Genomic DNA, 115,343 nt, shown 5'->3' on the forward strand with positions numbered 1-115,343 from the left:
ATATGGCTCCTACCTGTTTTCTTACTTCGACGTCTACTTCTTTTAAGCATCTTTTTATGGAAGTCGTGAGTCCTTCTATATAGTCCAACGGATGTTGTCTAAATTGGCTCTTACCAGCGTCACAATACAAGCCTTTGCTCCATCGTTCATAAAGGCAAACAGCTGATGAAAGCATTTCCCCCTCCCATGCGTCCATTAAGATGGTTCGTACGGAATCCGTTCCAAAATCTACCCCTATAACATATCTATTCTTACTCATCTCCTTATGGTATATATTTTAATGTGGTGACTGTACAATTATTTTTTCAGATGTAAGTTTTCCTTTCAGCCAAAAAGCATAAAACGCGATAAACACATAACAAAAAATTGGAATGATAAATCCCGTCGCCATATTGGAATGGTCGGAAATCAGCCCCATAACCGGTGGACAAAATGCGCCTCCGGCTACGGCCATCACCAAAAAAGAAGAAGCCTTTTTTGTCAAAGCACCCATATCCTGAATGCCTAATGCGAATATGGTGGGAAACATAATAGACATAAAAAAGTAGGTAGTAAACAAACAGAAAACGGAAAGCCATCCAATATCGGCAATCACGATGGCGACTAATATCGTATTGGCGAAAGCATACCACATTAGCAATTTCCGGGGGCTGATAAACCGCATGATGTATGCTCCTGTGAGACGCCCGATCCAGAAAGCCCCCATACCGCCAATAGCAAGAATAATAGACGCCGCCTGCTCATTGTTCTTTGGCATAAAAAACTCGCCGAAATAGCCCAGATGCATCATAATATCACCCACGGGCGTCCGCAGATCATGCACCGCATCGATAACATAATTGATAAAAAAGGAATTTGTACCGGTTTGAGCCGCGACATAGAGAAATTGTGCAATGACCGCCATGATAAAGACCGGATATTGCAATAGTTTTCTTAACGGGGGGTTTTCCTCTCCATCAGCTCCGACTTCTTCTTTGATTTCCGGCAATTTGATTACCATAAAAATTATCATCACCACGACGACGATACCTCCTATCATCATATAGGGAGTCACTAACGAATCGAATTTATCGTGTTCTCCCTCTGCTTCCATTCCGAAGACGAACAGCCCGCCGATGAGAGGCCCTAATATCCATCCCAATCCATTAAATGACTGGGAAATATTGATTCTTCGGGCTGCGCCTTGCTTATTACCTAACACCGTAGAATAGGGATTTGCAGCGGTTTCCAGAAAAGTAAGACCACAAGCTATTACAAACAAAGCAACCAGAAAGGGAATAAACTTACCAAATGAGGCTGCCGGGTAGAACATAAATGCGCCTATAGCAAAGATAGCTAAACCTAATATAATACCTCTTTGGTAGCCGTATCGCTTAATAAACAGACCTGCTGGCACTCCCATAGCGAGATAACCTATATAAAGAGAAAACTGTACAAATCCCGATTGGGCCTTACTAACATGCAGAAGATCCTGAAAATGCTTATCTAAAACATCTAGAAAACCGTGTGCAAATCCCCAGAGGAGAAACAGACTACAGATGAAAATGAAGGGTACAAGGTAATTAACGCCACGTTCATCAACCAAAAGTGACCTTTTCTTTTTTATTTGAGGTGTATTGTTCATTGCTATATAATAAAAGTTTACGTAACAAAATATAGGCTATTTATACAATGGCCCATATACATCGCATGCCCTGTAATCCGACCCTTCGATATCCATCCCAAAGGCGCTCCATGCGGATGGTCTGAAAATATCGTTTTGGGGTACATTGTGCATGTTGACCGGAATACGCAGCATGGAGGCAAGTGTTATCAAATCTGATCCGATATGCCCGTAGCTGATCGCTCCGTGATTGGAACCCCAATTTGCCATCACCGCATATACACTTTCAAAACTTCCCTCTCTGGTCAATCTTGGTACAAACCAGGTAGTCGGCCAGATCTTATCCGTCCGCTCATCAAGTACCTGATGTACATCGTCGGGTAGCTCGACCGTCCATCCTTCCGCAATCTGCAATACCGGCCCTAAACCTTTAACAAGGTTAAGGCGGCACATCGTAACAGGCATATTCCCCTCGCTAACAAACTTTGATGAAAATCCCCCTCCTCTCATATAGTCCCTGTTCGATGGATAGAATGTAGTAGCGTCGAGACAAGCCTCAACTTCTTCCCGCGAAATTTCCCAATGGGGTTTCATAACGGGCTTTCCATTACGTCGCTGCTTTCCCGTACCATCTAGCGTAGCCGATCCCGAATTGATCAAATGCAAAAATCCGGCAGTAGCGGCTCCATCTGGCTTCCATCCGGACACCCGTTCTACAGCATCAGGACTCCAATAGGTACGCACATCGGCAAAAATCTGGGCTGTATTGGTCAACAAGTAATTAAATAACATGGATACCCCATTGAGGGCATCGTTTTCCGTCGCGACCAGATGAGGTGCACGTATCCCATTCCAGTCAAAAGATGAATTTAACAGCGCTTCTGAAAAATCGCCGTCGGGCAAAAAGTCAGTCCACTGTCGCTGTCCCTGGAATCCCGATAATATAGCGCTATGCCCATGTGCTTCTTCACCGAAGCCCATATCCGCCAACTTTTTGTTCCCAATCATAAGGTCGCGGATAATAATTGTCATCTTGGCGACAAACTCCCAATCCTTATCTTTCTCTTCTCTGGACTTTATGTTCTTTTCCTGGTTAAAATCTTCTCCTTCTCTACAATATTGCTTGATCCAGGCGATAGCTCTTTCATATTCTTGTGGATCGTAGATACCAAGTTGTATCCTGCGCAATACTTCAGAAGAATCTACATATTCGTTCCGCATGCCCAAATAATCCTGAAAGAAATCGGGATTTACGATCGAAGCCGCGATACCCATGCTCACTGAGCCAATAGCCAGATAGGATTTTCCTTTCATTATAGCAACCGCAAGTCCGGCTTTTGCAAACGTCAAAAGCTTTTTCCGCACATCTTCCGGTATATACTGATCTCCCATGTCCTGCACATCCATACCATAGATACCAAAAGCCGGGAGTCCTTTTTGGGTATGAGCAGCCAAGGTTGCTGCCAGATAAACCGCTCCCGGACGTTCGGTGCCGTTGAAACCCCAAATCGCTTTTGGAATCAACGGATTCATATCCATCGTTTCTGAGCCATAGCACCAACAAGGGGTGACAGATAGCGATACGCCTACTTGTTCCCGAGCAAATTTGTCCGCACAATCGGCCGCTTCTTTTACGCCACCTATGCAGGTATCTGCAATCACGCAGGATACGGGCGTGCCGTCGGGATATCTTAGTTCTTCTTTAAATAAAGCTTCAACAGCTTTTGCCATGTCCATGGTTGTCGTTTCCAGCGATTCACGTATCCCTCCCAATCGACCGTCGATAATGGGGCGAATGCCTATTTTAGGGTATATATTCATGGTTGTTATTTTTCAGTTTTATCAAAAGTCGATGCAATTCCATCTAAGGATATTCCCAATACCCGTTGTGCAATAATATTCAAATCTTCTTTGTCGCCAATGAAATGAAAGACACTATGCCGGTGCACAATATGCGCGTTAGGCTGTATAAATGCTGCCGGGGAAACGCTTTCTATTTCATAAAATGGCCCCATCTGTGATCCATCAGCTAAAGGTCCATCATTGTAGGCATTCATGGCATCCCCCTGAAAAGGGTCTTTTTCTGTGGTCCATTCTTGATTTAAATAAGTAGCCGCACTATCTACATCAAAAAGCGTGATCGTCAATACGCCCTCATCGCTGGCATAACTTCCTGCTACCGGTTTTACCCGTTGTGGCGGTATACCCAACTTGCCTCTGGATAAGCCATCAGCTTTGAAATACAGCATTCCATCTTCCATCGCAATGCGATCGGCATCAATTTCTCCGAAATAATCCGTTGTCGCCACTTTACCCTCACCTTTTTCTTTATAAGGAATTAAAATAACCGTTTCCGGTGTTGGGGTAAACATATTCAAACTCCACATACAAGGAGCTCCCGTTTGTTTGTCCCAGGCAAAATCTCCGGTATTTTGTAACGTATTGATGGTTTGAAACCCCAGAGATTTCACTTTATCGCTCAATGTGATCGAAAGCATATCTTCAATCGCTTTATGCTCCAATATTTCCACTTGGCGACTGATATTCAGTTTAAGTGATGTTCCGGCATAATTTTTCAACTCCATATCTTTAGATAGCTGGACATTGCTGTCTGATGCAGAAACCAAATCCCAACTTTCTGTGTCAATAGCAGCCGGGGTATGCCAATGATCGAATATCATTTCCTGTCCGGTTTTAAAAAAGAGGGAAAAAGCGCCCCCCTCCGGCCCCAGCCATAAACGATCTTCTCCACCATAAGCATTCATGTGCGGATCGATATCTTTATCAAAGGCACTATAATTTATCCAACCGAAGCTCTTTCCATTTCGGCCATCAGCAGTAGAAGTAAACACTTTACCTTGGTATTTTGGTGAAACAATGAGTTGAGCATTACCTCCCGAATTGGAAAGAACAACCAGTTGATCATCCCATTTTTGCAGAAAGGATAAATCATCAGCAAAAGTTGACGGGACTTTCTTTTGCTGATCTGAGGGTTCATTTCCTTGACATGCCGTAAAAAAAATCGATAGCAGCACCATAGGTTTTAACAATTTTGTCACCATAATCTGATCTATTTTAAGCATTAATTAACCTCCACGCCATTCTTTCCGGGCAACGGTTTGAATTTCGCATGTGGTTCCGCCTGATACCAATAAGCGACCGTAATGATATCTGATTGTTGCGGAAGGTAACGATCCTCCGATCTCCAACCTAGATCTTGAACAGTCACTTTTAAATCACCGTCAAAGCGCACTGGATCCAAAATATGCCATCTGTACATACCAAAGCGTTGTTGCGAACCATACAAACCATCGGGTCGGATAACCTGATGCAATCCCGCATACGCGGTATTAAATTCTTGATACCGACGCGTTTCTTTATTTTCAAAATTGTAGGATCCGCAGAAATAATCTTCTAATCCCGTCGTAACAATAGTTGCAAATTCCTTATCGCCATCCAGAAAAAATTTCACCTCACCTTCGCCCCACCAGCCATTATTATTTACGCCCACGGCCATATAAGTTCCGACATAATGGCCTTTGCCTTTTACGCCGTCAATGATGGTATGCAATGCCCCTTCTGTAGGTTTGGACCGTCTGTACTCCGCATGGAAATACGCTTCATCATCCCCAACTTCTGTTTCGATATAATTAACTTGATAATAAAGAACCATAGCGTGCGCACTGATGTTTTCCATCGTTATCTTACACTTTTTGCGGAAAGGCATCTGCCAATAGGAGTTAAAGGCACTGCCAGGGTTTACCGTCATCGCTAATGAATTCAGCGGTGCAAAATGGTTCCACGCCATACCGAAAAAGGCTCCCACAGGTACTTCCACAGAAGGTTCTGCTTCATCATCCCAGTAGAACCGCAAAATAGAATGGCTCCAATTTCCCGTAGGTGTCATCCATATATGCTGGATAACACCGGATGCATCGATCTCTGCCAACGTAAATGTTTCGCCGGCGTCGATGTGAACATAAGGATTTACTTTCCATCCTACACCTAATTCACGTGCTGCACGAGAGGCATTTGATACATTTCGTTCCACCTCTCCGCCTTTTGGATCGGCCATACCGCCTTTGCCTTTGGCTCCAGTAAAGTTTTCAGGGCTAATTGACCTGGTTTTTGCATTTGACAGCTTGGATAGATTGCCTAATCCAACATCTGCACCATTAAAATTTTGAGCAAAAGATGTATAGCTGAACAGGACTAGACACCATAGAAACATGAATCTTCTCATAATAGATTTTTTGAAATTATGTATTAAGGTTTATTTGTTAAATGCGTTTGCTTCCCACTTCTTTTTACTTGTGCTCGTCAGCTTAATCGTTTAAACAAAAAAGGTAAAAAAAAGTGTGTCGCTAACTTGATTTTTAAAAATTTATAATTAATTGTTAGACAAACATAAGCTTAATCGTTTAAACATCCAAAAAAAATATTTTTTTTTCCCATTCTTGGATTATTCGATCGAAATAGCAATCAATAAAGGCCTCAATAATTATCGAAGCCTTTGTTTAAAATACATTATGTTCTCAATATTACTCTTGAATCAGCGCTCGATCCAAGTGGACATATCCTCCGTCTACATGGATGAGCTGCCCTGTCGTGTGGCTTGATTTATCAGACAGCAAAAATACGGTAGTATTAGCTATCTCTTCGGATGTCGTCATCCGGTGTTCCAAGGGTATGCGATCCGTTATTTTCTTTACCGTCTCTTCCGGGCTATCCAATGTTTGAATCCAAGCATCATATTGCGGTGTTGCACATTCAGCAACTACAACAGCATTCACTCGAATACTGTACGGCAACAATTCTACCGCCCACTCTCGGGTCAGCGCATTCCGGCCACCATTGGAAGCGGCGTAGGCCGAGGTGTTCCCTTGCCCGGTTTCCGCTGATTTCGAACTGATATTTACAATACTTCCTTTGGAAGCCTTTAAAGCATCTAATGCATGATGAGCCATAAGATAGTAATGAACCAAGTTCTTGTGAAGAGATGAAACAAATGCTTCATAATTACCCGAAGCTAAGCCTACCCCATCATTATGACCGGCATTATTGACTAAACCATCAATACGCCCTAAAGCATTTAGTGTCTCTTCTACCGCTTTCTTACACTCTTCTGGTCTGGAAAGTTCGGCTTCAACCGTAAGGGCTTCGCCGCCTATAGCTTCTACCTCGGCCTTAACCCGATTATTGTCGGCTTGTTTCCTGCCGACAATTACCGGCACCGCTCCCTCTTTCGCCAGCGCTAAAACAACAGCCCTGCCAATACCTTTCGCCCCGCCTGTTACGATGACTACCTTATCTTTTAAATTTAAATCCATTTTTTTTTAGTGACAAGTAACGAGTGACAAAGTAATGCCTTATAAATTCAACCATTCATCAACCATTGCCTACTCGTTACTAATTATCCATTAATCAGTACTCTACACCGTAGAACCGGGCAGCATTTCTACCCCAAAAAGCTGTTAAGTCTTCATCGGAAAAACCTGTCAATGCTGTACCTGCTATCTTCATGACATCCTCATAAGTGGCCGCAACGAGACAAACTGGCCAGTCCGTTCCAAACATAATACGCTGCTTTCCGAAACAAGCGATGACATGCTGTATATAAGGTTTAAAATCATCCACCGTCCAATTCTTCCAATCTGCTTCCGTCACCAAGCCCGACACTTTACAGTAAACATTCGGAAATGTCGCCAATTTTTCGATAAATGTTGCCCATTCGTCAAATTCGCGCGTCCGTATGGTTGGTTTTGCCATATGGTCTAATACAAAACGCTGTTCCGGATTTTGCTTTACACAGACTAAGGTGCTGTCGTAATGTCTTGGACGAATTAATAAATCATAGGTATACTGACGCGCAGTCAATGCTTTAATTCCGCGCAGAAATGCCGGGCGAATCAGGAAATCAGGATCTTCTTCGGCTTCGACCACGTGCCTAAACCCTTTGATAATAGGATACTGACTAAAATGCGCTACATATTTCTCTACCTCGTCCGACTGTAGATCTACCCATCCAACGACACCTTTGATCATCGCATACATGGTTGACAAATCCACTAAAAATTGTGTTTCCTCGTGCGACTGTGACGCCTGTACAGCGATCGTACCGTCTATTCCATTTGACTTAAGTACGGCGGCCAAATCTGTCGGTAAAAAGTTTCGACGGATAGCCGCCATATCATCGGTTATCCATGCATCGCGTTCGGCATTGAAGACCCAAAAATGCTGATGTGAATCAATCCGCATATGCAATAACTTCTTGACGTGATTCGCCTAGATAATCTGCACCTAATTCGACCACATCTCCCGCTTTAAGATAAATTGGCGGATTAAATCCGAGTCCCACACCTGCTGGCGTACCCGTTGATATAACGTCTCCAGGTAACAACGTCATAAATTGAGATACATAAGATACAACATGTTGCACGGAAAAAATTAAATTAGATGTATTACCGTTTTGGTAGGTGTTACCGTTAACTTTCAACCAGAGACGCACATTGTTGATATCTGGAATCTCGTCGACAGTAGTCATATAAGGCCCCATCGGCGCAAACGTATCACAACCTTTTCCCTTATCCCAGGTACCTCCACGTTCCAATTGATACGCCCGCTCCGAAACATCGTTATGAAGCACGTATCCCGCCACGTAGTTTAAAGCATCTGCTTCTTCTACGTAAGAAGCCTTCTTTCCTATCACAATACCAAATTCCACTTCCCAATCTGTTTTCGTCGAATTTCTAGGGATAACAATCTGATCGTTTGGCCCTATTAACGAGGTCGTAGATTTCATGAAAATAATCGGTTCGCTAGGTATAGCTGCTCCCGTTTCTTCCGCATGATCTTTATAATTTAACCCTATACAAACAATTTTGGAAGGACGGGCAAATGGAGCTCCCAAGCGTGTACCCGCTGGAACTTCCAACAAATTACCTGCATTTGCTTTTACAAATTCCGCTAGTCTCGCTAAACCATTTTCAGCGAAAAACTGCTCATTATAATCACCACCAAAGGCTGAAACATCGTAATTTACACCATCGATTTGCACACCGATTTTTTCTTTTCCAAATTCTCCGAATCGTATTAACTTCATTTTTATAATATTGTATATTTAAATATCGTATATAGACAAATTTGCATTTGTCTGTGGTTTCTTAATTATTCAGTTTAATAAATCCTCCGTCGATCGGGTAATCATTTCCCGTCATAAACCCCGCATCATCGGAGCATAGAAACAAGGCTAATTTAGCAATTTCTTCCGGTTTTGCCATTCTGCCTATAGGTTGGGATTTGGAAAGCTTCTCAAACATTTCTGCTTCCTGCCCAGGATAGTTTTTTGCAATAAAACCATCGACAAAAGGCGTGTGTACCCTCGCCGGAGAAATAGAATTAGAACGGATATTGTCAGCCATGTAATCCCGAGCTACTGACATACTCATAGCATAGATCGCACCTTTGCTCATGGAATAAGCAAACCGATCACTGATACCTACCACCGCTGCAATAGATGCTAAATTCAAGATTGCTCCGCCTCCATTCGCTTTCATGACCGGCACTACGGCGTAAAGTGCATTGTATGCTCCCTTTACATTCACATTAAACACCCGATCAAAATCATCTATTGAACATTTCTCCAAATTACCGACGTGTGCAATACCCGCGTTATTGACCAAAATATCTACCCGTCCAATGCTTTCTACCACACGCTTCACTTCCATCTGTTCCGCAACATTACAGGCATGTAACTTCGCTTGTCCGCCACCGGCTATAATGCTATCAACAACGGGTTGTGCCATCTCAGCATTTAAATCTACAATGTGTACGTATGCGCCTTCTTGTGCAAAAAGTTCCGATATAGCTTTTCCTATACCACTGCCACCTCCCGTAATAATCGCTACCTTATTATTTAGCTTTGACATATTATTAAGTATTAATTTTAAGACTAATTTTTACAACGATACACCTCTTCGCCAAGGAATAAAATCATCCTGTCCAAGCCGTACCGCTTGAGGTTGTTCTTCGCCACTCGCTACCTTAATTACATATTCCAATATTCGATGGGCTGCTTCCGTTATCGTTTCCTCTCCGTCTATAATTGTCCCACAGTTGATATCGATAATATCGGGCATCTTTTCAAATGTTTTCGTATTCGTAGACAGTTTAATAACAGGTGCAATAGGGTTTCCGGTCGGAGTTCCCAATCCAGTTGTAAAAAGTACGATATTCGCTCCGGCCGCCACCTCTGCTGTTGTGCTTTCCACATCATTACCCGGTGTACACAAAAGGTTCAATCCCGACGCGTTTGCTACTCCGGGGTAATCCACTACCGCCGTCACCGGAGAATTCCCTCCTTTCTTTGCAGCACCTGCCGATTTTATAGCGTCCGTGATCAATCCATCACGAATGTTTCCCGGAGATGGATTCATATAGAAACCCGAGCCATCTGCTTCCGCTTTTGCATTGTAGGTCTTCATTAAGTGCATAAATTTTTCAGCTGTAGCCTCATCTACACACCTATCACTTAATTCCTGCTCCACTCCACAAAGTTCTGGAAATTCTGCTAAAATAACTGATCCACCCATAGTTACCAACATATCCGATACGTATCCTAAGGCAGGATTAGCCGAAATACCCGAAAATCCATCTGAACCTCCGCACTCCAAGCCTATACATAATTTATCTAAAGTTGCCGGCTGGCGCGTTTGTTTATTCGCTTGGGTAAGTCCAGCAAAAGTTGCTTTAATAGCTTTTTGCATCAATTGTTGCTCAGGACCCTCGAGTTGTTGCTCAAAAATATACAAAGGTTTATCGAATGCCACATCCCGCTTTTTAATTTCGTCCCGCAATATCGAAGCTTGCGCGTGCTGACAACCAAGGCTCAAAACAGTAGCACCAGCTACATTCGGGTGTGTAATATAACCCGCCAGCAATCCGCATAGTGCATCCGAGTCCATCCTCGTACCACCACACCCCATCTCGTGATTCAAAAATTTCACACCATCTACATTTGGAAACAGGCGTATTTTCTCCTTACCAACTGTCGCTGGTGAAAGGTCTACAGCCAACAATTCATCCACAGAAGCACCTGCCTGATAACGAGCGATTAATTCATCCACTTCGTCAGCATAGTCTTTTGAGGCTACCTGATAGCCCAATTTCTCTTCCAACGCAGATTTTAATGTCAGCACATTCCTGTTCTCACAAAAAACTAATGGAATAACCAACCAGTGATTGGCGGTTCCTACCGTACCATTACTACGGTGAAAACCATTAAAAGTACGTCCTTTAAAGGCAGATACATCCGGTTTCTCCCACACTAATTCTCGCTGCCCCAATTTAAAATCATCCGAAGCATGGCGTAAATTATCGGTACTGATAAGTATCCCTTCATCCACAGCATAATTCATTTTACCCACTAAAACGCCATACATCATCACATCAGCATCTTTATCCAATGGATAAACTGTGAATTTATGTTTTGCACGGACAGCCTCTCGTAACGCAAATGTATGTCCGCCAAACTCTACCACAAATCCTTGTGGTAGATCCCGTAATGCCACCAATACATTATCTTTCGGATGTATTTGTAAATATGACAATCTCTCCCTATCCATTCTTATAATTCAAAAATTTTATTCATCAATACCCATTTTTCTCCCAATTTTGCCCCCGGTATAGCACGCTGATATTTCCACATCAATGCTTCCCATTCCTGCACCTTAGGGTTTAACAAATCCATTTCATTTTTCTTTTCAAAACTAAATGTATCATCGACATCCATGACCATAAACAACCTATTTCCAAAGCGATATATCATCATATCTGTTACCCCTGCATCCTTTATTGATGCACGTATTTCCGACCATACGGCTTGGTGGTAAACTTCATATTCCGCTATTAATTTCGGATCGTCGACAAGGTCTAGCGCAAATGCATATCGCTCCATATCTTTTTACTATTTCTGTGATCCGAGGTCTAGGTTTGAAACATTTCTATTATTCCAGGCAAATAAAGCAACCACCACGAAGCAAATGAAAACAACATAGTACGCTAGTTGGAAACTCCCTGTCCAGTCGGATACTAATCCCAATACTGGTGGTAATGCAGCTCCACCAACAATCGACATGATAATCAGGCTAGAAGCTGATTTTGTATCCGCCCCTATGCCTTCTACACCCACTGCAAATATCGTAGGGAACATAATAGACATAAAAAAGGCTATCCCAATCATCGCGTATAATGTACCTAACCCTTCACCGTATATTACATACAATGTTAAACAAATAGAAATCAGCGCGTATATCAACAGTAACTTAAGCGGAGCTATATATCGCATAAAGAATGTTCCGATAAATCTACCAAGCATAAAAGCAAGCCCAGCAACACCTGCATAGTAACTAGCTTGTGTAGGCGCAACACCCGAAACTTCTGTAGCGTACATTACTAAAAAACTTAATATACATACTTGCGCTCCGATGTAGAAAAATTGCGCTACTACCGCCCAAGAAACATTTTTATGGCGTAAGGATCCAAACACACCCCTCGAACTACCACCTTCCTCCTCTTCTTTGATTTCGGGTAGTTTTGTAAAAATAAAGAAAACGGTTACCAACAGCAGAATCAAGCCCAATACCAAATAAGGTCCCTTTACCGAAGCTGTTTCTGCTTGGATATAAGCATTTCTCGCCTGTTCACTCAACGCGGCAATCTCCTCGGCTGATTTCGGTTCTTCCGTTAAGATAAATCTCCCACCTACAATAGGCGCTATGAATGCAGCTAACCCATTAAAAGATTGTGCAAAATTCAGTCGTTGAGTAGCCTTCGCAGGATCGCCTAGTACCGTGATATAGGGGTTCGCCGCTGTTTCTAAAATAGCAAGCCCACAAGACACCACAAATAAAGCGCCTAGAAAATAATAATAATTAATCATGTTGGCTGCGGGCACAAAAAGGAAACATCCTAATGCAAAAACAAGTAAACCAACCGTGATACCTGTTTTATAGCCAAATCGTTTCATAATGTAACCTGCAGGAATAGCTAACAAAAAGTAAGCAATAAAAACAGCGGAGTCCACCAAAGATGCTTGAAAATGTGTTAAACTGAATGCATTTCGTAAATGCGGAATCAGAATAGGATCAAGATTGTGGATAAACCCCCAAAAGAAAAATAAAGAGGTTATCAGAGCAATGGCAAACGTATATTTTTTTTCTAACACCATAGGAATTATATTGGAAAGTAAAACTAGTACATATTAACACAAGATTATTGAACTATTTTACCGAATTACTAAGCGATCTTAACATAAGTTACATATATTTATGCATTATATACGAATAAATAAATTACATTTTTTATGCAACGGTTAGTTCATACATCGTCCACCTATAGCTCTATCACTGTCCGGCATGATAACACGCCTCAAAACCACAATGTATGGCATTATCATGAAGAATTGGAGTTTATCCATATCAGGCAAGGAAAAGGGACATTCTTTGTGGGGGACTGCATACAACAGTTTGCTGATAATTTCATAGTTTTAATAGGCTCAAATACGCCGCACTACTGGCTTTTTGACGAAGAATACATCAAAGCAGAAATATGTCATGCAGATATCCAAGTCGTTCATTTTAAACCTGATTTTATCGGTGCTGATTTTTTGGAAGTACCCGAAGCCCAAGATATTAAGCAGGTTTATCGATTAGCCAAACAAGCTATTTTATTTCCATCAAGCGATCTGCGTCTTCGACATTTTTTTGAAAATCTATCCGTTCAAACACCCCTAAAACGCCTCGCAATGCTGCTGGATATACTCGATTATACAGCATCCCTACCGACACCAACGACGTTAGTAAGCCCGAATTACACCAACCCACAACAACAAGGCGATTATCTTCGGATGAACAAAATCTTGGATTATATTCGCCTACACTATAAATCGAAAATCCAACTGGACGAAATTGCTCATGTAGCAGGTATGACATCGAACTCCTTCTGCCGTTATTTTAAACAGCGCACGGGTAAAACATTAATTGAATTTGTGAATGAACTCCGAATAGGACAGGCTTGTAAGCTCCTATCTGAAAGCAATGCGCCTATTAAAGAAATCTGTTTTGAGTGCGGTTTTCATAATTTCGTCAGTTTTCATAAAATATTCAAATCGAGTACCACTTATACTCCCTCGGCTTATCGGGAAGCCATATCGTAATTATGCTATATAGATCTATTGCACGTTCCTTTGGAAATACGTACATTTGTTGAGCCGCGGCAATGATGTCTGCCCTAAACCGCTCTAAAAAAGCTGATGACGTCTACTTTATTTGAATAATCTTCAAACAAGATAGTTATTGATAAAGCATGATAAAGTCAGTTTCCCGTTTTATATGTCCCCTTTTTAAATGGTTGTTTTTAATAATGGCTATTTCTGGATTAGTAGGTTCACTCTCTGCCATATTTCTATATGCCTTACAGGATGTTACCCTCTTTCGAGATACACATATTGGGGTTATATACATGTTACCTTTTGCGGGTATGTTAATTGTATGGTGGTATCAACGATATGGTGGAAATGCACAAAAAGGAAATAACCTTTTATTGGAAGAATATTACTATCCTACGCCATCGGGGGTTCCATTGAAAATGGCTCCTATGGTCATTCTGACGACATTGATTACCCATCTTTTTGGCGGATCGGCCGGACGCGAGGGAACAGCCGTGCAATATGGTGGTACAGTCGCGGTTCAATTCAATAAATTTGTTCCGCTCGGGAAACAGGAAAAACGTATTCTTCTATTATGTGGGATAGCTGCTGGATTTGCGTCACTTTTCGGAACGCCGTTGGCGGGTGCTATTTTCGCTATCGAAGTGGTTCAATTAGGCAAAATACGTTGGCGAGGTGTAAGTGCTATACTGGCTACATCATTACTTTCGAATTGGATATGCGGCTTGTATGGTGATTTGCACACGCATTATCCCCCCATTGGTGAAGTTCCCAACTGGTCTTTTTCTATTGTTGCTTATTTGTTTCTCGCAGGGATCTTATTTGGACTGACATCCATCTTGTTTCGTTATACAGGTGATGTATGTAGTATAGGATTCCAGAAAATAAAGCAACCGCTACTTCGTCCTTTCATTGGTGGTATATTAGTTATTTTAGCAGTCTACCTATTGCAAACAACCAAGCACATAGGCCTCGGTATCCCAACGATTATCGATGCTTTTCAACAACCACTTCCTCCAACAGATTTCCTGATCAAAATAGGACTAACAGCATTAACATTGAGTGCTGGTTTTAAGGGAGGAGAAGTCACACCATTGTTTTTCATCGGGGCTACCTTAGGTAACGCACTAGCACCTTTCATCCCCCTTCCTCTGGCACTCCTGGCCGCTACCGGTTTCGTCTCCGTATTTGCAGGCTGCACCAAAACACCTCTTGCCTGTACAGTAATGGCGATGGAATTATTTGGCTGGCAATACGGCGTATTTTTCCTGACAACCTGTTTAATCAGTTTTGTAATCTCTGGGAAGAAAGGTATTTATAGTTCGCAGCGAATGAAAAACTTCAAGCTTTTTTAAGTTTACAATGCCTTATACAACTCCAGATACAAATCTATTGCTTTTCTTTTATCTGCGGTCAGATGAAAATCAAGACTCTCTGTCAAATAGGTGTAGTAATCGAAATCCTCATATATCGGTAACCCAGGGATAACACCCTCTGGGTGCGCTACCCCTTCGGCTAGCGCGTTGTTGAATGCTTCTTTGAAATCATCAGGCAATCTTTTGTTCGCAACCCATACGGCGAATGCAAAAGGCAAACCTGTCATTTCTTTCCAATAATACCCCATATCATAGGCAAACGGTACATTGCTTTTTTTACCAAACGTACGATCGCCAATCAACACATGAGCATCTGCTTGTCCTTCTGTTAGCACCTGTATATCTTTTTTCCAATAGTGCTTCAACAGAATTTGGGCTAAACCATTGGAAGTTCTGGACTGCTTATCCAACAGCAGCGTTTCAATTTCATTGATTGGCTTTTCTGAAAAGATAAAAACGGAATCTACTGCACCATTACTACCGATACAGTAATCACCGACAATTTGATAATCAGATAGTTTAGCTAAAGCAGCAATAGGAATAATTCCCATATCCACCTCATTTTCAATCACCTTTCGCGCACATTCACTTGGATAGTCCACCGATAGATCTATCACATTTATCACGTCTGAGTTTCTTATACCGTTCAAAAATGGGAGGGTATTCGTATAAGAAACAGCAGATACCGCTATTTTCCTCATTATATGTTTTCTAGATGTTTAACATTATAATGGTCTACGATCGTAAAATGACGACCATTATATTCCAATACATACAGCGCAGTATTGGTATGCGGAAAGTCATCCATGAGGTATACAGGTACTCCTGTCAAATGACAGAGCATGATGCGCATAGCCCTACCGTGCATACATACCAACACCCTTTCTTCGTTATGCTGCTGCAGCATGTAGGATATCGCTTGTTGCTGGCGAGCGACAAGCTGGTTCGGGGACTCTCCTTGCTCAATGCTTAAATCCAAGTTTCCATCCCGCCAGGAACTCACCACTTCCTCAAAACCTGTTATAATGGTTTCATCCTGCTCCTTCCCTTCATAAATCCCCCAAGAAATTTCGTCCAAGCCACTTAGTTCTTCACTAGGTATACCTTGTTTTAGAAAAAGTCGAACAGTTTGTTTGGTTCGTAACAAGGTAGAGGTGTATATTTTATCAAAGGGCACATGATGAAAAGCTTCATAAAAAGCCTGTGCTTGTTTATGTCCCATTTCATTAAGTGGAGAATCTACACCTCTCCCCTGAACTATTCCCTTTAAATTTAAATCTGTTTGTCCGTGTCGGATAAAATAAAATGTCTTTCTCAATGTCTAACTGTTATTCTATTACGGGTAACGAATAATAATTTGGTTTGTTCGTATCGTCAAAAACCACGTCTTTATAATCCGTAACCACTTTATAAAGCGTGTCTCGTTCAATGGGATGTCTGTCCACCTGTTTGATAAGCTCGACAAGTTGACGTGTACTCATTGCCGGATGTTGTTCTTCCGCACCGGCCATGGAGTAGATTTTGGTTGTATCGTCCAACGTACCGTCTATATCGTCTACACCGAATGCCAAAGAAAGTTGCGCCGTATCTCTGGAAATCATCGCCCAATAAGCTTTGATATGATCGAAATTATCCATATAAATCCGTGCAATAGCATAGTTTCGTAGGTCTTCCACAACCGATACTTCCGGAACGTGCGACATTTGATGACCTTGATTGCGAAATTTCAAAGGGATGAATGCTTGGAAACCTCCTGTTGTATCCTGCAATTGTCGCAGTCGCTCCATGTGATCTACACGGTGCCAAAATTCCTCGATATGCCCATACAATATGGTAGCGTTGGTACGCATTCCTAAGCTGTGCGCTTGTTCGTGAATATCCAACCATTGCTCGGCCGTACACTTATCGCCAGCGATTTTCTCCCGGACTTCCGGATGAAAGATCTCCGCACCACCTCCCGGCATAGAGTCAAGGCCACATTCCTGCAAATATTTCAGGCCATCGTAATGGTTCATTTTTGCTTTCCTGAATATGTAGTAATATTCTACTGGTGTAAGTCCTTTGATATGTAAATCAGGACGATGTGATTTGCATTGACGAAAAAAGTCCGCGTAGAAATCTAAGTTCTGTTTAGGTACTACTCCTCCTGTAATGTGTACCTCGGTAACCGGTTCATCATCATACTTGCGTACAATGTCCATCATACCGGCTACGTCCATCTCCCACCCTTGCTCTCGCTCTTTAATCAGACGAGAGTAAGCACAGAACTTACAGTCGTACACACATACGTTAGTGGGTTCGATATGAAAATTTCTGTTGAAGTATGTATAGTCACCATGTTTCTTCTCACGAATATAGTTAGCCAATGCACCTAAGTAGCCTAACTCCCCGCGTTCATATAGTATAACACCCTCGTCAAAACTCACCCGCTCACCATGAAGCACTTTCTGGGCGATATGCCTTAATTCGATATCTAAATTTTTGTCTTGAATTAAAAAGTCAAGTTTCTCCGTTGCGTTCATTTCTGCCTCCTAAACAAATTTATGTTCTTTTTTTAGAAAAAAGAACGAAAAAATCGTCGCTTCGGATATTTGAGATAGTGGATAGTACTAAGGATGAGTTTCTACAAACCTCAAACATCCAGATGCGACCTTTAATGTCAATTAGAGGTAGTACAATTATATCATCCCATCCCACTGGCATTCCTCCAAAGCGAAAGAGATGCGATGAATAATAGATTGCCATTCCTCGGTGTAAAATGACCTTGCGTTTTTTCGCGTCCATCTTTATGCAGGCTATTCCGTTAAAAACAGAATGTTGCTTGAGCGATAGCGAGTTCCATTCTGTTTAGGAATATACAAATAAAGATAGCGAAAACATGCTCAGTCTTGATTTTTTTGCTTCGTTTTTTTATCAAGAAAAAAATGAAGAAGAAGACTAATCAATAAACTGCTGCATATCAATCAACCGTTTATATAACCCGTCTTTCACGATTAAATCATGATGGTTACCTTGCTCCACTACCTGTCCGTTTTCAATCACGACGATATTATCTGCACTCTGAATCGTACTCAGGCGATGGGCAATAACCACCGTTGTTCTATTCTCCATCAATTTATACAGGGAATCCTGTACCAGTTTTTCGGATTCTGTATCCAAGGCCGAGGTTGCTTCGTCCAACAACATGATCGGCGGATTTCGCAATACCGCCCGGGCAATACATATACGTTGTCGCTGACCACCGGATAATTTCGCGCCACGGTCACCGATATTTGTCTCATAGCCATGTTCCGTTTTCAAGATAAAGTCGTGTGCGTTCGCAATACGCGCTGCACGCTCCACCTCTTCCATCGTTGCGCTCGGTTGGGCAAAAGCAATGTTATTAAATATCGTATCGTTGAACAATACTGTTTCCTGATTAACCGTACCAATCAATGTCCGCAGGGATTGTTGTTGAAGATCACGTACATCTATACCATCTACTAAAATCGCTCCTCCGGTCACGTCCATAAACCGTGGAATCAAATCGACCAAGGTGGATTTCCCCCCTCCCGATGGTCCGACTAATGCTACAGTCTTCCCTTTTGGAATGGCAATATTGATATCTTTCAGCACCTGTTTTTCACCATACGCAAAATTCACATCTTTAAATTCGATCGCACGATTAAAACCATTTACCGGCTTCGCGTCCAGCTTGTCCGTCACTATACTATGTTCATCGATAAGTTCCAACACACGTTCCCCTGCAGCAATACCGTTATGGATACTAGAAAATGCATCTGTTAAAGCTTTTGCCGGGCGCATTACCTGCGAGAAAATAGCAATATAAGTAATGAATTCAGAGGCCGCTAGCTCTCCCTCCCCGGCTAAAACTAAGTTCCCTCCATAGAGCAAAATGACCGCCACCATTACCACGCCCAATAATTCAGAGACAGGCGAACTCATCTGTTGCCTACGCACCATCCTCCGCATGATCTTCGAATAACGCTCACTTTCACCATTAAAACGGTCTTTTACGAATGGAATAGCATTAAAGGCTTTGATAATTTTGACGCCAGAAAGTGCCTCATCCAAATAAGAAATCATATTCGCATACGATTGTTGTCCTTCACGTGCTTGTTGCCTCAATTTTTTCACGATCAAGGATATAAAAAATGCGGAAACAGGAATAACGGCAAGCGAAAACAAAGTCAGTTTGGTAGAAAGTGCAAAAAGCACAACCACATATGCAATCAGCTGCAACGGCTCTTTAAAGGCCACTTGTAAGGTTGATGTTACGGAAAACTGCACCACCTGTACATCTGATGCAATTTTGGATATCACATCTCCTTTTCTACTATTCGTAAAATATCCTAGGTGGAGGTCCATTACATTATTAAAAACTGCCTTACGCAAATTTAAAAGCGTATGTATCCGCAAATTTTCCATCACTCGTTGTGATAGGTAACGAAATAAGTTACTGATAAACACCGATGCCACGATGACAATACAGACGTATTTTAGGGCTTCATACGGCCCGATATCATAGTATAATTTGTCCGCTAAATACATAAACCAATCTCCCATATTATAGCCCTCCGGCCTAGTGAGGGTATCTGTAGCATCGACATCTACGTCGCCCGTCCCTTTGAACAAGACCTGCAATAAAGGGGCTAATAAAGCAAGATTAAGTGTGCCGAAAACTACCGTAATAATCGTACAGATAATATAGGGAACAGCGTATTTCCCGATAGGTTTTGCAAAAGATAACAGTCTAAAGTATGTCTTCATGTACTATATTGAGACTACAAAAGTAACAAACAAAAGCATTTTACCTAATCTAAAAGCGTCAACATCATCCTATTGTTGCACTCATTTGATATTTTACCATTAAATACGGTTTTTTATTGCATATAATCTGTAATTTAGGCGCTAAATTTCAAAATTATCAATATGCATATAAAGGTTGCCCAAAGGTTGCAACATACGGAGGAATACTACTTTTCGAAGAAGTTGCGGGAAATCGACGAGATGAATAAGCGTGGGGCACAGGTGATTAACTTAGGTATCGGAAGTCCCGATTTGCCACCCCATCCCTCGGTAATCGAGGTTTTGGAGCGGGAAGCCGCTAAGGATAATACGCATGGATACCCGGGGAATTACAGAGGAATACCGACCTTGCGCCAGGCCATGGCAGACTGGTATGCCCGCTATTATCAGGTAGCATTGAATCCGGCAACGGAAATACTCCCGTTGATCGGCTCCAAAGAGGGAATCATGCATATTTGCATGACCTACCTGCAGGAAGGGGATGAGGCATTGGTGCCCAATCCAGGATACCCGGCCTACACCAGTGCCGTTCGCATAGCAGGAGCTACCGTTGTGCCTTATGAATTAACAGAAGAGCGCGGCTGGCTGCCAGATTTGGATGCTTTGGAACTAAGGGACTTATCTAAAGTAAAAATGATGTGGATCAATTATCCGCACATGCCGACCGGAGCCCTGGCAAATAAAGATTTCTTTGAAGCGATTATCGCTTTTGGTAAGAAGCACAATATCCTGATCTGTCATGACAATCCGTATAGCTTTATCCTGAATGAACATCCGATGAGTATTTTTGCGGCTGCAGATGCTAAGGAAGTAGCTATCGAATTAAATTCGCTGAGCAAATCATCCAATATGGCGGGATGGCGTATTGGCATGTTGATAGCGGACGAAAACCGTATCAACGAGATTTTACGTTTTAAAAGCAATATGGATTCGGGCATGTTTCTTCCCTTACAATCGGCTGCTGCAACGGCGCTTCGATTAGATTCATCCTGGTATACCGAACTCAATACAGTATATGCAAAAAGACGGGAAAAGGTTTTCCATATTATGGATATCTTGGAATGCGACTATGACCGTTCTCAGGTCGGACTTTTCGTTTGGGCGAAAGTTCCCGACAAATATCCGGACGGATACGCATTAAGCGATGATATACTACATCAAGCGCATGTATTTATTACACCAGGTGGGATATTTGGCGACGCTGGCAAACGATATATCCGCATCAGCTTATGCGCAACAGAGGCAGTATTGGAAAACGCTATCAAGCGAATAGAGACAGAATTAAAATTCGTATAAAAAATCAAAAATGAATATAACTATTGTCGGGGTTGGACTAATTGGGGGTTCTATTGGCATCCGGCTGAAAGAAACCCAGTTTGGAAAAAAGATAATCGGTGTAGAAAAAAACGAAGCTAATGCAAAAAAGGCATTACAATTAGGGCTTGTTGATGAAATCCAGTCATTGGATGAAGCAATTGCATCCAGCCGAATTATTATCTTAACTGTACCTGTAGATGCGATCATGAACATGCTACCAGCTATTTTGGATAAGGTGACGGATCAAGTTGTCATTGATATGGGTTCTACCAAGGCAAATATTTTAAATTTGATAGCGGATCACCCTAACCGGGGACGTTATATCGCAGCGCACCCTATGACAGGTACGGAATATTCAGGGCCGGAAGCGGCAGTTCCTAATCTGTATAAAGGCAAGGTAATGGTCTATGTCGAAGCATTCAAAACAGATGAAGATGCTTTCGAGCTAGCGGATGCTCTGACAGATCAGTTAGAAATGAAAACAACATTCATGACCGCAGAGGAGCACGATATGCATACCGCTTATGTATCGCACATTTCCCACCTCACTTCCTTTGCTTTAGCACTGACTGTTTTAGAAAAAGAAAAATCACAGGGTCGTATTTTTGAACTCGCAGGCTCTGGATTCGAATCCACGGTTCGCCTGGCAAAATCGTCTCCCGACATGTGGACGCCCATCTTTAAACAGAATCGCGCCAATGTATTAGAAGTATTGGAAGAACACATTAAGCAGTTACAAAATCTATATACGAAATTAGATAAAGAGGACTACGAAGGGTTGAATAAGCTCATCAAGAAGTCCAATAAGATAAAAAGAATCATCAAATAATTTCACCCATAAACTTGCAAAACACACAACAATAGTATACTTTTGTTGCATTATTAATAAAAATGACTTATTTGTTCACACGTCACGTCCATTTCCATCATCGCCATTTTGGCGATATGTAATGTAATGTGTTTCTACGTGAAGCAAAACCCCGAGTTATCTTTCTTGTATATTAATAATAGTAAACATTAAAAATCCTACATTTTGAAGAATCTTAAAATCGCTATCCAAAAATCGGGTAGATTAAATGAAAAATCAGTCCAATTGCTTAAAAACTGTGGTCTTGATTTTGAAAATTATAAAAGCTCCCTTATTACCACGGTAAATAATTTCAACCTGGAAATATTGTTCCTTCGTGACGATGATATTCCCGGATATGTTGCCCAAGGCATTGCTGATTTAGGTATTGTTGGCGAAAATGTTATTGATGAATCCCAGGAAAAAGTCACCTATTTAGAAAGGTTGGGCTTTGGACGCTGCACCTTAAAGATCGGAATTCCAAAAGATTCGGATATACAACAACTTCAGGACCTACAGGGTAAAGCGATCGCGACCACCTATCCTAACATCCTCCAGGAATTTTTGGCGGAGCATAACCTATCAGCTGAGATACAACAAATTTCGGGTTCTGTGGAGATAGCTCCTGGCTTAGGGTTGAGTGATGCGATCTGCGATATTGTTTCTACGGGTGGCACATTAAAAAGTAACGGACTTAAACCCTTTGCCGATGTACGTCGTTCTGAAGCCATTCTTATCGGTCGCGAAGGATTGACAGAAAATCCTATATTATGTGAACTATTACAGCGTGTACGGTCTGTATTGCGTGCGAAAGAAACAAAATATGTGGTATTAAATGTGGAAAAAAGCAATTTGCCAAAAATAACATCGCTCTTGCCCGGTGTTAAAAGCCCAACAGTTGTACCATTAGCAGAAGAGGGTTGGGTTGCTGTCCACACTGTTATTCCTGAAGATGATTTCTGGGACAAAATCAATAAATTGAAAGCCGCAGGCGCACAAGGTATTGTGGTCATGCCTATCGAAAAAATAATACTATAATGTTAAAACAGTATTCCTTTCAAAGTTTAACCGCTGCAGATATTGAACAATTGGTTGCGCGTAACACCGACGCTACGCATGCCATTCAAGACGCTGTATCGCAGATTATAAACGACGTTCGCCAACGTGGCGATCAATCTCTCCAAGAGCTGGCTTTAAAATTCGACAAAGTGGCATTAAAGCGGCTTTATTTAGAAAAAGAAGATATTGCAACATTGGCTACCACGATCACACGTGACCAACAGCGTGCGTTGGAGATAGCCTTTCAAAACATCCATAAATTCCATAGTAGCCAACTCCGTAGAGAACGCGTCGTGGAAACCATGCCTGGCGTAGAATGTTGGCGTGAGGCACGTCCCATCGAAAAAGTGGGCCTATATATCCCTGGTGGTTCCGCGGTTTTGCCTAGCACCTTGCTGATGCTCGGTATTCCGGCGCGTATTGCAGGATGCAAAGAAATTGTCGTCTGTTCGCCACCACAACAGACTGGAAAAATAAACGGGTTTGTGGCGTACTGCCTTCAGCTCCTGAAAATTGATAAAATATACCTCGTGGGCGGGGCACAGGCAGTTGCCGCGATGGCTTATGGTACCGAAAGCGTGCCTAAAGTGGACAAGATATTTGGCCCTGGCAATCAGTTTGTGACGAAAGCAAAGAGCATGATCCAGAGTATAACAAATGTTAGTATAGACATGCCCGCGGGTCCCTCGGAGGTTTTGGTTATCGCTGATCATACCGCCCAGCCGGCTTTTGTTGCAGCAGATTTACTAGCACAGGCAGAACACGGGCCGGACAGTCAAGCGGTTCTTATAACCACGTCTGCGGATATTATCCAGCGGGTTAATATCGAGCTTAAAAAGCAGCTGGACGTATTACCTCGTGCGGAAATAGCACATATGGCCCTTAAAAATTCGTACGCCGTTGCGGTAAACGATTTACAGGAAGCACTCGATTTCTCCAATCAATATGCACCTGAACATTTAATTTTGGAAACGGACGAATGGAAAAGTTTGCTTCCACGTATTATCAATGCAGGTTCGGTGTTTTTAGGCCATCTTACCCCAGAAAGTGCGGGTGATTACGCATCAGGGACCAACCATACGCTACCTACATCGGGCTATGCTCGTTCTTATTCTGGTGTATCGGTCGATTCCTTTGTCAAGAAAATCACGTTTCAGCATATCTCCCGCGAAGGATTGAACCATATTGGTTCTACCGTGGAGACATTAGCGGAGCTGGAAGGATTGCACGCACATAAGAATGCTGTAAGTATCCGAAAATAGCACACGCAATTCTTATCGGTTTTCCTATCTTTGCTGCACATTTATCAAACAAAAGAGAAGAAAGTTTTGTTCTATCTCTGTTGGGTAAATACTTAAACAAACGAACAGCTTATTATGGCAGATAATAAAAAACACATTATCGTTGTAGGTGGTGGATTTGCAGGTATAAATTTCATCAAATCTTTAGGAAAAAATCCTGCCTACAAAGTGACCCTGGTAGATATCAATAATTACAATTTCTTTCCTCCGTTAATTTATCAAGCAGCGACTGCATTCATCGAAGCATCAAATATCAGTATGCCTTTCCGTAAAATGTTTAAAAGACATAACGGCTTTGCTTTTCATCTCGGAAAGTTATTGAATATCCTTCCGGAGAGCAATGTTGTCGAAACAGATACGGGTAACCTAACATACGACTACCTGATATTAGCGACAGGAACGGAAACTAACTTTTTCGGCATGGAGAATGTGAAGAAAAAAGCGTTTCCGATGAAGAATATCACCGATGCTTTAGCTATTCGCAATAAGCTGTTACTAAACTTGGAAGATTACATTCAACGAAAAGATGACCCGAACCGTGAGACTTATCTAAACATTGTTGTTGCAGGCGGCGGTCCTTCTGGCGTAGAAGTATCGGGCATGATTGCAGAACTTAGTGAACGTATCGTAAAAAAAGAATATCCGGAATTAGCGGGATTAAAACCGAATATCCACTTGGTAGACGCAGCGCCAGCTCTATTAGGTCCTATGAGCAGCGTTGCTCAAAGAGAAGCACAGGAAGTTTTAGAAAAACTCGGTGTGGACATTACGTTGAATACTGCTGTTAAAGATTATGTAGATGATACCGTGATCCTGGCCAATGGTGCGGAAATAAAAACAAAAACATTAATTTGGACATCTGGTGTCATCGCCCGGGAGTTACCAGGACTACCTGCCGAAAAATTTGGAAGAGGGCGCCGTGTACTGGTCGATCAATTCAACGCCGTGCAGGGCTATAACAACATTTTTGCTATTGGCGACCTCTGCTTTCAGGATACGGATCCCAACTTCCCAAATGGTCATCCGCAACTCGCTCAAGTAGCGATGCAACAGGGTGTACGATTAGCAAAGAATATTATTGCGAAAGATCAAGGACAATCGTTAAAACCGTTCTCCTACATAGACAAAGGAAGTATGGCTATTATTGCCCGATATCATGCCGTGGCCGACCTGCCAAAATTTTCTTTTACAGGATTCTTTGCATGGCTTACTTGGCTGCTTATCCACCTCTTCCCTATTGCAGGCTTCCGAAATAGGTGGAAATTGTTGGGCAATTGGGTATGGTCTTTCTATTCTGCGAACTCAGGCCTTCGTTTAATTGTACGCAGTGAACGGAAACGGGATAATAATGAAGTGAGAACGAATATACACGGCTAATTTGATTTCTTAACATACATCAATAGATGTTATAAACACTTATAGTAATTTTGTTTTATCAAAAAAATAGAAATAAAATGAAAAAGTTAACGTTATTTTTTACCTTCCTATTCGTCTCGATAGGATTGTTTGCGCAGACAACTTGGACGGCAGATCCGTATCATTCTAAATTAGGTTTTACCGTGACTCATTTGGGTATTGCTGATGTTCCGGGGCATTTTGGCTCATACGACGTTTCTATCGTTTCAGCTAAAGAAGACTTTAGTGATGCGGTTATCGAATTGACAGTGCAGACAAATTCGATCGACACCAGAGTTGAACCACGGGACAATCATTTAAAAAGTGCAGATTTTTTTGATGTCGAAAAATATCCTACCATGACATTCAAAAGCACTTCTATCAAGAAAGCAGGAAAAGATACTTTTACCCTACAAGGTAACCTCACTTTATTAGGTATTACCAAACCGGTTACCATGACGATGAAACATCGTGGAACGACTCAAAATCCAAATGCTGACGGTGCTCCTGTAGCAGGTATTCAAATCACTGGACAAATCAAACGCTCTGATTTTGGCTTAGGTGCTGGCTTTCCTGCACCTATGATCAGTGACGAAGTACATATCAAAGCTGATGGCGAATTTGGTCATAAAAAAGACTAAAAATAACGCTCATAAAGAATAAGAAGCTCAACAATAGTTGGGCTTTTTTAATTGGACATACTAATGTATGCCGGACAAGCATTCTCTCTAGAATCATATTATTACCGACAAACTGTCTGCCACCGTTAAATCTGGATGAAATTTAGTAAATTCGGACTATACAAAATGATAACTATAACCTTTGTTTATGAATACACGTCCTAAAATACCTTTAATTACGGTTGCCATTTTTATCTGTACATTCTGTTTATCTGACGCCTTTGCCCAAAAGGTACACCTTGGGGTAAACCAAAGTTTATCCAGTTTCCGACAACGCGAGTTTAGCCCTGAAGGAAATTATCTCTTAACCCTTGATGATAAAAAGACAGCCATCTACAATATCCGAAAAAGACAATATGTCAACTTTATAGATGTTCCTGAGAAAAGCTATATCATTCCTCGGGACGAACAATCCTTCTATCTTGCTCATCATATGGAGGCGGGATACTCTACACCTGTTGATTACCTATATATAACGCAGTATAATTTTCGCGACACCCAACCGCAGAGAACCGACTCTATATCCCTCGCCCCATTTGCCGAGATTGCCAAAGAAATCTATTACAACTCCACGTTTCGGATAGCATCGCCCCAGATCTGGCACCACAATATCGAAACAAAGCAGCTCTGCTTTATTGTGATGATCACAGAGAAAGAAACAGTTGCAGAAAGACAATACCTTGCTACTGTAGATTTAGACTCCTATACTTTAACGCTAAAAAACCTAGGAGTGCATCATCATGTAAACAGCATATCAACCGATGGACGACACATATTCGTGGCAACACCATCAGATATCCTCAAGTACACCCCACAGACCGATAGCTTATCCTATATCCTCCCTATCCAAGATAAAAAAGACGCCTATGCGACTATAAAAACAATGAACAACAAGTTGCATATCCTGAGCAATAGATATACGCTCTATGACTATATTGAGGACAAAGTAATAGAAACCAAAAGCATCACGCCGTATTTCTATGAAATGCCAGATGGCAGCTATTCGATAAGTAGCAATGAAAATTTCATAGTCACCAAAGATGACCAGGTCTATCTGATTGACAATAGCAAACAAGAAAGATCTGATTATAATACTTACAATATCATCCAGATCAACGATCATTTACGACGTCCATTTAACAGAATAGGTGGCCTTTCATCATTTCCTGGAAAACACATCAGCTATAATGGCTCCTTAAATCTATTAGCCTTCAATCATGATATTTTGGATATAGATCATGGGTACCTATTCTCCATGATTGATACTTTACAGCAAAGAATAGAGGTCATAGAGTTTACGGACAAACCTGGAAATATGTTGATCGGGAGATACAACGAGTTATTTGAAGTCGACTTAGCTACCCAACAAATACGATATACCCCTACAATCAACTTTCCTACTTATCTATCAAACCTTCTCTTTGGTAAAGAAAAAAATACGGATTATGACTTTAAGGATACCACATTATATTATTACAATAGTGATCTTGGAAACTATGAATATCCTGTTGTAAAATATAGAGATAAGTTCCATCGCGTTTACAATATGCACGACCAGCCAACCCATCTTGTCAATGACAGTCTATTTTATTGGTTTGCTTCGTATCAAAATAGTATCCCTTTAAACAATGGTAACATAGAACTGTCCGAAAACCAATATACACTATACGTCAGTAAAAACAACCAGATCAAGAAGATTGATCTCAGAGTCAATCTGACCAACTATTACGAAAATGACACAAGCCCTTTTATGGTATTTGACCATTCGAGGTTCATCGCAGATAAAAAGCTCCTGGTTATCTTCTTTAATGCGGCTAATTACGGAAACCCCATACAACACTGGATAGATCTCGAAAAAGGAAAAATCATCAACACGACCAAATATAAGCTACTGACCTTTAAAAGTGACAATTCAGTTTACCTTACCGAAGACGGGTTCTTTTCCAGTAGTCATGAGAAAGTCGACATACCCTTTGACAATTTCTTGCTGTCAGGACTACTACACGAAACAAATAAATCATACACCCATATCCGGAACAATACCTACGCATTTGCCAGTATATACAGAGACAGTGTTTATATTGTGGATTTTTCTGATAAAACCCGGCTCTCTATCCCTATTAAGGAAGGTGTCCGCAAAATCATTAAAGATCCGCATTCACCTAATCTCTTTATCCTGAACAAAATGGATCAATTGATCATATGGAATACGGAAACGCTGACGAACCCAATACATATAAACATTTTGTGTAAGTCCCGTTTTGATATGTCCAAAAGCGAAACGGTCATTGAACATCCAGAGACACTCTTGCTATCATCCGACAACTTGTATGCGGCAACGGGTAGCTACAAATCTGCCCTTTATTGGAACGCCGATTTCAACCCTGACTTCAACTATATAGACACTCACTACAATCGTCCGGATATCGTACTTCAGGACTTAGGTTATAGTGATCCGGATTTTTTAACACACATCGAGCAAATAATCGACAAAAGAATAGCGCGAAATAAACAAACTACTCCGATCACACATGATATCAGATTTGACTATGCTAAAACCTCAAAACTATTGATCACCCCCGAACAGAAATTTGTCCTAAATGCATCTTTTGATGAACCTCTACAAAATGTGAAAGGTTATACCATATATGTCAATGGGGTTAAGTTAAAATCTGTCGAAAACCTCCAAAGCAATGTTGTGATCGATAGCATTGAGCTATACAACGAAATCAACAAGATCAGTATTGTTCTAATTGATGAGAACGGAAATGAAACTACTGGGGACCACCAATATATCAAAGGATATCAAAAATCAAAAACAGATATTTACACTGTTGCAATAGGAATATCAAAATACCAAGACAGCACGTATAATTTGACATATGCGCGCAAAGATGCTGAAGATATTAGTTCGACCTCAAAGTTACTATACACTTACGACAACCAATACAACCTACAGATACATGACAGCGAAGCGACGTTGGAGAACATCCTATCCAAGACAAAAGAGTTTCTTCGCGATATAAAACCGACAGATCAAGTCTTTATCTATTTTGCCGGGCATGGGTTACTCGATGAGGAGAAAAACCTTTACTTGGCACCTCATGACATGAAATTCGACAAACCTATAGACAAGGGTTTGTTAATAGACAACTATCTAAAAGTGTTAGAAGATGTTCCATCGTTGTACAAATTACTGATCATGGATGCTTGCCATACCGGTTTGGATGACGATTATATCACACCTGTGTATTACGAATATAATGAAGAGGAAGATCTAAAAATCATTAAACGCGGTTCGATCGCCCAATCAATGGATAAAAATAAGCCTCAATTAATAGACTTCGCATTCGAAACACTAAACCAAGGGAATGGCATCGACATTATTGCCGCCTCTAGTGCAAGCGAGTATGCCATCGAATCAGCTAGTGCCAACAATGGTATATTCACCTATAATTTTATCAATAGTTTGCTGAACATAAACAACGACCTCGATCAAAACAACTATTTGGACGTGTACGAGATCATTAAAGACGCTTCTTTGAATACTTTGAAGATGACCCAGGGGCAACAGAGACCCATGTTGAGACAGGCTAACCAAGATTTCAAGAACTATCTGATTGAGATTAAAGACACCCGAGAAGGGAAGATATTCGAAGCGGCAAAAGGATTCGATGATATCAATTATCTACAAGCGGCGATAAAAGATGGGTTTGATCTGAACAAAAAACAATCTGGACTAACCTTATTGATGTACGCTGCGAGACAAAATAACCTTCAAGCGATCAACATATTGCTTCGCAACAATGTAGATATAGAAGAAGCTTGGCATTTCGATAGACAACCGGCTATCTACTTTGCGGCCTATAATGATCACACTGCGGCAACTGAAACCTTGTTGAATGCCTACAAACAGCGACAGATTCGTATCAAATTATCACGAAACGGTCTGGACAATATTCAAAAAAAATCAAAGAAATGCTATGAAATGATACGTGCGGACGTTGATATTGTGGATTGAGAAATCAAGTCGATATGAAATTTAAAACGAATATTATGAATAAATTAATAATAGTTGTATTTGTGGTATTTGCTTTTTGGGCTATCGGAAATACAGGTTCAGAAAAACCGGTGGGCAAACAGATAAAAGTACTACAAATAAATGCATGGCATGGCGCGACTGCTGTACCCGGCGGCTTTAAAGGACTACTAGGAATTATCGAGCAAATAGACCCGGATATTATACTCCTCTGCGAAACAAAGCATAACAATATCAATGTTGTCACTAAGTTAGTAGATACCCTAAAAATATTAGGCAAGATATATTATGGAGAAACGAGCAATGGAAGCGCAAGTTTAATGTCGAAGTATCCAATAGAAAGTGCAAACGCGTGCTGTGCATCAGAGGTTCAAGGACCAATGGCGAAAGCTTACATATCCATTGAAGGTCACACATTGGCCGTTTATTCGGCACATTTAGATTATAAACATTATGAATGTTATCTTCCCCGCGGATACAGCGGCGTCAGTTGGAAGAAAATCGCCTCTCCTATTGATAATGCCGACTCGATTTTAAAAGCCAATAGGCTCTCAGAAAGGGATGAATCGATAAGCGCTTTTGTGAAAGATGCTAAGGTTGAAATTGAAAAAGGAAACCTAGTTTTGTTGGGAGGTGATTTTAATGAACCATCTCACATGGATTGGCAGGCAGACACTAAAGATATTCGGGATCACAATGGTCTGGTTATTCATTGGGATTGTTCCGTTATGCTGTCTGAGATGGGCATGATTGATTCGTATCGACAAAAATTTCCTGATGCAGTCAAATATCCTGGATTTACGTTTCCATCTGCAAACAATGCAGTACCGGTCGACAAGCTCACCTGGGCTCCAGAAGCGGACGAAAGAGATCGCATAGATTTTATATATTATTATCCTAACTCGGCGTGGTCGTTGAGTAACGTGTCCATCGTAGGGCCGGAGGAAACCATAGTAAGAGGAAAGGTAAAGGAAAGGGACTCGGAAGATTCTTTTATCGTACCGACAGGTATTTGGCCAACGGACCATAAAGCTAATTTGGCAACATTTATGATTGAGAGGAGTATGACGTCAAAAAAGTAATAAGATGGTGGCGTTTCTATACGCTATATTCGGGATAGGATGTGCCTCTTAAGGTCATGGAAGATAATCGCTATCCGGTTCACTTCCTGTTCGGAGAACCTTCGCTATCTGTTCGGACTCTATTCGGACTCTGTTCGCCAATTTACCGTATATTTACCGTGTCACCAACGTGTAATTACCGTGCGCGGCTCGGTAACTACACGGTAAAATACCTTAAAAAACACGGTCAATGGGCGAAGAAAGTATAAAGGAAGAGCGAAGCAGATATGTGTAATAGTATAGCTTAGCTAATCATAAATGTAATCGCCAACTACCGGCAAATAGGTTCCGTCTTCATTCATATATTTCCATTTACCGCCTTCCGAAATAAGAACCGGAAATAGATCCTGAGGCTTACTACCTCGAAAAAGTGCATCGCTAATCTTAATACCATCATACACTGCAGGAAGAATAATCGCACCCGTGCGGTCCGCAATCCCCCACTTATCACCCTGTTGCAACAAAAAATATGCTTGGTCAAATGTACCACGAATGAAGCTATATTCGATCGGGATCACAATCTCCCGCGTACGGACATTTCCCAGCCCCATATTCCAATTGTTGTTTTTTGTATTGAACAAGAGTACAAATTCGTTCATGATTATCTCGTGCGGCAACAGTGCCCCCAGATTTTCCGTATCCTGCATGGGAAATATAAAATTACCGGTGGTGTCGACATACCCCGCACGCATCTGTCTATAATACTCTCCTGTATAATTGGCCACTAATCCGATACCGGAAGCAGAAAACGGGTCGGCTTTGGCAAATGTAGGCTCTAAAATAACGTTGCCCTGTTCGTTAATATATCCTACCCCCTGTTCGCCTTCTATAATGGCCATTTTATTGATAAAGCGATGGAGTATCGGGTATCTACGTGGGGCAGTTTGTTCGCCGGTGTCATCATACCTATCCCGATAGGTGAAATTACTTATATCATACGTATCCGACAACTCCTCCAATAGCAGTATATCATAGAGCTTTCCCGTTTTTGAATCATCTGATACCAAGATCACTTTGTCCGAACCTACATCGTAAACCGCTTTGTACGGCAGATTATATACTGTACGGTATTTGCCATGATACAAAGCGAAAGTGCCGTCCCCGGTATACTGCATGAGGTATGTGTCATCCGTAACAGGATAGATTTGTTTTAAATCTTCATCGATCAGTCGGCTGCCTGTAAAATCATAAAGATGAATAAGTTGGCTATCGTAGTCGCCGTCTTTGGCTATGATGAGTCCACATAGACTATCCAGAACCTCTACATCACGATATTGGATAGGTATAATTTCGCGTTGATGAGTGCGATCATAGATACCTGTCAGTTCGTCGCGCTTTACTTTAATAAACGATGAGGGAAAAGACCGGTCCATAGAAATGGCTTGGTATTCGCCTGGAATAATCGGCTCTCCATTGTGATCAAAGAGGTTAAAAACGCCCTGCTTTTCTGCACGGATGTAAGGTAGGTCTTCCCGACCATCGAATGCGTAATCTGCTCTTTCCACCTCGTAGAATTGTGGTGATATTGTCTTTCCGGAATCTGCAAAATATAATCCATATAAAGCATTTGTATGGAACTTAAATACATTAATCCCGTTACTTCCCGAGGAGTAAAACGTCTCGGACAAATGAGCTATCTGACCATTTTCTACCTCAAAAAGTACTTCGTGTTTTTTATTTAATAGATAGGATATGTTGTTTTTGCGACCTACAAAATAATCATCGTATATCATCAGCTCATCGTATTCATTGGGGATGATGACGTTACCGCCAAGATCAATGACACCGGTCTTACGCTGTTTGGTTGTGAGCAGATAATCGCCTCGGTAACCCAGGTAATAATTGGCATTCGGTCTTGTAATCTTATCATAGTCGAAAGGCACAACTAGTGCCCCATCCTGTCCGTATGCACCATATTTACCTTCCTTCGCGATTATGAGCATCCCCATCAAAACCTCTCCCTCTAAGAACTCTTCCTGAGTGCGTATGTTTACCGTGACCGCATGACCGTCTTTAGAAAACGAGGTGACCCAGTTGTCGCCCCGCATACCATGATGGATATGATCGTACTGAAACGGTATCAGGACATTCTCCTGCCAGTCGATAATACCCCACTTGCCGCCTTTTTGCGTATATACGTACCGCTGTGGAATGGTACAGCCACCGCAGTAATCAAATTTGTCGTAGGCACCGCTGACTATTTTCTGTTGGGTTTTATGGTATAAATACCACTTACCGTCTTGCATGACATCGAAATACTCACCATCCAGATAGCCGATATCCTCAAAAAACGGTAGTACGGTATTGTCTGGCAGATACATGCTTATCTTATTATCTTTCTTGAGCTTCCAGAATTGTTGGAATTTGATGTCGACTTCGTCATAAGCCGCCATAAGCAACACCTCTCCGGTCGGGGATAATACGCCACATCCACTATCAGCATGGTACTTCAGCACATTTTTAGGCAACCCTCTTCCGTTTTTTTGCTCCTCCTCGTACGCCTTTATGGCAACAGGATCGTTTACGATGACACCATTAGTCTCGGAGATTATCAATTTTTCTCCCTTGCGGTTGATGTATACGATCTGATTATTTTCCTGTATCCGCGCCAGGCCACCGTCAAACGGTTGTAGGATCGTATTTGTACTTTCCTGTGAGGTCGTGTACACCACCTGCCCACTAGCAACAGATATACTTAGTCCGAGCAATAGACAGGTTATTTGAAAAGCGTGCATACTAATAGTGTTTCTGTTTAGATTTAACAGTTGATTTTTGTCCGTTACTGTCTACAAAATAATACCACTCGCCATCTTGAACAAGAAGAGGCCATGTCTTATCGATACCGTAGCTGTTTCTACGTATGTCGTCATACATGGGTTCTATCAGCACTTTGCCCAAGCTATCGACCAAGCCGTACTTTTCGTTTTTGGCTACAATCCTATTAGGATAGTCGAAAACCGACTCCACGTAGTTATAAACCGCAGGCAGTACCTGTGTCCCGTCTCGACGGATCAGTCCGAACAGCTCTCCTTTGCGTACCTGTAACAGTTCCGAGTTACCGCTTGTCGCCGTCACTTCATCGTATTCAAAAGGCAGTATAGCGTTTCCTTTTAGATCAACGACTCCATATAGATATCTGTTTCGTGAACGGCCTTCCTCATTCGCCACTTTTTGAGCTGCTAATGCCACGCCTTCGTAAAAATCATCGACCTGATCGATGTCCTCGAAGCGTTTTTCTATCCCCTTTTCGTCGATAAAAAGGTTACCTTCATCAGCATACACCTTCTTGAGGCCATGGTAAAACTCGCCGTTTCGGAGATCTTTAACGTGCGGAAACCGAATAAGGTGGTAAGATCCCAACCTGCTCCATTGCGGGTTATCATACACTTTTTTTCCATTCAGATCTGTGAGGCGGTACGTATCGTCCCTCAATTGTTGCATCAAAAATCGATTGTTGATCAGTTCGAAGTCTACCACGTCGGAAGGGAGCGGAATAGGTTTTTCCTGCTTGATATCGTAGACGTACAACTCATACGTATAATCCGGAAGCGTTTTTCGGATTTTTATCCATTCGCTCGTTAATATCGTGATGGTCTGCTGGGCCGGTTGGATCACGGTCTTCTTTAATTTAAGATCGAATAATCCTATATCAAAACCCGTGATATCTGCCTGTGTTGTCCGGGATAGTGGAATAAACCTACCGTAAATGCCATGCTCATATTCTACTGCACTGGCGGAAAACTGATAAGACAGGTCGTGTTCATAGTGTGGGGGTACCATCTCCGCCCCCTTTTCATCCAACATTCCGAACTTACCATTTCGCGTCACTTCAAAAAATGTGCTGCCCATGTAATATACTGGCCGTACCGCCTGATATTTATCTGGGGCGATGAAGATCTTTCCTTGCCAATCTGCTACGCTTACCGATTGCCCTTTCTTTATCTCGATGACGTAAGGCTGCTGTTCCATCTCGACCTCGTGTTGCAAGCGCGCTTTAAGCTTCTCGTCCTGATTGTGACTCGGCTTTGGTGCCGTCATCGAGATTACGGGCGCCGAATAGGACTTACTATGGCCTGCCGCCGATAAAAAGCTAATTTCATCGTATTCAAAACCGATTACGGCTTTTCCCTTGGTATCTATTACGCCATATTTACCGTTTTTCTTTGCCGTAGCCAGTCCTCGTATGAAATCGTTTATAATCTCGAACTCCGGAGCAGCCACAACTTGTTGTTCCGCCGGATCGAGTATCCCATATCGGTCGTTTTCTTTAAAAATCAACTGATCCGAATCTGCTATCGATTTATAGTCCGAATGTCCGTAGGATATTAATTTGCCCGATGTATTGAATAAAAAAGACTTCTTTTCTTTAATCCCTTCAAATAGCGTGTTCTTGCCGTTTGGAAGAAAACGCATGAATCCTTCGTATTCTACCGGGACAATCAGCTCGCCGCTATTAAGCGCCAGTCCTGCAAGCTCGCCATTCCTAACTTCCACATACTCGTCGTTAAAAAAATCACTCACGTATTCGTAGACTGGTTGCTGCATTGTGGTGCCGTCCAGGGCAGATACCCAGCCCCAAAGATTATCTTCAGCAATGGCGATCACATTTTTATTGATAGGCTCTGCGTCCTGATACTGGAGCGGTACGACAATATCGCCGTTTTCATTCGCGGCTCCTACCTTACCATTCTTTTTTAAAATGATGAATTTATATTTGTAAGGAATGCCTTCATACCATTGCCCGTCGTACTCGGCATGCAGCTTGATGTTGTCGTATTCGAAAGGAACGATGAGGTTTCCATCTTCTTTCAATACGCCGTACGCCCCGTCTTTAATGACCACAAATAGATCTGCAGCATGCTCTTCTACTTTATCTATCGTATGTCCAGAAAAAGGATGAACATAATATTCCCGGCCTTGTTTTTTTATTTTTACCAAGGGAGACAGATAATCGCCGAATGCTACAGAGCTTACCACTTGTGGTTCTTGAGAAAACCCCAAGCAAACGGATAAAAATAGAATTATAGATAACAGATGTTTCATCTTATAGTATTTTTGTTCAAAAATAGCCTATTATCCCAAAACATGCTATACCTGAATTCCAGTAGTTTTGAAGCGGTATGTTAGAAATACCGGAAAAAGGGGATTGTATTGGTTCACAAGTATCTGTACTTTTGAGGGTAATGCAAAAGCTCAATATCAAAAACAACAGCGCACTGGCAGCACCAGTCATACTGAGTGCGCTATTTACGTATAGTCTCACGAATTACCTCTTTTTGGAATCTTTAGGATACCACGGTTTACTTTTTACTGCTGGTTCGCTGGTTTGTGTGTACCAGATCGGTTTTTTCCTCTGCACTTTCATAATTCGTATCATATTCAAAAAACGAATTGTTAATAGGTCGTTATTTCACGTCTTAATACTTATTATATTACCTTCTTTTTTCGGCCTTACCGTCCAAGCACAGGAAAAAAAAGTCTCGTGGGATGATTATATATATACTACAGCATGGGGATACCTCTACTCCGATGCTAGTGAGCGCTCACAGCGTTTGGGGGTATTTGCAACCCATGCAGCCATTATCGTACTTGATTCTACGACTTCATACTATCACGTAATGGTTTCAAACGGCGATATCGGCTTTATCGAACGGCAACCACTGGTCGGTCGGCTATTCGCCAGTAAATACTACGGCGAACCTTCTGAATATTTTTACCGTGGCAAAGAGGGCTTTCAGTCTCCACATCGGTATGTACAGGTTGCGGAGCTGCGTGTGCGAAGCGGACCATCGACCGAATGCAACGTAGTGGGCAAGGTCGCTATTAACGAAATGGCATTCTTCGATTACTGGCCATTATATGAAGATGGATGGGTATATTTTGGTGACACACGACACCGGGAACCGAAATATATACAGGCCAAATATCTGGGTGTAGAGCTTAAATATGAGGATGTATGGCAAGCTTACAAGTCTGTAGAAGGCAAAGATTTACAACGGGAGCTGATCTTCGTAGGACGGCTTCGGGAGATTGCATGGAAAAATAACCATAAGCATTTACCACAAACGCTGCGCTTGTATGAAGAGGTGTATCATCGGGCAGGACAAAAAAATCCTCGGATCGATATAGAACAGGAATTACTGCTGGCCGAACAGATTGGGTTGAAACCTGATCATAGCACATACCTCCAGGAATGGATCAGGTTAGACGCGCACTATAGGATTCGTGGGACAATATTGCATGACGGAAGAATATCGGATCGACAGGCGCAGCAGATTGGCCTTAAATATGCGAAGAGTATCCCGGACGCCCCCGAGTGCGGATGGGAGCCATTACATTTTTACCTAGACAAAGACGTTGTCTTAGCTTTTGAGACATACAATGAAGAGAAGATAGCAGGAAGCGTTTTTAGCCTAGCTCTTACAAAGGATAACGCGTGGATAGTGGGAAAAGAAATCATTGATGGCACGTACGCTGAAAATGATTTTATCCGAAAATTCGGGCGTTTCATTGATGTAGATAGAGTATTTGCACCTCATGTTTATCGCATCATGTTGGGAGACGCAGGCTTTTATCAGATTACCTTCGAAAATGGTCGTCCGATTTTATTCCAATGCTTTTTTTACTGCTGATCGATTCGCTAAAAACTGGATTTCACTATGGTCACAATCGATCAATATTAGCGATGCATTGTTTTCCATATTAAGATTTGGCAACTTTAAGTGACAAATCATAATTTAATACCATGTATTCGGATACAAATATCCGTAATTTGGATCATCGGGTTGATTTCTCGCTTTCTACCTTTGAACTATCAAAATATATTAGTTATGCAAACAAAAAAATTAGGTAGTCAAGGACTTGAAATACCCTTAGTAGGATTAGGCTGTATGGGGATGACAAGCTTAGCAGGTGCCGATGTGTACGGAAAAGCAGATGAAAAAGAGTCTATCGCCACGATCCATCGTTCTCTCGAATTGGGTGGAAATTTTCTAGACACCGCCGATCTTTACGGTCCACATTTTAATGAACAATTGATCGCAAAAGCCATTGCCGGAAACCGTAACCAATACATCATCGCAACGAAATTTGGATACGAGATAGATGATAACGGTCAGATGACCTGGAGAACCAATGCCAGCCCGGAATACATTAGAAAATCAATCGATCGTTCGCTTAAAAACCTGAATACAGACATCATCGATTTATATTATCTGCACCGCCCCGATCCCAAAGTACCAATCGAAGAAACGATTGGTGCCATGGCAGAATTAGTGCAAGCGGGAAAAGTAAAACACATCGGTGTTTCTGAGATCGATGCAGATTTGATCAGACGTGCACATGCTGTGGCTCCTATCACGGCAGTTCAAAATGAAGTTTCACTATTCAGTCGTGATGTGGAAACAAATGGCGTATTGAATACAGTTGACGAATTAGGCATTGGATTAGTAGCATATTCACCTTTAGGCAGAGGTTTTTTGACGGGTGAGTTAAAATCTCCAGATGATATGCCGGAAGATGATTTTCGTAGAAACATACCTCGTTTTCAAGGAGAACAATTTTACAAAAACATTCAATTAGTAAAAGAACTTGAAAAAATGGCGGATGAAAAGGGATACAGTACTTCACAGTTAGCCATTGCCTGGCTCATTCAAAAAGGAATTACGCCTATTCCCGGAACGAAAAGAGTGAAATATGTAGAGCAAAATATAGAAGCTACAACTATTCGATTTACGGAAGCTGAATTGCAAAAAATTGAAGAAATACTTCCCGTTAATGCAGAAACAGGTAATCGTTCTTTTGATTTTCCTGAATAAGGAAACAGGTTAAAAAAGAGCTTCTTCACAACTGGGAAGCTCTTTTGTTATATAAATCACTAAATTTATACACAATATATTTCATCGTAAAACAATGGCTCTATCCAACGAAATACATATACACATCGACTCTGTAGCTTCCTATCACGAGATGATGGGTATAGAAAAACCGATGCATCCTTTATTTAGTATCATCGATTTTTCAAAGATTACGTATTCCCATCCGAAAGAGACATGCTACATCCATACCAATTTATACAACATCAGTGTCAAATCTGGTGCAGATTGTGTTTTACAGTATGGTCCACATCACTTTGATTTTACGCAGGGAGCGATGTCCTTTTTTAAACCCGGACAAACCATCAAAGTAGATCCTAATGCCGCTATAGTAAAATATGGTTTTACCATCAATTTTCATCCCGATTTTCTGCGTACTTTTCCTTTGGATAAAAAGATACAACGCTATGATTTTTTTGAATACAAAGTCAATGAGGCATTGTTTCTTTCAGATGAAGAAAAAGCTCAGTGCAACACCATTGCTAAAGGCATTGAAACCGAATACAAGAGTAAAATCGATAGTTATAGTCAGGAAGCGATCGTGAGTTTTCTGGATCTGTTGCTGGTTTACGGAAAACGTTTTTACGACCGGCAATTCATCACCCGAAAAACACATCAGCAACCTATTGTGGTTCAGTTTGAAGAATTATTGGATGCATACTTTCAAGAGGAGCTTCATTTGCAAAATGGTTTGCCCAACGTGAAATATTTTGCGGAAGCCGTACACATGTCACCCAATTACTTAAGCGATCTTCTGAGAACATCAACAGGTAAAAGTGCCCAAAGCCATATCCAGGGTAAGCTGATTGATGTCGCCAAAACCATGCTCAGTTCTACATCACTTTCCGTTTCCGAAATCGCCTACCAATTAGGTTTTGAGCAACCTCAATCGTTCAACCGCTTATTTAAATCCAAAACGAATCAAACACCGTTGGAATTTCGGGCAAGGTTCAATTAAATCTTTCAATTAACCATTTTTATACATAGCTGTATGTCACGCTAAGTACGACATCAGGGAGTTATTCCATTTCTATGAGATGAACAATATCCCTACCCAGCTTTTAATAGATTATTTGGCATACCTTTAGCAGTACTTTCTGCATTGATCAAAAATGTTAATAGGCTTGGTTAAACGAAATCTTTGAAAAGAAAACCGGCAAATGGCTCTGTGTGATAGAAAAGGAATTTTGGACAGATGATCATACACTTTATTTTGGATTGGTCGCCGAATACTAGAACCGATTTTAACAATGGCAGAATGAAAGATCTATTTACCCTATACTTGATAACAGCCTTCCTTTTCCTGGCATGTGGGGGCAAAACGGAAAAGAAAACACCGGAAACAGAATCAATAACAGAAGATCTTGGAAAGGACAGTATAAGCACAAAACCAAGCGAAAGACCTACTACTACTGAATCAGACTTATTGGTAACCCTTCCCATTAGGCACTTTCCGATAATTGACAGTACAAATTTTGAGAATTTTGAGAAAACAGGAATACCTGACAAGGGTTACCTGAAACGTATTAACTTTAATACTGAACATATAGAGACCAAAAATTTCAGGTTAAATTACAAGATACCTTTTTCTGAAAACTTTACATCTGTTGTGGTAACCTATCAAAGCGGTGACCATGAGCTGTTCACATACTTGATTACAGTCAATAAAGAAAATAAAGTTATAGACAGGCTGGAAGTAGCATATGACGAAACAGCCGAATCGGCATTTATGAAAACAAGTACAATCGAAAAAGATAAAATTGTGCTGACAAAAATAAATTGGATGAGTGAGGAGCCTATTTATGAAACTCAAACATACATTTGGCAAGCCGATGGTAAGTTTAAAATGGTTCAATCTGGCACAAAATGATAATAAATATTGTCAAAATATTCCCTCAAACCCCATTCTTGCTTGTAGTGGAGCCGGAGAGTGTAGATCTTTATCCGTAACTCACTAATAGTATATCGACTCGTAAAGAAGAGGTAGAATCTTTGTTGCAATTTACGAAATAAACTTAGGAAGGATTTTTCCAACTTATTTTGACTGCAGATAACGTTGGAAGTTCTAAACGCTGTTCCTTTATTATTTCGAATCCTTGTTTTAAGTAAAAGTTTAGCGGAGGTAAGTAAAGTTCACCGTTAATTCTACTGTCATCATTATGGTCGATCACCCAGCCGTAAAGTACTTCTTCATTAGCTTTTAACTGCATCATTACTTTCGAACCGATACGATGACCTTGGATGGCACTCGAAAGGATTATTGCAAACCATTTTTCGTGATTGCGAAGAAATTTTGTTGCCCATCCAACAATTTCATTATTTAATTTAACAAGAATATGTGTGGGACTTTCTAACCCATTGATATAGCTGTCAAAATCATCTATCCGATCGTAGGCTAACTTCGCTGGATACTCCAGATTCCAAAGTTTCATAACGCTTTCTTTCTCAACAGGGGAAAGTGAATCGGTAGAATAATTCACGCCTATTTTCTCCACTTATTTCTTGATCTAGTTTATAAATTTGCTCATAACATGAAGGCGAGGATGGTTTCAGTTGTTCTGGTTGGAGATGACGAGTTGAAGACAAATCTTGGAGCGTGAGTGGGTGGATATCCATGCTTTCTAGATTTTCGGCCAAATTGCCTCAAAATATTCACAAACAAGCTCCATATTTTCGGACGGTTTCAAGCCATTATCACTGAGTTCGCGTGTGTAATAATCCCAATGAACTTTTTGCCAATAGTTTAAGCTTCTATCTCCTTCACCTTCAATAAAAGCGTATTCCGCTGTGATATCTTTAAACATTACCACCTCCACTTTAACCGTTTTGGTTATTGCCTGGGGAATTCCATGCCAATCGGTCACGATAGCCATATCTCCGATTGCAGGTAGCTTTTCTTCGTGGATTTGTAACCCGTGCAATGAATGTGTGGTAGCTTGTTTAATACCTTTGCGTACGAGTTCGGCACATTCATTTGCATCCTTTTCGTTGTCGCAAAAGTAATAAAACGGTGGTATTTCTACACCGCTATATTCCGGCATTTCATTTTGAAATTCTTTCCAAAAACTATCTGTCATATCAATTTAATTAACCTATGATCTATCACAATTTACGAAATAAATAGAGGAAGTATGTGGCCATAATGAACCAATGCCACCATTTGCTACGCCCGCACTTTTTCTTCCCCTCATTTACTATCCGTTATAAACTCGGGGTAATCCTCTGTAACTTTCCTAACATCAAACACCATCGCTGCTCTTTCCGCATCTTCATGAGGATTTGAAATCTCAATCTTACCCAGATTAGCAAGTTCTTTCAATCGATAAAAGAGAAATATATCGCCCACGGAAGTATCGCAAAACTCATCCCAGATTTCACAGAGCGTATACCCGACCACGTAAGAAGACCTTTGGGGCACATCGCTACACCGATTTAAAAGATATTGGTCAAAAAACGTCTCGTCGCCACTTAGGTAGCTTCCAGATTTACTGAATAGATGTATCACCGATTCTTTAGCACGAATATTCTCCCAAAGTGAGACATAATACTGAACATCGTCTTCACTTAACTTTTCAAAGTGTTTAGCGGCTTCCAAAATATTCTCGGCTCGCATAACCTGTAAGGAAGTAAGGTTCAATTTTACCCCTTTTTCATTTCGAAAATCCATATTACGAAAATTGAGCTTATAAATAGATACTGACAATTCCTTCAAAGAGTAAAGAAAACGTGCTGTAGTAATCCTTTCGTTGGCATCATCGCCTAGCCATAAATATATATTCCTATACCGATCATAGGAAGACGTAATTTTTTCTAAGAGAAGCAGATTGTCATCGATAAAATTATTCGCTCCTTCGGATTGGATAGATCCCAAAACATTCTGCCACCATGATTTCCGTTTGTCAATTGCACCCATATCATCAAGGTCACATAGTGGACCAAGACCAAGTGAATCGGTAAAACCTGATATATCCCCTAGATGAGAGTCGATTAGCTGACTTTCAGTTAATAGAGTCTTTCCAGAAAAACCAAATGTAATGTGAAGATCTTTTTTTGACATTATAGTCCAATTATCATCCTTCAGCAACCTCTCCAAATATTCCACCTTAGATTCTTCAGCGTCAAAAAGACGTTCGTACAATTCGACAATTTTATCTACAGTATTAAAGGTAAGTTGGTAATTAACCGAACTGGCTATTGAGGTCGAATTCGGTTACTTGAGCCAACAAATCTGCGTCGATAGCAGCACTTTTCTCGATATTGAATACCGTCTGTTGACTCACTCCCAATTCTCTGGTTAATGCTTCCTGTTTCATCCTCGACAGTTCGCGGATACCGCTGATTTTTCGTCCTATATGGTTTGTCGTGTTGGTTGTACTCATAAGTCCAAAGTTAACAAATATTCAGCGTCCAAGATATGAAATATCTGAGATGGCACAAAACAAGAATAGCGTTGTACGATACGAAGGCTACTGGTTTTATACAAGCTGTTTTGGTTCAGTACGTGAATGATGCTGTTTTTATTTGTGTAAACCAAAATAAATTTGATATGAAGAAGAAAAAGAAAGACAAGATTGTAACAGTAGACATGTATCACACATATCTGAAATCGATGAAATGTATTCCAGTAAATAGAATCTCTTTTGATCGACGGCTGCTCAAAGATGATAGCTCATTATGAAAAAATAAAAGCCCAACTTCCGTTGAGCTTCTATTTTGTGGAGTCGGAGAGATTGGTTTAGTCCCACAATGCCCGCACGCAAGGCCTAAACCTTCTTCGAATCGAACCCTCTTATCGAGTCCTCATCCCTCCTAACAAAAAAAAACATCCTTGTTAGGATGTTTTTTTTGTGGAGCCGGAGAGATTCGAACTCTCGTCCAGACATAGTACAGTGTACGCTTTCTACATGCTTAGTTTCTCTTTAGTTGTCGGGAGAGGGAAGGTGAGAAACTTACCTATACCGTTCTCCGTAGTTGCTGTATCTCGCAAGTGCTTAGCAACATCACACTTGCCAGTTCTATAGTTCGATGCCCCTGATGTTAGACCAAAGAACAGGATCTAACGGGACAAATAGCTATGTTAAGTCTAACTTAAGCAGCTAAGGCGTAGTTTTCTTCGCCAATTATAAAGTTGAAAGTTCAGATTAAAGTGCTAGACTAACAATGCACTGCATGCTTACATAACCATCGCTATCCTGTCAATTCCGGTCGACCCCATGATTATATAATTTACAAAATTACGAAAAATTATTTGTTTTCGTTATATTTAGAACGGAAACAGATAATTTTAGTTTATTTAAACATATCTTCATGGCTACAGAAAAGAAATCAAATCCGGAGAATGAACCGCTTAAAGAAACAGAGGCGTCATCGGTAAAACCTACAGAAACCGTAGATAAGACCACCGTTGCTAAACCCGCTACCGCTAGCAAGCCAAAAGCAACTTCTGCAACGAAAACTGCAGCGCCAAAAACCAATAGTGCAGCGAAGCCAGCTGCTACCGCAGCAAGCAAGGCTAAACCAGCTATCACTAGCAAACCAAAAGCAGCTTCTGCAACGAAAACTGCAGCGCCAAAAACCAATAGTGCAGCAAAGCCTGCGGCTACCGCAGCAAGCAAGGCTACACCCAATAAGCCAGCTACCGCTAGCAAGCCAAAAGCAACTTCTGCAGCGAAAACTGCAGTGCCAAAGACCGATAGTGCAGCAAAGCCTGCGGCTACCGTAGCAAGCAAGGCTACACCCAATAAGCCAGCTACCGCTAGCACGCCAAAAGCAACTTCTGCAACGAAAACCGATAGTGCAATTAAAGACACTCCTAAGTTAAAAAAGGGTTCTACATCTTCGTCAACTGAAAAAAGTGGACAGAAAAAGCAAAAATCGGCCGACGCCAAGAAACTTGTTAGAGAGGCATCTTATAAAAGTGAAATAAAAGAGCAAGTGAAGCCAGGCAAAAAGAAAGAAAAGGATAAAAAGGAAAATAAGAAAGACAACAAAAAGACCAAGCCAAAGTCTAAAAAGACGGTTGATAAGAAGACAAAGGTAAAAGACGAAAAACCACTTGGTGGACTCAAGAAAAAATTAAAAAAGCTAATTGAGGACGTACTGGATAAAAAAGAAAAAAAAGCAACAAAAGGAAAGAAAAAAAAGAAATAGAAATTTGCAGAATAGCCACGATTTAAGTTGTGGCTATTCTTATCATATCGCTACTTCCGTAGATTTTTTGATCTGGACACCATACGTATCCTTTAGTTCTTCAAACCGCTGTCGTGTACTGTTTTCAAAACCGGCAATCGGAGACATACAGTCTTCCAACACCGTAATACGCGACGTAATCGATCTATCGGTTGCATAATGCTCCAAAATTTGTTCCACAGAAGCTAACACGCAGTGGCTCGAAGCCTCGCCAGCGATAAAAATAGCATCATACGCACGGATGGCATTAAGCACGGTATGGTTTACAAAGTGTTCCTGGTCGTATTCCGCTTTGATGATGCCATACATTTCGGTATAAGGATTTTGTCCTTTATAAACCAATTTAGGCTTAGCGTTCCGTGCTGCTGCATGAAAATATAACATCTTTGTAAACTCGGACTCGAGTTTCGCACCCGATGTACCCTCTAGGCAATGATACGGCCAAATGCAAAGTTGCTTTTTACCCTCAAATTCCAGCTTACGCAAGTATTCTAAAGAACGTCCCGTCTCTCCATTGGCTACTGTCCAGACTCCGTTTACAACATCATGATAGCTGATAATTGTAAAAGGTGCTGGATGCTTCCCCTCCTCATCCAACCACCAAACCGGATGAAAAATTTGCATCATCGAATGGCAATCCAGACTGCAAATCACTCCGGTCAACGATTTGAGATTACGGTACATCCATTTCGTTAGACGTCGTACATCTCCTTTCGAGCCTGCTACGCCCAGACTGCCTATGCCTTCCATAAAATCATTTTGCACATCGATAGCTAAAAGTAAACTTCGTTTTACATCTTGCGAAGCAGGTGCGATATGTTCATGTTGCGCTAACGCCAAGATATCTGCTATATTTTCTCTACTAACAAATGAAGCGATATGATTGGTGTTAACAATATCTTCGTAAGCTGCTTTCATATCATAGACATGTGAACATTTAATTACCGAATCCCCTCCCACCAAGCGCTATTCGATGCAATACTGTCCATATAAACCACCTGCCCTATCTGTGGAGTAATGACATCCACATCGCTTTCCTGAGCTGCTTTGGTAATTCTGATCAGCGGTTCATCCCAAGGGTGGTTCGCAAGTGGAAATTTCGAAGAATGGACAGGAATCACATAAGCCGCTTGCAGTTCCTGTGTCGCTGTGACGACCTCTTCAGGCATCATGTGGATATTATGCCACATTTCATTGTACTGCCCGTTTTCCAGAATCGCAAAGTCGAATGGTCCGTATTGCTGCCCGATATTTTTAAAATGCTTACCATAACCACTATCTCCACCCAAGAATAACTTTTTAGATCCATTCAGGACGAATGATGACCAAAGCGTCGTATTCCTTTTAAACGTACGGCCCGAAAAATGTCTCGCTGTAGTAGAAGTAATCTGCATACCATCAAGCTCTACGCTATCACCCCAATACAATTCGGTAATCTGATTGGCTGGATATCCCCATTTTTCCAAGTGTGCTCCTACCCCTAGACCAGTGACGATATGTTTAACTTTATGCTTAAGCTTCATAAACGTATTGTAATCCAAATGATCCCAATGATCATGTGTAATAAAAAGTATATCTATTTCCGGCATATCCTGAACCGTGTAGTTATACGTGCTGTTGAAAGCACGCACATTAATACGTATAGGTGTAGCGTATTTGCTGAATACAGGGTCTACTAAAATTTTCTTTCCATCGAGTTGGATAAAATACGAGGAATGACCAAACCATACGTAAAGGTTACTGTCCACGGGAAGAGTGTGCAAGTCAGTTTTGACGACAGGTATGGAATCTTGAGGTACATTGCGCACCTTTTTGGTAAAGAAGAATGCTCTGATAATATCCCGATAAGTAACTCCTTCTGCTAGTGCCGGCGTAGGCTCTAGGTTATCAAACGCGCCGTTTTGATAATTGGGTTTGCTTTCCATCAGCGCAAGACGATTCCCGGTAGCATTTGCACCGAAGCGATCATGTCGCAGGTATATAAGTCCACCGATAACGATCAGTATAATGAGGACAAGTAGAATCTGCATACTTCGAATTAAAAACTTTTTCATTGATGCAGCCAAAATTAATGGAATATGTCTCATCTAAAAGTCATAATCCGGGAGTATCAAAATGTAATTGTCATAAAATTCCAGTTTAAGGTATCGACAATAGTAAGTTGGTTACTCACTATGGGTAAGCCCGTAATCATTTTAAGTATCTGCATGGACATCATGGTACCCACGATGCCAGGAAGTGGGCCCAATACGCCATTACGATCACAATTAGGCACATCTTCGGGATTGGGCGCCTCTGGAAATACATCCCGGAGATTTTTACTCCCCTGAAAATTAAAAACAGCTACCTGTCCTTCAAAAGCGAAAATACTACCGTAAACCAGTGGTTTATTCAGCATTACACAGGCATCATTCACGATATAGCGCGTTGTAAAATTATCGGAACCATCCACCACAATATCGTAATCACGGATGACATCTTGGACATTTTCTGCGTCTATTTTTTGACAGACCGGAACGAAGGTAATATGGCTATTAAAATCCCTTATAAAACCAGCAGCGCTCTCCGTCTTGGATTTTCCAACCGTACTTTCGCGATGAATGACCTGCCTGTTGAGGTTATGTATTTCAACTTCGTCAAAGTCAACAACCGCCAGCGTACCGACGCCTGCGGCTGCTAAATACTGTATAACCGGGCTGCCCAATCCGCCTGCGCCGACGACGAGAACCTTGGCATTGCCAATCTTCCGCTGGCCTTCTACACCTACCTCCTCGATAAATATCTGTCTGCTATAGCGCTTAAATACATCGTTTGCCTGCATCTTTCTTTTCTAATTACCAATACGTATCCCAATCTTTCATGACGGGTTCGTATCCTGCCCGATAAATAACCTTTCGCACTTCGTCCATGCTACGTTCGTCGCTGGTTTCGAACTGTTCCAAGGATTGCGGATCCACTACATATCCTCCAGGATTGGTTTTCGATGCCGCACTCATCGTCGTAGCACCCAGTGAAATGATATGGTTTCGGAATTTTTCATTCTCCCGGGTCGAAATAGAAATCTCCAAATCTGCGTTCCAGATCCTATAAGCACAGATCAGCTGCAGCAAATCCCGATCTTCCATGATAAAGTTGGGTTCTATAATACCTTCAGCTGGCCGCAAACGTGGAAAGGAAACGGAATATTTCGTCTGCCAATACGTTTTTTGCAGATAATCGATATGCAGCGCGTTGAAGAAACTGTCTACCCGCCAATCTTCCAAGCCCAACAAAACGCCTAGACCTATTTTGTGCAATCCCGCCTGCCCTATCCTATCGGGTGTATCCAAGCGGAACGCGAAGTTTGATTTTTTCCCTTTTGGGTGATAGCGCTTATACACCTCTTCATGGTAGGTTTCCTGATACACCAATACGGCGTGCACGCCCGCTTGATGCACGGCTTCATACTCCTCTCGCGATAACGGTTGGACTTCGATGGAGATATGTGCAAAATGCGGGCGTAACAGCTTTATTGCCTTGAGAAAATAATCTATACCCACCGTTTTATTGGCTTCGCCGCTGACTAAGAGGACGTGATTTACCCCCATGGCTTTCAGCGCAGCGGCCTCTTGCATAATCTCGATACTGCTCAAGGTTCTGCGTTTAATTTGGTTATCCATGCTAAAACCACAATACGTACAGATATTCTGACATTCATTGCTCAGGTACAGCGGTGCATACAGTTGTATGGTTTTTCCAAATCTCTTTTGGGTGAGTTGTTGCGTCAACTGAGCCATCTCTTCCAGCGAATAACTCGCCGCGGGCGACAACAGCACTAAAAAATCATCTATTGTTTTTTTAGTCTTGTGCAGACTGCGCTGTACATCTGCTTTACGAACACTGTAGATGCGATCGTGAACGAAAGTCCAGCTATATTGATGAAATGTATTTTCAAATGATTGCATTTTCTCCGTTATTTATGTAGCAAAAAATCCGTCAAAGGGCTTGATGGCACCGCAACTGCATGCGACGCAGCCAAACCGGCCTCATAAGCTCTTCGTCCGGCAATGACCGCTTCTTTAAATGCTATCGCCATCGCCGTCGGATCGTTTGCAACCGCGATGGCTGTATTGACCAGAACTGCATCGGCTCCAATCTCCATGGCTTTCGCCGCATCCGAAGGCGCACCGATTCCCGCATCGATGACTACGGGAACGTTGCTTTGTTCCATAATGATTTCCAGAAAATCTAAGGTCAACAAACCTTTGTTACTGCCAATCGGAGCACCGAGCGGCATCACCACGGCCGTACCGGCATCTTCTAATCTTTTGCACAAGACAGGATCGGCATGAATATAAGGCATCACGACAAAACCCTCTTTTGCCAATAATTCGGTAGCCTTGAGCGTCTCTATCGGATCAGGCAGCAGGTACCTTGGATCGGGATGGATTTCCAATTTCACCCAGTTGGTCTCCAACGCCTCTCGAGCCAGTTGCGCCGCTAAAACAGCCTCTTCGGCATTTCTCGCACCGGAAGTATTCGGCAATAGATTGACGTCGGGAATTTGTAACGCCTGTAGCAAATCATCCGAATCCGACTGTAAGTCCACACGCTTCAAGGCCATGGTTACCAATTCCGATCCGGAACTACGGACGGCTTCTGTCATCTCTTCTAATCTACCAAACTTCCCTGTTCCTAAAAAAAGCCTGGAGTTAAACGTTTTATCTGCTATAGTTAATGTATTCATCGTAATAGTTTTTTAAAATCAGAAACAAGTATAGGCGTATCGGTTATAGCCTTGGATATAGCGACACCATAAATTCCTTCTTCCAACAAGGATTGGATATCGGTTAGATCAATCCCTCCGATGGCATAAATGGGTGGAAAATCGATCTCGTGTTCTTTTAAGTAAAGAATGATCTTCCGATAACCTTCAATTCCCAATATCGGGCTCAATTTCTCCTTGGTGCTCGTCGTTCGATATGGTCCTAAGCCGATATAGTTGCACCCCTCGTCGATTCTTTTTGTAACATCTGCTATCGTATTGGCTGTACCGCCGATAATCTTTCCCTTACCCAAAACATACCGTGCCTTTTCAATTCCCTCGTCGTCCAATCCCAAATGCACACCATCGGCATCTACCTGTTTTGCGATAGGAATGCTATCATTAATGATGTAGGTTGCTTGATAATCCTGACATCGTTGTCTTACCTGCTCGGCGAGCTTTACGCGCTCTTCATCGGTAGCCGTTTTCCAGCGCAGCTGAATCCAATCCGCTCCGTGATCCAAAGCTTGCAGGATATTATATGTTTGTTCTTTGGCCGTCGTTCCTTGTGATATATATTGTAGTTTACTTTGCATCATGATGAAGCTCCTTCTGGATGTCTTTATGTATCGTGTCAAATATCTGTATCGGCTGCGGACTGTTCCAAATAGCGCCCAATAGGGCTATCGCATCTGCTCCTGCCGTAAAAACCTGTCTATAGTTCTGTTCATCTATACCGCCTAATCCGACGAGTCGCACGTGCGGATTGCAGTGCAGACGCAAATCGTCCAAAACGGTATGGGTTATGCCGTATCCTTTTTTAGAGATACTGGGAAAAACCGGTGATAAAAAAGCATAGTCCCATATAGTATCCAAGGTATTGAAGGTTGTGATGGCGTGAACCGACGTAGATAGGGTAAACCCAGTCGTGAATGCTCGCTGTTTATGCTGCTTCCGGTCTTCTTCCCGAACATGCAAGCGCTCGATACCGAGTTCGTTTGCCAAGTGAAAATGCGAATGTAGCACCAATTGCTTCCTATAGTCCCTATTTATATCGTTCACATACGCCACCATTTCCGTGTCGGTAAGCTGATATTTCCGGATATGAAACAGCGATAGTCCGCGTTCCAAAAGCGTATTGACAATCGCTGATTCATCCGTTACGGGTTGTTCCGGCGATAGCAGTATGATCATAGATAGATTTCTTTGCCTTGTTCTATAAATTCTTTCGATTTCTCTACCATTCCATCTCTGGCCACATCCCTAATCTCTTGTGTGATTTTCATCGAACAGAATTTGGGACCACACATCGAACAGAAATGCGCTACCTTGGCGCCATCTGCCGGTAGCGTCTCATCGTGGAATTCTCGCGCGGTATCCGGATCGAGTGACAAGTTGAACTGGTCTTCCCAGCGGAACTCAAACCTTGCTTTGCTCAGTGCGTTATCCCGATATTGAGCTCCCGGATGTCCCTTCGCCAAATCAGCTGCATGGGCTGCCAGTTTGTAGGTAATCACGCCATCTTTCACATCTTTTTTATTGGGTAGCCCCAGATGTTCCTTCGGAGTCACGTAACATAACATCGCACAACCATACCAGCCAATCATAGCCGCTCCAATAGCAGACGTAATATGATCGTATCCTGGAGCAATATCCGTAGTCAATGGACCCAACGTATAAAAAGGCGCTTCATCGCACTCCGCTAGTTGCTTATCCATATTCTCCTTAATCATATGCATAGGCACATGTCCAGGCCCTTCGATCATCACCTGCACATCGTGCTTCCAAGCAATTTTAGTCAACTCTCCCAAGGTTTCCAGTTCGGCAAACTGGGCCGCATCGTTGGCGTCAGCAATGGAGCCTGGACGTAGGCCATCGCCCAGCGAAAAGGCCACATCATAGCGCTTCATGATTTCACAGATTTCTTCGAAATGCGTATATAAAAAATTCTCTTTGTGATGGAATAGACACCATTTCGCCATGATAGAGCCGCCGCGGGAAACAATACCCGTCACCCGTTCAGCCGTCAAATGGATATATCGCAAAAGTACACCGGCATGAATAGTAAAATACGACACGCCCTGTTCCGCCTGCTCTATTAACGTATCTCTAAAGACTTCCCACGTTAAATCTTCGGCAATGCCTTTTACTTTCTCCAACGCTTGATAAATCGGTACTGTTCCGATCGGTACCGGTGAATTACGGATAATCCACTCTCTGGTTTCGTGGATATTCTTTCCGGTGGATAAATCCATAATGGTGTCCGCTCCCCAACGACAGGCCCATACGGCTTTTTCCACCTCTTCCTCGATGCTGGATGAAACCGCACTGTTTCCGATATTGGCATTTATCTTCACGAGAAAATTACGGCCAATAATCATCGGTTCGCTTTCGGGGTGGTTGATATTGTTGGGGATAATAGCTCTTCCTGCTGCAATTTCGTCACGCACAAATTCCGGTGTAATTTTTTGTTTGGGTGTGCGTGCCCCAAAACTGTGACCGGCATGTTGCTGCCGCATCGCTGTACTGGCTGCTTCCAATTGCGCTATACGCTGGTTTTCGCGAATGGCGATATATTCCATTTCGGGCGTAATCATTCCTTTTCTGGCATAGTGCAGCTGCGTTACATTACCTCCCTCCTTGGCAACTTTCGGTTGATGGCTATATTCAAAACGAAGCTCATCTAGGCTTTGATCAGCCAACCGTGCTTTTCCATATTCGGAACTGATACTGTCCAGCACCTGCGCATCTCCCCTATCCAGTATCCACTGTTCGCGAATCCTGGCAAGACCTTTGCGAACATCAATATCCGCATGTTCATCTGTATAGGGCCCCGAAGTATCATACACGGTTATCGGTGGATTAAGTTCTAATTCTCCTGTACTCAATCTCGTTGGGTGTTGCGCAATCTCGCGCATAGCGACCTTAATCGGGAAGAGTTTTCCTTCGACGTAAACCTTTTTGGAGTTCGGAAATGGCTTGTGTGTGATGGTTTGCTTAATCATAATATGCTGATTTGATAGTTGATAAATTAACCCCCTTGCGTAGCGGTAATGATGAGAATAGAATCACTGTCTTGCAATACAGTAGAAGCCCATTGCGTTTTGGGCACAACTTGGTTATTAACGGCTACGGCAATACCTTTGGATTTTCCGGGGGCTTCCCATTGCATTAATTCCGCGAGCGAAACCGCGGCTTCTTTGAAAAACTTTTGCTGATGATTGATTGTAAGTTCCATTCCTGTTGACATTTTATTCTATAAATAAAACTTTAGGAATGGCTACGGCAATGCAGAACGCATCGATGAAGACATCTTACTTTTCCCTACGCCAGTATGATCCGGATCAGGTTCAAAGGGTAAAATCTCAGTCTGCTATCACGCAGACACCCCTAAAGTGCGATGCTAAGATAGTACTTTTTTAGAACAACTCCAACAATTCATGCTTTGATAACCCGTTAACAAAAGATTTATCGGTCTTAATTAACTCTTCGGCTAACTTGTTCTTTTTCTTTTGCAGGTTTATAATTTTTTCCTCGACCGTGTCCGAACAGATGAGCCGAACGGCCACCACATTTTTACGCTGTCCGATACGGTAGCTACGGTCTATTGCTTGATTCTCCACGGCCGGATTCCACCAGGGATCAACGATATAGACATAATCAGCTTCTGTAAGGTTGAGCCCTACCCCACCCGCTTTCAGGCTGATTAGGAATACCCGTATATTTTCGTCTGTTTGGAAATTTTGTACTTGCGTACCCCTATCTTTTGTTTGCCCGGTCAAGTAGACAAACGGAATATCTTTTCGTTCAAGTTGCACCTTAACCAAGTCGAGCATCTCCACAAACTGCGAAAAAACCAGGATTTTATGCTCTCTAAATTGGTTTTCAATTTGCTCGGTCAACACGTCTATTTTAACGGCGTTATCGCCCGAATGACCTTCTTTTAGCAACACCGGCGAGTTGCAAATCTGGCGGAGCTTGGTTAACCCTGTCAATACGTGCATGCTGTTTTTACGGACTTCACGCTCATCAGTCGCCGAGATAAATTCCCGTAATTCCCGTTCGTAGGCATCATAAACCCGACGTTGCTCCGCATTCATTTCACAATAAATGATCATCTCCGTTTTTTCGGGCAATTCTGTCGCAACTTGCTTTTTCGTTCGGCGTAGAATAAAGGGTTTAATCTTCTCTTGAAGCTCTATTGCGCGCTTATTGTATTCAAACTTATCAATCGGGATAGCATATGTATCTCTAAAATATTGCTTACTTCCTAGCAATCCCGGACAAGCAAACGAAAGCTGCCCATAGAGGTCAAACGTGTTATTTTCAATAGGTGTTCCTGTCAATACGATTTTATTCCGCGATTGCAACAATCGAGCAGCTTTGTATCGTTCAGAACTTGGATTCTTGATAGCTTGCGATTCATCCAGAAAGATATAATTAAAACGAAACGTTTTCAAAAAACGGATATCCGACAGCAGCATCCCGTAACTGGTCAATACCACTTCGTATTGGTTCATCTCCTCGACACTTTTATCCCTTTCCGCTCCGTAGTGCAATAATGTCCTTATAGACGGTGCAAATTTAGATAATTCTTCCTGCCAGTTGAATAACAAAGATGTCGGCACAATGACCAGATTCGTTGTATGTCCATATTTTTCCCGTTGCGTTAAGATAAAGGCAATAATTTGCAAGGTTTTCCCTAACCCCATATCATCGGCAAGGCACCCTCCAAAATTAAGGTTATCCAAAAAGTTTAGCCATTTCAGTCCCTCCCGTTGATAATCCCGCAATTGAGCCTGTAACGTAATGGGTACCGAAACCGCTGAAAAACTTTTATGCGCAGCGAATTGCTCTTGATAAGCTAGGATTTCGGTTTGCACTTCCTCGCTCAAAACATCGTTTTCAAATAGCTTTGTTACCTCGGAAAAGTTGATTTTTGGGATTTTCAGCAACTCCTTGTCGATTTCTCCTATTTGAAAATAACGGGAAATTTTGGCTATCCACTCGTCCGGCAAAATCCCTTGTGTGCCGTCATCCAACTGCACAAATTTGCTTTTGTTCCGAATCGCACGGTACACCTGCTTTAAGCTGGTGTTATTTTTCCCAAAACGCACTTTCAATTTGGCGTTAAACCAATCTACGCCACTGATCACCTCGATACTTATCTTCGCCCGGTGTGAATTTAGCCTATTACTTTTAAGCTCATGGAAACCCAATATGGTAATTCCTTTTGCCCGCCATACCTCAAAGGCTTCCAGAAACCAATCTTCATCCAAAAACTGATCTTTGTGCAAATAGAAATATTCATGCCCTTGCATTTGTTCCCGAAAATCGGGGTGTTGTTGCATTACAAGTGACGTAAGACGTTCTTCCACTTCTTTATCCCGTTCAATTTTATATTCGTTTCCATTCTGGTCCGTATCTAACAGTTGTTTCTGGGAATACACCGGAATCTCGATAGCACCGTATTTCATTACTGGCGTAATTGACACGTAGTTTCCTTCTTGTTGCAAGTATATGATAGGCTCGGTTTCGAAGCTTTTTTCCGCCAATTGTACCGGTGTCGCAACGCGTACATAGCTATAATCAATATGTAGCAACTCCTCTAATGGTGCAAGTACCGTTTGAAGAAATTCCTCATATTTTGAAGCGTGTATGAGCAAAATTTCATTATTCGATTTGAAGAATTTAATCACCCGAAGCATATCCGGGTGGTCCACGAAATAGAAAACCTGTTTATGGTAAACGAAATAATCATGCCGAATAACGGTATTCTTAAATGGAAGCGACGTATCGCTAAATTCTAACTCTCCCGTAACCTCGTAAAATGGTTCTTTTTTAAACACCCGCAACCGTATTTCAGCTTTTAGCACCGCTAATTCAACAGGCAATAATGACTTTGCTGTAACCGTTTCTGAAATATCTCGATCGTGATAGTAAACCTCCAAGTCTAATGGATTTTTAACGATCAGTTTTAATGCTTCCCGTTCCGCTTCCGTGTGGTCTTCACTATACGTATGTTGAAAAGTCGTAAGGGCGGTATAGAATTTAATTTCCTGTGGGTCATCCGCTTTCCAAACAAGCTTTATCGGATCTATATTCGCAATCGGATTCTTGATTTTGCCGGATTGTGTAACATCGGTTTCCATCAGCAGGAAATTCAATTGTTGGTAATAGCGATGTCTACCGATCACCAATAGCTGTTTTTTACAGATGTCCTTTGCATTAAAATCCTTTAAAATGGATTGTTTTTGGGGTATCAGATTTTTTCTAAAAAGCTGTTCATCTATAGGGAGTAACTCTTTTATCTTGGTTTCGATGCGAAGTTTTCCTTCTTGATGGCTCAACTGGAAATAAGTATCTAAATGCGGCTCATTTTCCAAACCGTAATGCTTTGCATGCGTCAACAATACGTTGTTTCTAACCACCTTGTCAAAGAAAATACGATAGTCCTTTCGTTCCAGAATAGCATAGATGATTTCAGCCTGATGTGGACACAATGTAGAAAAAGCTTGTCCACAAGAACAAGAAGATAGAATGGCATGCCCCACCTGACTGACCGCTACATTCGGAAACCCCACCACCTTTCTTTTCGTGAATACACCTGCATTCAATACTATTGAAATAACAGAAATATCCTGAAAATCACGCTTCTCGATAAAATCTCCACTTGCGGTATGTTTAAGCAACTCAAACACCGAAAGACATTCTATGTTTGTATTGGCTAATGTGTACTCTTTTGGTAATTCAGTCATGAAATACAAATGAACTATATTTTAAATAAGTTACCAAATTTTCATAAAATAGCAGGTATCTTATCAGATATAATATCTTAATTTTGTGCCGACATTATCCCACGACAAAGACACATTCCACACATGAACATTAATGCCGTTTCCCGAAAAAAGCGTTTTGCGATATTATTAACATTAGGTCTACTATCAGCTATCGGTCCATTTTCGATAGACATGTATCTCCCCGCTTTCGAAACCATCGCCTTAAATTTCGAAACAACTATTGAACATATACAACTTTCGCTGACCTCCTTCTTTATCGGAATTGCTTTCGGCCAACTTATTTATGGCCCACTGCTGGACAAATTTGGGCGGAAAAGCCCACTTCTAATCGGTCTGGTAATTTATATCGTGGCGTCTGTATTATGTGCGTATACGAAGGAACCTAACCAGCTTATTTTCTTACGATTTCTACAAGCCTTGGGCAGCTGTTCGGGCATGGTCGCCAGCCGCGCCATGGTAAGGGATATTTTTGAACCGCGGGAAGCCGCTAAGGTATTTAGCATGCTGATGTTGGTGATCGGTATTTCTCCTATTGTGGCGCCAAGCGTGGGAGCTTTTGTATTGACCAACTTTGATTGGCACATCATTTTTGTTATACTAGCCATACTTGCCCTTTTAATCTTGTTAAGTGTCATTTTTATCTTACCGGAGACATATCAAGGCGATAAGAAAATGTCTCTACGCCCCAAGTATATTATAACGGATTTTTGGCATGTTTTTCGGAATCCGACATTTCTTCTATACGCTGCTGTCGGTGGCTTTGCGTCGAGTGGACTATATGCCTACCTATCTGGTTCACCTTTTGTTCTACAGCGTTTATTTGGTTTGTCCGAAGCCCAATATGGAGCGGCATTTGCATTAGTCGCTTCCTCGTTGATTATGGCTACCCAGCTTAACCGCATTTTGCTCAATAAATGGAATAGCGAAGGGATTTCAAAAAAGGCCAGCCTATTACAAGCATCTGCCGGAATACTGCTTGTCACTATCACCCTATTGGGCGGCATGAATCTCTATATACTACTGGTTCTTATTTGCCTTTTCTTATGTAGTCAAGGCTTTATCTTCCCAAACACCTCCGCTTTGGCTTTGGCACCTTTTGGAAGACTTGCCGGAATTGCTTCTGCACTTTTAGGTTGTATCCAAATGGCCTTAGGGGCATTGACTTCCGCTTCTGTCAGTTATTTCCATAATGGCACGATGGTGCCCATGGTCACCGTTATGTGTGTTAGTGCATCAATCGCCTGTCTGATCTATTTACTGGTTGATAAACGTATAAGTCATACGTAGGAAAATTTATTTTAAATCCTGGGTGAAAGCCATACGGGAATAAACTATTTCTGTTATTTTTTGTTCTCTAAATAAGAAACCGAAATGTAAAATAGATGAAAAGTACACTAAATATTAATGCGACGTCGTTTTATCAAACGCAATTTAAACAGCTAAAATGGGCATTGAACGATCAAACAGAAAACAGCACAGAAATCGCTATAGCAGAGGAATCGGTAACAGACAAAAGTGATATCAGGGAAGCGATTGAAGACCACATGGATCATATAGCCGCCACTCTTCCCGAGGGACGTGTGCTAAATGATTATGAAGTTACTGTATCTTTTGACCCCGATATTGACGACAGACAAAAAGCCGAATTTACAACGATATTTAACGAATTCAATACCAGAGACGAATCTAATTAAAGAAAGATATTATGTAAGTTTGGCCGGTCATGTTTCATAAGAACTACATCCGGATTATCAAACTCGCGTTTCCGGTTATTCTGGCAAACGCTTCCGTTCCCTTGTTGGGTTTGGCGGATACTGCTGCCATAGGACAAACCGGAGCCGCCGTCGACTTGGGGGCCATAGCTTTGGCATCATTAATTTTTAATTTTGTGTATTGGGGGTTTGGCTTTCTCCGGATGGGTACAACTGGTTTTGTATCACAAGCTGCTGGCGCCAACGATGTAGACGAAACGCATGCTTTATTGTTTCGTGCTGTATTAACAGGAGCAGGAATCGGTATACTTCTTATTATACTCCAACGATTGATTGGCGAAACGTCCATCAGTTTATTGAAAGCAAGCGATGAAATTAAAATCCTTGTAAGAGACTACTTCTATATCCGTATTTGGGGAGCTCCGGCTACATTAATTACCTTCACGTTATTAGGTACACTTATCGGAATGGGCTGGACAAAGCACCTCCTGTTCGTACAATTATTTCTTAACGGACTCAATATCCTGCTCAATGTACTTTTTGTCGTAGGATACGACCTTGGCGTTCGCGGCATCGCGTTCGGTACGGTTATAGCCGAATGGTCTACATTGTTTTTTGCTGCTTACCTACTCATCAAAAAGATGCAGCTACAGGCTCTATCCCTTCGCTTGCAGCAGTTGCAGTCTCGTATTTTTAATAAAGAAAAACTTATTGCATTATTTAAAGTCAATGGCGATATCATGATTCGCACCTTGGCTCTCCTTAGTGGCTTTGCTTGGTTTGCCAATCAGGGAGCAGATTTCGGTGATCAAGTTTTAGCAGCCAATCATGTCCTGTTGCAATTTGTATCGCTTTCTGCCTTCTTCTTGGATGGCTACGCCCATGTTGCCGAAATGTTAACGGGCAAAGCTTACGGAGCAAAGGATAAAGCCTATTTTATAGAGCAGGTACGGCATTCCAGTGTTTTGGCAGGCATTACTGCACTTATCCTCGCATGCAGCGTATACACGCTGAGCGATTTACTCATTTCGCTGCTCACTAAAGATATGCAAGTTCAAGCTATAGCTTCTGCCCACAGTTTGTATGCTGCCATCTACATTGCATTATCTTCCGCCGCCTTCCAATTAGATGGTATTTTCATCGGGGTAACAAAAAGTGTGGAAATGCGAAACGCGACGCTGATGGCTTTATTTATTTTCATCGGCTCGGCATTACTGTTAACACCCCCCTATGGCAACGTAGGATTGTGGATTAGTTTTATTATTTATGTCGTCGCGCGGGCCATTACACTAGGTATATACTATCCTAAAATATTACGGGGGATGGTAATTACTTAACAATTTTCTATATTTATAGGAATAGTATCAAATAAAATATGTCTTCTATTCGGTTATTATTTTTATTCATTACGGTATATATCTGTAATATAGAGTTCTCTTTGGGGCAGGATACCGCTGTTTCTCTTGCAGATACAGCGAAAGAAATATCTTCCAAAGCGCATGATCTTCTCCAAATACGCGAACAGCAAAAGCAAGATTCACTTCAACGGAAGAAACTCGAAGCACAACTCATCTCCCTATCGACACAAGGAGACAACGAGCGGCAGCGTCTTTTACAAGAAATCAACATATTAAGAAGCCGAGATTCTATTCTATTTGCGAAAAGAAAGCAAGCGGTAGACTCGCTTCGTACGTTAAACAAAGGTGTACCCGTCGTACCTTTCCGAGACACCATATTTACGGTATATATCCAAGTTGGTAGTTACACCCCGCAAGAGCGGGCAGCCGCTGTCGAGAACCGAATCCGCTCGCTTGCGGACAATTACAAATTTGACGTAGACTCCTTACGTCTGGAGCAGAACGAAACCAATTGGATCGTTTATTGGGAAGACCAGATGATTGCCAGCATAGGTGATGAGGATGCCATGTGGGCTGATCTTCAAACAGCGCAGTTGGCAAACACATATCTAAAGAATATCAAAGATAGTATCGTCCAATATCGAGAAGATACCAGCCTACGAAAAATAGCGTTAGGAGTTCTCTTTGCCGTTATCATTATACTCGCCGCGGCACTCATTATTAGCGGCATCGGAAAAATGATAAAGTGGATCAAAAAACGATTACTCTTATTACGAGGTCATCTTTTCCAAGGTTTCCGTATAAAAGGTTATGAGCTAGTTTCCGCTAAGCGGCAGATAAAGTTCATCTGGACGCTTCTCAACTTCGTGAAGTGGATACTTATCTTAACGTCGGTTTATCTCGCACTTCCGATATTGCTCAACCTGTTCCCAACGACGGAGGGCTATGCCCCTATCCTGTTGGGGTACTTTATCAAACCCATCAAAGATGTTGCCCAAGCTGTGGTCCGCTACCTACCTAATTTGATAACAATACTCGTTATTTGTATTATTTTTAGGTATCTATTGAAAATGCTCCGCTTCTTTGCCCAGGAAATACACAATGGCGTATTGAATTTCCCCGGATTTTATAAAGAGTGGGCATTGCCTACTTATCAGATTGTCCGCGTGTTACTATTCGCTTTCTTGCTGATTATCATATTTCCGTACTTTCCGGGAGCCGACACGCCAATATTTAAAGGTGTCTCTGTCTTTATTGGTATTCTTTTCACGTTCAGTTCTGCAGGCGCACTGGGCAATATCATAGCGGGTCTTCTATTAACCTATATGCGTTCGTTTTCTATTGGTGACCGCGTAAAGATTGGTGATGTTTCAGGCGACATTATTGAAAAAAGTTTATTGGTAACCCGTATCCGTACGGTTAAGAATGAAGTCATTTCCGTTCCAAATTCCCAAGTAATGAACAGCCATACGATCAATTATAGTATGGACGTCGCAGAGAACCCATTAATTATATATACAAATATTACCATGGCGTATGAAATCCCTTGGCAGGATGTACACGAGTTGGCTAAAAAAGCGTGTGAACAAGTAGATTTATTAGAAAAGACTCCCGCACCTTTTATCCTGCAAACAAGTCTAGACGATTTTTATGTGACCTACCAAATCAATGCGTATACACGAAATCCGCATAAACAAGCGGCTATCTACTCTGAATTGCACAAACACATCCTGGATGTATTTCATGCTGCCGGAATAGAACTTTTATCTCCACATTTCCGTGCTGTCCGTGATGGTTCAGAGCTCGATATGCCGATAGCATTTAAGAAAGATAAAGACATTCGCAAAGAATAGGTATTACATAAGGATTACCATATTTCATAACAAAGCCTGTAATTTTGTGGCATGGAAAAAATTAAACTTTCGGCTTTGGATCTAGCGACTGTCTGCAAAGGACAAAATGCACAACAGGCTATTGCTAGAAGTGTTGAAGCAGCTCAATATATTGAGAAATTAGAATACCAGCGAATATGGTTTGCAGAACATCACAATATGGAGCATATTGCCAGTTCTGCGACAGCTGTTTTGATTGGCCATGTCGCGGGTAAGACTAATCATATACGTATTGGATCGGGAGGTATCATGCTACCCAATCACTCTCCTCTAGTTGTTGCCGAACAGTTTGGTACGTTAGAAACCTTATATCCCGGCCGGATTGATTTGGGATTGGGCCGCGCTCCGGGCACTGATCAAGTCACCGCGATGGCACTCCGTCGTAACAATCTGAACACTGCCTTTTATTTTAAGGATGATGTACAGGCTCTCCAACAATATTTTGAAAACGATGATCCATCAGAGAAAGTGCGTGCCTTCCCCGGTGAAGGATTGGATGTTCCGATTTATATTTTAGGCTCCAGTACAGACTCTGCACATTTGGCTGCCGAACTAGGTTTACCTTATGCTTTCGCCGCACATTTCGCACCAGCTATGCTCGCACAAGCGTCTGAGATTTACCGAAGGGAGTTCAAACCATCCATACATCTGCAAGAACCCTATTTCATCGCCTGCGTCAATATTATAGGTGCTGAAACGACGGAAGAAGCCGACTTCCTTTCCACGAGTTTATTCAATATGTTTGCCGGAATTATCACGAACCACCGTCGTCCATTGTCTCCGCCAACAGAACAGCCTATATACCACGGCATCCCCGAGATTGAAAGAGCCGTCCATAGCATGACAGCATGTACTTTCACCGGAGATGAGAAAACGCTTAAACAAGATATTTATGATTTTGCCAAACGCTATGAAGTTAACGAAATCATGACAACGAATTATGTTTACGATAATCAGAAGCGTCTGGAATCGTTCCGTATCATAAAGGAAGCGTTAATATAGCGATACGTTTAGCCCAAAAGCAAAAAACGATTTTGCTTTACTTGAAAAAAGCTGTATGTTGGACAACATGGAAAAAAAGACTTTAGCTATCGTTGGTTGTGGCAAATTGGCTACCCTTGTTGCGGACGCTTATAGAGATAATTTGCTTCCGGAGTATGAATTGATTGCGACGTATTCCCGAAGCAAGGAAAAAGCGCAACATATTGCCGATAAAATAAACACAGTAGATTCCGGATCAACCTGTATACCTTGTGCGTCGATTCAAGATGTTTTGGCGATGAAACCCGATTATATTATCGAAACCGCCTCTCCAAATGCCCTGAAGGAATTTGCACTCGACGCTTTAAAAAACGGTTCGTCTATCGTGACGCTCTCGATGGGAGCTTTTGCAGATCAGGCATTTTATGAAAATGTTATAAAAACAGCAAGAGAAAACAACACGAAAGTACACATAGCATCTGGTGCTATTGGCGGACTTGACGTTTTACGGACAGTTTCCTTGATGGGTAAATGCGAAGCAACGTTTCAAACCGAAAAAAGCCCCAACTCGCTCAGGAAATCGTCTGTGTATCAGGAATCCCTACAACACGAGAAAAAAAAGGTATTTGAAGGGAACGCGATCGAAGCCATTGCCCTTTTCCCAACCAGCGTCAACGTATCTGTCGCTGCGTCAATTGCATCCGTAGGTCCGGAGAACATGCTGGTATCGATTACCTCTATTCCTGATTTTGTAGGAGATAACCACCGCATAGAGATCAAAAATGAACAAGTACATGCGGTAGTCGATGTATACAGCGCTACCGCCCAGATTGCAGGATGGAGCATTGTAAATACATTACGAAATATCGTTTCACCTATTGTGTTTTAAGATAGTTTTCGATATTGGCCAGCACTTTCTCGCTCAGGCGTACAAACGCCTGGCGGGTACGGCCTACCGAAACCTGCATACAATGTACATTCGGATGCGTCAGAAACTTCTCATTTCCTAAAGCAATTAAGGTATCGCAGTAGCAACGGTTATCCCGTTCTATCCACTTTTCAAAAGGTTCTTCATCCCAAGCAGGCGAAAGTCCGGTATTAATCAAGATCTTTCTATCGCCCATGGCCTCAAACTCCTCCTCATGCAGCAAAACTACACCACGGTTTAAGCAGGTGATGATGACCTCATTTTCTTTCACCAATTCGCGAACCGGTAAATACCGATAGCCTTTTTGTTTGGCATCCTCTTTTTCCGAACGTGCAAAATAAGAGATTTCTGCACCAAAGAAACGCAGCGCATCCGCCACCATACCACCCGATTTACCTAACCCGACGATGCCAACTTTCGTACCTGTGATTTCGCGAGGTACGCCATCCCATGGCTCCTGTGGTGTACCATCATTCCGAATACAAAAACCGTGTAAACAACGCACCAACTCACTCATCACATATTCTACCACACCTTCGTCTCCGTAATCCCGAACACCTAACACGGTGATGCCTCTAGAATTCGCATACCGAATATCCACATTGGCACTTTCCGGGGTGTATAGCGAGCAGCACATACCAATATATTTCACATTCGGACATTGCGCCAACGCATCCTCACCCAACCGGGAAATATAACTGATCAAAACAGCATCCGCGTCGCCAATCCGTAAGGCCATCTCTTCCGCAGATTGTGGGCTATTAGGATAAAAAACAACTTCCTCCGCATAATCGAATAACGCTTTTTCCGCCGAGGGAATTAAGTTTAGCGGCTCTACGGCGACTATTTTTTTAAACATATCTCTTTTTAATCTCTTCTTAGAGGATGTCCGAAAAGGTAATTTTGTATGTTCGGACACCATCTATATATAGTTAATACGCTTTCGCAAATAATACACGTTTATTAGAAGGTTTACCCGTAAAGATACACACGCCCACTTCATCCTTCGCATCCAAAGGAATACAACGGATAGTTGCTTTCGTCTCCTCTTTCACCCGTTTTTCTGTTTCTACCGTACCGTCCCAATGACAGGAAATAAAGCCCCCCTTGTTCTCCAATACATCTTTAAATTCTTCATAAGAATTCACTTCCGTAATATGTTCGCTACGGAAAGACAACGCTTTATGGTAAATGTTCTCCTGTATAATGCCCAACAGATTTTCGATGGTCACCGCAAGTCCTTCCTGTGATACCGTTTCTTTTGTCTGCGTATCGCGCCGTGCCAATTCCACGGTGCCATTTTGCATATCACGCGCACCAACAGCAACACGCAAAGGCACGCCCTTCATTTCCCACTCGGCAAATTTAAAACCCGGACGTTGCGTATCCCGATCGTCATATTTTATCGATATATCCATGTCCTGCAATTCGCTTGTTAGCTTATTAACAAAACCATCGATGTTCGCTTTTTCTTCTTCTGTTTTGTAAATAGGAACGATAACCACCTGAATAGGAGCTAATTTTGGCGGCAATACAAGCCCTTGATCATCGGAGTGTGCCATAATCAATGCGCCCATCAAGCGAGTAGATACACCCCAAGAAGTTGCCCAAACATGCTCCAATTTTCCTTCTTTCGATGTAAATTTCACATCAAACGCTTTGGCAAAATTTTGGCCTAGAAAATGTGAAGTACCGGCCTGCAATGCCTTACCATCTTGCATAAGTGCTTCTATACAATACGTCTCTAATGCTCCGGCAAAGCGTTCGTTTTCTGTTTTTACGCCTCGAATGACAGGGACAGCAAGCGTCTGTTCTGCAAAATCTGCATATACCTCCAGCATACGTTCGGCCTCTTCAATGGCCTCTTCACGCGTAGCATGCGCCGTATGTCCTTCCTGCCATAAGAATTCGGCCGTGCGTAAAAATAAACGGGTGCGCATTTCCCACCGTACTACATTCGCCCATTGATTTACTAAAATAGGCAAGTCACGGTAGGACTCAATCCAACCTTTATACGTATTCCAAATAATGGTTTCCGACGTCGGGCGTACAATAAGTTCTTCTTCCAATTTTGCCGTTTCATCCACTACGATATTTCCTTCGCCATCATTTTTCAATCGATAGTGCGTTACGACGGCACATTCCGTTGCAAATCCTTCTACATGCGACGCTTCTTTAGAAAAAAAGGATTTGGGGATAAATAAGGGAAAATAAGCGTTCGAATGTCCGGTATCTTTGAATTTCTTGTCTAATATTGCTTGCATACGCTCCCAAATAGCGTATCCGTAAGGCTTGATAACCATACAACCGCGAACCGCCGAATGTTCTGCCAAATCAGCCTTGACGACTAAGTCGTTATACCATTGTGAGTAATCTTCACTACGACTTGTTATTCCTTTTCCCATTATTTATTTCAATTATTATTTCTGTAACAATTATTGTAATTTGTTCGTATTATTATGAAAAACTTGGGGTAGCCCTAAGTTTTATTTATATTTTTGGAAGCGGATTAAACCCCCGTCTAAAAAACGGGTCTAAGATAATAAATAAAGACTGTATTAGCGAAGTTTAACAGTAGAGGATATCATATCATGAAAACAAATAGATTATTATTCGGTAGTTTGACACTTGCAGCCATTTTTGCGCTTAGCTCGTGTTCAACAAGTAGACAGATCGCCCATCGAGACGATGTGTATAATAATCAATCCCAAGCTCCCCAAGATTACCTGAGTCCGGATTATTATTATACTGATGGCGAAGTACAGGAGGAGCAATATGTCCAAAACGACTATTATGCTGATGAATACGCCGACGAAGAATACGTAGAAGGATTTGAATACGACAATAATCTGGAATATGCCAATCGCATCAATCGTTTTTACTACGGTGCGCCAGGCATGCCTTATTATGACCCTTGGTTTGACCCTTGGTATGGATACGGAGGTTTCGGCCTCGGATGGTCTAGCTGGGGCTGGGGATCAGGTTGGTCCTTAGGTTTCGGATGGGGTCGTCCTCATTTTGGCTTTGGTTGGGGATGGGGAAATCCTTACTATGGTTATGGAAACTGGGGTTGGGGTGGCTACCCTTACGCCGGTTGGGGCTATAACGCCTGGGGACACCCTGGGTATGGATATGGCAACCACTATTATGGCGGAAATTATTACGGTGGAAACCGATACAGTGTACGCCCAGCCAATGCACCTACCCGTGTCGCAGCTCGCGGTGGATACAATACACGTGTAGGGAATACGACACGTGTTTCCAACTCACGCGTGGCTCGGGATAGAAACGGTCGTATTGTGACTGGACGCACAACCCGCGCTACAGCAAATGGTACACGTACAACCACGCGCTCTGCCGTCGGAAATACAAGTCGTGTTCGGACGGAGAACGGCAATGTGACCAGAGGATCTTCTAACTCCTCCCGCGTTGGTACCCGCACAACACGTGGTGCGACAACCAGTAGAGAAGCTGTAGGCAACCGGACGAGAACAACCACGCGACCAACAACAGGTACGAGTAACACATCTCGTTCAAGAACAACTACTCGTCCAGCAACGACACAACCGTCTAGGCCAACTACCACACAACCATCAAGACCGACGACAAGAAGCACACCTTCGTACACGCCTTCTAGAGGTTCTTCAGGAAGCTCCATGTCGAGCGGTGGCGGATCGTCTAGAAGTTCGGGTGGTGGCGGAGGTAGCTCCAGAGGAGGAAGAACAAGATAATTTTCTTTAACAGCAATAATTGACATGATGTAGAGACGCAAAGGTTTGCGTCTCTACTATTTAAAACAAACTATGCGTATAAAAAACATAATTTTCACATCTTTATTCATTTCGGGCGTAAGTATGTCTGCTTATAGCCAATCTGTAAACAATGGTCTGATTTTTTCGCAAGAAACCAATGGTGGTACCGCGCGATTCAAAGGCTTAGGAAATGCAAAAACAGCATTAGGCGGTGATATCAGTTCCATTACCGGAAACCCGGCTGGATTAGGGTTCTTCGGTCAGTCCGATATATCCATTACCTTCAACTACGACAATGCCGCCAATAAAGGAACGTATTTTGGAAATAGCGTCAGCAAGAACAAAGGCAGATTTGGTGTGGATCATGCGGGCGTTGTTTTCCACTTCCCGAAGAACGAAGGTTACCACGGCTGGCAAAATTTCAATATCGGGATAGGCTATGAAAATACCAATAGATTTTCGAATCATGTGCGTTATGAAGGGGTAAATCCCGACAATACTATCGTCAGCGCTTATGCGGATGATATAGTGCAATTTGGAGACCAGGCTTTTGCCAATAGCTTATCCGGCATGAAGCTGATCGAAAGATTTGCCGATACCGATAAAGGCTATTTTCCGATCACCGGCGAATTTGGGAATAAAGATCAGATCAGTGATATATTAACTACAGGTAATAGCTTCAAAACATCCTTAGCTTTCGGCGGTAATTACAACAACGTCTTTTATATTGGAGGTAATATTGGCTTCACTTCTTTTATACACGAAAATTCCGCACAGTTCTCCGAATACGGCTGGACGAAAGATGCCGCTGCAGTAGCCGCGGATAATCCCGGATCCAATTTTATAGACCCGACTCATCCGAATTACGATTTTTTGGATGCGAACTACGAGATGCTGGACGATTACTACCAACGTTCCGAAGGTACCGGAATAGATTTCAAAATTGGTGCTATTTACAAACCCACAGTCGATTGGAACATCGGAGCCACCATTACCTCTCCTACCTGGTATACCGTTGATCAATATACTGAAAGTTATATTGGTGTGGATTATTACGATAATGAAAATGCCGAAGAAGCTTTTGATTTCGGCGAAACTGCATTTACGGACGATTTTAGCTATCGCTTGATTACGCCTTGGAAATTTGGTCTTGGTGTATCTAAATTTTTCGGACGCGGATTGATCTCCGCAGATGCTGAATATGTCAATTACAGCAGCATTAAAATTCGGGATACCAGAGGACCAAATTCTTCGGAAGATGCGCTTTGGGATCAAGATTTTAAGGATGCTTATCGAGGTGCGGTCAACCTACGTGTGGGCGGTGAATATCTGATTACCAATACCGTCAGCGGACGTGCGGGTATAAACTATTTCGGCAACCCTTATAAGAACGCTGATAATAAACAATACAGCGGTAGTTTGGGACTAGGCACGAAGCTTACAAACACCCTTTATCTTGATTTGGCGGTTGTTCACCTTATTAACGATTATAAAGTAAGCCCATACCTCATCGATGAAGGTTTTTGGGGGAGCGCAAGTCCAGTAGCGGACATCAAACACCAGCGTACCAATGTAGTGTTGACATTAGGTGCTAAATTTTAATAAAACTTGAAGAACGTTTTTGGGTGATAATGAACCTCACCCAAAAACTTCATATAGGCTTAACCGTATGGTCATATGTTTTGTTATTTATGATCTTTTACCAAAATTATGGTATGCCTGTTGACCCTCCGTGTATATCTCCTAGCTCATCAGGTAAGTCTTTCCGCTCATCGTATATACCTTTTATCCCTAAATGCATGCATAATGGCTTAACAAGTATACCGTTTCGCCCATCAGGTATGCGGTTTGTCTCTAAACGTATGCATAATGACTTAATAAGTATACCGTTTCGCTCATCGCATATACCCTTTGTCTCTTAACGCATGCATAATGACTTAAAAAGTACACCGTTTCGCTCATCGCATATACCTTTTGTCTCTTAACGCATGCATAATGACTTAACAAGTATACCGTTTCCCCCATCACGTATACCCTTTGTCTCTTAACACATGTATTTTGCCAAATTATGCATGCAAAATGGTAAGTATGAACTCACCTCAAACTGATAAAAGAGCAGCACCACCCTGCAAATATTAAATGAATATTAAATTTGGAAATTACCGGTGATCGCCTCACTTAAAAAAGATTTTGTTAATTTGCAAAAAAAATAAACAGATGAAACCCAAAACCATCATATTCGGCATGATAACGGCATTTGTGCTGGTTATTCTCTTTAACAACAAGGAAGAAGCAAGCTTTTGGTTTTTTGGCGAAATACGCACCTCCAAATTATTAATTTTGGGTGTATTCTTTATTTTGGGTGTTATTACTGGTGGTATTATGTTTCGCCGGAAAAAGAGTCATCCAAAAGAGTATACCATTAATAATACAGTAACAGCAGATAATCCAGAAGCAGAAAACCCATCTCCTTACGCTAATTTATCCGAGGAAGATCGTAAGTTTTTGGATCGCGATTGACTTTATTTTAATAATCCCTTACAGATTTTACTGATCAAGGCAGGACCTTCATAGATAAACCCAGTATACACTTGAACCAAGCTTGCCCCTGCTTCCAGTTTCTCTCTAGCGTCTTCCGCCGAATGAATCCCTCCTACACCAATGATCGGGAAGGAACGATTGGAGCGCTCCGCTAAGTATCGAATAACTTCGGTAGAACGTTTCGTAAGCGGTTTTCCACTGACCCCTCCCGCTTCCTTCACCAAAGATGGGTCACTATACAATCCTTCTCTCGAAATAGTCGTATTCGTCGCAATAACACCTGCTATTTTTGTTTCTGTCACAATTTCCACAATATCATCTAATTGGGAATCTGTTAAATCTGGCGCTATTTTGAGTAAAATGGGTCGTTGGATATATTTAGTATGGTTCAAATCTTGAAGCGTGTTCAAAATTTTCTTTAAAGGTTCCTTCTCTTGCAAATCACGTAGGCCCGGTGTATTAGGCGAACTAACATTCACGACGAAATAATCGACATATTCAAAAAGCGCATTGAAACAATAGGTATAATCGTTTACGGCTTCCTCGTTGGGGGTTAATTTGTTCTTTCCAATATTACCGCCGATGATAAGATTATCTCGGTCTTTCAATCGTTTCAAGCGACCTGCAGCGACATCAGCTCCTTGATTGTTAAACCCCATGCGGTTTATTAAAGCCTTATCTTCTACCAGACGGAACATCCGTGGTTTATCATTTCCCGGTTGCGGACGCGGCGTTACCGTTCCAATTTCGATAAAACCAAAGCCTAAACCTGCCATCTCCTCGATATACTCTGCATTTTTATCAAACCCAGCGGCAAGCCCTATCGGATTTTTAAATTTCAATCCGAATACTTCCCGCTCCAAACGAGGATCATCCACCGTATAAAGCGACTTAAGCAATGACTTTGCACCCCAGATTTTCGTAAATGTGCGCAACCCGTCCGTCACCCTATGGTGTGCGGTTTCGGGATCCATTGTGAAGAATATAGGTTTAACGATTTTATACATATCTGCAAAGGTAACCAAAGAAGCAGAAATATTCATTACTTTTGCAGCAAATGATATCAATTAATAATTTAACATTCGAGATTGGCTCACGTGCTTTATACGACGACGCTAATTGGCATATAAAACCCGGAGACAAAGCGGGATTAATCGGTGCAAATGGGGCTGGTAAGTCTACGTTGCTAAAATTAATCGTCGGAGATTATACCCCGACTTCGGGCACGATTTCAATGGCGAAGGACTTAAAGATTGGTTATCTTAACCAGGATTTGTTGTCTTACCATTCCGAAAAAAGCATCCTGCATGTAGCGATGGAGGCATTTGAGCGGCAAAATCAATTGCATGCAGAGATTGAAGTATTGCTTAAAAAACTAGAAACTGACTATTCGGACGAGATACTGAATAAACTGAGCGATAGACAGATGGAGTTTGAAGCGTTGGATGGCTACAATATCGAGTTTCGGGCACACGAGATCCTCGCAGGTTTAGGGTTCTCAGAAGAAGAGCAACAGCGACCTTTAGCGACATTTTCCGGCGGTTGGCGTATGCGTGTTATGCTCGCGCGTATCCTCCTGCAAACACCGGATATTCTGTTATTGGATGAGCCAACCAACCACTTGGATTTACCGTCTATTAAATGGCTGGAGAATTATCTACAGGCGTTTGAGGGTGCGATTGTTATTGTTTCCCACGACCGCTATTTTCTCGATCGGATCATCAATAAAACGGTGGAATCCCGCAAAGGAAAGCTTACGGTTTATGCCGGAAACTATTCTTTCTATATAGAAGAAAAATCTCTGCGGGAGGAAATCCAGGGCAATCAGTTTAAAAATCAGCAGGCAAAAATCAAGCAAGAAGAAAAGCTTATAGAGCGTTTCCGTGCAAAAGCGAGCAAAGCAAAAATGGTACAATCCCGTATTAAAGCGCTCGATCGTATGGAAAAGGTGGATAATGTGGACGATGATAATCCAGAAGTGAATTTCAGCTTTAAATTTTCCAAACCTTCGGGACGGCATGTCGTTACACTGGAAAATATATCGAAGTCTTACCCTAATCTGGAAATTCTACGTGATACGGGTGCTATTATTGAAAAAGGAGATAAAATAGCGCTGATCGGTGCAAACGGTAAAGGTAAATCAACCTTGCTTCGCATTGTAGCCGATGCTGATAACGAATATGAGGGCAAAAGCATCAAAGGGCACAATGTATCCCAGACATTCTTCGCCCAACACCAATTGGAAGCGTTGCATCTCGAAAACACCATTATACAGGAGCTGATCAACTTCGCTCCCAAACATACCGAAACAGAATTGCGTTCCATTTTAGGTTGTTTCCTGTTCACCGGTGATGATGTATTTAAGAAAATCAAGGTCTTGTCGGGTGGCGAGAAATCGCGCGTCGCGTTAGCGAAGGCATTGACAGCCGATGCAAATTTTCTGGTACTTGATGAGCCGACCAATCACTTGGACATGGCCTCGGTTAATATTCTTATCCAGGCTTTACAACAGTATGAGGGTACCTTCATCGTTGTTTCCCACGACCGTTACTTTTTAGACCATGTTGCCAATAAAATTTGGTTTATCGAAGACAAAGAAATTAAAGAGTATCCAGGTACTTATCAAGAGTATGAGGAATGGAGTTCAAAACGTGTGGTGAAGAAAGAGCCTCAAGGAGAAAAGAAAATAGCGAAGGAGAAAGAGCAACCTAAAAAAGAAAAGACTCCTCCATCGGAGGATAAGAATAGGCTCATCCAACGCAAAAACAAGGAGTTGGCAACGCTTGAACAACAAATAGAAAAAAGTGAAAAGTTGGTAAAGGAGCTTGAAGCACACTTAGCGAAAGAAGAAGTCTATTCGGATGCACCAAAGCTTCAAGAAGCCACCCGGACGTATAATTCTGCCAAAGCTTCTTTTCAGCAGCTCCAACAAGATTGGGAAAAGCTCGCCGAAGAGATCATGGAATTGGAAGGGTAAAGAAATAAAACCAACGTTAACTTAAATGGTAACGTTGGTTTTTAAATTCCATCGAGGTGTAATAACTATATTTCTCCATATCCAATGGGTAGTCCCAGCATCCCATACGATGGTACATCTCTCCACCGAATCCTTTCTTGAAACGATAAAGTCCGTACATCGGATGAGATGGATCGGGATTTGGTGCCGTCCCAAAAAAATCGTATTCCGTACAACCCCGCTCCTTTGCCATTTCCATGGCCCGCCATTGCAGCGCATAAGTAGCCATATAATTTCGGTTTTCTGAAGCAGAAGCTCCGTAGAGATAGGTACCTCTATTGGCCGAGATTACCAAAAACATCGCCGCTAGCGGCTTGTCTTCGACTTCGGCAACCAATAAATACACATCTGCAGGTGAAGAAGTATCATTTGCTCTCGCTGAAAGCACAATTCGGAAATAATGGATATCATGTAAAAAGAAATTATTTCGAGCCGCTGTCTGACGATATAAATCATACCAAATCTCCAAACTTTCAATTCCCAATGAACGCACATTGACGCCTTTCCTCTTCGACAGATTGATATTATATCGCGTTTTGGGTTTCATACTCTCGAAGAGCATATCCGTATCCTTCCGCAGATCCATGAACATCGTATTGGAAGGAAGAATATCGGTATTGGCCTTTCTCAACCGCCAATGGGCTGTGCTATAATTAAGACGAATCTCCTGTATACTTTTTTCCGGTACACCGAGCCAATTGCCGTGCAGATCATAACAACTTTCGTCTTTTGCCCAAAGCGATTGCCAAGGTAGATCGTATCTGATCATAATACATTTCAGGGGTAGAAATGTCCGTAAGCTTTCGGATAACTGTTCCAAAAAATAACCTTGATTTTCCTCTGAAGGTTCTACTTCCGGACCGTAAGGCACATAGGCGATACTGTGCTCTCTGTCAATCGGCTGGATAACAATTAATAAATCCCCTATAAAGTAAGCATCACTTTTACTATCGATATATAAATCGGATTGTTTCGTTCTAAAATTGAATGCTCTCGTGTGCAATCCTTGTAAGTTTTTCACTTCGGACCAATAGGCCGTTTGTTGGATAATGGATGTTTTATAAACCTGTTTAATTTCCTTATCTTCTAATTCCGCGATCATGTATAAAAATTATCGTAATGATTTCAAAACCCAAAAGCTGCGAACATAGCCAAAATGTTTGGATTAAACAGCTCTTATTTGTCACTAATGTGTTATATATTATCTGCAAAAGTATACCCCCTTATTTAAATGTAATATTATTTATTACATTTAAATATTTATGATTAACTTTGCCTCCATGAACAACACACGGTTTGCGACAGTGATACATATATTGACGCTTTTGGGTAAAACTCCTGATCAATGGTTGAGCTCGGATTGGATTGCAGGTAGCATCCATATCAATCCGGTAATTGTTCGTAAAGAACTCGGTTTTTTACAGGACCAAGGTTGGGTCATCAGCAAAAAAGGTAAAGAAGGCGGGTCTATGTTGGGTGTTCCAACCCATGAAATAAGTTTGGCTGCTATTTACAAAGCTGTCAAAAACACGAGCGTATTAGGCAAAAAAAATCAAACTCCCAATCCAAAATGCCCCATAGGAAAACATATCAACAAAAAACTGGATCAGCTTTTTGTCGAAACGGACGAGATGGTGTCTACTGCCCTTTCTCACAAAACGCTTAAAAATTTTGTAGAGCAATTTTGAATAATTTTTTTGACCCTTAATGTAACAAATTTTATTACAAATAAATATTAATAATATGAAAAAAATAGGAATCACCGGAGCTACTGGACAACTAGGTCGTTTGGTAGTAGAAAAATTAAAACAACGTGTAGATGCGGATAATTTGATTGCGCTTGTACGCTCGCCGGAAAAAGCTACAGATCTAGGTATTGCAGCCACCGCGTTTGATTACAACAAACCTGAAACCCTAATTGAAGGACTTCAGGGGATCGACCACCTTTTGCTCATTTCTGGAAATGAGGTTGGGCAGCGCAAGGTACAACATCAAAATGTTATCGATGCCGCACGTCAAGCGGGTGTCCGATGGATTGTCTATACAAGTCTTCTTCGTGCAGACTCGTCCTCTTTGAGCTTAGCACCCGAACATCTCGAAACCGAAGAACTACTCAAAGCTTCTGGCATTCCCTACACCATCTTAAGAAACGGTTGGTATACGGAAAACTATACTGCCTCCATTCCGGGTGCTTTGGGTGCCGGTGCGTTTGTAGGAAGTGCAGGCGACGGCAAGATTTCATCTGCTTCACGCGCCGATTACGCAGAAGCAGCGGCAATCGTGCTGAGCAGTGAAGATCAGGTTGGAAAGGTCTACGAATTAGCAGGAGACGAAGCGTATACCTTAAAAGACTTAGCTGCCGAAATTTCTCGACAAACTGGGAAAGACATCCCTTACAATAACCTTTCTGAATCGGAATATGCCGATGTACTGGCGTCGTTAGGTTTACCTGAACCACTTGCACAAGCTATTGCGAGTTGGGATGTAGGCGTCTCCAAAGGTGATCTATTCGACGATAAGAAGGTTTTATCCCATTTAATCGGACGACCCACAACACCTTTAGCAGAATCTGTTAAAGAAGCGTTGGTTTAGAATAATTAATCAAGGCAGGCTTATTAGTTTCTTTTATGTCATAAGTCTGCCTTGTCATATTAAATATCCACGAGTTAACATTCAGTTAATATTGATTTCTTATGTTTGCGTTATGGAAAATAAAAAATACAATGTTCCCGTTGTGTTAACCCATATCAATGATGATGCACACAACTTCAAACCATTACCTACTCCTACGGGCGAATATCCATATCGCTTGAACATAGCTAAGATCATTGGAAAAACGACCAACGAAATACAAGACCGTATGTTTTTCCATATGGTTGGCGACACGGGCAGTGTCCGTCATTCTGATTTTCAGGCAACGGTTGCCCATACATTAACCCAACAAATTGAAGGGCATCCAGATGCTCAACCGGCATTCCTTTTCCATTTAGGTGATGTCGTTTATAATCATGGCGAAGCACACGAATATCCGGTACAATTTCTAAAGCCTTATCAACATTATCCGGCTCCTATATTCGCTATTGCGGGCAACCACGATGGCGATATCAATCCGAGCGCGTCCAGTCCGTACCAAAGTCTCGATGCCTTCATGGATGTCTTCTGTGACACACACAGCCGATCTGTAAGTTATGGTTCAGGCGCCAACCGGAAGAGCATGGTACAGCCCAATGTATATTGGACATTAGAAACACCGCTTGCACGTTTTATAGGTCTGTATGCCAACGCCACCAAGCATGGTATCATTACCGATGAGCAGCGCAAATGGTTTATAGAAGAATTACGAGATGCCGCCATACAGCGAGATGAGCAGGCTATTATCGTATGTATACATCACGCTCCATACTCTGCCGATACGAACCACGGATCGAGTATTGTCATGATCGATTTTCTCGAAAGTGCATTTGCGGAAGCTTCCGTCATACCCGATGCTGTGTTCAGCGGTCATGTACACAATTACCAGCGCTTTCATAAAACATATCCAGATGGTAGCATGGTGCCATATATTGTAGCCGGTGCCGGGGGGTATTCGCTTCTTCATAACATCGCGACCTATGATGATCTCACAGTTGCCCCTTTACAACCCGAGGACAATAGCGTCGAACTGGTCTCTTATTGCGAAGAGCGTTTTGGTTTTCTCAAAATGGGCATTGTCAGAACGCTTGAAGGCCTGAAACTGACGGGAGCATATTATACGTTAACCCAACCGGATGATACGGAAGCCAAGTTATACGATCGTTTCGAAATTCCGTTGCAACGCTCCATGTTCTCCGAAGCGTAACGCGGAGAATGTCAAGATCGTGATTTTCCTCGTTTTAAGCCTTCAGATTTCAATATATAGCAGCATTTTTATCGGCATGGAACCGTATTGATCTGTTACGACCAAATTATTACATTGGAGTATAACGAGTTAATTTTGCTTACCTTTGTCCATATCTTAAGAAGGTTAAAAGCAAAATGTTTCGCCACGAAGGAAAAAAAAGAACCTATACACATAATTTAAGGTTAGCATCCATGCTGTCATTTGTTGCCGGCCTGGTAAATGTCAGTGGTGTGATGCAATTGCAGGTCCTTACAACCAACGTCACGGGCCATTTCGCTTATTTTGCAGAAAATATCGTACTCCATAAATATGCGTCATCAATCGTATTTGTATTCTATGTCGCCGCCTTTATGTTGGGTGCGTTTTGTTCGAGTTTATTGATTGAGCTTTTTTCAAGAAGATCGGTTGCGAGCCCTTATATTTTTCCGATTTCCGTTGAAATAATATGTTTACTTTTTGTTGCTTTATCTTCTTCTACCTGGGCCAATGCTAACGTATTAGCTCTTGTTTTGTTATTCGGCATGGGTCTTCAAAATGCACTAGTGACCCGCGTTTCTAACTCCGTTGTACGTACAACCCACTTAACGGGTTTGTTTACCGACTTAGGTATAGAATTATCTTTATTCATTTTTCGAAAACGCTACAAACACCGTTTAAAAAATTTAAAACAGGGTGTTTATTTAAAATGTTTCATCATTTTTTTCTTTTTTATAGGTTCTATCCTTGGCGGATTTCTCGTCCCTCAGTTCCATTTTAAAACCCTTCTGGTAGCAGTAGGATGTTTGATCATAGCGATGTTTTACGATTATTTTAAACTCAGCTTTTTCCATCTAAAAAGGCGATTATCCCACCACAATCGTTACCGCTGGAAAACAAAATCAAGCGAAAGAAACTTATGATATTGCCACCCGCTCCGGCCATCTTCCTTACTGTATATCAGCCAGCTGTCTTGTCTTAGGGCAAGAAAACATGCGGCACGAATCCTGGCAGTCCATTTTATAGTTTAATCCCAGTGATGCCTAGATGGTGCTATGCCAATATAGTACTTAAAGTCCTTCAAAAAATGGTTGTAATCATAATAGCCGGAAGGCAGAATGACGTCTAAAAAATCCTCAGATTTACTTATTTTGTATTGTCTATAGGTATAAATAAATCGCTGAAGAGAAATATACTTTTTGGGAGAAATCCCGATATACTTAACAAAATTCCTATGTAACCATTTTGCGTTAACTCCCTTACCTAAATGTTGAAGAACTTCCGAAACAGTCGTATTACCTCTTTTATCTTCGATATAATTCGTAGCGGCATTTAAAATATACGGGCAGCTATGATTGGTTTGGAATAATGAAAAAACACTATCTAAAAAAGAAACCTGCTCCGCCAACGTTTTCTTCTCATACATTTTATCAAAAATCTGCATCCATTTCTCCTCCACAATATCTTCCAAATTACAGATTGGTTTCGAAAAAAACATGGAGGGGCGCACGTTAAAAAGCGAATAAAAAGATGAGGGCTGGAAACGGATAACCATAATATATTCGAGGTCGTCTGGTATTTCCCAGTACGTATTTGTGATAACCCCACAACATACCCAAGCAAAGTTAACTTTTCGCGTTTCTCCCTTTTCCGTTAAAAGTACGGCATCCGATTTCCGCGGCATAAAAATAAGGGACGGACAACCATCGTTAAATAAAGGCTGGTTACTCCTCAGACCCCTACAAGAGAAAATATACGCTCCTAGTATGTGTTCCGTTACTAAATCAAAACATCGAACATCTTGATCCGCTATTGGGTTTAACGTAAGCGGATCCGATGCTTTAATATTTTGTAAAAAATTGATAGGCATATCGCTTGCAATATACACATTAAAATTGTCCGATTTTTACTTTCCTAGTCCCTACCTAAGGTTTAATTTCGTAGCACCGTAAAGTTGAAATGGAATAACGTATACTAAACGAATAAAAGCAAACTATGTTGATCACGACAGAAGAAGAATTAATCGGAATGAAGAAAGTAAGTGAGGCTGTTGCCTGCACTTTAAGGGAAATGCGAGACTATGCTAAGGTTGGAATGTCGACGAAGCAGTTAGACGATTATGGCGCAAAAGTCCTCGCGAGTTTTGGAGCAAGATCAGCACCACATTTAACTTATGGTTTCCCCGGTTGTACATGTATTAGTACAGGGCAGGAATTTTGCCACGGTATCCCATCAGACAAACGAATCATAGAAGAAGGCACGTTGATCAACATTGATGTGTCGGCAGAACTTAATGGATTTTGGGCAGATAATGGTGCATCATTTATTCTTGGAGATGACAGGAATCAACACCAAAAATTAGTGCATACTTCCCTTGAAATCTTAAGAAAAGCCATTAATCAAATCAAAGGCGGTGTAAAAATTTCGGAAATTGGGTCTTTGATGGAAACAGAAGCAAAAAAAAATGGTTTTCTGGTTATTAAAAATCTTGGCGGACACGGCATAGGGAGAAGTTTACATGAACAGCCTGATGAATTACTCAACTATAAAAACCGATTTGATCAAAGACGATTTAAGAAAAACTCCGTTCTGGCTATTGAAACCTTCATTTCCACCACATCTTCTTGTGCAGTAGAACTCCCTGATGGTTGGACAATGGTTGGAAACAAAGGTGGGTATATGGCACAGCACGAACACACCATTGTCGTTACCGGTGGAAAACCGATTATATTGACAGAAATGAACGGGATTTGGGAGTAGCCTGTAAAATAACAGTTGATTAAAACGCCAGTCCTACGCGAATGTAGGGCAATGTAGCTTCCTTGCTGAAGCCAACCGCACCCTGGATGGTCAATAAATCGCCAGGCATGAAATAGAGGCCTCCCCCATACCCCATATGCCACCTATCGGAGGATTCGTCCGTCATCCAAACCCGACCTAGGTCGTAGAAGCCGATTGCCCCCAGCGTACCTGGAAGCAGGTAAGATGCAAAGCTAAAGAGCTTTACCCGGCCTTCTAGATTATTATATAGCGCTGTTTTTCCGGTGAACCTTCTCGAATTGAATCCCCGTAGGCTCTGCTCGCCACCAATCTGTGCATGCTGGAAAAAGTAAGGATCGCCCAAAACGGTTTCAAAGCCCGTTCGATTAGCCAGTGTCAGCCGTTCATCGGCCGTTGATCTATAGAAACTAAATGAAGACTGTAGAACGACGTGGTTTAGATGCTGTCCACCAAGCTCCGATTTCCAGTCCACCCTACTTGTCCACCATATTCCCCTCTTTGCATTCGCGACATTGTCCCGACTATCATATGCACTTCCTAAGGTTAAGCCCGTAAAAAATTTGTTCCCAAATAGCGGTTCATCAGGATGCTGAGCATACCATTCCTCAAAATACCGACCATTGTTATTTCCCAGACGGCTACTGTAAAATTGCGACGAAGAGCCGTAGTAAAGTTTCCAGTGCTCATCCAAGTTACTCTGTAAAAATATATCTCCATCCACAACATCATAGCGGTTACGATAAAAGTCAATGCCCTTTTCTCCCTTTTCATAAGTCGTATTATTACCATAACCGAAAAAATTACTGAGATTCTTTGGCCCCAAAGACGAGAATTTAACCGTAAGGTCCTGTTTACCCACCAACTCCTTAAAGACGCCCGAATAATACAACATAAACGACTCTCGACCCGTGAGGTAGTTTGCCATAAACTCATGTCGGTAAGCGTAAGTTTTTTTTCGGAATCCCTGGTTTTCGATTAAGTAACCCAATCCTAAAATCAATCCTCTATCGACTCCATAGTTGAGATTAAAAAGGGTACCTTTTCGGTCATAGACGAAATTGTCGTATACATACGCATGCACCGTGCTATCTGAACGCAACTGCATACGTACAGCAGCAAGGTTATTCCAGGAATTTGATGCCGTATCGTTACTTTCATAGAGCCATACCTTTCTTCCGTTTTGAAAGGCGTCTGTGCTTTCATAATGATCATGTTCTGTTCCGCCGATGACGCGCAGTTTGATAGGTGATCGACCCGACCCGCGTAGTTTATACACATCTTGCCCCCCAATACCATAGACGCGCAGTTCTTTCGTTTCTTCCGGTAGGAAGGTTCGTTTCAGTAAACGACGTCCTTCTGTACCATCTTTCTTCTTGTTGTGCACGTCCAAAGTAATGCGACCATCCTTCCGGTAGCGGATGTCTACAAATTCGTTTTTTCCCGACAAAGGTATATCGACTACCCGTGCTAAAGAATGGTAATACTCCATGGCAGATTCCATCAATCCATCACGTCTAGCGGTTATATTTGCCACCAACTCGTCTGCACTCAGGGCAATAATCGTATCGGGCATCTGCTGCATAGCCAGATCAATCAAGGAATCGGACAATGTTTGCTGCAGCACTGTCACCTCCCGTTGCCAGTCGTCCTTACCCAGGTTGTTCAGAAAAAAACGATCAAAATGACGTGCGTTAAAATTCCAGTGGGCCACATTTCTAATTTTAGGACCGAAAGGCTGCACATTCGCTTTAAGCCATTGGTAAGAAAGCAAAATGGGGAATACGCCCGACGTTTTGTAGTAAACCTTATCCCTATCCCGAGGTACCGGCGTATATACCTTCTTGCCTCTTTCCTTCTCCGGATCCCAGCGCCAGTTGTCCTCATGTCGGTCCCAGTCGCCTAAGACAAAATCCAGTAGACGGGCACGCAGTGTCAATTCCTGATCTACCCATTTATCATTATCCTCCAACAGCTGCCGGATCACTTTGAGCGTATTATCGGTTTTACTATCTTCAAACGGCATCCTAGGCTCAAACAGATACGGTCTGTTTTTAAAGATTTCCCTGTATTCGCCCAGTCTGGAGTCATCACCTACATACACCAATTCTGGAGATGCATGTGGAATGTCTAAGGCCACATTAAACGGAGGTACCGTCAGTGCACCGAAAGGATGTGCTATGGATATCTGGTCTTGGACAATGTCTTTGGCAACCGTTTTTCTAAGGCTCTCGGGGAGACTCCTTTCGGGATATTTTTGGATAGAGCGTAATACCCATTCCCTTCCTGTGGCATCAACTAGACGTAAGGATTGCGTTTGCATACCACCACCAAGTTTCACCACTTCGAGCCCACCCTTTTCCACGCTAAGGTCCATCACCCTCATCTTTACCGGTGTGTTATATAATTTCCGATAACTGTCGCCAAGCCAATACCGATGTACCAGACCTACCTTATCATATTCTGGGGCGATGACGGCCGTAACGCTGTCCCGCTTCTGTGCATAAGTACTTAAAGCACTCAACATGATCAAACCAATAATCCGCAAAAATCTCTTCATACATCAACTTTCAAGTGGCATTGTTTCTTTAATCTTCGTTCAGTACAATATCGGCACGCACTGCCCGCAGTTCACTTACCCCCTGTATCTCTTCCAACGTGCAAAATTCAAAATCGGGCTTCAGTAAACCCGTTGCGACCACTTCGGCTAATAGGTCTCTAATCTCCGTTTCCAGCATATCCCCCTGAAATACGATCGCCAATGTATTGGGGCGCACAAGCCGCTCTTTGCTGTTCTTTATCTGTGCCTTATCTATCCTTTTCTTCACCATCTGATAACGGATATTATAGCCTCCTTCCACATCAAAACGTCGCTCATCCTCCCTGAAGCTGATATCAATTGTCGAGGTGTGCACAAAGATTAACAACGTGACCTGCATAGGTACGACCAGTGATGGCACTATCTGCGCGGCATGTATACCGATACGAGCCATGGAAATGATCTGTTGTTTCCGAATTTCTCTTAAAAAAGAAGGTTCAAATACTTTTGTGGGGGTTATCGATTGCCCTACATACATATCGTACTCTACCCCGTCAGAGCGGAAGAGTTCAAAATACGATGGAAAGATATCTTGTACAGTGGCATTAAATTGCTGTACTTCATCCTTGATCAGGTTATTCAATTGCTGGAGCGATGTTTCGAAAACATCCATATGGTTGCCAGATACGCCCTTTTGTTGGTTCACAAAAGTGTCGATTGGAGATTTATGCACCGGGTTTTCGGCTTCGATATTTTCCAATATCTCGAACAACTCTTCATGAAGAAACAAGAAAACATCCAGCATATGTTTTTCATAATCTGTTGCCTCCAACCAATTTCTCATCTTTCTTGCTCGATGTCTCAATCCCGCAATCAGATCGTCTTCATTATCGCGAGCCAAGGTGTCTAAAAAATGTTCAAGATGGTCTATTTTCGACAGATTATCTTTCTTATAAATACTGTTACGTAGCTGGGTTGAGCCTTTGACATCAATGGCCCCATATATGGGATACACTTTTTCGAACCGTACCTTATTCATCACTGGTTCTTCCTCCTCTCGCATATAGGCGCCGAGCTGACCTGCTGCCACCTCGTTAAAACGCCATTCTACTGCTGGATTAAGCGCTGTAAAGTTATTCAGAATGATCTGTTCAAGGCTGTTTTTGAAAAAGAAAACGATGTCTGCTGTCAGTTGTGTCAACAAAGGAATAAATGTTTTCCAGATCATCATAGAGGTCTTGTCCAGTCTGTTAGGTATATAGCTATACAGCTCCAAAAAACCCACCAGTCTCTCTCGTTGTTTGAGTGGAATACCGATGTAAGAAGCCAGTCCCTCCCGTTCGATCAGTTCACGAAACAACCGATCCTCTGTATCCAACGATTTTTCTATTCCATAAAGTATAGGAAATGGCGTTTCGAGGTAGGCAGTCGTTGTAGGATCTATCACTCCTGAAACATTTCTTTTTTGTAGCTCCCGGAAAAAGAAACTATCCCGCGTAAAATCGGAGGAAAAGATCGGATATCCATTCAGCTCCAGAACCGGCAGTAAAGAAGATGAGATTTCCGTGGACCCGGCGATTGTTGAGAGGATTTTATGCAGTTCTCCTAAAAAACGCTCTTGTCTATATTGAGATAGATTAGCGATCATCGTATGGAGCCATTCCGAAACATAAGCAGCTGTTTTGTCCTCCAATGTAAGTATTGTAAAGCCATTGAACGTAAAATTACTGGGATCCAGCAACTGAAATATAGGCTCTACATCTTCGAGACAGTACTCACCTTTATCACGCAACGTTGTTAGATCAATAACGGGGAGCTTTCCTTTTCGTTGTATTTCCACAAAGGAAAAATCTACTCCGAGTTCGTAATAACGGTCTACCCCCTTTTGTTCCAATTTGTAGAGAAGCTTATTGGTACTGGTGGGAATTTCGTAAAATCGTTCCAGAATGACACTATATAGCAGTTGCTGCATGGGGGTTAGCCCTGTCTTTTTATCCTCTGAAATTAATCGTGTATCAGATTCAAGGAAGGTATAAAATTCACCGGTTCCATAAAAGGCCTGCTGCGGTATGGGGTATCCAAGCCCCCATAGTCCCTTTTCTTCCAAACGCAGACCATCTTGTAGCGAATGGATCATCTCGAATACACCCTCGTAAGGTTCCAGATTGCTTTCCCCAATCTCCCCATGCGTCTGCTCGACACCTTTGATCATTTCCAAGCCAAACCATGGAAGCAGGTGCCTTCTGCCACCTAGGCTGTCCAGTATCTTATGCAGGTAGGTAGTCAAGGGTGCCAGCGAGATATGCCCCGTTCCTAGGGGAGATTCTTGTAGGTTTTCTATTTGGATGTTTTTTAACAACATAGTTAGTGTTTGTGTTTAGTGTACGGCTTTCCCATCCAAAAGAGAAGCGTCGAAGTCTTTTCTGATCAGATCTTTGTCTACGATGTAAAAGCTCACTTTCGTTTCACCATTTGTCAAAAAATCCATTACCGTGAAGCCCTGCTGGCCAAATCTATACTGCAAATCCGATGCCGTGCGGATATCGGAAGTTTTTGCACCGGAGCCACTAACCACTTGCGTAAATGTGCCGTCTTGAATCAGTTGCAGCCCGTGGTCGTGTCCAGAGACATAGATCACCCTCGGGTGGTTGCCCAAGGCATCTGTCACGGATTCGATAAGCTCGCGGTAGCGGGGATGCTTTACGTCCTCAGCCGTTCTAAACACCGTAGATCGCAACAGCGGATATATCGACCCCACCACCGGCAAAGGTATGTACAAACCTTTCCACACCTTACGTAGTGGGAATATATGATCGGTTACAGAAAACCTTAAACTATGCTCGCCATAGGATCGCATCGGATGATGGCTCATCACGAGGAGTTGTTTTTCACTATGCTCCTCCGCTATGTTGGTCAAGTTCGCTAGAAACTGTTTCTTTTGCTGCGATAGCTCCGCGGACTGAACCGTGTCGTGGTATGGAAAAAGCCAAAATTCGCTATCATATATCACGGTGACGATACTGTCCGTCAGCAACTCCACAAACGGTCCCAAATTACCCGCAGATGGAACAAACCGAAGGTCGCTATCTCCCAAACGATGTATGTAGGCTTCTTGCGCTTTGATTTTGGCCAGTCCGTCAGGTCCAGATTTATCCCAATCATGGTTGCCTGCCATAAAATACACGGGCACGCCGCGTTGTCTAAACGGCTCAAATTGTGACCGCAGTATAGCAGCAGATTGCAGCCTGCTGCTGTCATCCAGTCCCATACCAGTAGGATAAATATTGTCTCCCAGGAAGTAAGCCATCGTTTTATTCGGCAGTACCAGTTCTGCTGCCGCTGGTATCAACAGTTCTTGTTTTGTATTGATTTCGCCCGCATCTCCTATTAAAATAAGTCGACGCTCAATTTCCTGCGCATACAGCAGAGCCGGGTATACCCATAAACCGACTAGTAGGAGGCGTAATATCATTTTATAACGTTAAATTTATAAATCATCCCGTGTGCTTGTCGTCCTGCTTCGCTGCTGATATACAGATTATCGTCTTTATCAAAGGCAATTCCTTCCGGCTGTTCAAAAGCCTTCCGTGGCAAGAATACTACCTCCTTGGGTTTAAATGCGTCGTCAGTAATCACGAGTGCCTGATCGATGGAAGAAAGAATGTACCACTCCTCGGTGCTTTCCCGTCTAGCCATTGCAGAGGGCTTAAATGTCTTTTTGATTCTTTTGTCAAGAGCGGAAAGCGCACTTATCGGTACGCTAAATTCTCCTCCGTTGGATAATCTACCGCCCTCACCTACCTTCAAAATATATCCAGAGACTGCTTCTCCCTTTTTGTCTATCTTGCACACTTTACACAACAGAAAAAGACTACCGCTGGCGCGGTCGAAAGCCATCGATTCATATTCTCCCTTCGGCACCAGATCCTTGTTGACAATCACCTTCCCAGATACCGACGCCTGTTTAACAGGAAAACTGTAGACGTGACCATTGCTTTTCAGCACATAAAAATATTGATCATCTGTCGTCAGCTCTTCATAATCTCCTTTTGCAGCAAAGGAAGTGGTTAAGACAATCTGCTTTTTTAACAAGTCGTATCCAAAAAGCAATCCGTCTTCATCCTGTATTGCAAATATATTGCTTGGTTGGTCTTTTAAAAATGTAATGCCCGATATTTCTGCTAGTTTTTTTGGTAGCGTATAGCTTTCATCAGCCCTCAGCAGGTAAGGAAAGGAGTTTTGCGATTGGCAGCTACCCATTCCTAAGGTAAACAAAAATAATCCAATGAGAAGGTAGTACTTCATGTGCTTAGGATTTTCAATGTACAAGAATCACGGCAATAATAAAAGCCACGACAGATATGATCAATCCAAACATAAAGACGCCGTAAGCATACCGCAGCAGCTTATACTTTCTACCCAGGACCACCCCTTGCGCGTACACATCCTGCGTCAGCATGCTATATAGAAATTCGTAGTCATCCATCGCTTTTCTCATCGCATCTCGATAAGCATCATATGGCATTTGATGGAAATTTCCAAAAAACAAAAGGTTCACTGTCTTATTTTCGACCTCTTCGGAATTGAACCGGCCGTCCTTGATTTTTGGTATAGTCGATAAAATAGCGAGTACCATCGTGGTCACTACGCCCACCAGGAGCAATACAGTCGGGAGCGTAAGATGTTGATTCGTGTCTAGCTTTTGCACCAGTACAGCGACAACGACAGAAAGTATAATAGAATTAACGGTAAGCAAAATATTGGCTTTGTTATCCGCCATATCGCTTAGCCGTTGGCTGTTTGTCGTAGAAACCCTAAACATGGTCTCTATCCCTCTTTCCGGTTTTTTTCCGGCGTTATCCGGTGTTTTTTTAGATAAAAATTTCCCTTGTTGCTTTTCCAGCTCCTTGATATGCTTTAGCTTGCCCTCATTAAGCTTTTGTCGCGCGTAGTCGGTATGATAGCGATGTTTTTTCAGCAGCTGTATCGTTAAGTCCCGCCATACATTTTTAGCAATTTTGAATTCAGCTACCTGTTCAGCCTCCTGACGCATCAGCTTGTTTCTGACTTCAAATGCGTCACCTCCAAGATGAAAAAGATCTGCGTCACAAACGATTTCTTCGAGGAGATTCGTTGGCGATTGGGGCATTTGTGTAGCTAAGATACAGCCTTTCACTTTCTGTTGCAGATCTTCGGAAATCCCCTCCTTTTGTAGAAATTCCAACGCTAAATCTGCGCTGCGCACCTCGTGGCCTGCGGTTCCTCCAGTACAATATCCGAGATCGTGAAAATATGCTGCACAGGTCACGACAAAACGATCCTGTTCATCCAGACCATAATGTGCAGCCATTTCTTCCGTTGCGAGCACGACATCATCCGTATGTGTATTATCGTGAAAGCAATATGTATCCGTTTTATTTTGTTGGATAAAATTTACAGCAAATTGTTGCGCCTTTTCCTGTAGATGCTTGTAATTCATACGTTCCATATTAGGATTACGTGCAATCTACGAAAAATCAAGATTGATTAAGATAACCACTATAAAAAGATTACAATAAAAAATACATATTTACTTATTGGGATTTTGCTTTTTTTTATACATTTGCTCCGCAATATGCAAAAAAGGACTAAACAATATATTGCCGTCGCGCTGCTTCTTATGCTACAGATTGTAGGGAGCTTTGATTTATACGCGGCAATACATTATTCTTGCTGCTCTTCAAACAACAAACAAACCACCTTACTTCACAAAACAAACACCACCGTTTCATTCGAACGCACGCCTGTAGCATTTCACAAAAACCTTTCTGAGGTTTTGGAAAACAGTGATTCCAGTTTGGTCGATTTTCCTTTTTCGTCAGCAGCCTTTACCACCCTACTTGTCCAGTTTTTATACTATACCGTATTACCAGAAGGCAGATCACTGGTATACGGCTTTGTTCCCCCACAAGAAGTAGATCCAGCTGGCCGATACCTTCTTTTTTCCAACTTTAGAATTTAGGATCACGCTCCTTTTCAATTTTCTTAGTAATTCCTGGTTTTCAATAGATGTTTGAACATCGCTATGGAAAGGTAATCTAATTATTTCAAATCAATTTTTATGAAATATCTATGATTACCAATCACAAATAATACTATATGGATATTCCATATAGCCTTTAAAGAACAAATATTTACATATGAAACGTATCATTTTTTTTAGCGTGCTGAGTGCGCTATTGACCCTCTCATCCTGCCATTCTCATCAAAAAGAGAAAGAAGAAAACATTTTTCTGGTTACTTCCGCCATTATTAAAGATACCACTATTACGCAACAATATGTTAGTCAGATCCGCTCCGCCAGACATATTGAAATACGCTCTCAAGAACGCGGGTTTTTGGAAAAAATATATATCGATGAGGGACAATTCGTTCACAAAGGGCAGCTGCTGTTCCAAATTATGCCCAAAATTTATCAGGCAGAATATCTAAAAGCGCAAGCCGAGGTGGAGGCTAGTATCCTGGAGGTAAACAATGCACAGGCACTGGCCGATAAGCAAATCATTGCCCCGAATGAACTCGCCTTGGCAAAAACGAAGTTAAAGCGAGCGGAAGCCGAAATGGAACTGGCAAAAACGCATTTACAGTTCACGAAGATTACGGCTCCCTATGATGGCTACATCGATCATCTGGAACTTAAACTGGGCAGTCTAGTGGATGAGGGGGAGCTACTGACGAGTCTTTCCGACAATAGTACCATGTGGGTTTATTTCAATGTGACGGAACGCGAATACCTGGATTTCAAAACCAATAAAGATCAGCAAGATGTCAGCAATGTACAGCTATTGCTGGCGAATCAACAGGTTTTTTCCCAACAAGGAAAAGTAGAAACCATAGAAGCAGACTTCAATCACGAAACGGGAAATATTGCCTTTCGGGCGGCCTTCCCCAATCCAGACAATCTTTTACGAAATGGGCAAACGGGTACCATCCTAATGTCTAAACCTTTCAAGCAAGGTATCCTTATTCCGCAAAAAGCCACGTTTGAGATCATGGACAAAAAATACGTATATGTCTTGCATGATGACGAAACAGTCAAGCTGACACCGATCTCCATCAAAGCAGAGCTTCCGGATTTATATGTAGTACAGCAAGGTTTAGACGGAAATGAAAAAATATTGCTGGAAGGTATCCGCAAGGTGCAGGACGGTGATAAAATAAAATTTGAATACGAAGAACCACAGCAGGTCATGGCTAAATTGACATTGCCCAGTGAATAATAAGCAGATCATAAATATTAAAAAACATAGCATATGTTTGAGAACTTCATAAAACGCCCCGTATTGGCAATCGTCATGTCCATCTTTATCGTGCTCATGGGACTATTGGCGATCAATTTCTTACCGATCTCCCAATTTCCGGACATTGCTCCGCCAGTAGTCGTCGTGAATATTGCGTATCCCGGAGCGAGTGCAAATGTCCTTACCGAATCGGTATTGATTCCGATGGAAAAGGCCATTAACGGTACTCCCGGCATGAAATATATGACTTCTGATGCCACCAGCGCCGGCGAGGCCGCGATCATGGTTTATTTTAACCTCGGTACAGATCCCAGTCTAGCCATGGTGAACGTAAAAACCCGCATAGAGCAAGTCACCAACAACCTACCCGAGCTCGTACAGCGCGAAGGCTTAGTCGTTAGCTATACCTCTCCCAACATGCTGATGTATGTCAACGTGTTTAGTAAAGATAAACATACCGACCAAAAGTTCCTATACAACTTTGCGAACGTCAATATCATTAATGAAATAAGCCGTCTAGATGGTGTCGGGAGCGCAAAAATATTAGGAAGCCGTACCTATGCCATGCGCGTTTGGCTCAATACCGACCGCATGCGTGCTTACAACGTTTCGACTGAAGAAGTCATGGAAGCCATGGCACAGCAGAGCATTATCGGAACACCAGGACGCTTAGGGCAAAGTACCGGAAAAAAAACACAGTCTTTAGAATACGTTTTAACGTACGAGGGCCGATACAATAAGCCCGAGCAATATGATAACATTATCATCCGGTCGAATCCCGACGGTGAAAGCCTCAAATTGAAAGATATCGCCACCGTGGAACTTGGAAGTGAATTCTATGATATTTATTCTAATCTAGATGGTCTCCCTTCAGCTTCTATCACGCTTAAACAGAGCTACGGTAGTAATGCCAGTGACGTTATAAAGGAGGTAAAGAACAAGCTCGAAGAGATCAAAGCGTCCTCGTTTCCTCCCGGCATGGACTATAAGATTACTTATGATGTATCCAACTTCTTGAATGCCTCGATGGACAAAGTCGTACATACCCTTGTCGAAGCCTTTATATTGGTAGCCTTGGTGGTGTTTATCTTCTTAGGCGACTGGCGGTCTACCTTAATTCCCATCATCGCCGTTCCGGTATCCTTAATCGGGGCATTCTTCTGTATGCAAGCCTTCGGACTGACGATCAATTTAATCACGCTGTTTGCCTTAGTTTTGGCCATCGGTATTGTAGTGGATAACGCCATTGTCGTGGTGGAAGCGGTACATACCAAGATGCACGATAAACACATGCATGCCTATCCGGCCACACTTGAGGTCGTCAAAGAAATTAGCGGCGCTATCATCGCCATCACCTTGATGATGACCGCTGTGTTTATCCCCGTAGCTTTTATGACCGGACCGGTAGGTGTATTTTTTCGGCAATTTTCGATTACCATGGCCAGCTCGATTGTGATCTCTGGTTTTGTGGCCTTAACACTGACACCTGTTTTGTGTGCCATGTTATTAAAAGGCCAACATGGCAAAAAGAAGAAGAAAAGTATCATGGACAAGATGCTGGACGGTTTCAACAAACGTTTCGAGCGGACAACGACTCGGTATGCCTTGTTAATGAAACGTATGGTTAACCGCCGACTCATTACGTTTTTATTGTTTGCCGTATTCGCTGTGGCCATAGTTTGGATCAGCAACACCCTACCTTCCGGTTTTATTCCCAATGAAGATCAAGGTATGATCTACGCCATCGTGCAGACGCCCCCAGGTTCTACTTTAGAGCGAACGAATGACATGACCAACCGGTTACAGCATGTTGCCGAACATATCGAAGATGTATCTTCTGTAACAGCATTAGCTGGATATGAAGTGCTGACAGAAGGCCGGGGTTCCAATGCCGGCACCTGTCTGATCGCATTAAAAGATTGGTCCGAACGAAAACACAGCACACCGGAAATCATCGAAGAGCTGGAAGAAGAAACTAAAGAAATCGCCGGTGCAACAATCGAATTTTTTGGTCCACCGGCCGTACCAGGATACGGCGCTGCAGGTGGTTTTTCCATGCGGTTACTCGATAAGACCAATTCGGATGATTATAAAGCGCTCGAACAGGTCAACGATGACTTTATGAAAGCACTTGGCGAACGGAAAGAATTAACAGGATTATTCACCTTCTTTAGTGCTAATTATCCGCAATACGAATTGGAAATCGATAACGAAGCCGCTATGCAAAAAGGCATTAATATCGAGACCGCTATGAATAACCTATCGATACTGATTGGCAGTACCTACGAACAGGGATTTATCCGCTTCGGCACCTTTTACAAAGTTTATGTACAAGCCGCTCCCGAACATCGTGCCCTTCCGGAAGACATCATGAAACTTTATGTCAAAAACAACCGCGACGAGATGGTACCTTATGCGGCTTTCATGAAAATGAAGAAGACCCACGGACTGAATGAAATTACACGATACAATATGTATCCATCCGCGTCCATTAAAGGTGAACCGGCAGCGGGCTATAGCACGGGCGAGGCCATTAAAGCTATTCAAGAAGTAGCCGCACAGACCCTGCCGAGGGGTTATGACATCGGTTGGGAAGGATTAACAAAAGACGAAGCTGCACGGGGAAACGAGGCGTTGTATATTTTTGGTATTGTCTTAGTGTTCGTTTATCTCGTACTCGCTGCACAATATGAAAGTTTTATCATTCCTTTTGCGGTCATACTGTCGTTACCCGCAGGTATCTTTGGAACGTTCCTATTGCTTAAACTGATGGGGCTATCGAACGATGTTTATGCACAGGTTGGGCTCGTTATGCTCGTTGGGCTCCTAGGCAAAAACGCCGTCCTTATTGTCGAATTTGCCATGCAGAAAAATGCCGAAGGACTATCTACCTATAAAGCAGCGATCCATGGTGCTAAAGCACGTTTCCGGCCGATTCTGATGACTTCCTTCGCGTTTGTAGCCGGCATGCTACCCATGCTGTTTGCACATGGGCCAGGTGCTATCGGAAACAAAACCATTGGTGCCGCCTCCGCAGGTGGCATGTTGTTGGGAACCATCTTCGGTGTTATTGTTGTACCTGGTCTCTACTTTCTATTTGGGAGCATTGCCAACAAACGCAAGCTCATTAAATACGAAGAAAAGATGCCTTTGTCCGAACGCATAGAGAATTAACATCCAGCAAACTTATCAGAAAAAAGATGAAGAGAAAATATATATCCTACAGCAGCATGCTCCTGCTATCCATCCTGTCCGCGGCCTGTGGTGTCCCCAAGGTAGCAAAACAGGAGGTACATAAAGCACTACCTACGCAATACGACAATCAATCCGTAAACGACAGCGGAACCAATATGGCGCAAATTGATTGGAAAGACTACTTCCACGATCCATATCTGACGGCTATCATTGACAGCGCACTTCAACACAACCAGGAACTCCTAATCACGATGCAAGAAATCGAGATAACGGCCAATGAGGTGATGGCACGTCATGGAGAGTACCTTCCGTCGGTGGGTATAAAAGCGGAGGGCGGAATAGAAAAACGCAGTGAAAATACACCTTTGGGTGCGATGGAAAAACAAGTTGAAATCCGGCACGGGAAAGAAAACCCTGAACCAATGTCCGATATAGGTTTTGCGCTTGTTGCTAACTGGGAGATTGACATCTGGAAAAAACTGCGTAACGCGACCAAGTCTGCACAACTCCGTTATTTATCTTCGATTGAAGGTAAAAACTTCATGGTCACCAACCTCGTCGCCGAGATTGCTCGTTCTTATTACGAATTGTTGGCTCTTGATGAGCAGAACAGGATGATTCAGCAAAACATCCAATTGCAATCGCAGGCACTGGAAATCGCGAAGGTGCAGAAGGCAGCCACACGTATTACGGAACTAGCGGTTAAAAAGTTCGAAGCTGAGTTACTGCGCACACAAAGTCTGCAGTATGCTGTGCAGCAACAGATCGTGGAAGCGGAAAATAACATCAATTATCTCGCCGGACGATATCCTCAACATATCCCTAGACCCGAGTCAAACTACGCCGTTAATAGCAGTCTCATGTCGTTTGCAACAGGACTACCAGCAGCGTTGTTAAACAACCGCGCCGACATCCGGCAGGCGGAACTAGAAATAGCCGCCACAGATCTGGATATCAAGGTTGCCAAAGCTCGGTTTTACCCATCGGTCGGTATATCAGCCAATCTAGGCTATCAAGCTTTCAATCCGACATATTTACTGAAAACGCCACAATCATTGATTTACTCTTTTTCTGGAGATTTAATGGCGCCGTTAATCAACAAAAAAGCGATACAGGCCGATTATAAGAACGCCAATGCCAAACAGGTTCAAGCGGTATACAGTTATGAACAGTCTTTGCTAAATGCTTATGTAGAAGTTGCCAATCAATTGGCCAAATACCAGAACATTTCCCAAAGTATTGGGTATAAATCCAAGCAGGTCGATGTCCTTAACAAATCCATTGAAATTGCAAATGACTTATTCAATGCTGCGCATGCAGAATACCTGGAGGTTCTGATGACACAACGCGATATTTTAGAGACGAAAATGGAGCTCATTGAAGCCCAACGTGACCAATATATGGCTAAAGTGAACCTATATCGTTCCTTAGGTGGCGGATGGCAGTAAACCGTTTTCACAAAAAAGCAGGCTTTGTTGCCTGCTTTTTTACGATATCAGCCTAAACTCCTCTATTTGGTGCGAAAGTTTAACAACTGATAAATTCTTTTTGCGATTTCGGTGTTATCCAGAAATCCCTGAAAAAGTTCTGCTCCTGGACCGTAAGACATCAATGGTACAGGTATGCCCGTATGATCTGTTGTTGCAAAATTCCCTAACACGTGTCCCTTGTTTTTATCTGCATCTAAAAGAACCAAACCACCTGTTTCATGATCAGAAGTGACCAAAACCAATGTCTCTCCGTTTGTATCCGCATATTGCAAGGCCTGCCCGACCATACGGTCAAAACTCAGGTATTCTGAGACGGTAAACGGCAAAGAATTACTGTGCCCACCCCCGTCGATCTTCGCCCCCTCCACCATCAGAAAAAAGCCTTCATCGGCACTTCGTTTTTCCAAAAACGACACCGATGGCTGAAAAACATCCTCGATCAGGCGATACGCCGTTTGCGTACTATTTTGATTCTCTTTAAGCTTATCCCACTCCCTATCGACCTTATCCTGAGCAAATACCAGCAAGCGATCGCTTTGCGACGGAGCAATATGCTCCGCTCCATAAACAACATCTATATTTTTTGTCCGCAGCTCCTTCATGAGTGCGCTATCTGCATCAGCAAATACCCTGTGTTCTCCCCCGACCATTAACGATAATTTCGAATCCAGCAGCTGTCTGGCAATACTATCCGTATGATTTCTTTCGCTAACGTGTGCATAAAAAGCAGACGGAGTAGCCCCTGTAATCCGGTCGTTCGATACAATACCACTTACCATTCCCATCTTTGCAATTTCGTCTGGTATATTACTTACCGGACGCCCTGTGGTATCTACACCAATATAGCGATTCCGGGTCTTTACGCCTGTTGCCAAAGCACTCCCGCCAGCAGCGGAATCGGTATGATAATTATCTGTGGATCCGGTAAAAAGGTATCCTGTATAAGACATATTCAATACGTTCAACTGTCCTCTATTAGCCATTGCCGCCGCCCAAAGTTGCGACAGGCCTGCGCCATCGCTGATCAGCAAGATGATGTTCTTAGGCCGTTCAATGGACGTATTTCTTTTTCGACGTGGCGTATACGGATCGTAAAACACCTCGTTCACGTAATTATTTTTCGGATACGTCTGCATAAATTCTGCTGCCGCCATCGGGCGATCGGTGTTAATGTAATCGACACCCATTTTAATCCACTCATACCAAGTTGTCTTGGTATCGGGTGCCGCCCAAAACCTGAATTTCTTTCCAAGACGATGCACCGAATCTACCGTTGTTGTTACCTTTATGGAATCGTGGTACGTCAGTCTTCCTAGCCCATTCCACTCGGAGAACTGCTTGAACGGCGCACTAAAAAGGCCAATTCTTTCCAGTTGCGAAGCCGTATATGTTTTACTTAATTCACCATCAAAAAAGAAAACTTCATCATACAGATGAAACTCCTCCGGCTTCGGACGATTTCCACTAACGACAATTTTCACCGCTTTGGGATTATTCTTACTGTCAAACAGATCGCGGTACGGTTTAATTTTCTTGGTTAACACGCGCAATACACTTGCTCCATCAGCTTTCGGATCAATCAAGAGCTGTAGCTGCCCGTTTTGAGGGTAAAGAAATCCATCCGAGCTATTCGCAAACGCTTCCAATATCGGTTTTAAATACAAGCGGTCAAAAGTTTTTTCAGTCGCTATTTCGTCATATTCATGCGCGACGTAGAGTTCACCGTTTTTTAAGAACAGATCGACTTCAATTGATCCAAAGCCTAGTCCATACGCAAGTGCAAAAGGATGGTTTCTGGTATAATCATTATGAGAATGCAGATTGTGTAGGTAGTCCGTCGGCTTCACCTGTGCAAATGCCGGCACAGCGATCCAGATCGCCGCACCGAGAAGTGTTGAAAGAAAAGATTTTTTCATACTACATGCTATTAAATTTCATATTTATTTTACAACCGAACGTTTCGGTTAAGGTTGAAACCAAACCTTTACGTTGTGGTTTGGCATATTTCCTTCCATGTGCTCGTTTACCCACTCGATTAAACTAGGGTTATTCTGTTCGTTGTCGGAATATACATATCGAACCGGGATCGATGCCAACACCGACGGACCGGTCTTGATCTCAGGGATACCCGTACGGCGCCATGATGCCCAACCCTCGAAACCATTCAAAAAGCTGTCTATAAAATACTGCTCGGCAATCATGGTGAGCCCTTTTTCAGGCTGATACTGATTAACTGCACGCGCCCAGTATGCCTCCCGTTGGCTGTCACTAATATACGGATTCTGGATCTGCGGTTGGCTTCCCACCTGCTTCCATTTATCAAAAGACGCATTGACAGCTTCCTGATAAACCTCCTCCACGTGTCCTGTCACGCCCATATCTCTTTGAATCGCTTCGGCCTTTAACAACAGCAACTCGCTATATGTCATGAGGAAAGCCCGGTTATCCCGCCTGATGCGACGACTTACCACAGAGAAATCACCCTCTTTAAGTCCGGTACGCTCATACAATTCTTGCTGTTCCGCAGAGCTTAATCCCGCAATCTGTCCTCGATATTCCAGTTCTTTGCTAGCGTCTGAAGCATTCGCCAGAAACGAATTCCTAGTGGGCGCCGCATAGATGAAGAGCCGTGGATCCGCTCCATTCTCCAATAACCCGACCATCACATCGCTTACCCTTGCATTGTCTGAAAAGTCAACACCGCTGCCATCCGACGAAGGGTTTCGAATAAACCAAGCGTAAAAATCACTGGAATTATTATACACCAAGGTTGCGCCGTCGTCTACGTTAGCAAATACCGGATAGCGATTTGGATTATTGAATATCTCCGTGACGTGCTGAGCCACATCTTTCTTTGCCGACTGCCTCATCAGTATCCGTATCTTTAGCGTGTTTGCAAATTTACGCCACTTCTGTAGGTCGCCATTATACAATATATCCCGACTAACCGACACGCCTGCGGGTAGTTCAGCCAAAAGTTTATTGGCATGCTCAAGATCTTCCAACATTCTTTGATAAACTTCTTCCTGAGCTTGAAACCTCGGAAATTCGAGTCCGTCGACATTCCCCATTCCCGCCTCATCATAAGGTATGTCCCCAAATACATCTGTCACCAGAGAGAGAATGTATACCTTATTGATATGCGCAAGGGCAAGGTATTCCGGTTGGTTGTTCTGCTCGGCCAAGAGTCTCATCTGATTCACATCCTTGATCAGGCGGACGGCACCATTCCATTCCTCACGCCAACTAGCTCCCGTAAGATTAAAACGGCCGTCGGCTTCACTCGAACCACCCGGATAAGCCAGATGCTGCACATACTGCCCTGCTCTGCGACCACTTCCGACCATCGTATTTGCCCCACCGCTGATGACAGGCGGAAGCAACATCTCTACCGGCACGATCGCTGGGTTATTGGGATCGACATTAATATCTTCAAAATCACTGCATGACTGAAAAGCTAACACTGCTATAGCTAAACAAGCAAAATATTTTTTCATCTGTATATAATTTATTTTTTGCTACACTCCGTTAAAAAGCCACATTCACCGACATTCCAAAATTCCGCATAGAGGGCAATGACATGGCTTCTACCCCCACAAACTGACCATCGTATGCTGACACTTCCGGATCTATATGCGGCACATCAGACCACAGCATTAAGTTTCGGCCAATAAACGATACAGATGCCCCTTTTATCGCGGTACGCTGCAATAGGCGCTGTGGTAACCTATAGCTTATTTTGACTTCTCTTAACTTAAGGTATGATGCATCAAAAGTTGCTATACGGTCGTTGTTGTAATAGCTTCTCCAGTAATCCCTTACCGGAACGGCTATATTGTTAGGCTGCCCCGTACTAATATCGATACCTTCACCCGTAATCATTCCCGCACCATTTTCATCCCGGAAGGGTAGCGACTCGGGAAGACTTCCTGCATTTATGCCATCGATATATGTCCGTGAGTGGACCACACCACCTTTTTGACCGGCAAACAAGAAGCTGAGGTTCCAGTTTTTATACCGAAAATCATTGGCAATACTGCCGATCCATTTCGGATTAACGTTGCCAAGATAACCCCAATCGCCGTTTTCTTCCTGCGGAAATCCATTGTAATGTGTTAACAGTCCATTGTCGTTATAAATTAAATAATCTCCATAAAGCGAACCCGAAGCCCCGTCCCCCTTTGTATTCTCGGTCCGGAGTTCCAACGAGGCCCAGCGTTCTAATTGGCGTATACGAGAGATACCTCTGTCTTCCGCAAGCGAAACTACCTTATTTCTATTGAAAGAATAGTTTATAAAGATATCCCAGGAAAAGTTATCACTTCTTACCGGCGCACCGCTCAGCATAAGCTCCATTCCATGATTGGTCATCTCGCCCACGTTCATCAGCTTGGTATCATAACCCGCCGACGGATTGAGCGTTACCGGAATAATCAAATCTGTTGTCCTACTATTATAATAGGTAAGATCTAGTCCGAGACGGTTATTGAACAATCGGGAATCGAATCCAAATTCGTAAGACACCACTTTTTCTGGGCGGATGTTCTCATTCGGGTAGTTGTTATTATGGATGGCTACCGTCTCTCCTCCCCAACCTTGGGTCACCAAGAAATTAGGCAACGTACGATAAGGCTCCAAATCTCTTCGTACCGAAGATGCAGCTCCCCGCAATTTCAGCATATTGAACTTTTCGCTCGTCCAGCCCAATAAATCCGATGCGATGACACTCAAGGAAGCAGAAGGATAAAAGTAGGAATTGTTCGCCTTGGGCAAGGCACTCGACCAATCGTTACGCCCTGTAACATCAAGATAGATCATATCTCTGAATCCTATTTGAGCCGTTCCGTAAATAGAATTGATCCTTTTCTCCTGATACGTATTCCCAGCCAATAACGGTTCTCCATTATTGGTGAGGTTATAGACATTTGGAATGGCTAAACGAGGGGCTATAGCGCCTAAGCGCTTCGACACCTGCGCCATCAGGTTTCCTCCTAACGAAGCATTGAAAGAAAAATCTGAATGTATTTTTGGACTATAACTAAGGAGCATATCGTGGTTCGTTTCAATAAAATAGACGTCATCCTCCTGATAGTATCCATTTTTATACTGACTTGATGAGTTTGCATGTCGCATTGTCCGTTTATCATTATAAAAATCACGGCCCGACCGCAGCATGAGCTTCAGATCGGCACGAATGTCATACGTTGCTTTTACGTTGCCATATACACGGTCTCTATTATTCCCATTCAGATTTTCATAAGCCACGAAATAGGGGTTGTTCCATATCGTGCCGTTCATGTTAAAAATAGGAGAATGTTGTTCCGTTTGGCCACTTTCCGGCTTCCAATAATTCCGCAAAGAATTAATATCCAAATTTCTGGGCATATAGAGAAACATCCGCATCACGGATTCATCATTCTTAGCTCCGTAGCTCGCTCTGTTGTCACTTCCACTATTTACCCAGTTCATCGCCACATCCAACCGTAACTTTGGAATAATCTGATATCCTGCGTTTACACCGAGTGAATTCCGGCGCAGGTCGGTGTTTGGCACCATTCCTGACTGCGACAAATTGGTATACGAAAAGCGGTAATTTAGTTTGTCGTTGCTATTCGCGATAGAAAGGCTATTTGTAAAGGTCTTAGCAGTCTGCAGGAAGTCTTTTAATTGGTTACGATGTGCTACAAAAGGGGTTGCAATACGCTCGCCCGTCTGGGGATCAACTGGAGAGTCCCATTGTTTGAGCAACTGGCCATTTAATGCCGGCCCCCAATTTTCCATAATGTTATCAAACTTACCAGCTTCTGTTCCCATGCCGTCCACATATTCATAAACCCCATAGCGTCCCTGGCCATATTCATATTGATAATCCGGCAATTTCAACGGTGTGCCGAAATCTACATGCGAATTAAAATTGATTCCTACACCTTTAGCGCCCCGGCCGGATTTTGTCGTAATCAGTACCACACCATTAGATGCACGCGAACCATACAATGCCGCTGCATTCGGTCCTTTGAGCACGGAAATACTTTCTATATCGTTCGGGTCAATTTCGCCTGCAGCATTTCCATAATCTACTTCACCTTCTCCTCCCGTAAAGTTAGGATTGTTGAAATCTTGTCGCCCCGTGAATGCACGGGTAGATTGTTCGTTGTTGTTACTAATCGGAATACCATCTACAACAAACAAAGGTGAATTGTTATAATTGTAGCCACTTACGAAATTCTGTCCCCTGATCTGTATATTCGATGACGCCCCAATACCTCCCGAGGAATTTGTAATCTGCACACCCGCCACACGGCCGCTTAATGTATTCACCAGATTGGTCTCATGTGCCTCCTGTATCTTATCGCCCCCTACCTGTTGTACCGAAAAGCCAACCGATTTCGCTGCACGCGTAATACCAAGTGCGGTCACGACCACTTCTTCCAGTTCGGAAGATTGCTCCGTTAAACGAACCAACAAAGAATTATTATCACCTGCGCTAACTAAATAATCCGTTTCTTCATGATTCTTATAGCCTACAAGTGTAAACACAATCGGATACTGTTGTCCGATCTGCAAATTATTCAATACGAAGACACCATTTTGATCAGACACTGTCCTTCTCACGCCCTCTTGGTTACGTTTGGTCGATACAGAAACGCCCGTCAGTGGGTTGCCTTCCTGATCGAGCACACGCCCCTTTACTTGTCCGCTCTGCTGTGCATACAAGCTGTCTATACTAAAAAACAGACAGGCTAACCACAGCCATGATAAATAAATAAAAAATCTGTTTGATTTCATGTGTTGATATTGTTTGGGTTTTACTTATTCGTCTATTACTCTATTTCATTCGTATCCAGCTCTTGCTGAAGTTCAATTGGCTTCAACCGGATCACGATTTCGTCGCCATATCCCCAATCATGTTGCAGGTCATTGACCAGGCAGATGGTGTGCAATATGGTTTGGAGATCGTCGTCTGCAGAAAACTCGCCTGTGAATGTTAAATTCCGAGGTACTGCTGTATCCATGACAATAGCGGTGTTAAATTTGGTTGCGATCTGATGTAGTACGTACACCAAATTGCTTCTTTCAAAGCGAAGATTTTTTTGTAGGTGCGTGTCGCTATCAGCCACCCCTTGACGAAACCTATTCGATTGTGCGGCAACTTTAGGTTTTATCATCGGATTCCTTACTGCCGTTTTCAGCTTTTCGTCGATATTAAACATTTCTCCGGCCGCTAAATAGGTATCCTGTATATACATCCCAGCTGTCTTGGTAGAGCGGATTACGACCTTGCCGGATAATAGGTGCACCGTTGTCTTACCGATATTTCTACCGTCAACGATAAATTCCGTACCAAGCGCTGTGGTAGAAAACCCATTGGTCGTGACCTCAAAAGGCAATGTAGTGTCGCGCTTCACGGTAAACTTCCCTTCACCTACAAGATGTATCTTCCGGTTCTGGATGGCGTAACCCCTATCATAACGTATCGCACTATAGGGCGATAGTACAACGGCAGATCCATCATCCAATACATATCTTAACGAATCGTGCTGTGATGTAACCGCATAAGTCCGGTACGATGCCTCTGCCGTGTATCGCTTTTCGGGCAAGGCTTCCTCGGTATGGTCAAGCATATAGTAAAATCCGAACATAAAAAAGGTGAGAAACACGGCCGCTACCCCAATCCATCTATAAGGAGATAGTTGCCGAACAGGTGTTTGTATGCCTGTCCTGTTTCGGATTGCCTGCAGCAATTCGTCAGACCGTTCAGGACTGAGTAATTTCTGCCGATCACCCTCCTCCGTAAATTCTGTTTTTAGCTGTTCTTGTAAATCAGGCTGTTGCCGCTCTAATTTATCCAGTAAATTTTTCGCTTCCGTTTCTGTAAAGTCACCCTTCCAAAAAGCTTGGATGCTTTTCCGTGTTTTGTTTCCCATCATCTATAAATACGATGGGGAGTGTCTGGAGGCAATGGCCTAGTTGGTTAACAAATTATTACCAAAATATAAAAACAAAAACCAACACAGATTTTTCGTCTACTTACATGTAAATACTTGCAGATAAAAGCAGCAGCACACCGTTTCCATAGGCATACGGGCTACTTGCCGCTACATATTGCTTAATGCTTTTATTGGCTTGTTTAAGATATTCGGATACGGAATTCACCGATAGGTCCAACATTTCCGCTACGCGTTCCTTCGAATACCCCTCATAACGGCATAGGCGAAAAACTTCTTTCTTACGAGGTGAAAGCTGACCAATAGCCTCTTCCAGTATCTGCAGTTGTTCTTGCATAATATCATCCTGCTCCTGCACATCCTCAATATCAACATAGCGCATATCGTAGTCCGCCACAAAATCAATATGCTCTCTCAATTTCTTTTTGAGAAAGTCCATGGATTTATTAAAACTAACGACGAAGAGCCAGCTCGCCACAGACTTATCTTTGTCTATCTTGTACCGATTTTGCCAAAGACTGAGAAAAACATCCTGTAAAATCTCCTGTGCATACTCCGGCACATGGACAATTTTAAGGATATTCAGGTATATCTTTTGGTGATGACGATGGTATATCAAAGTGAAAGAGGGTTCACTTCCATAGTTTAGCTGGACAACTTCTTCCGCTTCATTAAATAATTGCACCTTACGTTCCATTGTTTTACGCCATTTTGGATCTCTTATAGATATCTTCGAGCGCAACAAAATTATCCTTTTCAGGTTTCGACTTCAGGCTAAACCGTATTATATTATTGTTAATTCGATAAGAGAGCAACAGTTCCTTTTCTTTATTAAGGTCGGAATCTTACGATTTTTGTGTATTTTCAAACCGGAATTATTTTTTCTTACCACATGCGTACTCAAAGCTCTCGTTCATCTTTCCTAAAATTAGGAAGTTTCTTATTGCTCCTATGTATGTATACGTCGATCGTCGTCGGCCAACAACAAAAAATAGGAACATTGATCGATAGCGCAGATCTATTGCTCAAGAAAGGTTTAACCGAAGAAAGTAAATCACTGTATCAAGGAATTATATCAAAAATTGAAACCGACGATTTGCCGGATACCCTACAGCTGCGCGCCCATCTCGGCATAGCGCGTGCGTGGCATATGCACCAGCAACTGGACAGCTCACTACAATCTTACTTAAAAGCATTGGAACTGGCCAAATCCACCAGTCAACCATCTTTTCTGACAGATGTATACATGGGAATCGGTGTGCTACAAGCACAAATCAAAAACTTCACAGATGCGATACACTATCTCCAGCAAGCAGATAGTTTGGCCACGGAAACCTCCGTTAAGAAGCTGCAGATCAGAATCAACCTAGCCAACACGCTTATGGACGCAGACCGGGATGAAGAAGCGCTTCATTATCTACAGGAGTCGTTACAAACAGCTCGATTCTTAGATCAAGAAGCTGTGCAAGCCATTATCCATACCAATTTCAGCAATCTATTTATCAAAGCAAAAAATTGGAAAGCGGCTATTACACATAGCAGGGAGAGTCTCCAAATCAGAGAGAAATTAGAGCAACCCCCATCCATCGTAACGTACAATAACTTAGGATACGCACTCATGCAATCAGGTGCGTTGAACGAAAGTAAAAGAGCCTATTTACGTGTACTCCCCATCGCCCAAGGCATACAACGACAACAAATTCTCAAAAATTTAAAAGAGCTTTCTTTATTGCAAAACGATCATCGTGCGGCCTTACAATATTTTGAGGAATATGATCAACTCAAAGACTCCATACAGCAGCACGAATTAGAGCAGCGGATCGCCGAGATAACCAAAGCCTATGAAAGTGCAGAAAAATCACGGAAGATCCAATCCCTACAGCTGGAAAACAAAACCAACAGGCAACAGCTTACGATGGTTATTATTGGAAGCGCACTTCTTATCCTGTTGATTTGTTTAGCTACGTATCTTTATCTGAAAAAAGAAGGGGTGAAACGAGAACTTAGTCACTCCAAGACAAGGAATCAATTGTTGCGTGCACAGTTGAATCCCCATTTTATATTCAATTCACTACAACATGTACAGCACTACCTCTACAAAAATGACAAAGAGACTTCCATGGCGTATTTAAGTAACTTTGCACGTCTTATGCGATCGACGTTAACAAATTCAGATACCGACTGGATTTCGCTAGAAGAAGAGACCGAATTACTCCGTAATTACCTTTATCTACAACGTCTGGCTTCGCATAAGCCTTTTCACTATAACGTGGACGTCGATCCCGAAATAGATCTTTCGTTCGTACAACTACCACCGATGCTTCTTCAACCTTTTGTCGAAAATGCTATTAAACACGGTATTACCGAGCAAGCTGAAGCCCATATTATGGTGGATATACGTTTAACAGGTCAAAAACTAACGATCAATATATCCGACAATGGCGGGGGTATATCGACGAGCTCTCCAGACCACTCCAATAACCTACATAAATCCATGGGGTCGCAATTAGTTAGCAAAAGAATTAATGAAATCAACAAACAATATCCTAATTTCGTAAGCGTAATGATTGATAGAATACGTCCTACGGATACCTATCCCGGTACACGCGTACAGTTCGTATTTGATCTCACAAAAATTTCAAAAAGTTAACGATGAAACAAAACATGACCTGTTTGCTTCTGGAAGATGATCACTTCACCATGACCATGATGAAGGACATTATTGTCGGTGCATACCCGCAGGTCAAGATTATTTCCTGTTACCAGATCGCGGAAGCAGAGCAGTATCTTGTTTCTACAAAGGTTGATTTTTGCATCCTGGACATCAATCTTCCAGACGGAAATTCTTTCGATTGGCTAAGTCGTATTTCCTGCGAAATAACGTATTCTTTCCGGATTATCTTTATTACCGCCTATTCGACCTATGCAGCCAAAGCATTTCGTTTCAACGCATTAGACTTTGTGGTTAAGCCTTTTTCTCCAGCAGACCTCTATATGGCCATCGACCGCGTACTGCAATCGATCAACGATGAATTCCGGAAACTCGAACTGGAGCAGGCTCTACGAAATCTAAGCCATAGCGAGGAAGCGGAGCAGCGTTTGGTGCTCAAAAGCCAAAAAGCGATTCATATTGTGCGGCTTGGTGAAATCTTATACCTTTCCGCGGATAACAATTATTGTAACTTCCATCTAACCGATGGCCGCATACTCTTGGTTTCACAACCATTGAAACATTATCATGATAAGCTAAACGGTTTCGGTTTTCTACGTATACATCAAAGTTATCTCGTAAACCAGGTATACATTACTTCCTTAAAAAAGAAGACAAACCAACTTATTATGTCTAATAAAGAAAGTCTTCCGGTTGCACAGAGCCGTCGTGTGGATGTAATCGCATATCTCGGCCAACTCTAACGACGTCAATTCGAATTCTCAAAATATACAGGCAAATACTCAAACACCAGCCTCCCTACTCGTTTTTTTCTCGCAATACCCCTACATTTAGTTATCGAAACATGAAGGCCTTCCCCTCATGATCATCGTTCATTAAAGAAAAATTTATGAAAAAAATCGTTATTTTAATTTCCATATTGGGTTTGACACTCAACGGCCATGCACAGATTTTAAAGAAGATACAGCGCAAAATGGAGGATAAAGTTGAAAAGTCGGTTGATGGTATTTTGAATGGTAAAACAGAAGAAAAAAACCAACAGCCGAATGCTGGTATTCCGGGAACGACAGGTCCTAAAACCGCAGGAACATTTGACATTCTGACAAAGTCCGAGCCCTTTATAGCTGGTAATGTGCTCCTGTTTGAAGATAGCCTGAACTACGACACACCAGGTCGTATGGCAAAATATTGGCAAACTAATAGTACGGGCACCGTGGTTGAAATTAATGGAGCTCCGGGAAAATGGTTAAAATTGGCCGACCAGGCTTCTTACCAGCTAGACACCTTACTCCATTTGCCCCAAAAATTTACGTTGGAGTTTGATCTTTTAACGCGCGCCAGTGAAGCTAAGGATTTACGATCGATAGATTTTGGCTTTTCCAAAAATAACAGTACACGAAAATATATCTATGGCGTGGCAAACGAAACAAATGTATACACCAGCTTGCAATATTACTACGAAACGATTAACACCACCAGTAATAATAACAACAACCAAAGCAGGATAGAGTTCCCGCTGAGCAATTATGCAAACGCCATCATGCATGTATCAGTGTCCGTAGATGGTAGCCGAATGCAGGTTTATATCGATGATCACAAGGTACTGGATGCCACTGTCCTGAATCCACAAGTGCCCAAACATTTTTTCCTATCTACGGAAAATTACCGTAATAACGCAGTTGCTCTTATTAGTAATCTGCGCATTTACGGTTTTTAATCCCTTACCACCCGATATAAATTACTCACATTTCCCGTCTGTCGTACAGCTTTGCCCTTTTGTGATCTCCAATTGATTTTCCGGATTTAGCTTGCGCCATTCGGGAAAGGCTTTTTCGAGCATTTGAAGAAAAGCCTCTGCTGGCTGTGCTCCGGATACGGCATATTTTCTGTCGACGACAAAAAATGGTACACCACGCACGCCAATCTGCCTTGCTTCTTGAATATCCTGATTTACTAAATAAGCATATTTGTCGTCTGTAAAAGCCGCTTGCAATTCGGTTTCATCCAAACCAATTTCCGTTCCTAACAGGGTCAGCGTTTCGATGTCTGCAATACTTTTGCCCTCCGTAAAAAAGGCCCGGAATAGTCGCTCTTCCACCTCGTCGCCCAAGTTTTTAGTTTTGGCAAATTGGATCAATTGATGGGCTTTTTGAGAATTGACAATGATCGATTTGTCAAGGTGATAATCTAAGCCCACCTGTTTGGCGGACTGGGTTACATTTTCCAGCATCCCTTTGACCTGATCTAAGCTCATTCCCTTTCGTTTTACCAAATATTCCTCATGGGTTTCATTGACCACTTCAGGAATAGTAGGGTCTAATTGGAAGCTTTTCCAAACGACTTCAATATATTCTTTTTCGGGGAATTCCGCCAATGCCGTTTCAAAATTTCTTTTTCCGATATAACAAAACGGGCACATGACATCACTCCAAATTTCTATTCTCATTTTCTTCTATCTTTTAATTTTGTTTTCTTTAATAACGAGCTTTTTAGCCGTAATCGAAATTACTGACAAAGACTTTCTTTAGCAAGGAGGGTATGTAGAAAGTAAGTCAAAAAAACTAAAAATTTAACGTTTCGGAATTTACATTAAAACAACATGGGAGAGCGTTTTGTTATATAATTTAGTAGCGAAAAATTACAATACAAAATGATCAATTTCGAATATAAGAACCCTACAAAAATACTTTTCGGTCAAGGTAAAATCCCTAAAGTTGCCCTCGAAATCCCACAAGACGCTACCGTGTTGATGGTATACGGTAGCGGAAGCATCAAGAAAAACGGTGTTTACGAGCAGGTTAAAGAGGCGCTGCGCAAACACACGGTTTATGAATTTGGAGGTGTTCCTGCCAATCCTGAATATGACATATTGCTACAGGCATTGGCCCTTATTAAAGAAAAGAAAGTAAGCTATCTGTTAGCTGTAGGTGGCGGCTCTGTGATCGATGGTGTCAAATTTCTATCCGCCGCAGTAGATTACGAAGGTGATCCTTGGGATATCCTGCAACTTCGTATCCGCACAGAAGAAGGTCAGGGTATGCCTTTCGGAACTATCCTTACGCTACCGGCCACCGGCTCCGAAATGAATTCAGGATATGTAATATCCAGAAAAGAAAGAAACCAAAAGCTAGGCGCGGGCGGTCCGGGGCTATTTCCACAGTTTTCGATATTAGATCCGGAAGTTGTCCGATCAATCCCCAAAAAACAAATCGCCAATGGTATTGTTGATGCGTATACACACGTGTTGGAGCAATATATGACGGTGCCTTCGGCCGCCGACCTACAAGAGCGGTTTGCGGAAAGTATCCTGATCAGTTTGCAGAAGACAGCGCCCGAACTGATGACAGCGAAATTTGATTACCCTGCTGCGGCAAACTTTATGTGGTGCTGTACCATGGCGCTCAACGGGCTCCTCCAGAAAGGAGTAATTACCGACTGGGCAATACATGCGATGGGACATGAACTGACGGCCTATTATGGCATCGACCATGCACGTACCTTGGCAATTATCGCTCCATCCCACTACCGCTATAATTTCGAGACAAAAAAAGAGAAGTTGGCACAATATGCAGAACGTGTATGGGGGATTACCGAAGGTACGGTTGAAGAAAAAGCTGCCGCAGGCATTGCACAAATGGAATACTTCTTCCACAGTATGGATATCGCCACTAAGCTTTCAGATTACGTAACAGATTATCAGGAAACAGCCACACGTATTAGGGAAACCTTCATCAGCAGAAACTTGACGGGCATCGGTGAATATCAATCCTTGACACCGGATGATGTATATGAAATCGTCAATATGAGTTATTAACCGCTTCGACCAAAAAAAGCTCCCGAGGCTCACGCCCCGGGAGTACACAACACCATTAAACAAACGGTTTACCAACCGTGCTGTTGTCTGCTTTTATTTTAATATCCATCGTTCTGTGTAATCAGGTTGTTTTGTAAACGCACAATATCCGGAATGGGAAGTACTAATTTTTCCTCGGTAGCTGGTTTGCCTTTGGCTGTCAGTACCGAAACGGCACGATTTTGACGTTTCAGTAAGAACCAGCGCTTAAATTCGCCCGCAAGCTCCATACGGGCTTCGTGTTCGAGCGCCAGCGAAAGTGTTCCATATATATCTGTTGGATACGCCGCAGTACCCCACAAGGGCAAATCAGCCCGATCTCGCACTTCATTCATATATTGGGGGTCTCCGGTAGCTTCTGTCAGCATCAATAACACATCTGCAAAACGATACACCATAAAGTCGTTATTCGCCAATAAAGTCGTACCATTCACGGTTGCATCCGGGTGTATCCATTTCTGGTAAAACTTCTGTTCGACGAAGGTTGTTCCACTTTGATATCCGTGCGCAATCGTAATGTCTCGCCTTGGATCTTCCGTTTCATACTCATTGTATAGATCATCTGTGACCTGATTCATACCTACTCCCGAAAATCCCGATAAATTTATATTCGGAAAAAAGAATTGATAAAACGGACTATGTGTACCGGTGCTGGCATTCGCCGAAGAATATTGAATTTCAAAAACAGACTCCTTTGTATTCTTAGCATCCGGTCCCCAAACCTCCGCAAACGTAGGGAGCAGGGCATATTGCCCACTGTTATATACCTCTAACAATGTTTCGGCTGCAGCAGTCTTGTCACCTAGAGTCAAATACACCTCTCCCAATGCTGTCTGTGCAGCTCCTTTGGTCGGTCGGCCGACCAACTTTACATTAGTCGCTAGCGGCAAGTTTTCCATCGCAAACTGGAGATCGGTCTTTATTTGTTCATACACTTCTGTTTCCGTGGATCTTAAAATACCATAACTCTCTTGTGCCGAAACAGCTTTGGTTACCAGTGGCATACCACCCCACATTCTGACCATGTAGAAATAGTACAACCCCCTTAAAAAACGCATTTCCGCTTCCGCTATCTTTTTATATTCCACATCCAATTGAGAAGCTTCCTGAAGCTTATCAAGTACCGTATTAACATTGAATAAAGCGCTATAGAATGTCCTCCAGAAACTATACACCATCGTATTCGCAGTCTGAATCGTATAATCACGAATAGCATACTTATCAGCTTGGGCTCCCGCTATCAGATATAGTGTAGCATTATCGCTCATCAGTTCACCTGTATAGGATACCGGTCCTTCAGGAGCGTATACGCTATACAATGTGTTCATAGCCGCGGTAATCGCAGATTCAAAGTCCGCTTCGCTGTTATAAAAATTATTGGTATTCGCATTGGAAATCGGCGTCAGATCCGTAAACGATTTTCCACAGCCCGCCAAAAGCACAACAATCAGCGACAGTACAATTTTATTAAAATGATTAATCTTTTTCATTATTACAAATGTTTAGATAATATCTATAAATTCTATCCGCTTAAAATGAAGTTTTCAAACCCAACGTAACCACAAGCGGTAAAGGATAAGACCCATAATCTATGCCGAGCATCGATCCCGAAGGAAATGAAGAAGTCGACACCCCCGTATTTGCTGCAGATGTACCCGCACTGTAATTCGTCGCCTTATAGGTAGTGTTTTCAGGATCGTAACCTCTATATTTACTAAATAGCTTCACATTGTCAGCATTTACAAATACCCTGAAATTATCAAAGGGTGTTTTACTTAAAACAGACTGCGGAATGTTGTAGGAAAGGGTAATGTTTTTCACCCGGATAAAGGATGCATCCTCCACCCAAAGCGTCGAAAACCCTTGTTGAAAAGGTCGTCGGTTAGCCGATGGACGTGGGTTTACGCCATCACCCGGATTTTGTTCGGATTCCCAAAAATTAGCAGCTCCGGCAAACAGGTTCCGTCCGCTGTTCCAGAACCCAAGAAACCGATAATTCTGATTAACGATCTCACCACCTGAACGTCCCTGTAGTAGAACAGACAGCTCTATTCCCTTATATCCAAAACGATTCGTGATGCCCGCGATAAAATTTGCCTGATTATTACCAATTACCGTTCTGTCATCGGTAGTAATCTGTCCATCGCCGTTGATATCGACAATGATCGGGTCACCAGGCCTCGTTGTACCCTCATGCGGGCTATTCTGTATTTCGGTGATATTATTGTATACCCCGTCAAATACATACCCAAAATAATCAGAGACTGATGAACCGACAGCCGTACGCACCGTTGTTTCATTGTCCGTATAGTAAATTGGTGCATTTCCGGGACCTAGTTGTAATACCTTGTTTCGATTTAGGCTGAAGTTAATATCAGTTGCCCACGTAAAATTACGCTGTACATTTTTTGATGATACGAGTATCTCCACACCGCTGTTACGCATCTTGCCTACATTGGTTAACTGGCTCGAAAAACCTGTAATATCCGGTATTGGCACATTTAATAACATATCCTCCGTGATAGAATGATAAACTTCGATCGTAGCCGAAAGCCGATTTCGTAATACAGCAACATCCAACCCCACATTTAGTTGGCTTGTTTTTTCCCAGCGCAAAGCCTCATTATCCAATGTGATGGGCTTTAAACCCGCAATAATATTGCCGTTGGATACGTAGTTTGCCGCCCCCAGTAAACTGATGGCTCCATAGTTCGGAATCTGATTGTTTCCAACCTGTCCATAACTGGCCTTTAACTTTAAAAGATTTAATCCGCCAAATCCTTTCATAAAGCTTTCGTCGGATATTACCCAACCTGCAGAAACCGATGGGAAATAACCCCATTGGTTGTTTCTGCTAAACCGTGAGCTACCATCCCGACGTATACTGGCCGACAGAAAATACCTGTTCATAAAATCATAATTTACTCTTCCCAAGTAGCTCTGGATTGCCCATTCACTAGCTGTAGAGGTACCACCAGTAACCGTTCCTGCATTAATAGTCTGTACGAGATCATTCGGGAAATTCGATGCTGTTACGGACTGAAACTCCGTGCGTTCTTTTTGGGAGGTATAGCCCGCCAATACGTTAAAGTTATGGTCAGCCAACGAAAAATCGTAGGTAACCGTATTTTCCCAGAGCCAGTTTAGTTTATTACCGGCATCAGCTGTGGCCGAAGAAGTAGCGAGGTCCTGATTAAATCCATACCCTTGATTTTTCATTCTGTAGAAATTATACACGTTATTTGACAAGTTTGCACTCAAGCTCGATTTAAACTTCAAACCTTCTATAATATCGTATTCCAAGAAACCCAATGCAAATGTATTGTAAGCTTTATTCTTTTTATCGGTAAATCTAGTCGTCGCATAAGGATGCCATAAGTTCACCGGATTAAATTGCTGTGGATATCTATACCAAATCGAATTAGGATCGACAATACCTAAATTACCATTTTCGTTATACAACGGGAAAAACGGATCGCTTTGTAATGCCAGACTAATGACATCGCTCTTTCCATTAACACCTTCGGTTCGGTCATGTATACCGGTAAGGCTCAAATTCATGCCAACGGATACCTTGTTAGAAAGTTTTTGGCGAATATTAGATCTCAATCCCAGCCGACGATAATAGTTCTGGTCCAAAACCGCATCCTGATTGAGCAGGCCTGCTGAAAACAGATATTGCGTTGCATCCGTCCCCCCCGAAACCGATAGTTGTGCATTAGCCATAGGTGCCGTCCTGAACATCACATCCTGCCAATCGGTGCCGTCCCCAAATTGTTCCGGACTGTTAACAAATTCCTCCGGAATTTTATACAAGGTAGAACCTCCCCTAGCACTGTTCGGATCGCTAGCCTTATTTACCTCCGGATTCAGGTCCACCCATGCATTATTTTTTGCAGCAACATAATAGCGTATCCATTCTTGAGCATCCATCATATCCACCGTCCTGGTTACTTTCTGAACACCGTAATCAAAACCAGCTGTAACAATGGGTTTGCCAGGCTTTCCTAATTTAGTAGTAATCATGATTACGCCATTGGCGCCACGAGATCCATATATTGACGCTGACGAAGCGTCTTTCAATATTTCTACCGATTGGATATCCTGCGGGTTGATCATGTTCATATTAAAATCTTCCAAGGGCACACCATCTATTACAAACAAAGGATTAGTACCAGCCGTGATGGAGCTGACCCCTCTGATCTGTACGACCGGGGCAGCACCGGGTGCTCCCTGCGATTGCGTAATATTAACTCCGGGAACCGTTCCGCTAAGAGATTGCACCACATTGCTAAAGGAACGGTCTTTGAACTCGTCATAATTAACGGATGCCACCGAACCGGTCACCGATCTTTTTTTCTGCGTACCGTATCCCACCACGACGACCTCATCCAAATTCGAATCTTCGCTTTCCAAAACCACATTTACCGTTGCCGAACTTACCATCACTTCTTTATCCGCATAACCCACGGAAGAAAACATCAACATATCGTCAATTTGTGCTTGAATAGTAAATTGACCACTTTCGTCCGTTGCCGTTGCTATAGCTCTCCCTTTTACCGATACACTTATTCCTGGCAATGCAGCCCCGTTACTATCCACAACCTGACCACGCACTTCACGTTGCTCCATAGCTCCGGAAGCTATCAAGGATACTCTCTTATTCTCCGCCTCACGCACTACGATCGACTTTCCGTCCACTACATAGGTCAAGCCTCGATCGTTGAAGATCGCACTTAACGCATTTTTGAGGGATTCATTTTGAAGGTTCACCGTAACCAACCCCGACTTTTTCAAAATAGCAGCATCACAGATAATCGTATATCCTGTCTGCTTCTTAATCTGTCGAAAAACGTCTTTCATCGAAGCTTCCTTCCGGTTCAAATTAACAGTCTGTCCAAGTGCATTCGCATAGCTCTGCACCGAAAAGACAACGATAAGAAGTAAGGTCAATTTCATAATAATTAAGTTTCTATAGTGTGACAACAGGTAGCTCCGCCATAGGGATAAAACGTCTATTTTCATCTGAATAATTTTGTTTACAAAGGCGACGAAGCCATCAGATTTTTCACAATTGTTTGTACAGGAAGTGCGAAAAACCATGATAGTTTCATTACTTTTGATTGGTTTTAAGTTTACATAAATAGTTTATAATGCATTTTATGGAAGTTAACCATCGGCTGGGGAAGCTCCACCTTCCCCAGCTTCTTGTTTGCCTTCCGAACGAGTAAAAGGCGCTATTTCATAAAACGTACCCTCCTTCCCTCAATTTCCACTTTTACATTTTTATTCGTTAGCTGAACCAGTTTCAGTACTTGCCCGAAGTTTTCGCGCCGCGGCACGGATCCCCAAAGATGAATATCCTTCAAAGCTGGATCAACGTCAATGTCTAAGTCATACCACCTTCCGATTCTATTAGCCGCTTCGACCAGGCTCTCTTCGTTGAACATGAACTCATCGTTCTTCCAAGCAATGTATTCATCGACATTTACATCCCCAACTTCCAAATGCTTGTGCGTTACCAATGCTTGCTGACCAGGGTATAGCACCCGCTCCTTCTGCCCCTCTATAGAAACCGCAATGCGTCCTTCCACCAACGTCACTGCGGATCTACGCTCTGCGGGATAGGCGTTTACGTTAAAATGGGTACCCAGTACTTCAATCCGTTGGTTGACGGTTTCCACAATAAACGGTTTAGATTTATCTTTAGCGACTTCAAAATAGGCCTCCCCTGTCAGCTGAACCACCCGATTCTCACCTGCAAAAGTCTGCGGATAACACAACTCGCTTTCCGCATTCATCCACACCTTGGTACCATCGGCCAAGACGACATAGAAATCGTTCCCTCGTGGTACGGACAGCGTCATCACAGCGTCATTCACTTGGGTTCCGTCATCAAACAAAGGGCTTCCGTCACTATACCGAAGCTGATCACCTGTAATAATCCCGCCTTCGTCCGAACGCAGCTCCACGTTCCATCCGTCCGATATCGATAACCTGACACCGTTTTTTCCGGGTAGAATATTCGTCGCCAACTCCATCATATCTGGCTGTTTGACGGGCTGCGAAGGTTGCACCCATAAGATACCAATCACTAGCGCAGCACAAGCCGCGATACCGGCTAACCCGTAGCGGAACCATTTCATTTTGTTTACAGGCTGTATCTCTGCAGTTT

The 115,343-nt window shown here is 42.4% G+C and carries 90 protein-coding genes, 1 other RNA gene and 2 riboswitches (2 of these 93 cut by a window edge); of the genes, 39 read left to right on the forward strand and 52 right to left on the reverse strand.

Annotated elements, in window-relative coordinates:
- The 12 genes from EWE74_RS04350 to fucP (EWE74_RS04405) all read right to left on the reverse strand — a co-directional run.
- Positions 1-259, reverse strand: the beginning of a protein-coding gene (locus EWE74_RS04350; protein ID WP_130140283.1) for a ribulokinase. It extends 1,400 nt beyond the left edge of the window; the window shows 259 of its 1,659 coding nt (coding positions 1-259); its start codon is at positions 257-259; its stop codon lies beyond the left edge, outside the window.
- Between the two features lie 18 nt (positions 260-277).
- A complete protein-coding gene (fucP, locus tag EWE74_RS04355) occupies positions 278-1,624 on the reverse strand; it encodes an L-fucose:H+ symporter permease (RefSeq protein ID WP_130140284.1) in 1,347 nt (448 codons plus the stop codon).
- Between the two features lie 36 nt (positions 1,625-1,660).
- Positions 1,661-3,424, reverse strand: coding sequence for an L-fucose isomerase (locus EWE74_RS04360; protein ID WP_130140285.1), 1,764 nt, complete (start codon positions 3,422-3,424; stop codon positions 1,661-1,663).
- 5 nt (positions 3,425-3,429) lie between these two features.
- Positions 3,430-4,665, reverse strand: coding sequence for a DUF6786 family protein (locus EWE74_RS04365; protein WP_165384636.1), 1,236 nt, complete (start codon positions 4,663-4,665; stop codon positions 3,430-3,432).
- Positions 4,666-4,685: 20 nt separating this feature from the next.
- On the reverse strand, positions 4,686-5,846 hold the full coding sequence (locus EWE74_RS04370) for a glycoside hydrolase family 172 protein (RefSeq protein WP_130140286.1): 1,161 nt from the start codon (positions 5,844-5,846) through the stop codon (positions 4,686-4,688).
- 298 nt (positions 5,847-6,144) lie between these two features.
- Entirely contained in the window at positions 6,145-6,933 is a 789-nt protein-coding gene (locus EWE74_RS04375; RefSeq protein ID WP_130140287.1) for an L-fucose dehydrogenase, read from the reverse strand.
- A gap of 94 nt (positions 6,934-7,027) precedes the next feature.
- The gene (locus EWE74_RS04380; RefSeq protein ID WP_130140288.1) at positions 7,028-7,861 is read right to left on the reverse strand and encodes an amidohydrolase family protein; all 834 of its coding nucleotides are present in this window, start codon (positions 7,859-7,861) and stop codon (positions 7,028-7,030) included.
- On the reverse strand, positions 7,851-8,705 hold the full coding sequence (locus EWE74_RS04385; RefSeq protein ID WP_130140289.1) for a fumarylacetoacetate hydrolase family protein: 855 nt from the start codon (positions 8,703-8,705) through the stop codon (positions 7,851-7,853). Before EWE74_RS04385 ends, EWE74_RS04380 begins: the two co-directional genes overlap by 11 nt.
- A gap of 61 nt (positions 8,706-8,766) precedes the next feature.
- Positions 8,767-9,531 (reverse strand): SDR family NAD(P)-dependent oxidoreductase, encoded by a 765-nt coding sequence (locus EWE74_RS04390; RefSeq protein WP_130140290.1) that lies wholly within the window; start codon positions 9,529-9,531, stop codon positions 8,767-8,769.
- Between the two features lie 30 nt (positions 9,532-9,561).
- Entirely contained in the window at positions 9,562-11,226 is a 1,665-nt protein-coding gene (locus tag EWE74_RS04395; protein WP_130140291.1) for a UxaA family hydrolase, read from the reverse strand.
- A gap of 2 nt (positions 11,227-11,228) precedes the next feature.
- Positions 11,229-11,558, reverse strand: a complete 330-nt coding sequence (locus EWE74_RS04400; RefSeq protein WP_130140292.1) for an L-rhamnose mutarotase — start codon at positions 11,556-11,558, stop codon at positions 11,229-11,231.
- Between the two features lie 9 nt (positions 11,559-11,567).
- Positions 11,568-12,830, reverse strand: a complete 1,263-nt coding sequence (gene fucP, locus EWE74_RS04405; protein ID WP_130140293.1) for an L-fucose:H+ symporter permease — start codon at positions 12,828-12,830, stop codon at positions 11,568-11,570.
- Between the two features lie 135 nt (positions 12,831-12,965).
- On the opposite strand from fucP (EWE74_RS04405), the gene EWE74_RS04410 reads away from it, so the two are divergent.
- A complete protein-coding gene (locus EWE74_RS04410) occupies positions 12,966-13,817 on the forward strand; it encodes an AraC family transcriptional regulator (protein ID WP_130140294.1) in 852 nt (283 codons plus the stop codon).
- A gap of 49 nt (positions 13,818-13,866) precedes the next feature.
- Positions 13,867-13,930: riboswitch (Fluoride riboswitch) on the forward strand.
- Positions 13,931-14,023: 93 nt separating this feature from the next.
- On the forward strand, positions 14,024-15,184 hold the full coding sequence (locus EWE74_RS04415; RefSeq protein ID WP_165384637.1) for a chloride channel protein: 1,161 nt from the start codon (positions 14,024-14,026) through the stop codon (positions 15,182-15,184).
- 2 nt (positions 15,185-15,186) lie between these two features.
- Here the strand turns inward: EWE74_RS04415 and EWE74_RS04420 are convergent, their stop codons facing one another.
- The 4 genes from EWE74_RS04420 to EWE74_RS04435 all read right to left on the reverse strand — a co-directional run bounded on the left by EWE74_RS04420 (position 15,187) and on the right by EWE74_RS04435 (position 19,975).
- A complete protein-coding gene (locus EWE74_RS04420; protein WP_130140296.1) occupies positions 15,187-15,906 on the reverse strand; it encodes a menaquinone biosynthetic enzyme MqnA/MqnD family protein in 720 nt (239 codons plus the stop codon).
- On the reverse strand, positions 15,906-16,523 hold the full coding sequence (locus EWE74_RS04425; RefSeq protein ID WP_130140297.1) for a histidine phosphatase family protein: 618 nt from the start codon (positions 16,521-16,523) through the stop codon (positions 15,906-15,908). Before EWE74_RS04425 ends, EWE74_RS04420 begins: the two co-directional genes overlap by 1 nt.
- Positions 16,524-16,533: 10 nt before the next feature.
- Positions 16,534-17,727 (reverse strand): radical SAM protein, encoded by a 1,194-nt coding sequence (locus tag EWE74_RS04430; RefSeq protein ID WP_130140298.1) that lies wholly within the window; start codon positions 17,725-17,727, stop codon positions 16,534-16,536.
- A 415-nt stretch (positions 17,728-18,142) separates the two neighbouring features.
- Positions 18,143-19,975 carry an ABC transporter ATP-binding protein gene (locus EWE74_RS04435; RefSeq protein WP_130140299.1) on the reverse strand — a complete coding sequence of 611 codons (1,833 nt, stop codon included), beginning with the start codon at positions 19,973-19,975 and terminating at the stop codon, positions 18,143-18,145.
- Between the two features lie 162 nt (positions 19,976-20,137).
- Between EWE74_RS04435 and EWE74_RS04440 the strand changes: the two genes are divergently transcribed.
- The 8 genes from EWE74_RS04440 to EWE74_RS04475 all read left to right on the forward strand — a co-directional run bounded on the left by EWE74_RS04440 (position 20,138) and on the right by EWE74_RS04475 (position 31,734).
- Positions 20,138-21,310 carry a pyridoxal phosphate-dependent aminotransferase gene (locus EWE74_RS04440; protein WP_130140300.1) on the forward strand — a complete coding sequence of 391 codons (1,173 nt, stop codon included), beginning with the start codon at positions 20,138-20,140 and terminating at the stop codon, positions 21,308-21,310.
- 10 nt (positions 21,311-21,320) lie between these two features.
- Positions 21,321-22,160: a prephenate dehydrogenase gene (locus EWE74_RS04445; protein ID WP_130140301.1), complete on the forward strand. Its 840-nt coding sequence runs from the start codon at positions 21,321-21,323 to the stop codon at positions 22,158-22,160.
- Between the two features lie 204 nt (positions 22,161-22,364).
- Positions 22,365-23,216, forward strand: coding sequence for an ATP phosphoribosyltransferase (hisG, locus tag EWE74_RS04450; protein ID WP_130140302.1), 852 nt, complete (start codon positions 22,365-22,367; stop codon positions 23,214-23,216).
- Complete coding sequence (hisD, locus tag EWE74_RS04455) at positions 23,216-24,499, forward strand: histidinol dehydrogenase (RefSeq protein ID WP_130140303.1); 1,284 nt, start codon at positions 23,216-23,218, stop codon at positions 24,497-24,499. The genes hisG and hisD overlap by 1 nt, the downstream gene beginning before the upstream one ends.
- A 114-nt stretch (positions 24,500-24,613) precedes the next feature.
- Entirely contained in the window at positions 24,614-25,915 is a 1,302-nt protein-coding gene (locus EWE74_RS04460; RefSeq protein ID WP_130140304.1) for an NAD(P)/FAD-dependent oxidoreductase, read from the forward strand.
- A 77-nt stretch (positions 25,916-25,992) separates the two neighbouring features.
- Entirely contained in the window at positions 25,993-26,574 is a 582-nt protein-coding gene (locus EWE74_RS04465) for a YceI family protein (protein WP_130140305.1), read from the forward strand.
- A gap of 187 nt (positions 26,575-26,761) precedes the next feature.
- The gene (locus EWE74_RS04470) at positions 26,762-30,634 is read left to right on the forward strand and encodes a caspase family protein (RefSeq protein ID WP_130140306.1); all 3,873 of its coding nucleotides are present in this window, start codon (positions 26,762-26,764) and stop codon (positions 30,632-30,634) included.
- Between the two features lie 35 nt (positions 30,635-30,669).
- Entirely contained in the window at positions 30,670-31,734 is a 1,065-nt protein-coding gene (locus tag EWE74_RS04475; RefSeq protein ID WP_165384638.1) for an endonuclease/exonuclease/phosphatase family protein, read from the forward strand.
- Between the two features lie 287 nt (positions 31,735-32,021).
- Here EWE74_RS04475 and EWE74_RS04480 read toward each other — a convergent pair whose 3' ends face one another.
- Both EWE74_RS04480 and EWE74_RS04485 read right to left on the reverse strand, forming a co-directional pair.
- Positions 32,022-34,508, reverse strand: coding sequence for a WG repeat-containing protein (locus EWE74_RS04480; protein ID WP_130140307.1), 2,487 nt, complete (start codon positions 34,506-34,508; stop codon positions 32,022-32,024).
- 1 nt (position 34,509) lies between these two features.
- The gene (locus tag EWE74_RS04485; protein WP_130140308.1) at positions 34,510-36,816 is read right to left on the reverse strand and encodes a WG repeat-containing protein; all 2,307 of its coding nucleotides are present in this window, start codon (positions 36,814-36,816) and stop codon (positions 34,510-34,512) included.
- Between the two features lie 140 nt (positions 36,817-36,956).
- On the opposite strand from EWE74_RS04485, the gene EWE74_RS04490 reads away from it, so the two are divergent.
- From EWE74_RS04490 to EWE74_RS04505, 4 genes are all read left to right on the forward strand, one after another.
- Entirely contained in the window at positions 36,957-38,405 is a 1,449-nt protein-coding gene (locus EWE74_RS04490; RefSeq protein WP_130140309.1) for an SH3 domain-containing protein, read from the forward strand.
- Between the two features lie 198 nt (positions 38,406-38,603).
- Positions 38,604-39,590, forward strand: coding sequence for an aldo/keto reductase (locus tag EWE74_RS04495; RefSeq protein WP_130140310.1), 987 nt, complete (start codon positions 38,604-38,606; stop codon positions 39,588-39,590).
- Between the two features lie 94 nt (positions 39,591-39,684).
- Complete coding sequence (locus EWE74_RS04500; RefSeq protein ID WP_130140311.1) at positions 39,685-40,605, forward strand: helix-turn-helix domain-containing protein; 921 nt, start codon at positions 39,685-39,687, stop codon at positions 40,603-40,605.
- Positions 40,606-40,905: 300 nt separating this feature from the next.
- The gene (locus tag EWE74_RS04505) at positions 40,906-41,517 is read left to right on the forward strand and encodes a hypothetical protein (RefSeq protein ID WP_130140312.1); all 612 of its coding nucleotides are present in this window, start codon (positions 40,906-40,908) and stop codon (positions 41,515-41,517) included.
- A 145-nt stretch (positions 41,518-41,662) separates the two neighbouring features.
- On the opposite strand, the gene EWE74_RS04510 is transcribed toward EWE74_RS04505, so the two are convergent.
- From EWE74_RS04510 to EWE74_RS04530, 4 genes are all read right to left on the reverse strand, one after another.
- Complete coding sequence (locus tag EWE74_RS04510) at positions 41,663-42,142, reverse strand: GNAT family N-acetyltransferase (protein ID WP_130140313.1); 480 nt, start codon at positions 42,140-42,142, stop codon at positions 41,663-41,665.
- 126 nt (positions 42,143-42,268) lie between these two features.
- Positions 42,269-42,724, reverse strand: coding sequence for an ASCH domain-containing protein (locus EWE74_RS04515; protein ID WP_130140314.1), 456 nt, complete (start codon positions 42,722-42,724; stop codon positions 42,269-42,271).
- Positions 42,725-42,834: 110 nt separating this feature from the next.
- A complete protein-coding gene (locus tag EWE74_RS21180; RefSeq protein ID WP_206365132.1) occupies positions 42,835-43,704 on the reverse strand; it encodes a DUF3658 domain-containing protein in 870 nt (289 codons plus the stop codon).
- A 121-nt stretch (positions 43,705-43,825) separates the two neighbouring features.
- Positions 43,826-44,026: a hypothetical protein gene (locus EWE74_RS04530; RefSeq protein ID WP_206365133.1), complete on the reverse strand. Its 201-nt coding sequence runs from the start codon at positions 44,024-44,026 to the stop codon at positions 43,826-43,828.
- A 35-nt stretch (positions 44,027-44,061) separates the two neighbouring features.
- Here EWE74_RS04530 and EWE74_RS04535 point away from each other — a divergent pair, with 35 nt between their 5' ends.
- The gene (locus EWE74_RS04535; protein ID WP_130140315.1) at positions 44,062-44,325 is read left to right on the forward strand and encodes a hypothetical protein; all 264 of its coding nucleotides are present in this window, start codon (positions 44,062-44,064) and stop codon (positions 44,323-44,325) included.
- Positions 44,326-44,492: 167 nt separating this feature from the next.
- Here the strand turns inward: EWE74_RS04535 and ssrA are convergent.
- Positions 44,493-44,860: a transfer-messenger RNA gene (gene ssrA / locus EWE74_RS04540) on the reverse strand.
- A gap of 94 nt (positions 44,861-44,954) precedes the next feature.
- Here ssrA and EWE74_RS21065 point away from each other — a divergent pair.
- Entirely contained in the window at positions 44,955-45,797 is an 843-nt protein-coding gene (locus EWE74_RS21065) for a hypothetical protein (RefSeq protein WP_165384639.1), read from the forward strand.
- A 42-nt stretch (positions 45,798-45,839) separates the two neighbouring features.
- Here the strand turns inward: EWE74_RS21065 and EWE74_RS04555 are convergent, their stop codons facing one another.
- The 10 genes from EWE74_RS04555 to EWE74_RS04600 all read right to left on the reverse strand — a co-directional run bounded on the left by EWE74_RS04555 (position 45,840) and on the right by EWE74_RS04600 (position 57,338).
- Positions 45,840-46,754, reverse strand: a complete 915-nt coding sequence (locus EWE74_RS04555) for a cysteine hydrolase family protein (protein WP_130140317.1) — start codon at positions 46,752-46,754, stop codon at positions 45,840-45,842.
- A gap of 23 nt (positions 46,755-46,777) precedes the next feature.
- Positions 46,778-47,890 carry an MBL fold metallo-hydrolase gene (locus tag EWE74_RS04560; RefSeq protein ID WP_239018552.1) on the reverse strand — a complete coding sequence of 371 codons (1,113 nt, stop codon included), beginning with the start codon at positions 47,888-47,890 and terminating at the stop codon, positions 46,778-46,780.
- A 56-nt stretch (positions 47,891-47,946) separates the two neighbouring features.
- On the reverse strand, positions 47,947-48,657 hold the full coding sequence (locus EWE74_RS04565; RefSeq protein WP_130140318.1) for a HesA/MoeB/ThiF family protein: 711 nt from the start codon (positions 48,655-48,657) through the stop codon (positions 47,947-47,949).
- A gap of 13 nt (positions 48,658-48,670) precedes the next feature.
- The gene (gene thiH / locus EWE74_RS04570; RefSeq protein WP_130140319.1) at positions 48,671-49,780 is read right to left on the reverse strand and encodes a 2-iminoacetate synthase ThiH; all 1,110 of its coding nucleotides are present in this window, start codon (positions 49,778-49,780) and stop codon (positions 48,671-48,673) included.
- A gap of 8 nt (positions 49,781-49,788) precedes the next feature.
- Positions 49,789-50,562, reverse strand: a complete 774-nt coding sequence (locus EWE74_RS04575) for a thiazole synthase (protein ID WP_130140320.1) — start codon at positions 50,560-50,562, stop codon at positions 49,789-49,791.
- Entirely contained in the window at positions 50,559-51,179 is a 621-nt protein-coding gene (thiE, locus tag EWE74_RS04580; RefSeq protein WP_239018553.1) for a thiamine phosphate synthase, read from the reverse strand. The genes EWE74_RS04575 and thiE overlap by 4 nt, the downstream gene beginning before the upstream one ends.
- Positions 51,166-51,774 (reverse strand): thiamine phosphate synthase, encoded by a 609-nt coding sequence (locus tag EWE74_RS04585; protein ID WP_130140321.1) that lies wholly within the window; start codon positions 51,772-51,774, stop codon positions 51,166-51,168. Before EWE74_RS04585 ends, thiE begins: the two co-directional genes overlap by 14 nt.
- Entirely contained in the window at positions 51,771-53,585 is a 1,815-nt protein-coding gene (gene thiC, locus EWE74_RS04590) for a phosphomethylpyrimidine synthase ThiC (protein WP_165384640.1), read from the reverse strand. Before thiC ends, EWE74_RS04585 begins: the two co-directional genes overlap by 4 nt.
- 26 nt (positions 53,586-53,611) lie before the next feature.
- Complete coding sequence (gene thiS, locus EWE74_RS04595; protein ID WP_130140323.1) at positions 53,612-53,818, reverse strand: sulfur carrier protein ThiS; 207 nt, start codon at positions 53,816-53,818, stop codon at positions 53,612-53,614.
- Positions 53,819-53,884: 66 nt separating this feature from the next.
- Positions 53,885-53,982: riboswitch (TPP riboswitch) on the reverse strand.
- Positions 53,983-53,999: 17 nt separating this feature from the next.
- Positions 54,000-57,338 carry a DEAD/DEAH box helicase gene (locus tag EWE74_RS04600; RefSeq protein WP_130140324.1) on the reverse strand — a complete coding sequence of 1,113 codons (3,339 nt, stop codon included), beginning with the start codon at positions 57,336-57,338 and terminating at the stop codon, positions 54,000-54,002.
- 123 nt (positions 57,339-57,461) lie between these two features.
- Here EWE74_RS04600 and EWE74_RS04605 point away from each other — a divergent pair, with 123 nt between their 5' ends.
- The 6 genes from EWE74_RS04605 to EWE74_RS04630 all read left to right on the forward strand — a co-directional run bounded on the left by EWE74_RS04605 (position 57,462) and on the right by EWE74_RS04630 (position 64,212).
- Positions 57,462-58,667, forward strand: coding sequence for a multidrug effflux MFS transporter (locus tag EWE74_RS04605; RefSeq protein WP_130140325.1), 1,206 nt, complete (start codon positions 57,462-57,464; stop codon positions 58,665-58,667).
- A 95-nt stretch (positions 58,668-58,762) separates the two neighbouring features.
- On the forward strand, positions 58,763-59,074 hold the full coding sequence (locus tag EWE74_RS04610; RefSeq protein WP_130140326.1) for a hypothetical protein: 312 nt from the start codon (positions 58,763-58,765) through the stop codon (positions 59,072-59,074).
- A 29-nt stretch (positions 59,075-59,103) separates the two neighbouring features.
- Complete coding sequence (locus EWE74_RS04615; RefSeq protein WP_130140327.1) at positions 59,104-60,429, forward strand: MATE family efflux transporter; 1,326 nt, start codon at positions 59,104-59,106, stop codon at positions 60,427-60,429.
- A gap of 38 nt (positions 60,430-60,467) precedes the next feature.
- Positions 60,468-62,303, forward strand: coding sequence for a mechanosensitive ion channel domain-containing protein (locus EWE74_RS04620; RefSeq protein ID WP_130140328.1), 1,836 nt, complete (start codon positions 60,468-60,470; stop codon positions 62,301-62,303).
- A 51-nt stretch (positions 62,304-62,354) separates the two neighbouring features.
- On the forward strand, positions 62,355-63,344 hold the full coding sequence (locus EWE74_RS04625) for an LLM class flavin-dependent oxidoreductase (RefSeq protein WP_130140329.1): 990 nt from the start codon (positions 62,355-62,357) through the stop codon (positions 63,342-63,344).
- A gap of 67 nt (positions 63,345-63,411) precedes the next feature.
- Positions 63,412-64,212: an aspartate dehydrogenase domain-containing protein gene (locus EWE74_RS04630; RefSeq protein ID WP_130140330.1), complete on the forward strand. Its 801-nt coding sequence runs from the start codon at positions 63,412-63,414 to the stop codon at positions 64,210-64,212.
- Here the strand turns inward: EWE74_RS04630 and EWE74_RS04635 are convergent.
- Both EWE74_RS04635 and proS read right to left on the reverse strand, forming a co-directional pair.
- Positions 64,199-65,110 carry an NAD(P)-dependent oxidoreductase gene (locus EWE74_RS04635; protein ID WP_130140331.1) on the reverse strand — a complete coding sequence of 304 codons (912 nt, stop codon included), beginning with the start codon at positions 65,108-65,110 and terminating at the stop codon, positions 64,199-64,201. The genes EWE74_RS04630 and EWE74_RS04635 overlap by 14 nt on opposite strands.
- Before the next feature lie 73 nt (positions 65,111-65,183).
- On the reverse strand, positions 65,184-66,656 hold the full coding sequence (gene proS, locus EWE74_RS04640) for a proline--tRNA ligase (RefSeq protein ID WP_130140332.1): 1,473 nt from the start codon (positions 66,654-66,656) through the stop codon (positions 65,184-65,186).
- 186 nt (positions 66,657-66,842) lie between these two features.
- On the opposite strand from proS, the gene EWE74_RS04645 reads away from it, so the two are divergent.
- From EWE74_RS04645 to EWE74_RS04655, 3 genes are all read left to right on the forward strand, one after another.
- On the forward strand, positions 66,843-67,982 hold the full coding sequence (locus EWE74_RS04645; protein WP_130140333.1) for a hypothetical protein: 1,140 nt from the start codon (positions 66,843-66,845) through the stop codon (positions 67,980-67,982).
- 72 nt (positions 67,983-68,054) lie between these two features.
- Complete coding sequence (locus EWE74_RS04650) at positions 68,055-69,605, forward strand: OmpP1/FadL family transporter (RefSeq protein ID WP_130140334.1); 1,551 nt, start codon at positions 68,055-68,057, stop codon at positions 69,603-69,605.
- A 615-nt stretch (positions 69,606-70,220) separates the two neighbouring features.
- On the forward strand, positions 70,221-70,523 hold the full coding sequence (locus tag EWE74_RS04655) for a hypothetical protein (RefSeq protein WP_130140335.1): 303 nt from the start codon (positions 70,221-70,223) through the stop codon (positions 70,521-70,523).
- 2 nt (positions 70,524-70,525) lie between these two features.
- Here the strand turns inward: EWE74_RS04655 and EWE74_RS04660 are convergent, their stop codons facing one another.
- Positions 70,526-71,551: a quinone-dependent dihydroorotate dehydrogenase gene (locus EWE74_RS04660; RefSeq protein WP_130141131.1), complete on the reverse strand. Its 1,026-nt coding sequence runs from the start codon at positions 71,549-71,551 to the stop codon at positions 70,526-70,528.
- 50 nt (positions 71,552-71,601) lie between these two features.
- On the opposite strand from EWE74_RS04660, the gene EWE74_RS04665 reads away from it, so the two are divergent.
- Positions 71,602-73,521: an ABC-F family ATP-binding cassette domain-containing protein gene (locus EWE74_RS04665; RefSeq protein WP_130140336.1), complete on the forward strand. Its 1,920-nt coding sequence runs from the start codon at positions 71,602-71,604 to the stop codon at positions 73,519-73,521.
- Positions 73,522-73,537: 16 nt separating this feature from the next.
- On the opposite strand, the gene EWE74_RS04670 is transcribed toward EWE74_RS04665, so the two are convergent.
- Positions 73,538-74,662 carry a lipid II:glycine glycyltransferase FemX gene (locus tag EWE74_RS04670; RefSeq protein ID WP_130140337.1) on the reverse strand — a complete coding sequence of 375 codons (1,125 nt, stop codon included), beginning with the start codon at positions 74,660-74,662 and terminating at the stop codon, positions 73,538-73,540.
- 178 nt (positions 74,663-74,840) lie between these two features.
- Between EWE74_RS04670 and EWE74_RS04675 the strand changes: the two genes are divergently transcribed.
- From EWE74_RS04675 to EWE74_RS04690, 4 genes are all read left to right on the forward strand, one after another.
- Complete coding sequence (locus tag EWE74_RS04675; protein ID WP_130140338.1) at positions 74,841-75,248, forward strand: Rrf2 family transcriptional regulator; 408 nt, start codon at positions 74,841-74,843, stop codon at positions 75,246-75,248.
- A 55-nt stretch (positions 75,249-75,303) separates the two neighbouring features.
- Positions 75,304-76,152 (forward strand): SDR family oxidoreductase, encoded by an 849-nt coding sequence (locus EWE74_RS04680; protein WP_130140339.1) that lies wholly within the window; start codon positions 75,304-75,306, stop codon positions 76,150-76,152.
- Positions 76,153-76,264: 112 nt separating this feature from the next.
- The gene (locus EWE74_RS04685; RefSeq protein ID WP_130140340.1) at positions 76,265-77,398 is read left to right on the forward strand and encodes a metallophosphoesterase family protein; all 1,134 of its coding nucleotides are present in this window, start codon (positions 76,265-76,267) and stop codon (positions 77,396-77,398) included.
- A gap of 275 nt (positions 77,399-77,673) precedes the next feature.
- On the forward strand, positions 77,674-78,339 hold the full coding sequence (locus EWE74_RS04690) for a YoaK family protein (RefSeq protein WP_449448555.1): 666 nt from the start codon (positions 77,674-77,676) through the stop codon (positions 78,337-78,339).
- A 104-nt stretch (positions 78,340-78,443) separates the two neighbouring features.
- On the opposite strand, the gene EWE74_RS04695 is transcribed toward EWE74_RS04690, so the two are convergent.
- Complete coding sequence (locus EWE74_RS04695) at positions 78,444-79,286, reverse strand: helix-turn-helix domain-containing protein (protein WP_130140342.1); 843 nt, start codon at positions 79,284-79,286, stop codon at positions 78,444-78,446.
- 125 nt (positions 79,287-79,411) lie between these two features.
- Here EWE74_RS04695 and map point away from each other — a divergent pair, with 125 nt between their 5' ends.
- On the forward strand, positions 79,412-80,176 hold the full coding sequence (gene map, locus EWE74_RS04700; protein WP_130140343.1) for a type I methionyl aminopeptidase: 765 nt from the start codon (positions 79,412-79,414) through the stop codon (positions 80,174-80,176).
- Positions 80,177-80,195: 19 nt separating this feature from the next.
- Here map and EWE74_RS04705 read toward each other — a convergent pair whose 3' ends face one another.
- Genes EWE74_RS04705 through EWE74_RS04725 form a run of 5 tightly spaced genes read right to left on the reverse strand, consistent with a single transcriptional unit; the run spans position 80,196 to position 88,212 of the window.
- Positions 80,196-82,754 carry a BamA/TamA family outer membrane protein gene (locus tag EWE74_RS04705; RefSeq protein ID WP_130140344.1) on the reverse strand — a complete coding sequence of 853 codons (2,559 nt, stop codon included), beginning with the start codon at positions 82,752-82,754 and terminating at the stop codon, positions 80,196-80,198.
- Between the two features lie 28 nt (positions 82,755-82,782).
- Entirely contained in the window at positions 82,783-85,095 is a 2,313-nt protein-coding gene (locus EWE74_RS04710; protein ID WP_130140345.1) for a GAF domain-containing protein, read from the reverse strand.
- 15 nt (positions 85,096-85,110) lie between these two features.
- Complete coding sequence (locus EWE74_RS04715) at positions 85,111-86,205, reverse strand: metallophosphoesterase (RefSeq protein ID WP_130140346.1); 1,095 nt, start codon at positions 86,203-86,205, stop codon at positions 85,111-85,113.
- On the reverse strand, positions 86,202-87,038 hold the full coding sequence (locus tag EWE74_RS04720) for an SdiA-regulated domain-containing protein (protein WP_130140347.1): 837 nt from the start codon (positions 87,036-87,038) through the stop codon (positions 86,202-86,204). Before EWE74_RS04720 ends, EWE74_RS04715 begins: the two co-directional genes overlap by 4 nt.
- 13 nt (positions 87,039-87,051) lie before the next feature.
- Positions 87,052-88,212, reverse strand: a complete 1,161-nt coding sequence (locus EWE74_RS04725; protein WP_130140348.1) for a Pycsar system effector family protein — start codon at positions 88,210-88,212, stop codon at positions 87,052-87,054.
- Between the two features lie 135 nt (positions 88,213-88,347).
- On the opposite strand from EWE74_RS04725, the gene EWE74_RS04730 reads away from it, so the two are divergent.
- The 4 genes from EWE74_RS04730 to EWE74_RS04745 all read left to right on the forward strand — a co-directional run bounded on the left by EWE74_RS04730 (position 88,348) and on the right by EWE74_RS04745 (position 94,656).
- Positions 88,348-88,734 (forward strand): hypothetical protein, encoded by a 387-nt coding sequence (locus tag EWE74_RS04730; RefSeq protein ID WP_130140349.1) that lies wholly within the window; start codon positions 88,348-88,350, stop codon positions 88,732-88,734.
- Between the two features lie 178 nt (positions 88,735-88,912).
- Positions 88,913-89,992: an efflux RND transporter periplasmic adaptor subunit gene (locus EWE74_RS04735; protein WP_130140350.1), complete on the forward strand. Its 1,080-nt coding sequence runs from the start codon at positions 88,913-88,915 to the stop codon at positions 89,990-89,992.
- A 33-nt stretch (positions 89,993-90,025) separates the two neighbouring features.
- Positions 90,026-93,187, forward strand: coding sequence for an efflux RND transporter permease subunit (locus EWE74_RS04740; RefSeq protein WP_130140351.1), 3,162 nt, complete (start codon positions 90,026-90,028; stop codon positions 93,185-93,187).
- A gap of 26 nt (positions 93,188-93,213) precedes the next feature.
- Positions 93,214-94,656: a TolC family protein gene (locus EWE74_RS04745; RefSeq protein ID WP_165384641.1), complete on the forward strand. Its 1,443-nt coding sequence runs from the start codon at positions 93,214-93,216 to the stop codon at positions 94,654-94,656.
- A 62-nt stretch (positions 94,657-94,718) separates the two neighbouring features.
- Here the strand turns inward: EWE74_RS04745 and EWE74_RS04750 are convergent, their stop codons facing one another.
- The 5 genes from EWE74_RS04750 to EWE74_RS04770 form a co-directional block, all read right to left on the reverse strand.
- The gene (locus tag EWE74_RS04750; protein WP_130140352.1) at positions 94,719-96,614 is read right to left on the reverse strand and encodes an alkaline phosphatase; all 1,896 of its coding nucleotides are present in this window, start codon (positions 96,612-96,614) and stop codon (positions 94,719-94,721) included.
- Positions 96,615-96,662: 48 nt separating this feature from the next.
- Positions 96,663-98,195 carry a SusD/RagB family nutrient-binding outer membrane lipoprotein gene (locus EWE74_RS04755; protein WP_130140353.1) on the reverse strand — a complete coding sequence of 511 codons (1,533 nt, stop codon included), beginning with the start codon at positions 98,193-98,195 and terminating at the stop codon, positions 96,663-96,665.
- A gap of 31 nt (positions 98,196-98,226) precedes the next feature.
- The gene (locus EWE74_RS04760) at positions 98,227-101,484 is read right to left on the reverse strand and encodes a SusC/RagA family TonB-linked outer membrane protein (RefSeq protein ID WP_130140354.1); all 3,258 of its coding nucleotides are present in this window, start codon (positions 101,482-101,484) and stop codon (positions 98,227-98,229) included.
- A 35-nt stretch (positions 101,485-101,519) separates the two neighbouring features.
- The gene (locus EWE74_RS04765) at positions 101,520-102,626 is read right to left on the reverse strand and encodes a FecR family protein (RefSeq protein WP_130140355.1); all 1,107 of its coding nucleotides are present in this window, start codon (positions 102,624-102,626) and stop codon (positions 101,520-101,522) included.
- 100 nt (positions 102,627-102,726) lie between these two features.
- Complete coding sequence (locus EWE74_RS04770) at positions 102,727-103,341, reverse strand: RNA polymerase sigma factor (protein WP_130140356.1); 615 nt, start codon at positions 103,339-103,341, stop codon at positions 102,727-102,729.
- 258 nt (positions 103,342-103,599) lie between these two features.
- Here EWE74_RS04770 and EWE74_RS04775 point away from each other — a divergent pair, with 258 nt between their 5' ends.
- From EWE74_RS04775 to EWE74_RS04785, 3 genes are all read left to right on the forward strand, one after another.
- Entirely contained in the window at positions 103,600-105,294 is a 1,695-nt protein-coding gene (locus EWE74_RS04775) for a tetratricopeptide repeat-containing sensor histidine kinase (RefSeq protein WP_165384642.1), read from the forward strand.
- A gap of 2 nt (positions 105,295-105,296) precedes the next feature.
- Entirely contained in the window at positions 105,297-106,058 is a 762-nt protein-coding gene (locus EWE74_RS04780; protein WP_130140358.1) for a LytR/AlgR family response regulator transcription factor, read from the forward strand.
- Between the two features lie 146 nt (positions 106,059-106,204).
- A complete protein-coding gene (locus EWE74_RS04785; RefSeq protein WP_130140359.1) occupies positions 106,205-107,032 on the forward strand; it encodes a hypothetical protein in 828 nt (275 codons plus the stop codon).
- Between the two features lie 21 nt (positions 107,033-107,053).
- Here the strand turns inward: EWE74_RS04785 and EWE74_RS04790 are convergent, their stop codons facing one another.
- Positions 107,054-107,761 carry a DsbA family oxidoreductase gene (locus EWE74_RS04790; protein ID WP_130140360.1) on the reverse strand — a complete coding sequence of 236 codons (708 nt, stop codon included), beginning with the start codon at positions 107,759-107,761 and terminating at the stop codon, positions 107,054-107,056.
- Positions 107,762-107,965: 204 nt separating this feature from the next.
- On the opposite strand from EWE74_RS04790, the gene EWE74_RS04795 reads away from it, so the two are divergent.
- On the forward strand, positions 107,966-109,129 hold the full coding sequence (locus EWE74_RS04795) for an iron-containing alcohol dehydrogenase (protein ID WP_130140361.1): 1,164 nt from the start codon (positions 107,966-107,968) through the stop codon (positions 109,127-109,129).
- Between the two features lie 98 nt (positions 109,130-109,227).
- On the opposite strand, the gene EWE74_RS04800 is transcribed toward EWE74_RS04795, so the two are convergent.
- From EWE74_RS04800 to EWE74_RS04810, 3 genes are all read right to left on the reverse strand, one after another.
- Positions 109,228-110,658, reverse strand: coding sequence for a RagB/SusD family nutrient uptake outer membrane protein (locus tag EWE74_RS04800; RefSeq protein WP_130140362.1), 1,431 nt, complete (start codon positions 110,656-110,658; stop codon positions 109,228-109,230).
- Positions 110,659-110,698: 40 nt separating this feature from the next.
- The gene (locus EWE74_RS04805; protein ID WP_239018554.1) at positions 110,699-114,193 is read right to left on the reverse strand and encodes a TonB-dependent receptor; all 3,495 of its coding nucleotides are present in this window, start codon (positions 114,191-114,193) and stop codon (positions 110,699-110,701) included.
- A gap of 212 nt (positions 114,194-114,405) precedes the next feature.
- Positions 114,406-115,343: the 3' portion of a FecR family protein gene (locus EWE74_RS04810; RefSeq protein ID WP_130140363.1), read on the reverse strand. Its footprint extends 247 nt past the window's final position; the window shows 938 of its 1,185 coding nt (coding positions 248-1,185); its start codon lies off the right edge, out of view; its stop codon occupies positions 114,406-114,408.

Source organism: Sphingobacterium corticibacterium (genome assembly GCF_004208525.1).
Classification (GTDB): domain Bacteria; phylum Bacteroidota; class Bacteroidia; order Sphingobacteriales; family Sphingobacteriaceae; genus Sphingobacterium; species Sphingobacterium corticibacterium.

Excerpts from the sequence above, each read along its gene's own strand:
- EWE74_RS04705 (WP_130140344.1), bottom strand. The coding sequence starts at position 82,754 with ATGAAGAGATTTTTGCGGATTATTGGTTTGATCATGTTGAGTGCTTTA.
- EWE74_RS04430 (WP_130140298.1), bottom strand. The coding sequence starts at position 17,727 with ATGAACGCAACGGAGAAACTTGACTTTTTAATTCAAGACAAAAATTTA.
- EWE74_RS04780 (WP_130140358.1), top strand. The coding sequence starts at position 105,297 with ATGAAACAAAACATGACCTGTTTGCTTCTGGAAGATGATCACTTCACC.
- EWE74_RS04690 (WP_449448555.1), top strand. The coding sequence starts at position 77,674 with ATGCAATTGCAGGTCCTTACAACCAACGTCACGGGCCATTTCGCTTAT.
- EWE74_RS21065 (WP_165384639.1), top strand. The coding sequence starts at position 44,955 with ATGGCTACAGAAAAGAAATCAAATCCGGAGAATGAACCGCTTAAAGAA.
- EWE74_RS04740 (WP_130140351.1), top strand. The coding sequence starts at position 90,026 with ATGTTTGAGAACTTCATAAAACGCCCCGTATTGGCAATCGTCATGTCC.
- EWE74_RS04465 (WP_130140305.1), top strand. The coding sequence starts at position 25,993 with ATGAAAAAGTTAACGTTATTTTTTACCTTCCTATTCGTCTCGATAGGA.
- EWE74_RS04685 (WP_130140340.1), top strand. The coding sequence starts at position 76,265 with ATGGAAAATAAAAAATACAATGTTCCCGTTGTGTTAACCCATATCAAT.
- EWE74_RS04480 (WP_130140307.1), bottom strand. The coding sequence starts at position 34,508 with ATGCACGCTTTTCAAATAACCTGTCTATTGCTCGGACTAAGTATATCT.
- EWE74_RS04365 (WP_165384636.1), bottom strand. The coding sequence starts at position 4,665 with ATGGTGACAAAATTGTTAAAACCTATGGTGCTGCTATCGATTTTTTTT.
- EWE74_RS04645 (WP_130140333.1), top strand. The coding sequence starts at position 66,843 with ATGAAAACAAATAGATTATTATTCGGTAGTTTGACACTTGCAGCCATT.
- EWE74_RS04785 (WP_130140359.1), top strand. The coding sequence starts at position 106,205 with ATGAAAAAAATCGTTATTTTAATTTCCATATTGGGTTTGACACTCAAC.
- EWE74_RS04765 (WP_130140355.1), bottom strand. The coding sequence starts at position 102,626 with ATGATGGGAAACAAAACACGGAAAAGCATCCAAGCTTTTTGGAAGGGT.
- EWE74_RS04790 (WP_130140360.1), bottom strand. The coding sequence starts at position 107,761 with ATGAGAATAGAAATTTGGAGTGATGTCATGTGCCCGTTTTGTTATATC.
- EWE74_RS04360 (WP_130140285.1), bottom strand. The coding sequence starts at position 3,424 with ATGAATATATACCCTAAAATAGGCATTCGCCCCATTATCGACGGTCGA.
- EWE74_RS04610 (WP_130140326.1), top strand. The coding sequence starts at position 58,763 with ATGAAAAGTACACTAAATATTAATGCGACGTCGTTTTATCAAACGCAA.
- EWE74_RS04650 (WP_130140334.1), top strand. The coding sequence starts at position 68,055 with ATGCGTATAAAAAACATAATTTTCACATCTTTATTCATTTCGGGCGTA.
- EWE74_RS04770 (WP_130140356.1), bottom strand. The coding sequence starts at position 103,341 with ATGGAACGTAAGGTGCAATTATTTAATGAAGCGGAAGAAGTTGTCCAG.
- EWE74_RS04460 (WP_130140304.1), top strand. The coding sequence starts at position 24,614 with ATGGCAGATAATAAAAAACACATTATCGTTGTAGGTGGTGGATTTGCA.
- thiH (WP_130140319.1), bottom strand. The coding sequence starts at position 49,780 with ATGCAATCATTTGAAAATACATTTCATCAATATAGCTGGACTTTCGTT.
- EWE74_RS04420 (WP_130140296.1), bottom strand. The coding sequence starts at position 15,906 with ATGAGGAAAATAGCGGTATCTGCTGTTTCTTATACGAATACCCTCCCA.
- EWE74_RS04730 (WP_130140349.1), top strand. The coding sequence starts at position 88,348 with ATGCAAAAAAGGACTAAACAATATATTGCCGTCGCGCTGCTTCTTATG.
- thiE (WP_239018553.1), bottom strand. The coding sequence starts at position 51,179 with ATGATGCAAAGTAAACTACAATATATATCACAAGGAACGACGGCCAAA.
- EWE74_RS04445 (WP_130140301.1), top strand. The coding sequence starts at position 21,321 with ATGAATATAACTATTGTCGGGGTTGGACTAATTGGGGGTTCTATTGGC.
- EWE74_RS04670 (WP_130140337.1), bottom strand. The coding sequence starts at position 74,662 with ATGATCGCGGAATTAGAAGATAAGGAAATTAAACAGGTTTATAAAACA.
- EWE74_RS04675 (WP_130140338.1), top strand. The coding sequence starts at position 74,841 with ATGAACAACACACGGTTTGCGACAGTGATACATATATTGACGCTTTTG.
- EWE74_RS04390 (WP_130140290.1), bottom strand. The coding sequence starts at position 9,531 with ATGTCAAAGCTAAATAATAAGGTAGCGATTATTACGGGAGGTGGCAGT.
- EWE74_RS04515 (WP_130140314.1), bottom strand. The coding sequence starts at position 42,724 with ATGACAGATAGTTTTTGGAAAGAATTTCAAAATGAAATGCCGGAATAT.
- EWE74_RS04400 (WP_130140292.1), bottom strand. The coding sequence starts at position 11,558 with ATGGAGCGATATGCATTTGCGCTAGACCTTGTCGACGATCCGAAATTA.
- EWE74_RS04385 (WP_130140289.1), bottom strand. The coding sequence starts at position 8,705 with ATGAAGTTAATACGATTCGGAGAATTTGGAAAAGAAAAAATCGGTGTG.
- thiS (WP_130140323.1), bottom strand. The coding sequence starts at position 53,818 with ATGGAACTTACAATCAATCATCAGCAAAAGTTTTTCAAAGAAGCCGCG.
- EWE74_RS04415 (WP_165384637.1), top strand. The coding sequence starts at position 14,024 with ATGGCTATTTCTGGATTAGTAGGTTCACTCTCTGCCATATTTCTATAT.
- EWE74_RS04655 (WP_130140335.1), top strand. The coding sequence starts at position 70,221 with ATGAAACCCAAAACCATCATATTCGGCATGATAACGGCATTTGTGCTG.
- EWE74_RS04410 (WP_130140294.1), top strand. The coding sequence starts at position 12,966 with ATGCAACGGTTAGTTCATACATCGTCCACCTATAGCTCTATCACTGTC.
- EWE74_RS04530 (WP_206365133.1), bottom strand. The coding sequence starts at position 44,026 with ATGAGTACAACCAACACGACAAACCATATAGGACGAAAAATCAGCGGT.
- EWE74_RS04630 (WP_130140330.1), top strand. The coding sequence starts at position 63,412 with ATGGAAAAAAAGACTTTAGCTATCGTTGGTTGTGGCAAATTGGCTACC.
- EWE74_RS04710 (WP_130140345.1), bottom strand. The coding sequence starts at position 85,095 with ATGTTGTTAAAAAACATCCAAATAGAAAACCTACAAGAATCTCCCCTA.
- EWE74_RS04505 (WP_130140312.1), top strand. The coding sequence starts at position 40,906 with ATGAAAGATCTATTTACCCTATACTTGATAACAGCCTTCCTTTTCCTG.
- EWE74_RS04470 (WP_130140306.1), top strand. The coding sequence starts at position 26,762 with ATGAATACACGTCCTAAAATACCTTTAATTACGGTTGCCATTTTTATC.
- thiC (WP_165384640.1), bottom strand. The coding sequence starts at position 53,585 with ATGATTAAGCAAACCATCACACACAAGCCATTTCCGAACTCCAAAAAG.
- EWE74_RS04620 (WP_130140328.1), top strand. The coding sequence starts at position 60,468 with ATGTCTTCTATTCGGTTATTATTTTTATTCATTACGGTATATATCTGT.
- EWE74_RS04485 (WP_130140308.1), bottom strand. The coding sequence starts at position 36,816 with ATGAAACATCTGTTATCTATAATTCTATTTTTATCCGTTTGCTTGGGG.
- EWE74_RS04795 (WP_130140361.1), top strand. The coding sequence starts at position 107,966 with ATGATCAATTTCGAATATAAGAACCCTACAAAAATACTTTTCGGTCAA.
- EWE74_RS04535 (WP_130140315.1), top strand. The coding sequence starts at position 44,062 with ATGAAATATCTGAGATGGCACAAAACAAGAATAGCGTTGTACGATACG.
- EWE74_RS04495 (WP_130140310.1), top strand. The coding sequence starts at position 38,604 with ATGCAAACAAAAAAATTAGGTAGTCAAGGACTTGAAATACCCTTAGTA.
- map (WP_130140343.1), top strand. The coding sequence starts at position 79,412 with ATGTTGATCACGACAGAAGAAGAATTAATCGGAATGAAGAAAGTAAGT.
- EWE74_RS04600 (WP_130140324.1), bottom strand. The coding sequence starts at position 57,338 with ATGACTGAATTACCAAAAGAGTACACATTAGCCAATACAAACATAGAA.
- EWE74_RS04555 (WP_130140317.1), bottom strand. The coding sequence starts at position 46,754 with ATGAAAGCAGCTTACGAAGATATTGTTAACACCAATCATATCGCTTCA.
- EWE74_RS04475 (WP_165384638.1), top strand. The coding sequence starts at position 30,670 with ATGAATAAATTAATAATAGTTGTATTTGTGGTATTTGCTTTTTGGGCT.
- EWE74_RS04370 (WP_130140286.1), bottom strand. The coding sequence starts at position 5,846 with ATGAGAAGATTCATGTTTCTATGGTGTCTAGTCCTGTTCAGCTATACA.
- EWE74_RS04560 (WP_239018552.1), bottom strand. The coding sequence starts at position 47,890 with ATGAAAAAGTTTTTAATTCGAAGTATGCAGATTCTACTTGTCCTCATT.
- EWE74_RS21180 (WP_206365132.1), bottom strand. The coding sequence starts at position 43,704 with ATGTCAAAAAAAGATCTTCACATTACATTTGGTTTTTCTGGAAAGACT.
- EWE74_RS04760 (WP_130140354.1), bottom strand. The coding sequence starts at position 101,484 with ATGAAATCAAACAGATTTTTTATTTATTTATCATGGCTGTGGTTAGCC.
- EWE74_RS04380 (WP_130140288.1), bottom strand. The coding sequence starts at position 7,861 with ATGCGGATTGATTCACATCAGCATTTTTGGGTCTTCAATGCCGAACGC.
- EWE74_RS04665 (WP_130140336.1), top strand. The coding sequence starts at position 71,602 with ATGATATCAATTAATAATTTAACATTCGAGATTGGCTCACGTGCTTTA.
- hisD (WP_130140303.1), top strand. The coding sequence starts at position 23,216 with ATGTTAAAACAGTATTCCTTTCAAAGTTTAACCGCTGCAGATATTGAA.
- EWE74_RS04615 (WP_130140327.1), top strand. The coding sequence starts at position 59,104 with ATGTTTCATAAGAACTACATCCGGATTATCAAACTCGCGTTTCCGGTT.
- EWE74_RS04575 (WP_130140320.1), bottom strand. The coding sequence starts at position 50,562 with ATGAATACATTAACTATAGCAGATAAAACGTTTAACTCCAGGCTTTTT.
- EWE74_RS04435 (WP_130140299.1), bottom strand. The coding sequence starts at position 19,975 with ATGAAGACATACTTTAGACTGTTATCTTTTGCAAAACCTATCGGGAAA.
- EWE74_RS04635 (WP_130140331.1), bottom strand. The coding sequence starts at position 65,110 with ATGTTTAAAAAAATAGTCGCCGTAGAGCCGCTAAACTTAATTCCCTCG.
- EWE74_RS04695 (WP_130140342.1), bottom strand. The coding sequence starts at position 79,286 with ATGCCTATCAATTTTTTACAAAATATTAAAGCATCGGATCCGCTTACG.
- EWE74_RS04755 (WP_130140353.1), bottom strand. The coding sequence starts at position 98,195 with ATGAAAAAATATTTTGCTTGTTTAGCTATAGCAGTGTTAGCTTTTCAG.
- EWE74_RS04725 (WP_130140348.1), bottom strand. The coding sequence starts at position 88,212 with ATGAATTACAAGCATCTACAGGAAAAGGCGCAACAATTTGCTGTAAAT.
- EWE74_RS04605 (WP_130140325.1), top strand. The coding sequence starts at position 57,462 with ATGAACATTAATGCCGTTTCCCGAAAAAAGCGTTTTGCGATATTATTA.
- EWE74_RS04720 (WP_130140347.1), bottom strand. The coding sequence starts at position 87,038 with ATGAAGTACTACCTTCTCATTGGATTATTTTTGTTTACCTTAGGAATG.
- EWE74_RS04375 (WP_130140287.1), bottom strand. The coding sequence starts at position 6,933 with ATGGATTTAAATTTAAAAGATAAGGTAGTCATCGTAACAGGCGGGGCG.
- EWE74_RS04625 (WP_130140329.1), top strand. The coding sequence starts at position 62,355 with ATGGAAAAAATTAAACTTTCGGCTTTGGATCTAGCGACTGTCTGCAAA.
- EWE74_RS04440 (WP_130140300.1), top strand. The coding sequence starts at position 20,138 with ATGCATATAAAGGTTGCCCAAAGGTTGCAACATACGGAGGAATACTAC.
- proS (WP_130140332.1), bottom strand. The coding sequence starts at position 66,656 with ATGGGAAAAGGAATAACAAGTCGTAGTGAAGATTACTCACAATGGTAT.
- EWE74_RS04500 (WP_130140311.1), top strand. The coding sequence starts at position 39,685 with ATGGCTCTATCCAACGAAATACATATACACATCGACTCTGTAGCTTCC.
- EWE74_RS04490 (WP_130140309.1), top strand. The coding sequence starts at position 36,957 with ATGCAAAAGCTCAATATCAAAAACAACAGCGCACTGGCAGCACCAGTC.
- EWE74_RS04745 (WP_165384641.1), top strand. The coding sequence starts at position 93,214 with ATGAAGAGAAAATATATATCCTACAGCAGCATGCTCCTGCTATCCATC.
- EWE74_RS04395 (WP_130140291.1), bottom strand. The coding sequence starts at position 11,226 with ATGGATAGGGAGAGATTGTCATATTTACAAATACATCCGAAAGATAAT.
- EWE74_RS04800 (WP_130140362.1), bottom strand. The coding sequence starts at position 110,658 with ATGAAAAAGATTAATCATTTTAATAAAATTGTACTGTCGCTGATTGTT.
- EWE74_RS04660 (WP_130141131.1), bottom strand. The coding sequence starts at position 71,551 with ATGTATAAAATCGTTAAACCTATATTCTTCACAATGGATCCCGAAACC.
- EWE74_RS04775 (WP_165384642.1), top strand. The coding sequence starts at position 103,600 with ATGTATACGTCGATCGTCGTCGGCCAACAACAAAAAATAGGAACATTG.
- fucP (WP_130140284.1), bottom strand. The coding sequence starts at position 1,624 with ATGAACAATACACCTCAAATAAAAAAGAAAAGGTCACTTTTGGTTGAT.
- EWE74_RS04750 (WP_130140352.1), bottom strand. The coding sequence starts at position 96,614 with ATGAAAAAATCTTTTCTTTCAACACTTCTCGGTGCGGCGATCTGGATC.
- EWE74_RS04585 (WP_130140321.1), bottom strand. The coding sequence starts at position 51,774 with ATGATCATACTGCTATCGCCGGAACAACCCGTAACGGATGAATCAGCG.
- EWE74_RS04565 (WP_130140318.1), bottom strand. The coding sequence starts at position 48,657 with ATGCAGGCAAACGATGTATTTAAGCGCTATAGCAGACAGATATTTATC.
- EWE74_RS04715 (WP_130140346.1), bottom strand. The coding sequence starts at position 86,205 with ATGATATTACGCCTCCTACTAGTCGGTTTATGGGTATACCCGGCTCTG.
- EWE74_RS04680 (WP_130140339.1), top strand. The coding sequence starts at position 75,304 with ATGAAAAAAATAGGAATCACCGGAGCTACTGGACAACTAGGTCGTTTG.
- EWE74_RS04735 (WP_130140350.1), top strand. The coding sequence starts at position 88,913 with ATGAAACGTATCATTTTTTTTAGCGTGCTGAGTGCGCTATTGACCCTC.
- fucP (WP_130140293.1), bottom strand. The coding sequence starts at position 12,830 with ATGGTGTTAGAAAAAAAATATACGTTTGCCATTGCTCTGATAACCTCT.
- EWE74_RS04805 (WP_239018554.1), bottom strand. The coding sequence starts at position 114,193 with ATGAAAATAGACGTTTTATCCCTATGGCGGAGCTACCTGTTGTCACAC.